The sequence below is a fragment of the Thermogemmata fonticola genome (assembly GCF_013694095.1).
Taxonomy (GTDB): domain Bacteria; phylum Planctomycetota; class Planctomycetia; order Gemmatales; family Gemmataceae; genus Thermogemmata; species Thermogemmata fonticola.
The window spans coordinates 173,015-288,357 of record NZ_JACEFB010000002.1; the positions used below are offsets into that span (position 1 = coordinate 173,015).

At 58.9% G+C, this 115,343-nt stretch carries 79 protein-coding genes, 2 tRNA genes and 1 riboswitch (1 of these 82 cut by a window edge); of the genes, 37 read left to right on the plus strand and 44 right to left on the minus strand.

The features are described 5' to 3' along the window. Positions 1-460: 460 nt before the first annotated feature. The gene (locus H0921_RS04300) at positions 461-625 is read right to left on the minus strand and encodes a hypothetical protein (protein WP_194536811.1); all 165 of its coding nucleotides are present in this window, start codon (positions 623-625) and stop codon (positions 461-463) included. 201 nt (positions 626-826) lie between these two features. Between H0921_RS04300 and aroE the strand changes: the two genes are divergently transcribed. The 4 genes from aroE (at position 827) to hisH (ending at position 5,060) form a co-directional block, all read left to right on the plus strand. Next, a complete protein-coding gene (aroE, locus tag H0921_RS04305; RefSeq protein WP_194536812.1) occupies positions 827-2,416 on the plus strand; it encodes a shikimate dehydrogenase in 1,590 nt (529 codons plus the stop codon). 93 nt (positions 2,417-2,509) lie between these two features. Then, positions 2,510-3,124: a shikimate kinase AroL gene (gene aroL / locus H0921_RS04310; protein WP_194536813.1), complete on the plus strand. Its 615-nt coding sequence runs from the start codon at positions 2,510-2,512 to the stop codon at positions 3,122-3,124. Beyond that, a complete protein-coding gene (locus H0921_RS04315) occupies positions 3,112-4,335 on the plus strand; it encodes a prepilin peptidase (RefSeq protein ID WP_194536814.1) in 1,224 nt (407 codons plus the stop codon). Before aroL ends, H0921_RS04315 begins: the two co-directional genes overlap by 13 nt. A 98-nt stretch (positions 4,336-4,433) precedes the next feature. After that, positions 4,434-5,060: an imidazole glycerol phosphate synthase subunit HisH gene (hisH, locus tag H0921_RS04320; RefSeq protein WP_194536815.1), complete on the plus strand. Its 627-nt coding sequence runs from the start codon at positions 4,434-4,436 to the stop codon at positions 5,058-5,060. Positions 5,061-5,218: 158 nt separating this feature from the next. Here the strand turns inward: hisH and H0921_RS04325 are convergent, their stop codons facing one another. After that, positions 5,219-6,289: an SMP-30/gluconolactonase/LRE family protein gene (locus H0921_RS04325; RefSeq protein ID WP_228498990.1), complete on the minus strand. Its 1,071-nt coding sequence runs from the start codon at positions 6,287-6,289 to the stop codon at positions 5,219-5,221. A 338-nt stretch (positions 6,290-6,627) separates the two neighbouring features. On the opposite strand from H0921_RS04325, the gene H0921_RS04330 reads away from it, so the two are divergent. Beyond that, the gene (locus H0921_RS04330; protein ID WP_194536816.1) at positions 6,628-8,103 is read left to right on the plus strand and encodes a glycine--tRNA ligase; all 1,476 of its coding nucleotides are present in this window, start codon (positions 6,628-6,630) and stop codon (positions 8,101-8,103) included. A 117-nt stretch (positions 8,104-8,220) separates the two neighbouring features. Here the strand turns inward: H0921_RS04330 and H0921_RS04335 are convergent, their stop codons facing one another. The 4 genes from H0921_RS04335 to pilM all read right to left on the minus strand — a co-directional run bounded on the left by H0921_RS04335 (position 8,221) and on the right by pilM (position 18,250). Continuing rightward, positions 8,221-10,251, minus strand: a complete 2,031-nt coding sequence (locus H0921_RS04335; RefSeq protein ID WP_228498992.1) for a dipeptidyl-peptidase 5 — start codon at positions 10,249-10,251, stop codon at positions 8,221-8,223. A gap of 285 nt (positions 10,252-10,536) precedes the next feature. Beyond that, positions 10,537-12,978, minus strand: a complete 2,442-nt coding sequence (locus H0921_RS04340; RefSeq protein ID WP_194536818.1) for a hypothetical protein — start codon at positions 12,976-12,978, stop codon at positions 10,537-10,539. A 95-nt stretch (positions 12,979-13,073) separates the two neighbouring features. Beyond that, positions 13,074-15,497 (minus strand): hypothetical protein, encoded by a 2,424-nt coding sequence (locus H0921_RS04345; RefSeq protein ID WP_194536819.1) that lies wholly within the window; start codon positions 15,495-15,497, stop codon positions 13,074-13,076. 149 nt (positions 15,498-15,646) lie between these two features. Then, positions 15,647-18,250 carry a type IV pilus assembly protein PilM gene (gene pilM, locus H0921_RS04350; RefSeq protein WP_194536820.1) on the minus strand — a complete coding sequence of 868 codons (2,604 nt, stop codon included), beginning with the start codon at positions 18,248-18,250 and terminating at the stop codon, positions 15,647-15,649. A 404-nt stretch (positions 18,251-18,654) separates the two neighbouring features. On the opposite strand from pilM, the gene H0921_RS18115 reads away from it, so the two are divergent. After that, positions 18,655-18,789 carry a hypothetical protein gene (locus H0921_RS18115; protein ID WP_261345443.1) on the plus strand — a complete coding sequence of 45 codons (135 nt, stop codon included), beginning with the start codon at positions 18,655-18,657 and terminating at the stop codon, positions 18,787-18,789. Between the two features lie 290 nt (positions 18,790-19,079). Next, the gene (gene uppP / locus H0921_RS04355) at positions 19,080-19,961 is read left to right on the plus strand and encodes an undecaprenyl-diphosphatase UppP (protein ID WP_228498994.1); all 882 of its coding nucleotides are present in this window, start codon (positions 19,080-19,082) and stop codon (positions 19,959-19,961) included. Between the two features lie 25 nt (positions 19,962-19,986). On the opposite strand, the gene H0921_RS04360 is transcribed toward uppP, so the two are convergent. Together H0921_RS04360 and H0921_RS18470 are read right to left on the minus strand one after the other, a co-directional pair. Further along, positions 19,987-20,328 (minus strand): hypothetical protein, encoded by a 342-nt coding sequence (locus H0921_RS04360; RefSeq protein WP_194536821.1) that lies wholly within the window; start codon positions 20,326-20,328, stop codon positions 19,987-19,989. Positions 20,329-20,468: 140 nt separating this feature from the next. Beyond that, on the minus strand, positions 20,469-20,837 hold the full coding sequence (locus H0921_RS18470) for a class I SAM-dependent methyltransferase (protein WP_390622535.1): 369 nt from the start codon (positions 20,835-20,837) through the stop codon (positions 20,469-20,471). Positions 20,838-21,118: 281 nt separating this feature from the next. Between H0921_RS18470 and H0921_RS04370 the strand changes: the two genes are divergently transcribed. Further along, entirely contained in the window at positions 21,119-21,370 is a 252-nt protein-coding gene (locus H0921_RS04370; RefSeq protein WP_194536823.1) for a hypothetical protein, read from the plus strand. Positions 21,371-22,677: 1,307 nt separating this feature from the next. Here H0921_RS04370 and H0921_RS18475 read toward each other — a convergent pair. After that, complete coding sequence (locus tag H0921_RS18475; RefSeq protein ID WP_390622542.1) at positions 22,678-22,926, minus strand: pre-toxin TG domain-containing protein; 249 nt, start codon at positions 22,924-22,926, stop codon at positions 22,678-22,680. 847 nt (positions 22,927-23,773) lie between these two features. Here H0921_RS18475 and H0921_RS04380 point away from each other — a divergent pair. The 4 genes from H0921_RS04380 to H0921_RS04395 all read left to right on the plus strand — a co-directional run bounded on the left by H0921_RS04380 (position 23,774) and on the right by H0921_RS04395 (position 26,615). Then, entirely contained in the window at positions 23,774-24,325 is a 552-nt protein-coding gene (locus H0921_RS04380; RefSeq protein WP_194536825.1) for a hypothetical protein, read from the plus strand. 169 nt (positions 24,326-24,494) lie between these two features. After that, complete coding sequence (locus H0921_RS04385) at positions 24,495-24,878, plus strand: hypothetical protein (RefSeq protein ID WP_194536826.1); 384 nt, start codon at positions 24,495-24,497, stop codon at positions 24,876-24,878. A 338-nt stretch (positions 24,879-25,216) separates the two neighbouring features. Beyond that, the gene (locus tag H0921_RS04390) at positions 25,217-25,627 is read left to right on the plus strand and encodes an FHA domain-containing protein (RefSeq protein ID WP_194536827.1); all 411 of its coding nucleotides are present in this window, start codon (positions 25,217-25,219) and stop codon (positions 25,625-25,627) included. 196 nt (positions 25,628-25,823) lie between these two features. Beyond that, complete coding sequence (locus H0921_RS04395) at positions 25,824-26,615, plus strand: SDR family NAD(P)-dependent oxidoreductase (RefSeq protein ID WP_194536828.1); 792 nt, start codon at positions 25,824-25,826, stop codon at positions 26,613-26,615. 109 nt (positions 26,616-26,724) lie between these two features. Here the strand turns inward: H0921_RS04395 and H0921_RS04400 are convergent, their stop codons facing one another. Next, a complete protein-coding gene (locus H0921_RS04400; RefSeq protein WP_194536829.1) occupies positions 26,725-27,519 on the minus strand; it encodes a sulfotransferase domain-containing protein in 795 nt (264 codons plus the stop codon). Between the two features lie 480 nt (positions 27,520-27,999). Between H0921_RS04400 and H0921_RS04405 the strand changes: the two genes are divergently transcribed. The 3 genes from H0921_RS04405 to H0921_RS04415 all read left to right on the plus strand — a co-directional run bounded on the left by H0921_RS04405 (position 28,000) and on the right by H0921_RS04415 (position 31,926). After that, on the plus strand, positions 28,000-29,019 hold the full coding sequence (locus H0921_RS04405; RefSeq protein ID WP_194536830.1) for a glycosyltransferase family 4 protein: 1,020 nt from the start codon (positions 28,000-28,002) through the stop codon (positions 29,017-29,019). Positions 29,020-29,028: 9 nt separating this feature from the next. Then, complete coding sequence (locus H0921_RS04410; protein WP_194536831.1) at positions 29,029-30,777, plus strand: lipopolysaccharide kinase InaA family protein; 1,749 nt, start codon at positions 29,029-29,031, stop codon at positions 30,775-30,777. A gap of 180 nt (positions 30,778-30,957) precedes the next feature. After that, the gene (locus H0921_RS04415; RefSeq protein ID WP_194536832.1) at positions 30,958-31,926 is read left to right on the plus strand and encodes a hypothetical protein; all 969 of its coding nucleotides are present in this window, start codon (positions 30,958-30,960) and stop codon (positions 31,924-31,926) included. Here H0921_RS04415 and H0921_RS04420 read toward each other — a convergent pair whose 3' ends face one another. Further along, a complete protein-coding gene (locus tag H0921_RS04420; protein ID WP_194536833.1) occupies positions 31,927-32,235 on the minus strand; it encodes a PEP-CTERM sorting domain-containing protein in 309 nt (102 codons plus the stop codon). It abuts the gene before it with no gap. A gap of 376 nt (positions 32,236-32,611) precedes the next feature. Here H0921_RS04420 and H0921_RS04425 point away from each other — a divergent pair, with 376 nt between their 5' ends. Beyond that, positions 32,612-34,522, plus strand: coding sequence for a BBP7 family outer membrane beta-barrel protein (locus H0921_RS04425; protein ID WP_194536834.1), 1,911 nt, complete (start codon positions 32,612-32,614; stop codon positions 34,520-34,522). Positions 34,523-34,646: 124 nt separating this feature from the next. Here H0921_RS04425 and H0921_RS04430 read toward each other — a convergent pair whose 3' ends face one another. The 8 genes from H0921_RS04430 to hemW all read right to left on the minus strand — a co-directional run bounded on the left by H0921_RS04430 (position 34,647) and on the right by hemW (position 45,208). Beyond that, positions 34,647-35,066 carry a diacylglycerol kinase gene (locus H0921_RS04430; RefSeq protein WP_194536835.1) on the minus strand — a complete coding sequence of 140 codons (420 nt, stop codon included), beginning with the start codon at positions 35,064-35,066 and terminating at the stop codon, positions 34,647-34,649. Between the two features lie 249 nt (positions 35,067-35,315). Then, a complete protein-coding gene (lptD, locus tag H0921_RS04435; RefSeq protein WP_194536836.1) occupies positions 35,316-38,078 on the minus strand; it encodes an LPS assembly protein LptD in 2,763 nt (920 codons plus the stop codon). A gap of 224 nt (positions 38,079-38,302) precedes the next feature. Then, the gene (locus H0921_RS04440; RefSeq protein WP_194536837.1) at positions 38,303-39,163 is read right to left on the minus strand and encodes a metallophosphoesterase; all 861 of its coding nucleotides are present in this window, start codon (positions 39,161-39,163) and stop codon (positions 38,303-38,305) included. 109 nt (positions 39,164-39,272) lie between these two features. Then, the gene (locus tag H0921_RS04445) at positions 39,273-39,782 is read right to left on the minus strand and encodes a CBS domain-containing protein (protein WP_194536838.1); all 510 of its coding nucleotides are present in this window, start codon (positions 39,780-39,782) and stop codon (positions 39,273-39,275) included. Positions 39,783-39,908: 126 nt separating this feature from the next. After that, positions 39,909-40,955 (minus strand): 2-oxoacid:ferredoxin oxidoreductase subunit beta, encoded by a 1,047-nt coding sequence (locus H0921_RS04450; RefSeq protein WP_194536839.1) that lies wholly within the window; start codon positions 40,953-40,955, stop codon positions 39,909-39,911. Between the two features lie 232 nt (positions 40,956-41,187). Further along, entirely contained in the window at positions 41,188-43,125 is a 1,938-nt protein-coding gene (locus H0921_RS04455; protein ID WP_390622543.1) for a 2-oxoacid:acceptor oxidoreductase subunit alpha, read from the minus strand. A 254-nt stretch (positions 43,126-43,379) separates the two neighbouring features. Continuing rightward, positions 43,380-43,886: a CBS domain-containing protein gene (locus H0921_RS04460; protein WP_194536841.1), complete on the minus strand. Its 507-nt coding sequence runs from the start codon at positions 43,884-43,886 to the stop codon at positions 43,380-43,382. 56 nt (positions 43,887-43,942) lie between these two features. Then, positions 43,943-45,208, minus strand: coding sequence for a radical SAM family heme chaperone HemW (gene hemW / locus H0921_RS04465; RefSeq protein ID WP_228498998.1), 1,266 nt, complete (start codon positions 45,206-45,208; stop codon positions 43,943-43,945). Between the two features lie 979 nt (positions 45,209-46,187). Here hemW and H0921_RS04470 point away from each other — a divergent pair. Next, positions 46,188-46,706, plus strand: a complete 519-nt coding sequence (locus H0921_RS04470; protein WP_194536842.1) for an NUDIX hydrolase — start codon at positions 46,188-46,190, stop codon at positions 46,704-46,706. 226 nt (positions 46,707-46,932) lie between these two features. Further along, positions 46,933-47,808, plus strand: a complete 876-nt coding sequence (locus H0921_RS04475; protein WP_228499066.1) for a protein kinase domain-containing protein — start codon at positions 46,933-46,935, stop codon at positions 47,806-47,808. Positions 47,809-47,973: 165 nt separating this feature from the next. On the opposite strand, the gene H0921_RS04480 is transcribed toward H0921_RS04475, so the two are convergent. Both H0921_RS04480 and H0921_RS04485 read right to left on the minus strand, forming a co-directional pair. Next, complete coding sequence (locus H0921_RS04480) at positions 47,974-48,420, minus strand: arsenate reductase ArsC (protein ID WP_194536844.1); 447 nt, start codon at positions 48,418-48,420, stop codon at positions 47,974-47,976. A gap of 224 nt (positions 48,421-48,644) precedes the next feature. Then, positions 48,645-50,477: a polyprenyl synthetase family protein gene (locus H0921_RS04485; RefSeq protein WP_194536845.1), complete on the minus strand. Its 1,833-nt coding sequence runs from the start codon at positions 50,475-50,477 to the stop codon at positions 48,645-48,647. Positions 50,478-50,828: 351 nt separating this feature from the next. Here H0921_RS04485 and H0921_RS04490 point away from each other — a divergent pair, with 351 nt between their 5' ends. Continuing rightward, positions 50,829-51,995, plus strand: coding sequence for a ThuA domain-containing protein (locus tag H0921_RS04490; RefSeq protein ID WP_228499000.1), 1,167 nt, complete (start codon positions 50,829-50,831; stop codon positions 51,993-51,995). Positions 51,996-52,105: 110 nt separating this feature from the next. Here H0921_RS04490 and H0921_RS04495 read toward each other — a convergent pair whose 3' ends face one another. The 4 genes from H0921_RS04495 to H0921_RS04510 form a co-directional block, all read right to left on the minus strand. Then, positions 52,106-53,887: a prenyltransferase/squalene oxidase repeat-containing protein gene (locus H0921_RS04495; RefSeq protein ID WP_194536846.1), complete on the minus strand. Its 1,782-nt coding sequence runs from the start codon at positions 53,885-53,887 to the stop codon at positions 52,106-52,108. A 181-nt stretch (positions 53,888-54,068) separates the two neighbouring features. Further along, positions 54,069-55,205: an ATP-binding protein gene (locus H0921_RS04500; protein ID WP_194536847.1), complete on the minus strand. Its 1,137-nt coding sequence runs from the start codon at positions 55,203-55,205 to the stop codon at positions 54,069-54,071. Between the two features lie 131 nt (positions 55,206-55,336). After that, complete coding sequence (locus H0921_RS04505; RefSeq protein WP_194536848.1) at positions 55,337-55,810, minus strand: glycine cleavage system protein H; 474 nt, start codon at positions 55,808-55,810, stop codon at positions 55,337-55,339. A gap of 115 nt (positions 55,811-55,925) precedes the next feature. Then, the gene (locus tag H0921_RS04510; protein WP_194536849.1) at positions 55,926-57,422 is read right to left on the minus strand and encodes a coproporphyrinogen-III oxidase family protein; all 1,497 of its coding nucleotides are present in this window, start codon (positions 57,420-57,422) and stop codon (positions 55,926-55,928) included. A gap of 448 nt (positions 57,423-57,870) precedes the next feature. On the opposite strand from H0921_RS04510, the gene H0921_RS04515 reads away from it, so the two are divergent. Beyond that, positions 57,871-59,025, plus strand: coding sequence for a Gfo/Idh/MocA family protein (locus H0921_RS04515; protein ID WP_194536850.1), 1,155 nt, complete (start codon positions 57,871-57,873; stop codon positions 59,023-59,025). A 161-nt stretch (positions 59,026-59,186) separates the two neighbouring features. Here H0921_RS04515 and H0921_RS04520 read toward each other — a convergent pair whose 3' ends face one another. Next, positions 59,187-60,644, minus strand: coding sequence for a carbon-nitrogen hydrolase family protein (locus H0921_RS04520; protein ID WP_194536851.1), 1,458 nt, complete (start codon positions 60,642-60,644; stop codon positions 59,187-59,189). A gap of 407 nt (positions 60,645-61,051) precedes the next feature. Between H0921_RS04520 and H0921_RS04525 the strand changes: the two genes are divergently transcribed. Continuing rightward, positions 61,052-61,675: a hypothetical protein gene (locus tag H0921_RS04525; protein ID WP_194536852.1), complete on the plus strand. Its 624-nt coding sequence runs from the start codon at positions 61,052-61,054 to the stop codon at positions 61,673-61,675. A 63-nt stretch (positions 61,676-61,738) separates the two neighbouring features. Here the strand turns inward: H0921_RS04525 and H0921_RS04530 are convergent, their stop codons facing one another. The 3 genes from H0921_RS04530 to H0921_RS04540 all read right to left on the minus strand — a co-directional run bounded on the left by H0921_RS04530 (position 61,739) and on the right by H0921_RS04540 (position 67,340). Further along, a complete protein-coding gene (locus H0921_RS04530) occupies positions 61,739-63,352 on the minus strand; it encodes a hypothetical protein (RefSeq protein WP_194536853.1) in 1,614 nt (537 codons plus the stop codon). A gap of 167 nt (positions 63,353-63,519) precedes the next feature. Next, positions 63,520-66,540 (minus strand): PVC-type heme-binding CxxCH protein, encoded by a 3,021-nt coding sequence (locus tag H0921_RS04535; RefSeq protein ID WP_194536854.1) that lies wholly within the window; start codon positions 66,538-66,540, stop codon positions 63,520-63,522. Between the two features lie 182 nt (positions 66,541-66,722). Further along, complete coding sequence (locus H0921_RS04540; protein ID WP_194536855.1) at positions 66,723-67,340, minus strand: leucine-rich repeat domain-containing protein; 618 nt, start codon at positions 67,338-67,340, stop codon at positions 66,723-66,725. A 598-nt stretch (positions 67,341-67,938) separates the two neighbouring features. Between H0921_RS04540 and H0921_RS04545 the strand changes: the two genes are divergently transcribed. The 6 genes from H0921_RS04545 to H0921_RS04570 all read left to right on the plus strand — a co-directional run bounded on the left by H0921_RS04545 (position 67,939) and on the right by H0921_RS04570 (position 81,349). Then, positions 67,939-69,660 (plus strand): serine/threonine-protein kinase, encoded by a 1,722-nt coding sequence (locus tag H0921_RS04545; protein ID WP_194536856.1) that lies wholly within the window; start codon positions 67,939-67,941, stop codon positions 69,658-69,660. Between the two features lie 326 nt (positions 69,661-69,986). Continuing rightward, entirely contained in the window at positions 69,987-71,216 is a 1,230-nt protein-coding gene (locus H0921_RS04550; RefSeq protein WP_194536857.1) for an ROK family transcriptional regulator, read from the plus strand. 221 nt (positions 71,217-71,437) lie between these two features. Beyond that, positions 71,438-75,826, plus strand: coding sequence for a PVC-type heme-binding CxxCH protein (locus H0921_RS04555; RefSeq protein ID WP_194536858.1), 4,389 nt, complete (start codon positions 71,438-71,440; stop codon positions 75,824-75,826). A gap of 183 nt (positions 75,827-76,009) precedes the next feature. Next, on the plus strand, positions 76,010-78,628 hold the full coding sequence (locus tag H0921_RS04560) for a DUF1553 domain-containing protein (protein ID WP_228499002.1): 2,619 nt from the start codon (positions 76,010-76,012) through the stop codon (positions 78,626-78,628). Positions 78,629-78,835: 207 nt separating this feature from the next. Further along, a complete protein-coding gene (locus H0921_RS04565) occupies positions 78,836-80,314 on the plus strand; it encodes a DUF1501 domain-containing protein (RefSeq protein ID WP_194536859.1) in 1,479 nt (492 codons plus the stop codon). A gap of 189 nt (positions 80,315-80,503) precedes the next feature. Continuing rightward, complete coding sequence (locus H0921_RS04570; RefSeq protein WP_194536860.1) at positions 80,504-81,349, plus strand: phytanoyl-CoA dioxygenase family protein; 846 nt, start codon at positions 80,504-80,506, stop codon at positions 81,347-81,349. A 126-nt stretch (positions 81,350-81,475) separates the two neighbouring features. Here H0921_RS04570 and ffh read toward each other — a convergent pair whose 3' ends face one another. Next, the gene (ffh, locus tag H0921_RS04575; protein WP_194536861.1) at positions 81,476-82,930 is read right to left on the minus strand and encodes a signal recognition particle protein; all 1,455 of its coding nucleotides are present in this window, start codon (positions 82,928-82,930) and stop codon (positions 81,476-81,478) included. A gap of 362 nt (positions 82,931-83,292) precedes the next feature. On the opposite strand from ffh, the gene H0921_RS04580 reads away from it, so the two are divergent. Further along, positions 83,293-84,678 (plus strand): PQQ-binding-like beta-propeller repeat protein, encoded by a 1,386-nt coding sequence (locus H0921_RS04580; RefSeq protein WP_194536862.1) that lies wholly within the window; start codon positions 83,293-83,295, stop codon positions 84,676-84,678. Positions 84,679-84,781: 103 nt separating this feature from the next. On the opposite strand, the gene H0921_RS04585 is transcribed toward H0921_RS04580, so the two are convergent. The 4 genes from H0921_RS04585 to H0921_RS04600 all read right to left on the minus strand — a co-directional run bounded on the left by H0921_RS04585 (position 84,782) and on the right by H0921_RS04600 (position 88,435). Beyond that, on the minus strand, positions 84,782-85,963 hold the full coding sequence (locus H0921_RS04585; protein WP_194536863.1) for a type IV pilus twitching motility protein PilT: 1,182 nt from the start codon (positions 85,961-85,963) through the stop codon (positions 84,782-84,784). 161 nt (positions 85,964-86,124) lie between these two features. Further along, on the minus strand, positions 86,125-86,937 hold the full coding sequence (hisF, locus tag H0921_RS04590) for an imidazole glycerol phosphate synthase subunit HisF (protein ID WP_194536864.1): 813 nt from the start codon (positions 86,935-86,937) through the stop codon (positions 86,125-86,127). A gap of 325 nt (positions 86,938-87,262) precedes the next feature. Beyond that, positions 87,263-87,415, minus strand: coding sequence for a hypothetical protein (locus H0921_RS04595; protein ID WP_194536865.1), 153 nt, complete (start codon positions 87,413-87,415; stop codon positions 87,263-87,265). A 279-nt stretch (positions 87,416-87,694) separates the two neighbouring features. Then, complete coding sequence (locus H0921_RS04600; protein WP_194536866.1) at positions 87,695-88,435, minus strand: metal-dependent transcriptional regulator; 741 nt, start codon at positions 88,433-88,435, stop codon at positions 87,695-87,697. Positions 88,436-88,638: 203 nt separating this feature from the next. Between H0921_RS04600 and H0921_RS04605 the strand changes: the two genes are divergently transcribed. After that, positions 88,639-89,238, plus strand: a complete 600-nt coding sequence (locus H0921_RS04605) for an isochorismatase family protein (protein WP_194536867.1) — start codon at positions 88,639-88,641, stop codon at positions 89,236-89,238. A 147-nt stretch (positions 89,239-89,385) separates the two neighbouring features. On the opposite strand, the gene H0921_RS04610 is transcribed toward H0921_RS04605, so the two are convergent. The 3 genes from H0921_RS04610 to clpB all read right to left on the minus strand — a co-directional run bounded on the left by H0921_RS04610 (position 89,386) and on the right by clpB (position 94,776). Next, on the minus strand, positions 89,386-89,685 hold the full coding sequence (locus H0921_RS04610; RefSeq protein WP_194536868.1) for a hypothetical protein: 300 nt from the start codon (positions 89,683-89,685) through the stop codon (positions 89,386-89,388). Positions 89,686-89,881: 196 nt separating this feature from the next. Beyond that, entirely contained in the window at positions 89,882-91,330 is a 1,449-nt protein-coding gene (locus H0921_RS04615; protein WP_194536869.1) for an MFS transporter, read from the minus strand. A 362-nt stretch (positions 91,331-91,692) separates the two neighbouring features. After that, a riboswitch (cyclic di-GMP riboswitch) is annotated at positions 91,693-91,792 on the minus strand. A gap of 365 nt (positions 91,793-92,157) precedes the next feature. Then, on the minus strand, positions 92,158-94,776 hold the full coding sequence (clpB, locus tag H0921_RS04620; RefSeq protein WP_194536870.1) for an ATP-dependent chaperone ClpB: 2,619 nt from the start codon (positions 94,774-94,776) through the stop codon (positions 92,158-92,160). 423 nt (positions 94,777-95,199) lie between these two features. On the opposite strand from clpB, the gene H0921_RS04625 reads away from it, so the two are divergent. Next, positions 95,200-98,532 (plus strand): hypothetical protein, encoded by a 3,333-nt coding sequence (locus H0921_RS04625; protein WP_194536871.1) that lies wholly within the window; start codon positions 95,200-95,202, stop codon positions 98,530-98,532. Positions 98,533-98,671: 139 nt separating this feature from the next. Here the strand turns inward: H0921_RS04625 and H0921_RS18120 are convergent, their stop codons facing one another. The 3 genes from H0921_RS18120 to H0921_RS04635 all read right to left on the minus strand — a co-directional run bounded on the left by H0921_RS18120 (position 98,672) and on the right by H0921_RS04635 (position 99,522). Further along, complete coding sequence (locus H0921_RS18120; protein ID WP_261345446.1) at positions 98,672-98,803, minus strand: hypothetical protein; 132 nt, start codon at positions 98,801-98,803, stop codon at positions 98,672-98,674. 162 nt (positions 98,804-98,965) lie between these two features. Next, entirely contained in the window at positions 98,966-99,106 is a 141-nt protein-coding gene (locus H0921_RS04630; protein WP_194536872.1) for a hypothetical protein, read from the minus strand. A 155-nt stretch (positions 99,107-99,261) separates the two neighbouring features. Next, positions 99,262-99,522, minus strand: a complete 261-nt coding sequence (locus tag H0921_RS04635) for a hypothetical protein (protein WP_194536873.1) — start codon at positions 99,520-99,522, stop codon at positions 99,262-99,264. A gap of 373 nt (positions 99,523-99,895) precedes the next feature. Between H0921_RS04635 and H0921_RS04640 the strand changes: the two genes are divergently transcribed. The 6 genes from H0921_RS04640 to H0921_RS04665 all read left to right on the plus strand — a co-directional run bounded on the left by H0921_RS04640 (position 99,896) and on the right by H0921_RS04665 (position 104,317). Beyond that, positions 99,896-100,468, plus strand: coding sequence for an RNA polymerase sigma factor (locus tag H0921_RS04640; protein WP_194536874.1), 573 nt, complete (start codon positions 99,896-99,898; stop codon positions 100,466-100,468). After that, complete coding sequence (locus tag H0921_RS04645) at positions 100,458-101,195, plus strand: hypothetical protein (RefSeq protein ID WP_194536875.1); 738 nt, start codon at positions 100,458-100,460, stop codon at positions 101,193-101,195. Before H0921_RS04640 ends, H0921_RS04645 begins: the two co-directional genes overlap by 11 nt. 131 nt (positions 101,196-101,326) lie before the next feature. After that, positions 101,327-102,025: a hypothetical protein gene (locus tag H0921_RS04650; RefSeq protein WP_194536876.1), complete on the plus strand. Its 699-nt coding sequence runs from the start codon at positions 101,327-101,329 to the stop codon at positions 102,023-102,025. Between the two features lie 85 nt (positions 102,026-102,110). Beyond that, positions 102,111-102,184: transfer RNA gene (locus H0921_RS04655), tRNA-Asp, on the plus strand. Between the two features lie 379 nt (positions 102,185-102,563). Then, positions 102,564-104,027, plus strand: a complete 1,464-nt coding sequence (locus tag H0921_RS04660; protein WP_194536877.1) for a cryptochrome/photolyase family protein — start codon at positions 102,564-102,566, stop codon at positions 104,025-104,027. Between the two features lie 74 nt (positions 104,028-104,101). Further along, positions 104,102-104,317, plus strand: coding sequence for a DUF2256 domain-containing protein (locus H0921_RS04665; RefSeq protein ID WP_194537147.1), 216 nt, complete (start codon positions 104,102-104,104; stop codon positions 104,315-104,317). 79 nt (positions 104,318-104,396) lie between these two features. On the opposite strand, the gene H0921_RS04670 is transcribed toward H0921_RS04665, so the two are convergent. The 4 genes from H0921_RS04670 to H0921_RS04685 all read right to left on the minus strand — a co-directional run bounded on the left by H0921_RS04670 (position 104,397) and on the right by H0921_RS04685 (position 114,556). Continuing rightward, on the minus strand, positions 104,397-104,837 hold the full coding sequence (locus H0921_RS04670; RefSeq protein ID WP_194536878.1) for an acyl-CoA thioesterase: 441 nt from the start codon (positions 104,835-104,837) through the stop codon (positions 104,397-104,399). 44 nt (positions 104,838-104,881) lie between these two features. Next, the gene (locus H0921_RS04675) at positions 104,882-106,522 is read right to left on the minus strand and encodes a M20/M25/M40 family metallo-hydrolase (protein WP_194536879.1); all 1,641 of its coding nucleotides are present in this window, start codon (positions 106,520-106,522) and stop codon (positions 104,882-104,884) included. 277 nt (positions 106,523-106,799) lie between these two features. Continuing rightward, a complete protein-coding gene (locus H0921_RS04680; RefSeq protein WP_194536880.1) occupies positions 106,800-112,835 on the minus strand; it encodes an alpha-2-macroglobulin family protein in 6,036 nt (2,011 codons plus the stop codon). 470 nt (positions 112,836-113,305) lie between these two features. Continuing rightward, positions 113,306-114,556, minus strand: a complete 1,251-nt coding sequence (locus tag H0921_RS04685; RefSeq protein ID WP_194536881.1) for a lysylphosphatidylglycerol synthase transmembrane domain-containing protein — start codon at positions 114,554-114,556, stop codon at positions 113,306-113,308. 728 nt (positions 114,557-115,284) lie between these two features. On the opposite strand from H0921_RS04685, the gene H0921_RS04690 reads away from it, so the two are divergent. Beyond that, positions 115,285-115,343, plus strand: a tRNA-Ala gene (locus H0921_RS04690); it runs 14 nt beyond the window's last position.

Here is a 115,343-nt window from a genome sequence, read left to right on the forward strand (position 1 = left end):
TCCCTGGCTGGCAGACATCCAAGGGGGAAACGAGAGGGATGTTCAGGCTTTGCAGCCTCGGCTGGGAATCGATGGCATATCTTTCTGAACAACAGCTCGGATTATCCCAGATGGTGAGAACTAAGAGACTCTCAGCGATGGCTCCCCATACACTGGCAGGGCTGGTCGTGTCAAAAAGTCACTAGGATGAATGGGGGTTATTCCCAACGTTGTTCGTGCCGATGGTTGCCGGGAGTGTCATTCCCCCCTTCCGCGTCTATTGAGTGGTCGGTCCTACCAGAACCTTGACCCCCGGTGCATACTGAGAGCCTAGGGCGTTTTTGACTTTGTCCAGATCAAACGCCTCGCGGGACGTTACGGTGAATCGGACCTGTCGTTTGCGGCGATCCGCTTGGATGGAGCCTGCCTCTACCCACGGTAGAGTTGTGAGTGCCGCCCTCACATTGTCCGGTCAACTCGCTCAGGTCATGCGGGGTACTTTAAGGACGACCTGATTGGGGCCGTCGGTGGGCAGCGGTTCATCTACTTGATTCTGCGAGCTGCAACTGAGCAGGATAGCTCCCAATGTACCCACCATAGCGAGGTAAGTTGCAGCTTGAACTAGCCGATGTGGCGTGGCTAACACCTTCGATCTCCTTGATGACGAGTTGAGGTAGGGGTCTTGCAGTCTGTTTTCTATCTTATACTAGAGTTCCCGGAGAGCACAAGAACAGATGAATCCAGCTTGGCGGGGAAGCGCGGGTTTGTTCCGAGAACACTGTCAGCCGGCAGGGGTGTCTGCTAAGCTGATGCATCGAGGGGTCATGCAAGTGATACGAGGCTGGAAATGTATCCCGATCGTGTTCTGGTTGTAATTGGCCGGACCCGGCACAAGATGGTGGTGGCGGAGCTTCAGGAGGCCGTCAAGCGAGGGGCGAAGTTCATCGAGCTGCGCCTGGACTTTCTAGCCAAAGCGGTGGAATTCAAGCGCCTGACGCCCTACAAGCAGTGTGCGTGGGTGGCCACGTTACGCCGGCCTGCCGATGGTGGGCGCTTCACAGGTACGGAAAACGAACGGCAGATGATCCTGCGGCAAGCCATTGTGTCCGGGGCGTTTGAATGGGTCGATCTGGAAACCGACATCGCCTCGACCATTCCCCGATACGGTTCGGTCAAGCGGATCATCAGTTATCACAACGTCAGCGAGACACCGGCGGCACTGGAGGATATTTACGCGGGGATGCTGAAGCAGGACGGGGATGTTTACAAAATCGCCGTGGCGGCCCAGCGCCCGGAGGATGTGGCCCGCGTTCTGAAATTGCAGCAGAGCGCTCCCAAGCCGACGGTGGCGTTTTGCCTGGGAGATATAGGCCAGCCCAGCCGCTTCCTATCGCTCCGCTGGGGGGCACCGTGGATCTATGCCGCTTTCAACAAGGAGCGAGGAATCGCTCCCGGTTTGCCCAATTGGGACGAGTTCCGCTACAACTACCCGGTTGCGACACTCCAGCGGAATACCCGAGTGTTCGGCGTTTTGGGAGACCCGGTCGATCACAGTCTCAGTCCGCTGCTGCACAATCAACTGTTCCGTCGCATGGGAGTGGATGCCATTTATTTGCCCTTCCGTGTTCCTAAGGGGATGCTGGCCGAGGCGTTGCAGGCCTACGGCAGCGTACCGGTCAGCGGCTATAGCGTGACCATCCCTCACAAGGAAATGGCAGCGACCCTGGCCCGCGAAAAACAAACCGAGGTGGAAGTGACCGCGGCAGCGAACACCCTGGTACGACGCTCAGACGGTCAATTTGTGGCCTACAACACCGACTATTCCGCAGCCGTGGAATCCCTCCGCGCTCACTTCCAGGAACGAGCCAAGGATGGACCGGTTCCTCAATTTGGTCAACTTACCTTCTTGATCCTCGGAGCGGGCGGAGTGGCGCGTGCCATCGCCCACGCTTTGCATCGCGAAGGAGCGCACCTGACTATCACGAGTCGGACCTATGAACGTGCCCAACGCTTGGCTGAGGAAGTCCACTGCCGGGTCGTGGATTGGCAGGCCCGCCATAGCGTCAGTTGTGATGTCCTGATCAACTGCACCCCAGTCGGGATGCATCCGAACGTGGATGAAGCTCCCATCCACTTCAGCTTCCTCAATCCTGGCATGACCGTGTTTGATACCATCTACCGTCCGGAGACGACGCTGCTCATCCGCGAAGCGCGTAGCCGGGGATGCCATACGATCACGGGTGTGGACATGTTCGTGCGGCAGGCGGCACGCCAATTCGAGTTGTTCACCGGCTTGACCCCGGACTTAGAATTGATGCGTGATATCGTACGCAGGGCCCTCTCACCCCTCACTCACGCTTTCGATGAACCGATTGGCTCCGCCGCTCCTTCCACCACGGCTCCTTCCTCGGCGGAAAAGCCGGACAGCACAGGCTGACGGCTTCAACGACATCCATCGTCGGCTCTTTCAATGACATCCACCCTCTGTCGGCTTTCGCTTGAGGGGTATTTCCTAAGAAGCTAGCCAGTTATGAGCGAACCGGAACCACCGCTGCCTGCTGCTTCCCCCTTCCCCTACCGGCTTGAGTCTGTTCCGCAGGTGCAGCCGAGGACTCCTCGCATCCTGCTCGTCGGCTACCGTGGCACAGGCAAGAGTACAGTGGGGCGCAGTTTGGCGGCGGCGTTGAAATGGAGCTTCGTCGATTGTGACGAAGAAGTGGAACGTCTGGCAGGACGGAGCATCGCGGACATTTTCGCCCAAGAGGGAGAAGAAAGGTTTCGCGAGCGCGAAGCAGCGGTGCTCCGCGAGGTCTGCCAGCAGCAGGAGTGCGTCATCGCAACGGGCGGAGGTGTGGTCCTGCGGGAATCTAATCGCTTGTTGCTACGTCAAGCGGGGTGGGTCGTCTGGTTACGGGCGGAACCGGAAATCATCCTGAGTCGCCTTCAGAGGGATCCATGGACGGCGGCGCGCCGACCGGCTCTGACAGAGCAAGGGGGGCTAGCGGAAATCTGTACACTGCTCGTCCAAAGAACGCCGTTGTATGCGGCAGTGGCCGACCATGTCGTGGACACAGATCGCCTATCGCCGCAGGCAGTGGTCGCTGCTATCCTCACGGCATGGAGTGGTGGAACATGGCGCCGCTGATCCTCTGGTGCTGCTTCGCCCTGGTTTTGGGGCTGGCGGTCGGCTCGTTCCTCAATGTGCTTATCGCTCGACTGCCCTACGAAAAAAGTATACTCTGGCCGGGGTCACATTGCCTCCACTGCTATCGGCCGATCCGCCGCTGGGACAACATACCAGTGCTGGGATACCTTCGGCTCCGCGGGCGTTGTCGTTGGTGTGGAACGCCTTTCGGGAGCCGCTATCTCTGGGTGGAATTGGGCACAGGTTTTGCCTTCCTGCTATTGTTTGTTCTGGAAGTGCTGGTCAATTGGTATGACATCCCCCAGATGCGCGTTGATCTCCGCCGGGGTTTCTCGGTTTTGCCGCCTGGGCCGGCCTTGGCTTTGTTTTTCTACCACAGTGTGCTGATCAGTGCCCTGATTGCTGCCGCCGTAATCGATGCTGAGCATCGTATCATTCCCCCTTTGATTCCCTACAGTGGGCTAGTTGTTGGTGTGATCGGCGGGGCCTGTATGCCGTGGCCATGGCCCCAGCCTCCAGAAACAGCTCAGCGCCTGCCGGAAAACATCCCTTGGATTTTCCCGGAAATGTGGGGATTGATTCCTCTGGGTGTTCAACCCTGGCCTGTGTGGGGACCTCTGCCACATTGGGCGCCTGCGGGAAGCTGGCAGTTGGGACTACTTAACAGCCTAATCGGAGCTTTTGCAGGTTCGATCACAGTTCGCTTGATCCGCTGGCTCTTCAGTACCGGTTTTGGCCGTGAGGCCCTCGGCTTAGGGGATGCAGATCTGCTCATGATGGCTGGCGCCTTTTTAGGCTGGCAGATTGCCGTCCTGTCTTTGTTCGTCGGGTCCATCGTGGCTTTGGTGATGTTCGTGGTCGCACTGCTGTTTGTGCCGGGGAATGGCCAGTCGGCGACACAAACCAGCGGGCCATCGGCCAGTCAGGCTTTGTCACCGACGGCGGGAACGAGCGGTCGGGAGATTCCGTTCGGTCCCGGCTTAGCCGTAGGGGTAGTGCTGACGTGGCTAGCCTGGCCGTGGCTCGGCCCGCGTGTGCAGTTCATCTTTTTCGACGCCGTCATCTTCGGTCTCGCGGCCTTCATCATCTGCATGGGCATGTTGGCCGCCGGCTTGCTCCTGCGCCGCCCGGCGGAAGATTCCTTGGGGACAACTGCCTCGCCGTTACCTTCTGCCAAAACTCCCGCCTCGGATCGCCCTTCGACACGATAGGAAGGATCCCTTGCCGCTGGCGTCGGATAAGAAATCTACCGCACGCAAACTCGAATACGATGACCCTGAGACCCCTTCGGGTACAGGATGGGGAAGCCATGAATGCGATGGTGATTGTGGATTACGGGATGGGCAATCTCCGCAGCGTGCAGAAGGCCCTGGAATGCCTGGGCTACCCAGCACAAATCACTAGCGATCCGGAGGAAGTCCGCCGGGCTGGCAAAGTCATTCTGCCGGGAGTTGGTGCATTTGCGGATGCTATGACCCGCCTGCGGGAGAGCGGCTTGGACGAAGCCCTCCGGCACTTCGTGGCCACGGGACGCCCGCTGCTTGGGATTTGTCTGGGATTGCAACTGTTATTCAGCCGAAGCCATGAAGATGGCCTCCATGAGGGACTGAACCTTCTGGCGGGAGAGGTGGTCCGATTCGCGAGTGCTCCGCGCCTGAAAGTTCCGCACATGGGGTGGAACACACTGAGGCTCCAGCAGCCAACCTGTCCCCTGTTTCGCGGTCTGACTCCTGAACCCACAGTCTATTTCGTGCATTCTTATTACGCTATGCCCGCGGACCCCTCCATCGTTGCAGCGACCGCCGATTATCCGACTCCCTTTGCCGCTGTAGTCTGGAAGGATAACCTGGTGGCAACGCAATTCCATCCGGAAAAGAGCCAGCGAGTCGGCTTACAGATGCTGGCCAACTTTGCACAATGGAAAGGCGAAGCTTGAATCCTCGATTATTTTCCCGCGGTAGGGTGAAACAGGCCACCAAGGCTGTAAAAGGACCCAATTTGAGGCCCAGGCCGTTGCTGCCGCGGGAAACGCTGCCACTGAAGTTCAGGCTGACACCGCGGCAGGAGGAGGACACCATTGAGGTTTGGACGGTCTCAAAAGCCGAGTCCTTTCGTTGTGGTTTTGATGCGGACGATCTTGTCATTCGCGCAGATGTAAAGCACAGAGCCATCGTTGCCGAAAGCGCAGTTGGCATTACGGTCGCCGATGACGATCTTGCCCAGGTAGGTGAAGTCGGGAGCAAAGACAAAAACTCCGTCCGGCCCGGTGGCAAAGATGTTTCCCTTTTGGTCCACTTTCAATCCGTCCGGCAAACCGGGTTTCCCCGCCTTGACTTCCGCCGTCGCGTCGTGAATGACTTTCCCTGGTCCCAAAGTGCCGTCGTCCTTGATTGGGAAAGCCATCCAGACGGCTCGTTCTGGGTCCGAATTGGCGACGTATAGCGTCTTTTCATCCGGTGACAGTCCAATGCCGTTGGGTCGGCTCATCTCCTTGGTCAGTAAGGTCAAATCCCCTTTGGCCGAGAGGCGGAAGACTCCCTGAAAATCAAGTTCCTTAGCCGGGTCCTTAACTCCTTGGGGAAGGCCGTAGGGTGGATCGGTGAAATACAGATCGCCGTTTCGAGCGAAGACCAGATCGTTAGGGCTATTGAAGCGCTTACCCATGTAGCGATCGACGAGGGTTTCAAAGGTTCCGTTTTTATAGCGTGCGATACGTCGGTCTCCATGCTGGCACAGGATCAGGTAACCGTCCTTGTCGAAGGCTAGGCCGTTGGCCCCCGGTTCATAACCCGTGAACTTGTTCTTGCCGGTATAACCGCTGGGTTCCAGATAAGTTTTGACCCCCTCCCGCTCGGACCAGATCATCACGCGGTTGTTGGGAATGTCCGTAAACAGCAGAGCATTGTTCTTTTTGTCCCAAACAGGACCCTCGGTCCATTTGAAGCCGGCCGCTAGAACCTCGATGACGGCATCTTTGGGGATGAGGGCATCGATGCGGGGGTCCTTGCGTTCGACACGGCCGATTGTCCCTTGCTTTTTCCCTTGGGCCAAGGCGGCAGGGTGGGGGATTCCTGCACTTCCAATCGCAGCGAGCATTCCACCCATCCAGAAAGTGACAGGAATGGCCAACGGTGAGAAGCGGCGGAAGGCGGTCAGGTTGATCATGGGTAGGACTCCGGAATGAAGCTGGAATTCCTTCTTGGCGGGGCGGCGACAACGAGCCGCACGTCAAACATCGTAACGTTCCCGGCCTCGGAGACAAGCACCTTGCGGAGAGCTGGAGGGATAGGACCTGTAAGTCTGCAATCCCGTTTCCCAGCGGCAAGACTCTTGTCCTATATCATGTCTAAGCGGTCAGACATAATCTGGCAGGGGATGCAGGAGCATACCAGTTTTCCCACAATAAAGAGCGTTGTCCCTGTGGAGGGGTTCTCCTGGTTCTCCCTCGTGCAGGAGTAGGGAGATTTGCAACCCGGCAGTGGGACCAGTAACGGGAGTAACCTATGTCCGCGAAGATCGACATGGCTCGGTTTGCCCGGTTCTGCAAGGATATGGGATTTATCTATCAATCCTCGGAGATTTATGGGGGAATCAATGGCTTTTGGGACTATGGTCCTCTCGGCGTCGAGTTGAAGCGCAACATCAAAGAGGCTTGGTGGCATGACATGGTACGCCATCCGCCGGTCGGACCGGATGGACGGGACCTGCGGATGGTCGGTCTCGATTGTGCGATCATCATGAATCCGCGGGTCTGGGAAGCCAGCGGGCACGTGGCCGGTTTCAGTGATCTGATGGTGGATTGCAAGGAATGCAAGGGCCGCTTCCGGGCCGACCAGATTCAGGATATTCCTTGCCCTCTCAAACCCAGCCTGATGGTTGGAAAATATGAGAAATGCCAGTTGACTGAGCCGCGGGCCTTCAACCTTATGTTCCAAACCTATGTCGGAGCGGTGCAAAGCCCGGAAAACGTGGCCTATCTCCGCCCGGAGACCGCCCAAGGTATCTTCGTCAACTTCAAAAACGTTCTGGACTCCAGCCGTCTGAAACTCCCTTTCGGAATCGCGCAAATTGGCAAGGCCTTCCGCAATGAGATCAATCCGCGCAATTACACTTTCCGCAGCCGAGAATTCGAGCAGATGGAAATCGAGTTTTTCTGCCACCCTAAGGACTCGATGATGTGGTACGAATACTGGCGGGAGGTTCGCAAACAATGGTACGTCCGCTTAGGCTTGACCAGCGACAAGCTCCGGGCACGCGAGCAATCCCGTGAAGAGTTGGCCCATTACTCTTGCGGTACGACAGATATCGAATATCTCTTCCCCTTCGCGGACGAACCCCAAGAGTTGGAAGGCGTAGCGCATCGGGGGGACTTCGATCTCAAGGCTCACGCCCAGCACAGTGGTAAGGATCTGAGTTATTTTGACGAGGACGGATGGAATGCTCTGCTGGCGGAGCGGCTTGCCCCCTTTCAACAGGATAAACCCCGCCGAGAGGAGGAAAAGAAGCGCTTGGAGCGGGAAGAGAAGCCCAAGTTCCAGTTCCTGCCGCATGTCATCGAGCCGTCCGCCGGCGTGGACCGCTTCCTGTTGGCGGTACTCTGCGAAGCCTACACGGAAGATCAGGTGCCTGATGCTAAGGGAAACCTGGAAAGCCGGACGGTGATGCGCTTCCATCCCCGCTTGGCCCCGATCAAAGCGGCCGTCTTTCCCTTGGTCAATAAGGATGGTATGGACGAAATCGCCTACAAACTCTACCGGGAGTTGAAGGCGCATTTCCCCGTGGTGTACGACCACAGTGGAGCGATCGGGCGGCGCTACCGGCGGCAGGACGAAGCAGGGACGCCCTTCTGCATTACCATCGATGGGGAAACGCTACAGAACAGCTCCGTCACCATCCGGGATCGGGATACTTTGCGGCAGATTCGCATCAATCTCAGTGAGGTGCGTTCCTGGTTGGCCGACGCCTTGCGCCCCGCATGATGTCTACCATTCCAGAGACAATTCTCTAAAGCCTTTCTGGCGTTGAAACCAATCGGTTTCTGGTGTTACAAGCGAAGTCTCGGACCTCGTATCTGAGCCTCTGCTGAGGCTTTGAGGCTAACGACCCCCTGGCGGGCAGTATTTCTTCAACCAGGCGAAGACCTCCTCGTGCCAATAGTGGCTGTTACGCGGCTTGAGAACCCAGTGTCCCTCATCAGGGAAGTTGACCATGCGGGACGGCACACCGAGACGTTGCAACGTGGTGAACAATTCATGCCCCTGCCCAATCGGGCAGCGAAAGTCCAGATCATTGTGGATGACCAGCATGGGGACTTTGTACCGGGCGAGATTACCCGCTTTTTTGTGAGGAGAAAACTCGGCATATTTGCCGGGAACCTCCCAGGGCAGGCCGCCGTGTTCGTATTCATCGAACCAGAGTTCATCCGTCGTGCCCCACATGCTCTCGAAATTCCACACGGAACAGTGGGTGATGATGCAGCAGAGGTCCTTGGCGATGTCGTTGACGGCGAACCAATTCATCATATATCCGCCGAAGCTGGCTCCCGCCGCCGCTAGTCGCTGAGAATCGACGTAAGGTAATTTCTTGACGTATTCCAGTCCTGCCACCAGATCGCGGTAGCATTTTCCTCCCCAGTCGCCGCTAATTTCATCCGTGAACTTCTGGCCAAAGCCTGTACTCCCGCGAGGATTGGGTAGGACGACAATATACCCTTGGGCTGCCCAGAGCGAGGGATTCCAACGCCAGCTCCAGCCATCCTCCCAGGCCCCTTGCGGCCCGCCGTGCACCAAATAAGCAACCGGCCATTTTTTCTGAGGATCGAACCCCGGCGGCTTGAGCAACCACATCTGCATGCGCACTCCGCCTTCAACCGGAACTTCCACCTCTTCCGGCCGGGGCAGGTTCAGCCGGGCGAGCTGTTCTGTGTTGGCTTGGCTGATGTTGACGCCCCGGCCATCCGGACGTGTCAAACACACTTCGGCGGGCATGGTCATCGTGGAACGTAAATAGACCCATTGGGCGGGCTGACCCCGCACAGTAAGCTGGCTAACTTTTCCAATCCCCCGCGGGGCAATCCGGTTCCACTCCCCTTGCGCGGAAAGGGAGAAAAAGGCGCTTTCCGCCCGTTCTTCAGCAACGTAGTAAAGGTTTCCTTGGGGAGCGAAAACGATTTCATCCACAGAATGCGGTATTCTTTCGGTGAGGCAGCGGACCGGACCGGTGAGACGGCCATCCGGTTGCACCTCGGCGATGTGAATGTGCCACTGGTCCGCCTCGTAACCAGCTCGCTTCTGAGCACGCCAAGCCAAACGCTTCCCATCGGGACTGAATAACGGTCCGCTATCCGCCGCTGGGTTGTCCCGTGTTATAGTTTCCCACTGGGTGGAACGATTGGTGACACTCACCCGACACAGATCGTAATTGGTGCTCCAGGCTTCGTTCTTTGCGGGTACGGCTGTAAACACGAGGTGTTGACTGTCGGGCGTAAAGGTGAAGTTCTGCACGCTGGCGAAAGTCGAGCTGGTGGGATAAGCATCCCGATCTCCCGGTGTAACATCGCGGCATTCCGAGCCATCAGGTCGGCAGACGAAAATATGCCAGCGTTTGTCCTCTACATAACTATCCCAGTGTCGGAAGAACAGGCGTGTAAAGACACGGGCTTTGACCGGGTTCTTCTCCCGTGCTTCGTCCCGTTCTCGGTTGCGACGATCGCTTTCTGCAAATGGCAGGGTGCTGAACTCAGGATAAACGGCGGACACAAAAGCGATCAACCGGCCATCTGGCGACCAAATCGGATCGCTGGCACCCGTGCTGATGTTCGTGATCCGTTGGGGCGTTCCTCCTGGCATGGCCACTCGCCACACTTGCGAAGACCCCTCGCGATTGGATTCAAAGAGAATGTGGCGGCCATCTGGCGACCAGCGCGGCTGGCTGTCCCGCTTGCCCGGCGGAGGATCGGTCAAGCGCCGGGGCGGTACCGTTTCATCGGTGGAAGCTAGCCATAACGCGGTGGTGATCCGATTTTCCGAGAGATCCACTTCGCCCACCGTGTACACCACCCACCGCCCATCGGGGCTGACTTGGGGGGAGCTAACCCGCCGCAAAGCAAACAGGTCCTCTACAGTCATCGACCGTTTCTGAGCAGGCGCTTGTCCTAGGACATATCCTGGCACTGCGAAGAATAGAGCCGGGATGAGCCATCCAAGTCTAAGGGCAGTCGCCATCGCTTGGGTCTCCCAAAGAGTTGTTCCGGACGGCAATAGTGCGGGTCTTCAAAAGGCCCCTGACTGGGACCTCTTCCAGTCCATCGTAAGAAAAGCCTCTGGGGGAGTCATCCCAGAGGCTTGGGGGGATTTCGAGGTGTGTTACATGCTTGCGTCAGAAAAAGGCAATGGAGAACACCCGTGAGCTGTTTAGGGGCTGGAGCCACCAGGCGGGGTGCGGGGCGAGAAGCCACCGCCGGGGGTCGAACCTTCATCGACCTGTCTCTTCTCGGCGGCTTTCACCCACTTGTTCCACATCTCCGCGATCTTCTTGCGGACCGGGTCATTCTGATCGATCTGACTTTTACGCACTTCCAATTTGCCATCGGCTCGCAGGACGAGCATTTCATTCGCGGCTTCTTCGTTGACATCCTTGTTCCCCACACGTCCCCGGAAGATGCCGCCTTCAAAATCCACCAGAATGGCCGGGGTGGAGAATTCGACCATCCACCCTTTCGGTTGGCTGGCCTCTTTCTGGCCGGGACGGGTGGGAATCACTTTATCTGGAATTTCCCGAAGGACGTAGGCCTGGGCCACACTCGACCAGAGGGGGAGTTTGATGTAATGTTTCCGGCCGATGTATTCACCGCGGCCTGTGGGAATTTCGGCGAGCACCCACGCACCTACGGGTTCGCGTTTCCCTCCGCTGTCCGTGCGCACCTGTTCCATCCACGTGGCCAACTCCACGACAGCTTGGGACTCTTTGACCTGGAGCAATTCCCTCAACTCGCGGACGTTGCGATCCTTGCCGTATTCCTCATCGATCCGCTTACGGTAGTCCGAGACATCGCCGGCAAAAAGGAACGATTCCGGCGGCACCGTGATCGGACGGTCGAGCGTTGTCCAAGGACTTTCCAGGAATTCGACCTTGGCATCCGCGGGGTTTGCTACATCATTGGGACGATTGAAGTTGGGATTGCGCAGACGCAGGCGGATCCGATACTCGTAGGTGAAACCCGGTTGCACGTCGACGTCGATGAATCGCAGGAGTAGATGTTCGATTTCCACCTTTTTCGGCATGCCGGCGTAGAACTGAGACGGATCATATCCCCCCGCACCGGGCAGGCCGGCACCTGGGGGTCCCATTGGTCCTCCGGCTGGCGGGAAGGGGGGCTGAGGCCCAACAGGCGGAGGCGGAAAGCCGGTGCCGCCTGCGGCATCATCCGGTGTTCCCGGACCTGTGAAACCAGAACCGTAAAGCGTAGCTGCACCCGTGGAGCGCCCCGTCTCAGGCTTGTACAAATCCCGGCGCGTTGCCGTGCCTTGCAGCCGCTTGAGGGTTTCCGAAGCTTGAACCGGTTTCTCGTCCGCCTTTTGCAGCTTCTGAATCGTTTCCACGATCGAGGGCAAGCGCACCTCGGGATAGGTGCCAAGCTCTTCCACAATTTGCGGCAAGGGCAAGGCGAGGGCCATGTCATAGCGAACGAAGTAGGCGATATACCCTTCCTCGATATGGTCGGCCAATTTGCGCGGCCAAATAATCTCCATGTAGAGCTTTTCGAAGTCATAGTCGGCCCAGTCCTGGCGCACGATGACTTTGCCATCCTTCGGGTTGATCTGCGTGATACGACGCTGGACCACGAATCCATCGTAAACCGGGCCGTAGCGAGCTGCTTCGCTAATGTCCTTTAGCCGCAGGGCACGTTTGAACTCTTCCCGTTGCAGCTTGAGGGGAACTTCAGCATGCACGATGATGGCCCGCAACGGCATCACCGTCATGGCCGGCACTTTGCCTTTGGATAAGGCGTCATTGAGCGTACCCTCTTCCAGCGGGATGTATTCGAGAACTTTTTCGACCCGCTGAGCGGAAGTGTCATAGCGCCCTCCCATAGAGCCATAGGGGTTGTAACCGCCTATCTCATCGCCTGGACCACCCGGAGGGAGCCCCGGGGGACCGCCACCCGGAGGCAAGCCCGGCGGACCACTTCCAGGAGGAAGCCCCGGGGGACCGCCCATCGGAGGAAAACCGGGAGGGCCAAAGCCGGGAGGACCAAAACCACCGCCGGGTTGTTTAGGCTGCGGAGCGTCTTTCTTCGGTTTCACACGCCCGCGGCTCGCCAGAAGCCGAGCGATGTCCTTAGCTTTGCTCTTGTCGTGGCTGCCGGCCTTTTTTTCCGACATCACTCCGATCAAAGACTTGCCGGTGCTGGGGTCAGTGATGATGTCATAAGAATACATTGCTCCGCGGAACAGATCGACCTGGTACTGCCGGATGGGAACGACGAAGGGACGTTCCTTGCGTGGGTCCGGCTTGGCAACTGTATCAAACAACGGTGTGTGGACAGGAAAATCCCGTACATCCGCTGGTTTGAAAACCATTCCCTTTTCGACCCAATCCGGAACCTGGACCGCTTCCAGGTCCTGTGGGGTCGGCTGGGCATTCGGATCATTGATGCGACTACGCAGGCTGGTGGCCTTCTGCGTGAGGTCCTTGGCGATCTTTTGCGGGTCTTCGGTCTGGGCCAGAGTCATGACCCCCAAGATCAGCAAGACCAGCAGGGCGAAACCGCCGATACCCAGGGCCAGATATTCGCCTTTGTTCAGGAGCAATTGCTTAGGGTCCATCTTGGGTTTGCTTGAACTTTTCGCCATGGCCAGGTCCCTTCGGAGCTATGAATTCGTGTTTGTCTTTAATCAGTTTTTCCCTCAAAAGACTCCAGAGTGGAATCCTCGCTCACTTTGTGATGTCACGGCACGGGAGCCTGCTTTGGAGCAGGAGTAGTGTTGGCTGGCGGAGAGCCAGTAGCGGGTTTGGCCTCGACATTCCCGTTGCTACTCGGTGAGGTTCCAGAAACTGGGGTATTAGGATTATCCAGACTCTTCCCCGGAGCCGAGGACGAGGGTGGTAGCGTTTTGTTGTCCTCCTTCGTGGAGGTTGGAGGAGTGGGGGTGTTATTGGTCGGGGTGCTGCCGGACGGGGGTGTGCCACTATTGGGAGAGGAGGGGTCTCCCGCCGGCGGAGTCGAAGTCCCGGCGGATGGTGTGGAGGCGTTGCTGGCCGGTGTTGTGGGAGTCGACGGAGTCGGGGGTGGTGTGCCAGCCGGCGGAGTGGTGGTTTCTGCGGGGGGCGTGTATTTTTCGTAAAGGGAAACGATGCCGTAGATGCTCAGTTCGATCAGGCCGGAGGTGAGTTGAGCTTCCGAGAGTACGCCGCCGCTGCCGGGGAATGCGGGGCCATAGGGGTTGTAACCACCTGTTCCCGGAACGCCCAAACCCGGCGGGCCGCTAAAGCCGCTACTGCCGATACCCGGTGGAACACCGATTCCTGGAGGAACGCCCGGAGGCGTGCCGACGCCGCTGGTACCATCCGGCGATCCTGTAAAGCCGCCACTGCCGGGATAGCCGATGCCCGGGGCCAAACCGAAACCTTCGCCTAGCTCTCCCGGTCCGCTGAAGAGAATCTCATCGCCACTACGGAAACCGCCTCCTCCGGGACCGTAGTCGAGCTTGCCGCGGAACCGATTCCACGTCACTTGGGTCACCTGGAAGCGTAACGGGGAGTTGGCGAGGGACAGGAGCACATCTTGCATATAGTCCTGATCCACCACGATGACCAAGGCTACGGGCATACGGCGAACTTGGTCTGTGACATCTACATACCGGCGGCGGTTAGCATCCACCACCGATTCCAACGTTCCCGCTCCCATGAGAGTGCCTTGCCGGGCAGTTCCGGTGCCTCCCATACCCGGCATGCCCGCATATTCCCCGTCCGGGCTGCCGACGCCGGTGCTGGTTGTTCCAGGAGGCGGGCCACTCAAGCTTGAACCAACCGCGCCTGTTCCACCGCCGGGAGGTGCACCAGGAGTCGAGCCACTGCTCGTGGCCTCTTCATCTTTTTCAAAGGCCGGGAATTTCGGCTTGACCAACTTGGTTTTCATGGCCCAACGGCTGTCGGTGTAACCGAGCGCCAAGGCATCAATGCGGCGGATCGGCACCGTGGTGGTATCGAAGACTTGCTCCACCTTGACGATCCGGGTGACGTTGGTTCCTGGAGGGATGACGTTGGGGTATTTGCTGAGATTGGCATCATTGGCATCGGGTTTGATTACGATCCGGTCGGCGGGAATGGCCACGTCCTTACCTTGAGAATCCTTGGCGAAGCGGGTGGCCCCCCGTCCGGGGACATACTCGCCGCCAATCTTGAACTCCACCGGCTGGATGCCGTCTACCGACCCATTAGGACCGGCGTCCAGCCAAACTTTTAGCGTCATGGACCGGTTGATTCCCAGAATCTGGACCCGATCGGTTAGATTACGTAATTCCCCTTCCAAATACCTCTGGTTTCCCCGTTGTTTGACTTCGAGAGTCACCTCCCAAATGCGGCTTTGGAAGCGGCGGCGCAAGGGATTCTGCGGCCCTTGGGGATTTTGGGGATCGTCAATGACTTGACCGTTATCTTCATAGCGGACCGGCGTGAAGGAAGCGATTTGATCATTGACCCTCTTGAGGTCAAGTAACAGGGCGCGCTGGACCCAGTAATCTTCCATCAGCAGCCAAATCTGTTCCGAGGTGAGTTGTCGCTCCGGGAAGGCGGCAACGTGGCGCAGAACGTTCTGCCAACCGCCGAGGAATTGCGTGGGAGCGACCGTGTCGGCGATTCCAGTGCCGCTGCGTCCTTGCTTCGGATCGGCGTTGGAGTACATCGCTAAATACAGGCTGGGCAACTTGAAGGCCGCATACTGATCGGCATTATTGGGGATCGGATCGCCGAATTTGAGGTCCTCCAAACGAACGGGTTCGAGGACCTCTGTCTCGACCTCTTTATCTTCCTGTTTGACCAGCTTTTTGACTTTACGAGCGAAGTTGTCGAAGTTCCGGCTCTTCGGCCAGACGTAAATATGCTTTTGGCTTTCCCAATTGGCTTTCCACAGGTCGCCCCGCTTCGAGGCCACTCGATCGATGAGTTTATCCATCTCCTGGATCAATTTGACCGGCTTGGGATTGGATTTGCTGGCGATTTCCTTTTGGGCCTTTTCAATGGCAGCCTTGCGTTCACTGATGGCCCCGCCGACGCCGGAAGTGATCATGATGACAGCGATCAGCACCAGCAACGGAACCAAACCCACCAGAATCCAGAAATGGTGCTTCTTCAGAGCGTCGTTGTTCTTCATGACAGTGAACCTGTAACAGTTTGGTTAGGCTATGGTTTTGTTCCAATCGCTTGTTCAGGAATCAGGTGGCTTCGCGCTCCTGCCAAGTAGACGGTTCTGTCGGTTGCCGGAAGACTCCCCGTTGAAAGTCCGACGAGACTCACTCCAGATCAAGGAGTATCCACAGGAACCGGTGGGACCGGTTCACGCCAGATGAACATGACAACAAACTCATGGCGTATGCGTCCACTACCGCTGCTAGTGGAAGGTGGTTGTCCCACCCTTGATCCACCGGGCAGGATGGGTCCGCCGGGAGCAACGCCGCCGCCTGTACCGACGGGTGGGGACGGTAGGCCGATTCCGCCGGCTGTCCCTGTGGGAGGAGGCGGCAAGCTAATACCACCGGAGCCAGCAGCACCCGGAGCACCTGCGTCGTCTGGACTTCCTGTTCCGGGGGGAATCATGCCTCCAGAACCACTGTAACCAGGCATACCGGGAGTCATGGCCGCTCGGCCTCCTTTGAGCGGCCGCCACTGCGGAGCCAATTCATCCGCAGGACTGGCAGCTCCCCCCGCTCCAGCCATCATGCTTCCGTAAGCCCCCATTGTATCACCGGGAGCACCGCCAGGTGGAGTGCCCATGGCCATGCCAGGAGGACCGGAAGTCCCATCCGTTCCCCCGCGGCGACCACCTCCGAGAATGGCTTCCAGATACGATTGCTGGATGTGGACCGGCAAGTGGGAGGTGGCATTGTTGACCGTCCAGACCTTGTACACAAAAACGTGAGACACTTTCCCTTTCACGGGGTCCTTGCCGCCGACGATATAACGGCTGATTTTGGTCTCATCTTGGGCAAATTTGTCAATCTGCTGGAGATTGCGGACCAGCCCCAACTTGATGAATTGTGGGCCAGCCTCGTGTTCGGTGTATCCCCGAATCTCGACCACCCAACCGCCCCCTTCTAGCGGTTTGGGCTTGTTGCGATTCTGCGTCTCATCCCGGACTCGTTCGTCTTCCTTCATTGTATCCGCAATGTTTTCGCGGTATTCCTTGAAGACGAGCGTATCGACCTGATCGAGGAACTTACCGAGGTCTTTGACCCAGCGTGTGTGGAAGGCTTCGACATTCACCACGGCTAGATATTTCGGATTCTCAGAGTTGGCATCATCCAGCATCTGGTCGATCCGCACGCCATCGCGCATGCGGCTGAGCCACCACTGGTAGGCGCGCAGGCCAATGTCCCCTTCCATTTTCCAGAACTTTTGCTGTTCCGGGTCTTGGAGGTTGCCGGGGTCTTGTCCATGTGGGGGGCGAGGCAGAGCTGCGGTTTGAACCTCCAGGAAACGCGGCCAGTTCAAGCGTTCTTCCTGTCCGGCGATGATCAGCTTCACATCGGACTGGGTTTCCTTGGCTTTAGTGATACGGCTGTTGTACTCGCTTTCCTGACGGCTGTAGTCTTTGGAAGCGGCTTCGACTTCTTTAATGCTCTTGTCGATGGCCGGGTCGCTGAGGGCTTTGTACGGTGCGGCATAGCTGAAGGCCAAGCCGAAGACGCCGAGCAGGAGCATGGCGGCAGCGGCAGCCGCATATGGCTTTTTGGCACGAATGAGGCGGTCGGTGCGGATTTCCGTGGGTAGCAGATTGGTCGTCAGGCGAGCCAAGCCCAATCCTTGCAAGGCCAAGCCGTAGGCGACGGGGAAGGTCAGCACGTTATCAGTGAAGAGCGGATCTTTCGTCACTTGTTCCCCGGCCAAGCGATGGAACTCAGTCGGCTTGCGCACATCCAGGGAGAGCTTTTCGCTGAGATATTTCTGCAACCCAGGCAGCTTGAAGGCGCTGCCAAGGCCCACCATGTAACTGATGTGACAGTCGCGATGTGTATTGCTGAAATATCCTAACGAGCGCTGGACTTCGCCGACGAAATCGCTGAGCACCGGCTTGATCGCTTTGAGGATGTTAGCCATCTCTGGGCTTTTCGCGGCGTTGCGTTTGAGGTGCTCGGCTTTGGCGAACGTGAGTTTCAACTCTTTGGTCAGGGCACGTGTAAAGTTGTTCCCTCCGAGGGGGATCGGGCGCTGCCAGATAACTTTGTCCCCATCCGTAATGATCAGATTGGAGGCTTCGGTGCCAATGTCGAGGACAACGACACAGCGTTTTTTACCCCGCGGAGTGTCTTCCGGGGATGTTTCCTCGCCACCGCTGGTATCCTCGGCAGGTCCCCCTTTCTTGAAAATTTCGTAGATGGCGAAGTTGACCAAAGCCAATGGGGTCATTTGGATCAGGTGGACTTCCATGCGCGTGGATTGAAAATAGCCGAGGTAGCGGGAGATCACATCCCGTTTCATGGCGAACAAGCCGATTTCCGTATCGGTGGCGAATCCCTCTACCGCTTCACCGCCTGCGATCTTCTGATAGTCCCAAATGACCTCATCGAGGGGAAAAGGAATCTGCTGCCGGGCTTCAAATTTGACAATGTCCCCGATCTTTTTCTCTTCGACCGGCGGGAGCTTGACGAAGCGGACCAAGCCGGATTGACCCGAAATGCTAATGGCAACCTCATCGTATTTGACTTTTTCCGCATTGCGGGAGAGGAATTTTTCCAAGGCTTCGCGGATGAGAGTGTCTGGGTCGGCGTCAGGCTGGGATAGGATTTTGGCATGCTCGATGTAGTCGAAGTCTGTGGCGGTGGGCCGGCCATCGATCAGCTCCAACCGTAGGGCCTTGAGGGCACATTGGCCAATGTCTACTCCCCAAACGCCTATGTTTTTCGCCATTGTGGTGCTACTCCGCCGGGTTGAAAAATCATTGCGAGTTCACACACACCGGCATCCCTTCCTGCCGGAATTGTATCACCTTACCAGCAGTTGCATCTAGCGGTCAATGACCATAACGGATGAACTACTGGGATGTTGGCGCTTTTGGCGATGCTGCGAATGCCTCCGCGGGTGTCGAAGCGCGATTATACCCTCTGTTCTGCCGATGTGCAGGACTTTTCCGTATTCTTCTAATTTTCTCTGCTGGCGGTACCTTGTCCACCCGCTCTTTCCCTTGCGATTGTTCCGTTTGTCGTGCCGGAAGCAAAGGGTCGAAGGATAAATACGTTATTTGACGGTGGGAGACCACTCCGCTTTGCGGTCAGCGTCTCAAACCAACTGTCCGATCAGGAAATCTACATCCTATGGCCGAGACGCAAGCGCTGTTTGCCAAAGATTTGGGGGATGCCGGGAGGGAGGGGCTAGGGCAAAGCGTCGGATGGCTCCAAGCAGTGGTCTGGCATTTTTGGGGTCGATTCACGGATATCCGCGGGGAGTAAACCCTGCTTGTGGGAGAGTGCAGCCGTACAGACAGAGTAAAAGTTGAGCAATGTCAGATTTGAATGTACGTAGCGGCCCCTGAGTGCGGTGGAAGTTGGCTGCCGTAGACTTTGGATGTGATGAACTCAATATCACAATGGATGAACGGGCTGGAGGAGAAAGGCTGGGCGGTAGTATCCGTGCAGCGAAGCAGGCGAGTTCTTTGGAACGTCAGGGCGCCATCCCAATGGATAAGACGCAATCCAAGGCATGAGCTGGGAGCGATCTTCAGGAGGAGGATAAAGGGCGAATGCAATGGTGGGAAGCGGCGATTCTGGGGTTAGTGCAAGGAGTGACGGAATTTCTGCCGATCAGCAGCACGGCCCATCTCTTGGTGGTGCGTCATCTTTTGGGTCACGCCCATCCGGAGGATGCCTTCACAGTGGTCATCCAGATCGGCTCGATGGTAGCTGTCGTGGGGTATTTTCGCCGGGATTTGGCTCGTTTGATAGCGGGAAGTTGGGAGGTTTTGCGTCAGGGTGGCCGCCGGTTATCGCCAGATGGCCGTTGGGCGTTACTGGTGGGGATTGGAACGATACCTGCGGGAGTGGCAGGCTTTTTCGGCTATGGCTGGCTCAAGTCGCATGCATTTGCGTTGCCCGTGGTCGCCGTGGTGTCGGTGGTTTTTGCCGTTTTGATGGGGGTGGCGGAGTGGTGGTCAGCCTATCGGAAACGATCCGGCCGCGCTGCACGAACGGAGCAGGAGTTGAACTGGTGGGATGCCCTTTGGATTGGTTGCTGGCAGGCTTGTGCTCTGATGCCAGGAGGCTCCCGTTCTGGCACGACGATTACGGGAGGACTGCTTCTCGGCCTGCATCGCACGGCGGCCACGCGCTTCTCCTTTGTTTTGGCCCTGCCGATTGTCCTCATGGCAGGATTCAAAGAGATATGGGAGGAATGTCAGCGCTGGCAGTGGCCCTCAACAGATTCGCCGCCGGGTCAGTTGGCCACTGTAGAGTCATGGGCTGCTTGGCTGATTGGTTTTCTCGTGTCCACTATTGTTTCTTACGGGGCGATTTGGTTCTTGCTCCGCTTTGTGCGGCGGAATAGCCTGTGGGTCTTCGTAGTGTATCGCCTTGGCTTTGGGGCCTTGTTGTTGGTGGTGTGGGCTTTGGGATGGCTTGTCCCGTGAGGGAGCTTCCCTAGGGTGACCCCACTCACGGTTGAAGTAACTGGATAATTAGCCTTTCGATCTCAGCATCAGACAACAGACCGAACTTGATTGCGGTAACTTTACTTTCGGAGATAGTAACCCATACCGGACTGGCCGTTTCCGTGGCGCGAATTATGACTTCACGCTTGTTGTCGTGTTCTGTAAAAAGGAGTTTGACTTGATTCGGTAGTTGTCCACCGGAAAGCCCGGAAATCCAAGCCAGGTTCTCTTCGGGGTAATTGAAAGGTATAAGGCCCAGTTGTATAAGACCCCGGAAGCGCTTCACGATCTCAATGGCACGATGTCCCGCTCGAATATCTTTCACATTCCAGACTGACATACTCACGACAAGCCAGTTTCCTTGTTTCAGCTCATTCTCAAGACTTTTTGGAGCAATTTGTGGAGGAACGATATAATTAGCTCATTTTCGAGCATAACTCGCGACCGTCCCTTCTCGTCGGCAACAAAGGTGAATCCCATGTTGAGTTACTTCCTCGCTGGGACAATGATGTTAGTGTAGACGACTTCGTCAACATCCGATCGGACTTTGATTATAGTCTGAAAAACTCTTCCTCCAACTGCCTCAGCTATTTGTTGGTGAGCAGCAAGGATTTCGGGGGTTGCAGGGCCGACGAGTCGAATATCGCCCCCAGGTTTGATGACCCGTGCGATCTCCGAAATAGTAGCTCGCCGGTTCGAAGCATTCTCGAGAGTGATGATGTCTACTGACTTGTCTGCGAAGGGCAACCGTTCACCTCTGGCCTGAGATTCGGGATTGGACGGCCTGGTGCTCCGGTAGTTGAAGTTGTAGTGCTGGATTGATATTGATCGCGCTGGGGTAACGCCCCTCACCACTGATACCGATATGCACCGGCCCCCGACCTGGTGGAGCAGTCGCCGGGCGGGATCGCAGGAGAATGGTGTTGCTACCGAGACCAAATAGGCCGAGAATGGCGTTCGGGCTATTGGTCCAAGTCGGGCCGTGCAGCAGCATGCCTTCCGACCACTTCAGCCGCAGGGGTCCGCCGCCAGGCCGCGTGACCTCTGACAGGTCGAACGCCCCACCCCCCGCCTGCCCAGTATTCTGACACAAGTCTAATAACGCACGGCTTTACCGGCCTTAGCAGGCAAACTTGATGGTACAAACACTGTCCCACCTTTACATAATCCTAGAGCTGACCAGCGGAAACGAGGTGCGGCAGGGCATGGAGAAAGAAGCGATGAAGCAGTTTGCCGAAGGTTGCCACATCAGCCGACGTTGGATTCTGGAGAATTCTCGATACAAGGTGGATGTCCTCTATGGCGTCGGTCATATGAAATATAAATTTCTCGAGCATCTCTTCGTATTGGGGGGGCCTCAGCCTCCCACTTATCAGCAAAAGCCCTGACCAACTTCTCTCTTAGATCTTCCGTCATCTTTATTCCTCCCCTAGAAGCGACCTGAGTCGAACACGCATTTCCGCAATTTTTACTTGCCACTCTGTAGTTGTCTTTTTACCAAGGTTGGGATTAGAGGCGAGCATTTACATCTGGTCGAGTAATCCATTAACTTCTTTATACCAATGTGGAATTGCTATCGGAATTTCTTATCTGTCTTCAGAATATGCCCGTATAGGTGCCACAACGCTACACTTTCAAGGCCAGTTAGTCGTTTTCAAAACTTATGGGCAGCTAAATGCCATAGCAATTATTCCGTCTTCATATTTCGCCTTTGTCTTAGCTAGTCTTGCTTCATCTTCTGGAAGAAAATCTTGCTGTGTTTTCAATTTGTAACTAACTCCCTGACGCTTGTCTCCAGTTGGTGTATTTGCCGCCGAGGCTCAGCAAACCACCGCCGACATGCAGTCCATTTGCCCAGTTCAGGCCGCCCCCTTACCAACAAGCTTGCGATGCCGTCCGTTCCCACAAAGTGGCAGACGGCGTGTTTGATTGGGGCTTTAGGAACTCGCAGGCTTGCTCGTCGTCAGAATCTTCGGGCCAAGTTGTCGCACCCACGGTGGCTCACTTGGAATGCCGTCTCTAATGACTCGCCACATGCATCGTGCACACATAATGGATAAAGTACACCTGCCTCTCGATGTGTATTGGATGCTCAAACTACCAGTACAGGTGGGACACATCAGAATGTTGAACGGTCTCCGCCGTGGCGTTTTGAATTAGGTCATCAAGATGATCTTTGCTTTCGTTATTCATGATTACTTTCTCTCAATAAATCTCTAATAGTCTTGTAGTTTCAAGAACCATCCTGCAACCCTCTCGACGTAGGTTTCTTCCACGTCAATGTCGGCTATCTTGTTCCAAGCCCTGGCACTTCCGCGTTGTGCTCTTCGCCAGAGGCGATGATGAGTCTCTTCGTGGATGATAGTATCTAGCAGTTCCCTCCGGCTTACAAGCGAAGGACGACCTATGCTCGTGTTACCCTGACCCTGGCACACTTGGCTGTTCAAGCGTTGCCTGCCCGTACGCTTTGAGACGACCCGAATAGCGTGGCGGATACGATAACTTGACGTTTGCAAGTGCTGAATCGGTTTTGACTACATGGTCAATCCATGCTTGGGGATGCTTATACCGACCACCACCACTAAGGGTCGGGCCACTCTTGAGCTTCACACTCCTACTCGTTGGACGGCTCCAAGCGCGTCGGAGGTCCCATCTATGGCTCGGACCGCATCAAGGGCGTCATCGCTGTATCGAGCTACCTTGCCGAACAGCTTACCCTTGGGATCAAGCCGGTAATGGCAAGGGCGCGATCAAGCCCGTCCAACCTCTCCATAGCGATCGGGTCGAACCTGATGCCAGCCTCCACGCCACCCTTGACCTGGCCCGCGACCGGTATGAAGTCCACCACCATACTCGCGGCCCGTCGGGTATCTTGTCCGACCGCCTTCAGGTGGGCGATGACTGCGTCGGCGGCACGCGGGTCTTCGATGCGAGTCCACCTCATGGCGGCGATCTGGTACTCCAGCGGCAGGTCCTCCACGCGCCCGTTCCCCCATGATGTGGGGGTTATGGCAGAAGATGCAGCGGGGAATCGGACGCGGGACGAAATACGGAGGGCCTTCTTCAAGCCCGCTCGGATCGAGGGAGTTGAGGGGGTCGTTGCCGACGGTGCGGTAGAGGTTCACATCCCCCGCGGCGTAGGAGAGGGGATCAAGGCGCGTCCAGCGTAATAGGGTGAGGTAATAGTCGTAGGACAAGAAATATGCGAGGACATTCTCTTTATTCTTCTGAGGTTAAATATGTGGGCGGAGGTTGGATTCTGGCAAGTGCATAGGGATGCGGTGTTATCAGTTTATAGAGTCATCATGCTACACTGTAGCCGCCCTAAATCCAAGTAAAAACGCTGAATCCTTCTTACCTAATTGAGGAAAGGGAAATGAGGTGCTCTGATTGTAGATGTATTTCGCTTGTTTTTTGGATTATTCAGACGTGTTCTCAAGAGCTGTTCATTATTGGATAAAGTAGGTCTAGCAGGGCGGAAGATAAGGCTGTTTTCCATCCCGTGCTGTCATGTCCGTGCTGTTCCGATAGGAGTGAAGCTCCGAAAAAAGGTCCTACACCGGTACAAATGATAGCGCGTCTTGTTTCGTGAAAAGCGGTTTTATGCAAAGCGCCAATTGTGCTGAGGTCGGGGGCATAATTCGAAGGGGGAGTGGGGCCATCGGATTGGCATATCGCGTCAACATAGGGCATGCTGTGGATAGCTCCGGGTGTCAGGGACGAGGGTGGCCCTCGCTTCCGTCCGATGGGTAGCGACCCCGGCATTACCACGATACAAGGATGTCCTGGCCATGAACCGATCGTATTCCTTTCTCTTGGCCATTCTGTTTACAGGAGCAGTTTCGCAAGTAGCACAGGCTCATCCACCCGGCCCAGCTTCCCACGGGGTGTTTGGGTCTGGTCCGGTCTGGTTGGGATTATTCCCGCACATTCACCAGCATGGGCCATTTTACAACTATGGTCCCTATTATGGTTACCCACCCTTTGAACCCTACGGTCCGTGGACAGCGAATTTGCAGTACAATCCAGCCTATTCTGGAACCTATTTCCACCCTGGCCGCATTGCTGAGGACAAGTCCGGTCATGGCGGCTTATTGACGCAGTGGGGTGGCGGAGGTTTCGGTTTGGGTGCGGGACTGGGCTTTCGCTCGGGTAGCGGGTTCTGGGGTGGAGGCACAGGTGCCATTCGGGGGACCGGTTGCCCGCCGAGCGGATGGTACCAAGGCCTTGGCCTGCGGGGGCATCGGAACACCTCCACGCCGTGTTCCGCCAACACTGCCGCTTCAGCGGGCCATTCCCCGACAGGCAGCAGCGGGTCTTCTCCGCCGCCAACCTCCAAGTGATTCGTGAATGGCTTCCCGGAAGGCTGCTCTGCGTGATGTTCTCAGAACAGACTACTTGGCAACGTAGATCTCGGACCTCGATGCGATGTTGTAACGCTCAACTGTTTTTTTCACACACAAGTGAGTGCAGATCCCCAAAGCCTACGAGTTATTCGGAAAGGAGAAAGCGATGAAGAAGATGTTGCAAGGTTTGATCCTCGTGGTGCTAGCAGGTGGGCCCTTGTGTGCCGGCTGGTCTGCGGCGCAAGCGGGCGATCCGTGCTACGGGTCTCACTGCGGAAGCGGCAAGGCGCCACGGTATTACACCCTCCACGGTTTTTTGCATGGTGGCAAGCCGTTGCCGGTGTTTCAGGCTGCTCCGTGGTATCTGTACTGGCCTTATGACGGCCACTTTCTGACGCCAGCTCCGATCAGTGGCCCGTTCTACGCGCCACCACCTTACCCGAACACGGGGGTCAATCCCTATTTCCCGGCTCCTGTTGTAACTCCTCCGGCACCGCCGTCACCTCCGGCACCGCCATCGCCCCCAGTACCACCTTCGCCTGAAAAATGACGTTTTCTGTACCAGCCCTCACCTTCTATCCCACACTCCTCCAGACCCAGTCCACGCTGCTTCCGAGGTGACAGCCCAGGATGGCGGGACTGGGTTGTTGCTTTGCGTGGAAACTGGAGGAATACGATTTATTCCGGACTCCTTTGGGGAGCGGGCATTCCGATGGTGGAGTGGAGCGAAGGCCAGGGATGCACGAGTGCGCAATACGGGGAAAAGGGTGCAAGTGGAGGGAAAAACTGCAGGGCGGACTGGCAATTCTCCGGACATGAATTACGATGAATGATGGCAGGTCTATGATCTGAGGTTATACATCCTGAGTAGTGAGGTGACATTTCCGTATGAGCCAGCGTATTCTCGGTGAATTGGTGCCAGTGGGGGGGGGTGATCCTATTCCCTTGACGGCCGAGGTCATGGTCATCGGACGGCGACCGTCCTGCGACATCTGCCTCAATTTCCAGAACGTCTCCGGCACCCATTGTGAGTTGTCCTTGCGGAATGGCGTTTGGCACATCCGGGACCTCAATAGCACGAATGGGATCAAGGTCAATGGGGAACGCACTCTGCGCCGGCCTCTGCGACCCGGAGATGAGATCGGAATTGCCAACCACCGGTATCGCATCCAATATCAGCTTCCTCCGGGAAGTAGTTTTGACGACATCTTTGCGGAGGAGGAGGACCCATTTGCTCAATCCCTGCTCGAAAAGGCCGGTTTGGTGCGTCCGAAGAAACCGCCGCAAGGCCGGGGTTGAGTCGGTTCTCCTGCGAGGGGGTGATGAGTCACCAGTGTTGAGCGACGGGCGGCAACACCTCCTATACAACACCCAAGGCAAACGCTGCGGAACGCCGTTCCAGTGGCGAAGGGAAGGGTTTCGGTACCGGGGGGGAGACTTCCTCCACCCTCCTGCCAATCCGATGGGCTAGAGAGTGAGGCGTTGAGGACACCTTATGTCAGCGGTGCTCAGGGGTCAGGTAGCTTTGGTCACGGGTGCCTCTTCTGGGATTGGCCGGGCCACGGCGATTGCCTTAGCCCAAGCGGGTGCGGATGTGGCGTTGAACTATCTCACGTTGCCGGAAGGGGCGATCTCGGCTCAGAAAATCATTGAGGAGCAAGGGCGCCGGACTTTGCTCTGCCCCGTCGATGTGTCGGATCAGGCGGCGGTAGAACAGATGGTAGAACAGGTCGCGCGCCACTTCGGTCGCTTGGATATTCTGGTCACGGCAGCGGTGTTCAGCGAGCGGGAACCGTTTTTGACGGCAGACATGGCAGGCTTCCGCAAGACATTCGACGTGAGTATGTGGGGTGCCTTTTACGTCCTGCGGGCTGCCTGCCGTCAAATGGTGGCCCAAGGACAAGGAGGCCGGGTGGTAATCGTCAGCTCTCCGCACGCACAGATCGCCTTTCCCAACTGCATGGCTTACAACATGGCCAAGGCCGCTTTGGACCAAATGATGCGCACCGCCGCTGTGGAACTGCTTCCCCATCGCATCCGGGTCAACGGCATTTATCCCGGCTGGACTGATACACCCGGAGAGCGCAAATACTACAGCGAAGAGGTGCTGCAAAAGGCCGCGCAAACCTTGCCGCTACGCCGCTTGGCCCAACCGGAGGAAATCGCCCGGGGTATCTTGTTCTTGGTTAGTCCCGACAGCGATTACATGACCGGGAGCATCCTCTCCATGGATGGTGGGATTTTCCTCCCTTGGTGGTCCAAGCGCGGCAGTGGCGAAAATCTTTAAATATCTGATCCTGATCCGTCCTGCGAGCGGGGGTCCGATTGCTGGTCCGGCCTTCTGCGATTGCTGATCCGGCTTTTATGTTGCCCATGCTCCACCGGGATGGCAGTGGCTACCACTGGAAGTTCTTCTCGTATCCCGTGGCGATGAGCAAGGAACCGTACCGGCTCTTCACGTAGTCATACACCTTGTCCGTGAAATAATTGCGCCAATCACCAGCGATCCCTTTGCGCTCGTGAGCATGGACATCTTCGATACCTCTCGGCCGGCCCTTGGTGCGCGCTTCAAAACGGTGGGTCCGTACAGCTTCTCGGACTTGCTGGCGGCTGAAAGGTAGGCGGCACACCTTCAGGAAGATCTCCTCAAACAATTCCTCATCATGTTCAAGCAGGTCTTCGTAGCGATAAAGGCGCTCGCGTGCGGCAAGCCAGGACCATTGGATCATCGCCGGCCGGATTAGCGAAGTTTCTGCCACATGAAGAAGACCATCCTCCATGTTCAACTCATGCAGTCTCTGTCGCATCAAATTATGCTCCGATCTCAAAATTGGATGGCTATACTTCAAGCTGAAATACAGGGAAATAAGAGTATCGCGTAGATCCCGAATGATGACGAATCGGTGGTATTTACGGGGCAGAGCGACGCTGTGAAATTCCTCCCGGGTGATGTAGAGCGTGGGGTAGATTTTGCCATTTTCGACGGGGCGATTCATGAATTGGCGATTGTCAACTTCGGGAAGCACCAGATGATGATAGGCCAGGGTGTGCAGGATGGCGTGGACCCACTGGGAACCGGCTTTATGGTGAGTGATGTGGAACACGGTGGGAACGCGCACCTTCGTTGGGGAAGGTGCTAAGCCATTATGCCCCAGCCGCCCGAACAATGTATGGCGCAATAACCCGAGCATTGTGGTTCCCCCTTGGGTATGGTCTGTTTTCGCAATCTGCCCAAATGCCGCTGACCCCGCAGGTTGCGAGAAGCGATGATGTGGGGGGTATCGGACAGAGCAGTTGCAGGACTTGATGGAGATTCTCCCGGTTTGCGGCCTTTTATCTTTTCTCTGCCTCGTCAAAACCGATCTATCTTTCCCAGATTTCCAAGTCTTCTCCTGCTGTTGGGGTCAGAAGGGGATTCTCAAGACGGGTTGTTGGAGGATTCCGCATTCCAGTGGGACCTGGCTGCGAGAGGATTTGTTGGGGGAGATTTGCGGTCTCGCAAGGAATTTAGGTTACGGCGGCGGAACCGCGATCAGGAGCGACTTTGTCGCTTGTCAATTGCTCTTCTCTTGGAAAGATAGGTTTGGTAGAGACAGGTTTTCTGTGGGGTGGATCAGGAGAAGGTGGATGGATCAAGGTGGTCCCAATCTGGGTGCGTGGAGCGAGTGGGAATGCATCTCGTCGCCTTGGTGGAAAGTGAGGAGCATGTTTGCTATCGCTATCGGCTCAAAGCGTTTCAGGGTCTTTGGGCCGCCGCAGGATATCGTCTGAGTTGGTATCGCCTGCCGCGAGGTTGGTGGGGACGCTGGTTTTGGGATCCGCGGTTGTGCCAAGCCGATGCGGTGATTCTTCAGAGGAAGTTGCTGCCGTCGTGGGCGGTTCATCGTTTGCGGCGGTATGCTCGGTTCTTGATCTACGACTTCGACGATGCACTGTGGCTGCGGGATTCCTACGCTCGTGAGGGGTTGGAGGACAGGCGCCGGCGGAGGCGCTTTGCTACGCTTGTTCGGATGTGTGATTTGGTCGTGGCGGGTAATGCGTTCTTAGCTGCTGCGGTTCGTCATTTTGCGCCGTCCACTCCTGTTGTGGTCATTCCCACGAGTGTTGATCCGTCGCTCTATCCGTTGGCCCGGCATGAAGCCGATCTCAGCGAAGGCATCCGGCTGGTGTGGATCGGCTCACGGAGCACGTTACAGGGGCTGGTTCGTTTTCGAGAGACATTGGAACAGATCGGTCAGGCTGTGCCGGGCGTGCGTTTGCGGTTGATCTGTGATCAACCGCTGGTCCTGCGACATTTGCCGGTCGATTTTGTACCCTGGCGCGCGGAGACTGAAGCAGCGGTGTTGGCGAGTGCGGATATCGGGATTTCCTGGTTGCCGATGGATGACTGGAGTCGGGGTAAGTGCGGCTTGAAAGTGTTGCAGTATCAGGCTGCGGGCTTGCCGGTGGTGGCCAACCCTGTTGGGGTTCAAGCGGAGATGGTGCGATCCGGTCAGACGGGCTATTTGGTCCAGAGTAGCGAAGAGTGGGTGGACGCTATTCGCGTGCTAGGCCAAGACCAAGAGCTGAGGCGGCAGATGGGTAGGGCGGGGCGGCGGCAAGTGGAGCAGCATTACAGCGTAGAGGTGGCGAGCCAACAGTGGCTCAGCGCCTTGGCCACCTGGTTAGTGCCGCTGCGTCAGGCGAGTTAGGGGCAGGGTATGTTCGGCCCTCTGGTACGCAAACTCCGGGCTTGGTGGGGGCGTAATGCTCCTCAACAATGCCAGCAGGGGGTGTGGTGGCAGACCACGCCGTCTTGGGCGACCTGGAGGGCGCTGTCTCCCCACGACCTTCTCGCTTTGCGGAACTTACCTGGCTGCCACCTGGTCAAAGCGAATTTGGCTCGCCGCATCTATCGGCTATCCTTGGGTGCAGAATGGGTTTACCTCAAGGAATCACGGGTTGTCGGGTGGCGCGGTTGGCTGCGGGAATGTCTGCGGCTGCCCAAGGCCCGCCTGGAGTTTGAAAACGCCTTACGCCTCCGCCAGCTCGGTATTCCAACGATCGAACCATTGGCTTGGGGAGGCGAATCTCGCTGGTGGCCGGGAACTAGTTACTTCCTTAGTCGTGGTTTGCCTGGGGCAGTTACCTTGGGTGATTTCCTGACCCAAACTTTTGCCAAGCTCTCTCCCCGCTGCCAAGTTCATCTGCGGCAGCACTTGGCCCGGAGCTTGGGGACGCTGCTCGCCCGGATGCATGAACAAGGCGTTATTCACTCTGATTTGCACCCCGGCAACCTTCTGCTCGACATGACTGAAGAGCATCGGCCCCGCTTAATTTTGATCGATCTCCACAATGTCCAATTCCAGGCGTGCCCGTTGTCCTGGTCAGCCAGTCGGGCGAATCTCGTCCTGCTCAATCGCTGGTTTCAGCTCCGAACGCATCGGACGGATCGTTTGCGCTTCTGGCAGGCCTACTACCAGGGCAGGCTTTCCTGGGCTACGCTGTCTGAGTCGGAGAAGCAGCGGCGGATTGCGGAGGTGGAGGCAGCCACCTTGCGTTCCAATCAGCGGCTCTGGTCGGCTCGCCGGAGGCGTTACTCCCGTCCCAACCGCCATTGCCAACGAGTGGTCCAGAAAAGCTATCGCGGTCTCGCTGTCCGGGAGCTTCCGGCGATGATGGTCCAGCACTGGATGCAACAGGCGGACGCCTGGATCGACCAAGCCCGGCAGGCGCAGGCTCCGACCACCGTGTGGTGTTCCTCCCAGGAAAAGGTGACGGTCCGCTTGCTCAAGGACAGTTCCGATGGCACAGTTCTGGCCGTGCGGGGGAGCAGTCCTGATAGTTCCTATGAGGTGGTAATCAAACGTTTTTGTTTGCGGCGATGGTATGAAGTGGTGCAGCATCTGCTGCGCTGCTCCGCGGTCTGGCGGGCGTGGTTTCAGGGCTTTGCCATTTTGGATCGTGCCTTGCCCACCCCTCGACCTCTAGCCATCTGGCACCGCTGCTTTTGGGGCGTGCCGACTCACGGTTATCTGGTCACGGAATATCTGCCAAATGCCGTTCCTTTGCAACAACGCCCCGACTGGGTTCGGTTGGATCGGCTGGCTCGCCTCCTCCGCCTCCTCCACGATCGGGGATTATCCCATCGCGACCTCAAGGGGGACAATATCTTGGTAACGGCCCAAGGGGAACCGGTCCTGATCGATCTAGTGGGCGTGCGCTCTTTGCGATCCGTGAGCATCCGGCGGCGGATCAAGGACCTGATGCGCCTGAATGTCAGTTTTCTTGGGCATCCCCAAGTGCGGCTCAGCCAGCGTTTGCGTTTTCTCCAGATTTACGCCTCGCATCCACCCGCCCTGTGGTCCCGTAGCTCCAATCTGAAGGCGGAATGGAAAAGGTGGTGGAAGTGGATTGAGCGACGAAGTTTGGAGAAGCTGAAGCGCTGGAAGCGATATCAGTCGGAGTAACCGAGTTGCCGACTTTGCCGAAAGCGTCAAGAACAAGGGGGGTATCGACCGATGAATCAGCCGCAGCGGAGAGGAATAATTAGGATGTCTGGTCTGTGATACGGAAAGTCTAGCGGTGGCGAGTGGGCAACGACATCTAAAGCCCAAGTACGGGTTAGGAACTGCCCAAGGGACACGTGCATGAAGCATTCAGCGCACTGCCAGAGTCGGCGATCGTTGCGGGGTGCACGGTCCTTGGTGCTCCTGGCGGTTGGGTGTGGCCTGGCGGCGGGTTGTGCCGATTGGCTGGCTTTGCCCTCGCGGACACCTCCCATCACTCAGCCTTTGATCCGTTCGGTGGGCCAAGGGGATGAGCTTGGGATGCCGGCTCCAGCTCCTACCCTGCCGGGCCGATTTGCTACGCGGCGAGGAAACTATGTCTTCTACCACGATGTCCCTTGGCCCTCTTCTGATACCCTGCTGAACGACGTAGAGACTTTGCCCGACGAGTTGAGGGAAGCTTTAGAACTACCCTTAGGGCAAACCTGCCTCATCCAAGTGTTCCTGTTCGAGTCCCAAGAACGTTACGAGCGGTACATCAAGGCCCGCTATCCTCATCTGCCCACACGCCGAGCATATTTCCTGCAAGAACCTCGACCGGGAGGCCGGGATGACCTCAAAGTTCTCACTTGGATGGGCGAGCATTTGTACACAGACCTACGCCATGAATTGACCCATGCTTGGCTCCACAGTGTCCTCAAGGAGGTTCCCCTGTGGTTAGATGAGGGTCTAGCCAGTTGCTTTGAATGGCCAGCGAGCCAGCGCGGCATCCATCCCCAGCATCTGGAACATTTGCGGCGGCAGGGCGTGCACAGTGATCTGTCCCGGCTTGAACGGTTGGAGCGTGTCGAAGAGATGGAAAAGCCGGAGTACCGCGAGGCGTGGGCTTGGACGCATTTTTTACTTTACGGTCCGCCGCCGGCACGCCAGGTGCTTCGGGAGTATATGCAGCACCTGCGCAATACCTCTCGCCCCGGACCGTTATGGCCACGCCTCCAACAGCACTTCGCCGATCCTCAAGCCGCCCTCCAGCTTCATGTAGAGAGTTTGGAGTGGCCGGTGCGCTGGGGATCGCGCCCTGTTACGTCCGCAACGCCGCCTGCACCATGACTAGGGCAATGACTGGGAAGAATCCCCAGTCTTGGCCAACGGGGGGGAGGAAGCCACGGCCTTGGAGTGTTTCCGTCGCTTGCGCAGGCTGTGGTAGCCAGCCGCCGTAGCCAACCCCGCCAAAGCCGTGAGCAGAGTTGCCGGTTCAGGAACCTGCCGGGGGGGGACCACCACGGGAGGCGGATCAACCGGCGGGACCACGACCGGAGGAGGATTGACTGGAGGGGGCGTGACCGGTGGTCCTGGCGGCTGAATTACCGGTGGAAAGAAACCCAAAGCCGTTGGAGAGCTGAGCACGAACAGACCCAAAACCCATCCAAACGTTCTGCGTTTTCGGCTCCAACCGTGCAAAGGACGAGTGCCGTCCATGATCCGTGTCCTCAGGGGGTATGAGTAAGGGAGGTAAACTTCCTCCCTCGGCGATCATCGGCATGAGGCGCGGGACCACTCCATGCATTTCCGTTTTGACTAACCCACAAGGCCTTTCATTTTTCCTGCAAGTGGTATTCAATCGAGCGATCCTGGAGGGGATGCCGGATTTTGGGATTACGCAGGGGAACGGTTCGGAAAAACACGCTCTCAGAACGAAGCGAGCGGAGACCTGCTAGTCCCCTGGACGACCTGACTATTACGAGGCGCCCAATCGTGAGCGGATTTTCCGGGCTGCGTCAGGAGGACACAGGTCATGCGCCGTCGCTGGGTGTGGATTGCGGGATTTGGTTTGGTCACGGGACCTTGGGCAGCACCAGCTTGGTCGCAAAGTGCTCCCCCAGCTCCTACTCCTCCCGCACGTGCCGCGCGGTTGGGATTACCGGTCGCTGTGACCGCTGCCGAGCCACCCAGCTTCATCTCCCCAACGGCTTCGGCCATCCTTCCTGCAGGTTCGGCGTCAGTTCATACCCTTACTGCTTCTTCTCCACCTGGAGTTCGTTGGAGTGAACAAGTGCCGCTTTTTGTCCCATCGGCCACGTCACCGCCATCGGCCGTACTGCCGGGGGATGGCTTGGTTATGCCGGGGACTCCGATTGCCGCGGTGATTCCAAGTGTTCAGCCGCCTCCTGCTACCCATGCGGCTCCTGTTCCCACGGCGCCCGTTGCTGCGACATTCGCCACATCAGCCGCTCCAAACACTTCCACGGGAGCAATTCCGCCATCGATGCCCGGTGTCATTTGGACTTATCCTCCCGTGGTGTCATGGCCTGCCAACACCGGGACCGTCCCGATGGGTTCTGGCGGAACACCCGCCGTTCTGCCCATGCCGGCTGTCCTGGGGGGGCAAACGCAGCCGTCCCAGAGCTACGGTGCTCAGACTCCGAACATAACCGAAATTCGCCCACCAACGACTGCTCCGGCGGGTAACCCATCCTCACCACCAGGAACTTCTCCGCCGCCTGTGGCGACCTACGTTCCCTCGGTTCCTCCGAGCAGTGGAGTATTCGTATCCCCTGGTTTGGAGCCGCCTTTGTATGCTCCGGTGGGTTGGGATGCACTGCAACGGCTGACAGCACCTAGTAAGTATTACGCCAGCGCAGAGTTTCTGCTCTGGTGGACTAAGAGTGCCCATTTGCCACCGCTGTTGACGACTAGTTCCCCGCAGTTTCAGGGGATTCCCGGCTTAGGGGATACACGCCTGCTCTTCGGCGGCAACTTTGGCAATACCCTGCACGCCGGCGGCCGCTTCACGATCGGCCGGTGGTTCGGGAACGACCAAATTCGCGGCGTTGAAGGTCGGCTGTTTTTCCTCGGACGGACTGATTCTACCTTCGCGGTCACTTCTGCGGAGTACCCTGTGTTGGCCCGTCCATTCTTCAACGTCAACACGCCGTTTGGACCGTTCTCGGAAGTCATTGCCTCACCGGGAAGGGGTGTAGGAGCGGCAATCATTGACCTGCAAAACGATGTTTGGGGCGCGGAAGTGAATTATCGCCGCAATCTCTGGAGTTCGGGCTGCGCCCGGTTGGATGCCTTGGTCGGCTACCGCTACTTCGGCATGAAAGAGCGCTTAGGGATCACCGAGTCTTTCATTAGCACGGGGCAGAATCCGATCCGGATCAATGGTATTCCCGTGGTCAGCGGCACGATCAATGACATTTTCCGAGCGGAGAATCATTTTCACGGTGGTCAGATCGGTTTGGCTTGGGAGCACCGTTGGGGCCTGTGGACGTTCGATGCACGAGCCACCGTGGCCTTCGGAAATGTGAGGCAACTCGGAGAAATCGACGGCGGGCAAACTCTGCTCCTGGCTAACGGCCAAACGGTACGTTATGCCGGCGGGTTGCTCGCTTTACCCAACGCGAATATCGGCCGCTATACGCATGACCAGTTTGCCGTGCTCCCTGAAGTGGGAGTCAACATTGGTTATCAGCTCACCTCACATATGCGACTATTCGTCGGTTATAACTTCCTCTACCTCGGCAATGCTTTACGCCCGGAACGGATGATCGACACTAACATCGACATTGCCCGCATCCCCAATTTTGCTGTGCCCGGAGGAGGGACCACTCCTGTCGCCGGTTTGCCTCGGCCGGCGCCCCTATTCCGCACTAACGACTTCTTTGTCCAAGGGATCAACTTCGGTCTGGAGTTCCGCTGGTGACTGAGGCAGGGCTGCCAAACCTCAGGTTCCCCATATTGGGCCTTTCTAATCTGTGAATACTTGTCTGCCTTCTGGATGAGCAGCAGAGATGGTATGTGTCCCACAATAAGAGGTGAGCGGCGGGCTAGTACCAAATGGCGAGCAGACGATGGCCGAAGATGAGGCAGCCGGCAACAGCGGCGGTCATGCTGGCGACTAACACAGCTCCCGCGGCAATGTCCAAACAACCTTCGATGCGGGCCTTACTAGCGCCATCCAGACCGTGGAAAAGGGTTTCGATCGCACTGTTGAATAGCTCCGCTGTCAGGACCAGCCCGATGCAGCCAATGATGATGCACCATTCCCACAGGGCACACTGGAGGACCGTAGCCATAGCCAATGCCAAGACGGCAAAAAAGAAGTGGACGAAGAAACTGGAGTGTCCGCGGATGCCACGCTTGACGCCCCGCCAGGCTTCCGCGAACTTGTCCCGCCAGCGGCGCCGCGCCCGGCGAGCGATCGGCTCCCGGACGGTGGTCTCCTCCCCCCACCACACACTCGTCATCCGGCAACTCCTGCTCTGAGAAAGTCGGCTGACTCCATCATAACCGCTCTCTGTTCCTTCCGCCGCTGGAGTACGCCGGGATAGCGCATCTCCCCGGCTCGGTGTTTCGGTGATAGCTTCTCCTTCTGCTGAACAGTTTAACCTCTCCTTCCGCCCGATAGTCGGGTTTTGCCTCTCTCTCGTTAGTCGCGCTTCGCCTCCCGCCACCAGTAGTATGGGCTTGGCTGTTGCAATCCGAGTCATCTTTACTTACCGTCCCCGTTGCATGCCCTGCGTGACCGGATTGACCATTCCTAAGGGGACACCGGCGAAGCGTCCTTGGCCGCTCAAGGCAGCCAAAACATTGGGTACGATCAGGAATTGGAAGCCGAAGTTGTTCACCAGGGAGTTGTAGGTGAAGCCGATGCTGACGGTCATGTCCGTGCCCGTGCGGGTCAAGGTGATGGCATTGGTCAAGGCTTGATTGAGGCCAAAATCATAACTGGATGAGGCCGTAAAGTAATACCGCCGGCTCAGTACGTACCCCACACTGGCGATAACAGCCCGGCTGTTGATCGGATCGATCTGTCGGTAGCCGATATAGAAGGTAGTGCGATCCGGGCGGTTGAAGTAAGTGCCGAAGGTGTAATAGCGGGAGCCATTGTCGTAAGGTTCAAACCACCCAGTGGCGGTGAAGGCTGTTCGATCGCCGATGTTCCATAGGAAGTCATATTCCAGGAAGGCGAAAGGTTTACCGAAGTTGTCCCGATCGGCCTGAGGGAAGTAGGAGACGGACGTGCTCAGGATAGCGACATCGACCGTGTGTTCTTGGCCGGGAAAGCCGCGCTTGGTCTGCCAGCGCTGTCGTAGGTCCAGTTGCAACACATGGAGGTCGTCCAGAGTGTCCAGACGATTAAGCACTTGGCGGCGGATGAGATAGCGTTGAGGGTTGTACGGGCTGGTGGGCAGGGGGGCAGAGGCCAGAAGCACGCCGTCGCTACCGGCGAGGTAGGCGGGTTGCAGCGGGGTCATCGTACGCCAGGATTGATCGGTAGCATCGTCATTGAGGCGATCCAGCAGTGGCAGTTGCGTGAACGGAACATTGGAACGGGCGTAGAAGTAGTTGGCACCCCAGACGGCTTTGTGATACAAACCACGGATGTTGAACAGATCGCTGCTGACGTTCTCGTAGAGGCGGGACATGGGTAAGCTCAGACGGGTCCCCCCGCCGCCCCAAACGCGACCCACTGCGTCTCCATGCAAATCATCGCTATATCCGGTCAGGTCGAGCATGCCGTACGGAGCTAGCTTGACGGGTCCCAAGGCCAGCGGCAGGCTCAGCTCCTCTTGCCAACCTACACGCCCGGCATTGATGGCGACATCCGTCGGCAACAACGAGAAGGGCGGTTGCTGCGCCGGACGAGCACGGGCATAACCGGCATGGACCCGCGTCGAATAGACAAACCAGTCGTTGAGGAAGGTCTGGCCAATCAGGGCGCCGTCTAGTCGCGGCAGCCATTGGGTTTCAGGGTTCCACGGCCGGTCCAAGCGAGGCTCGACCAGTCCTGCCGCCCACCACTTGCCCCGGTTATACGTCAGATAGGCGAATGTCTCCTGATTGACATCGGTGTCGAATTCGATCTTGTAGTATTGCTCGAAGAAGTTCTTATCGCTCAGGTGGGCCAGTTGGCCTTGGAAGTATAACCCCTCGATCAGCTCTTGCTGATGTCGCCAGAGCAGGCGATGGCGAAAGAAAGGTGGAACGGGTTCGGGGCCGCGATTGCCGCCGAGAATGTCTACGCCGTCGTCCCAAACCCCGTAGAAGAGCGCACGTCCTGTGGTGGCGGACAAGCCGGGCACTTCCGCCGGGATATTGTAGAAGTATTCGGAACCTAAGGCGGGGCCGCGCTTGGAGAGATAGTCCAGGTGGAGCCGCCATTTTTGGCCCGGCGGGGGACGCAAAGCCAGCAGATCGAACACATCCCAAGTGGTGTAGAATTGCGTGCCGAAAATACGGTTCTGCCCGAAACTGAAGCCGACAAACGGTCCCAGCGGGTCTGTAGCGTCGGCTCGGATGCGGGGATAATACGCGACGGGTAGCCCCAGAAGGCGGGGAACAGCCCCATATGCCGTGACCAGTTGCTCACGTCCAAAAACCGGTTCGCCGGTGCGCAGATCACGATAGGGCAGGCCGAAGAGGTTCCGCAGTTGGGCGAAACGTTCCTCGTACGTTACTCGCGGCGCATCGATGCGGAACCCCGGATCGCTGGGCAGTTTGCTGGCATTGATCGAGCCTCGGAGGATCTCCCAGTTCTCGGCATCCAACCGCCGGACTTCAGCACCGGAGACATGCACCGGGTCCGGGGCGGGCGCTGGCTGAAAATCCAAGGTTCCCTCTAGCGCGATCGCCCTTTGCCGCTCCACGTCGTAATACACCTCCTGGGCACGCAGGGTTTGTAGCGGACCGCGGGCACTTTTGGTCCGCACGACGACATTGCCCCGGAGATACACCTCCACTTCGCTACGCCCATCACCGGGGGTACGGAAACCCCCTGGCAGCTCTTCCATTGGTCCGCCCCGGACCCAGACGACTCCCTCATCGGTGGCTAGCTCGATCTGTTCCCCATCATCCGTGGTGGCATTGATGATGACGCCGCCGAGGAAAATCCAGCGCTCAGACTTGTCGGGCAGCACTTCCCGGCTGATGGTGTTGGGAGTGCCATAACGACGAGTGAAGAGGAAGCGGCGCGGCTTGTTGGCAGGCACTGGCAAGGCCCTTCCCGGCGGCAGAGAGGGGGAAGGCTCCTGGAGCCTCTGGGGTTGAAAAGCCACCCGCTTTGGGACAACTGGCGGGGGGACGACCCACACTTCCTCAGGTGGTCGGGCACGGGAAGCAGGAGCAGAACTTTCCTCGGAGGAAGGAAGCTCTTGGGCCTGAAGAATGCCGGGAACCGCTGCCCACAGCAGCAGGCCGATCGCTCCTTTCCAGCATTTGCGCCGATCCGGTTCCACGGCGGCTCCATCGGCAGTCACTTTAGGCTCGACACTTGACAGAATCCCCCTAGCGGCTGGCGACTATATACCCTGCCGCCAACAAATCAAGCGGAGTTTTGCTCGAAGGTCACCACACCGCGCTTCTGCAAAAAGGCGGGTAGAGAGATGTCCCTGTCCGTTTCACGCAAGTGGTCTCCATCTGGTCTAGCCTTACATGGTCCGCCAGCATGTTGGCCCTTAGAACACAATCGCTGTTGGCGTTTTCAGGAAGACACGGGCTGCACCGTGCGTAAGCAGCCGACCAAATCGCTGTGGGAGACGGGTCGATTGAGGGGAATGAGGAGGTACGAAGCAGGAGAAGCAGCGCAATCCAAGATGATCTGCCGTTCGTGGGGAATGTCGAAACCATCGGGACAGGGGAGGTGGCCGCTGATCAATAGATCGCCGTCGCAGTGGTGCAAGAAAGCGGTCACATGGTCCAGGGTTGTGTCCCGCCCCCACACCAGGCTGTGGATGGCTCCCCCCGGTGCTAGGTCCGTGGGGTCCAGTGGTTCCCTCTGCAATCGTTGAAGAGCAAAGTGAACCGAATGGCGAATGCTAGGTAGACTATGAGAGATGACTAGGCGATTGGGTGTGCGGAGCAACACGGGCAGCTCTGCGAATAGATCCAAATAGGCTTGGTAGATGGAGGATGCCCAGCTCCCGTAAGCCTGGCGCACCCCTTCTTCAAAGAGTTCATTACAGTTGACATCCCCTTTGAGGATCGGTCGGTCAGTCCATTGGGCCAACTCATGATTGCCGAGCAGATAGTGCACCTGTTTCGGGAATTGTACCAGCAGGGCAGCAAATAGGTCCACAAGCTGATGCGACTTATCTCCCCCTTGGGGGTAGCGGAAGGGACCATGAATAAGCTCTTGCAGAACGAGGTGGCGGCGGGGATGGCGTGCTAGGTCCGCCACTTGCAGCAGCGCCTGGAAATTGGCCAAGTGACCGTGCAAGTCGCCGCAGATGACGGCTTCGTCGGCGTCCATCAAGTTGATCACACGGCCTTGACGGCCCGGCATGGCGCGTAACAGCACGCGCGCCTGACGTAGGAGGACCAGTAACCGCTCTGGAGCTGGCATAATCCTGGCAACCGATAGGGACTCCGGGAATATCCTAAGAGCCTCGAACCAATCGAGCGAAGGATCGTTATCTCTGGCGAAACGCTGTCCAAAAGAGAGACGGCGCTATTCAATCCGCGCAGAAACGGATCAGGTGTCGGAGTACATCGCGGACGGAAATGACCCCCACCGGTCGGCCATTCTGGACCACCGGCAGGTGGCGGTAACCGCCGGCATCCATCTTGGCCAATGCTGCCGCTAGAATGTCGCCCATTTGGACGGTTTCCGGCTTCGGCGTCATGTATTGCTGGACCGGCTGATGTTCATAATCCGCTTCCCCCGCGATGCGGAGCAGAAAGTCACGTTCCGTCAGAATGCCCACGAGCGCTCCTTGCGGATCCGTGACGAGCAAGGCTCCGACTTTGTGCTCTATCATGGCCCGCATCGCCGTGCACAGGTCGGCATCCAAGCCGATGGTCACAGCCGGGCGAGGTTGCAGGACGGCGACCGTATCGGTCATCAAGCTCATTTCGACCTGTCCTTGAGGTTGGGGCAGGTCTAGGGCAGTGAGCGGTGTCTGGCAGCGTTCGCATTCATCGGCGCCGGGAGGATTGACATGGTCGCAGGCCGGACAACGCATCGCCTCATCCCTCCCAGATTCAGTCCGTTGTCACGAGGATGACCCGCGTTAGACTCGAGTCTGAATGCTCCGATGGATTGGGACTAAAGCTGTCTATTCATGGGGAGAAAGAGCCGTTGGCCGTCCTCACTCCACGGTCCAAACGTCCTCAGCTTTGAACAAGTCTTCCAGCCGGCCTTTCCCTTTACGGGTGATGGCGTCCGCGATGCGGGCATCCAGCAGTTCTTCGTAAGTGGGTTTGCGGACAGCCCGGAGTACCCCCACAGGTTCCGGGAAGGGGCGGACGGTATCCTGACTGGTGTCATGGACAAAGCGGCTAAGCAGGTAAGCCAGCGTCGGGTCCTCCGCCGCTTCATCGTGGACGAGAATATCGTCGAGACCGCAGTCCTTGCCGACTTCTACCACCTCTGGTTTGATGCCATTGAGGCGGATTCCCTTGTTGCGGTCCTTGCCAAAGAGCATCGGCTTACCGTGTTCCAGGTACAGCAGGTTATCGGCCTTGACGCTTTTATCTGTGGCGTACTCGAACACGCCGTCATTGAAGATTTTGCAGTTCTGATAGATTTCGACGAACGCGCTCCCCTTGTGATGAGCTGCTCGTTGCAGAATCTGCACCATGTGCTGCACGTCCACGTCGATCGTGCGAGCGACGAAGGTGGCCTCGGCCGCCAGAGCTAGAGACAAAGGACGTACGGGAGTCTCGAACGATCCGCCGGGACTGGTTTTGCTCAATGTGCCCAAGCGGCTGGAGGGAGAGTACTGGCCCTTGGTCAAGCCGTAGATTTCGTTGTTGAAAAGCAGGATTTTGATGTCCACATTGCGGCGCAGAGCGTGGATCAGGTGGTTGCCCCCGATCGATAAGCCATCGCCATCGCCGGTGACCACCCAGACCAGCAGGTCGGGATTAGCTAGACGCAGTCCCGTGGCGATGGTAGGCGCCCGACCGTGAATCGTGTGGAAGCCGTAGGTATTCATGTAATAGGGGAAGCGGCTGGAGCAGCCGATCCCGGAGACGAAGACGATTTTTTCCCGCGGAATGCCGAGGGAGGCCAACGCCTTCTTCATTTGTGCCAGGATCGAGTAATCGCCGCAGCCGGGACACCAACGGACCTCCTGGTCCGTCTTGAAGTCGTCCGGCTTGAGTGTGGGCAGTGGGGCAGTTGTGATGGCCATAGTTTAGGGTCCTGTAGAGCGTCCATAATGGTAAAGGATGGAAGTCCTCACTTCAGATTTTACGGTATGCACTTCGGATTCTGCAGTCTTCGTGCGGGCATCCAGTATGGACACCGTTGTGTCGGAAGCCGCAGGCTGAGCTTGCCGGGCGTCCTGAGGGCGGATAGCTTTCCAAGATTGCTGTAAATTGTGCGTGAACATGGCCACATTCGGGGCTGTCGGGAGAGCACTGTCAGGAGGTTTTTTGGCTTAGGGCCTTTTCGACCGCGGCTTCCAGCTCGGAGACTAGGAACGGTTTGCCTTGGACTTTGCTGACGGAGATGGCGGGAACCAGGTACTTGGCCCGCAAGAGCCAGCAGAGCTGGCCCGTGTTGAGTTCGGGAACAAGGATAGTTTTGTAGCGTTTGAGGACAGCTTCCGTGTTTTTCGGCATGGGGTTGAGGTAGCGGAAGTGGGTCTGAGCGACCTTGATTCCGCGGCGGCGGAGGCGTTCGACGGCTGTGGTGATGGCCCCGTAGGTTCCTCCCCAACCAGCTAAAAGGATATCGGCGTCGGTATCCCCTGTGACTTCCAGTTCGGGGATGAAGTCGGCAATGTTCTCGATTTTCTGGCGGCGGACGCGGGTCATGTGTTCGTGATTGAGAGGGTCGTAGCTGATGTTGCCTGTGATGTCCTGTTTTTCCAAGCCGCCGATGCGATGTTCTAAGCCGGGGGTGCCTGGAATGGCCCAAGGCCGCACGAGCCGGGCATCGCGCTTGTAGGGAAGGAATTTGCCAGCGCCGCCCCCTTCGCCGTCCATACTCGTCTCATGGGCCGGACCGTTCCACCCCTGGCTGTTGGGCTGGGTGGCGAAGGTGATGGACAGCCGCGGCAAGTTCTGAATGTCCGGAATGCGCCACGGTTCCGCACCGTTGGCCAAGTAGCCATCTGAGAGGAAGAAGACCGGGCACATGAACTGCGTGGCCAAGCGGACTGCTTCGAGGATCATGTCGAAGCAATCGGCTGGGGAACGAGGAGCGACGACAGCCACGGGGCTATCCCCATTGCGGCCGAAAAGGGCCTGGAGCAGGTCAGCCTGTTCGGTCTTGGTTGGCAGTCCGGTGCTGGGTCCGCCACGCTGCACGTCGATGACCACTAAAGGCAGCTCGGTCATGACGGCCAGGTTGATCGCCTCGCTTTTCAGGCAGACACCAGGGCCGCTGGTTCCGGTCACCCCAATGGCACCGCCGTAACTGGCCCCGATGGCCACTCCCACAGCGGCGATCTCATCCTCGGCTTGGAAGGTTTTCACACCGTAGCGCCGCATTTCGGCCAGCCCTTCCAGAATCGGACTCGCCGGGGTGATCGGGTAACTGCCATATACAAGGGTGCGGCCGCTGAGCAGGGCAGCCGCAGTCAGGCCGAGCACCGTCGCCTCATTGCCGGTGATTTTGCGGTAGGTACCTGGAGCTAGTCGCGCGCGCTCCACGCGGTATTGGACGTGGGACAGTTCTAGGGTTTCCCCGTAGTTGTAACCGGCCTTGAGAGCCGCGGTGTTGGCTTGCAAGTATTGCGGATTTTTGGCGAACTTTTCTTGAATCCATTTAAGGGTCGGTTCCGTTGGCCGCTCATAGAGCCAGTAAACCAGACCCAAGGCGAAGAAGTTCTTGCAGCGGTCCGCTTCCTTGGGGCTAAGTTTGCATTGGGCAACTGCCTCGCGGGTAAGTTTGGCGATGGGAACCCGAATGACGCGGTAATTGTTCAGACTGCCGTCCTCAAGGGGGTTGCGTTCATAACGGGCTTTTTCCAGATCGGTAGGTGTAAAGTTATCGGTGTTCACGATCAGAATGCCGCCCGGTCTCAGGTCCTTGATGTTAGTTTTGAGGGCAGCCGGATTCATCACTACCAGGGCGTCGAGTTCGTCGCCAGGGGTGTGGATGTCGTTGCTGCTGAAGTGGATTTGGAAGCCGGAGACCCCAGCCAGTGTACCCGCCGGAGCACGGATTTCCGCGGGATAATCGGGGAAGGTGGCAATGTCGTTGCCGACGATGGCCGAGGTGTTGGTGAACTGGGTTCCGGCTAATTGCATGCCATCCCCGGAATCTCCTGCAAAGCGAATAGTCGCTTCGCGCAGAATCTGGATAGGGCGGCGAGTTTGCTCGGGAACGTGAGAATGTTGGGAGTGTTCCATAGGAGGAGAAGTTGTAGCGGAGCCGTTTTCTAGGGTCATGAGATCAGGTCCCTGTGAAATAATGGGTGGTCATAGTTATTAGGGCTGCACCGTAGGGGGGGAGAGTTCATCCAAGGGCATCCCTCATCAGGTATCATACGTTCTCTTCATCGGCTGGCAGCCAGGGGGTGTTCAATCCATGAACAAGCAGGGCAGGCCATCCTTGCGCCAAGCCGCTGGGGATGAGGGGCAGGGAAGGAGGACAGACGGGCAGCCTAGGCACCTTCGGGAGCTTCGGGAAACTGCCGGGGATCAGGCGGCTGATTGAAAACCACCGCCGGAAAATGCTCCACGATGTAGTGGACCACTTGTCGGGCGGAAATGACCCCGACTGGCCGTCCGTTGCTGTCCACCACCGGCAGGTGCCGGTAGCCGCCCTCTTGCATGCGGCGAATAGCCACACGTAGAGGCTCTTGCAATTCCGCCGTTGCGGGAGACGGTGTCATCACCTCCCGCAGGGGAATATCGAGAGAGCGACCCGGAGCTAACACCCGGGTGAGCAGGTCACGCTCGGTGAACAAACCGACCAGCCGTCCGCCGCTGGTGACCAACAGGCAGCCACTGCGGCCTGCTCGCATGGTCTCCACCGCTGCCCGCACCAACGCGTCCGCATCCAGGGTCAGAGCCGGAGCGGGAGCGAGCCGGGCGACACTGTCCACCCGTAGGTTTTTGGACAACTCCCGCGCTACGGGGTCCGGCGATCGGCTAGCCTGTGCTGACATCGGCTGGTCCATTATCCCTCATCCCACACCCAGACGGGTGTCAGGATGGCTTATTCCTATTGTGGAACATTTTCCACAACGGGCAAGTTGTAGCGGCGGCTTGGTTCGATGGAACCGCACGGTGAGGCGGCGGCCCATAACTGCGCAATCACGGCATCGGCCACAAACAACCCCCTCCGCGTCAGGCGCAGAGCCGCCCCCTCTTCTTCCAGCAACCCTTCTTCCTGCAACTGCCGGATGGCTCCGCCGGCTAGCTCGTCCACGGCTACCCCCGTTTGCTCGTGGAACGCTCGGCGATCGATACCTCGGCGCCGCCGCAATTGTACCGCCAACGTCTCGCAGGCGCGCTCCCAAGGAGACAACTTCTCCCGATAAACCGTCACGGACTGACCCCGCATGAGGCGTTGGATGTACTGCCGGGTGTCCCGGACGTTCCCCTCGCGGCAGCCCCGAACATACCGGACCGCACCCGCGCCAAAGCCGTAATAGGCTTCGTTGGCCCAATAGGTCTCATTGTGCCGGCACCGATAGCCCGGACGGGCAAAGTTCGAGATTTCGTAATGCTCAAATCCCGCTGACGTCAAACGGTCGATGGCGAAGGCATACATCTCGCATTCGACCTCTTCGGGCACCGCTTGGACCTGACCGCGTTGCCAGCGTTTCCAAAGCGGTGTTCCCTTCTCGTATGTCAAACTATAGGTGGAGAGATGTTCCGGACGCAGGGCCAAGGCGCATTCCACATCAGCGGCCCAATCGGCCAAAGTTGTGCCGGGTATGGCAAAGATCAGGTCCAGGGAGACGACGAATCCGGCGTCTCTGGCCCAAGCTACGACCTCTTCTGCTTGCGTGCTGGTGTGCCGCCGTTCCAAGGCTTGCAACGACTCGGAACGGAATGACTGAACGCCGACACTCAGGCGCGTGACTCCATACGCCCGCAACAGGGCCAGCTTGTCGGGATCGAGACTTTCCGGCGTGGCTTCCACCGAAAACTCGATTGCCGCTGGGGAGGCATCCGCTGTTGCACCCGGTGCTTCAGGGTCAAAGGCCAAGGGCAGCCAATGCTTCAGAAGCGACAGCAACTCCTCCAGTAGAGGCAGGGGCAGATAAGTGGGAGTGCCTCCGCCGAGAAAGAGGGTTTGGACGGGTCGCGGGTACTCTAATTGCCGCAGTTCACAAGCTAGGGCTTGCAGGTAATCCCGCATGAGATGATCTGCACCGGCGATCACGGCAAAATCACAATAGCCGCAGTGATGGGCACAAAAGGGAATGTGTACATAGGCTGCACGTGGCTCTTCCCAAGCGGCTTCCCTCATTCCGGACATTGCCACGGATCCTTTTCCAGTTCTGGCTAGAGAATCTCCGTTACCTCTTTCCGCTTGACGCCGAACCCATCTGTACCCGCTGACTGGAGCAGCTCCCTGTGGTTCCCCCAGCTTCAGGGGGTCATTCCATCTTACGGCATCCGGTCTGATTGTTAGGAGTTTACCGCTATTGTTAGGAGTTTACCGCTTTTGGTTCGCTGAGATTGTATCCTGATGTACCTCAGTTTTGATCCTTGCGGTTCTGATCTCACACCGGAGAGGCCATACTTCCCGGAAGCAAAACCTGTGGTAATTTTTTCTCACCTCTGGTCAGAAGCGGTGCAGAAAGGGGAAAGAGGCTTGCGGCTTGGGGGTTGCGCCGCGGCGGGATGTGAGCGTGGAAGGACAGAGTCTGGACGTCAGAAATGCCGGAAAAACCCGGAGCAGCGGGGAATCAAGGGGGAAAGTGGCCGGTTATTCGGCTGTGGAGATGGCGCGATGTTTGAGGATTGGCACGGTGGATGCATAGGTAGAAAAATGTCCGTTCACACGGGCCGGCGGCGTCGCGGAGGACCGGCCCGGAGGAGAACGGATGCTGATCGCAGAAGCAGTTTCTAACCGGCGATCTGGGTACGCCCCCGGATCGTTCCTTCCCCCGACCTATCCCCCTGGCATATTCCCGCAGCCGGCGGTGAACCATCCGCCGGCTCGCCTCGCTTTTCTATCTTCCATTCCTCAAACTCGAAATGCGGGACCTGATCGCTGGGGCGAATTTTCATCCTTGCGAGGAGGTTTTCTGGACCTCAAGAGGCGATGTTGTCTTGCCCAAGGTGTGGGCGACGGTGGAGAATGGGGAGGCATCCATCGGGGCTGCAGAAGTTGGCAAAACCATTGGGAGTGTCCGCCCAAGAGTCAGGCTAGATAGGTTTGTTTTGGAGCGAGGCACAAAAAGGGTTTGTGTCATTCCCATGAACGACGGACACGGCGCCTGGAGCACGCTATGCCCTATACACCGATTTTGGCCACGTTGGGTTACGTTTTCTCTCCGGACCGCAAGCAGGTACTGTTGGTGCATCGCAATGCTCGTCCGCAGGACCCCCACTACGGCAAGTACAACGGTTTAGGGGGGAAACTGCACCGTGGCGAAGATGTGGTCAGCGGCCTGTGCCGGGAAATCCGCGAAGAGGCCGGCATCGAGTGCGAGGAGGTGGAGCTGGCCGGAACCATATCGTGGCCTGGGTTCGGCAAAGGGGGCGAGGATTGGTTTGGCTTCATCTTCCGGGTCGGGCGTTTTCGGGGGGAGCCACGGGAACGTAACCCCGAAGGGAGCCTGCATTGGGTTCCGATCTGCGAGGTGCTCCAATTACCTCTCTGGGAGGGGGATCGCTACTTTCTGCCGCTGGTGTTGAGCTGGGAAAGCCCGGTGTTTCACGGCGTCATGCCCTATCAGGATGGGCGCCCGGTCGGTTGGCATTATTGTCAGGCCAAAGCGGACGGAAGATTTGCGTTTCCAGCATAAAACCGGACTGGAGAATGGAGCAAAGTCTCGAGCATGGCGGAGATTCGTGTGCTAAGTTTGGGTAAGTTCGGTTCTTTTGATGAAGTGTTTATCAGTTCTTTCATTGCAGCGACTACACCGGGAGGTGCCTTTGGCTAGCCTGTTTCCACGTATCCGGTCTTTGACTCCTGGGGCGTTTGTCCTGACGCCAGGTGCAGAACCAGCACCGGGGTACCGATTGCGGCGGATGCGCGGGCGGGGGGGATTCGCGGAAGTATGGGAAGCAGACGCTCCAAGCGGCCAAACAGTGGCATTGAAATTCATGCCAAGCATGAATGCCACCAGCACGGCACGGGAACTGCGCTCCCTGCAATCCCTCTTGCCTTTGAAACATCCCCATCTGCTGCCGGCCTACGATGTGTGGTGCGTGCCGGGATACATTGTCATCGTTATGGAATTGGCGGACGCCACCCTGCTGGATTTGATGCTCCTGTATCACAACGAATTGGGTCAGCCGATCGAAACTTCGCTTCTGTGCCGCTATCTTTGGCAGGTTGCCGATGCTTTAGATTTCCTCAACGCCCGCCAGCATAGCCGGGAAGGACGCAAGGTGGGCTTCCAGCATGGGGATGTCAAGCCGAATAATATCTTGCTGGTGGGGGAAACCGCCAAGCTGAGCGATTACGGTTTGGCCACGCCCACGCATGGTCCCGTGACTCCCTGTCCCCGGCAAGGGACCCGCGAGTATGCCGCCCCGGAAATCTTCACCGGGTATTACTCGGAGCGCTCCGATCAGTTCAGTCTCGCAGTGACCTACTATGTTTTGCGGACCGGTGCCTTTCCTTTTCCGGCTCTGCCCACGGAACTGCCCCGGCAATTCAGCCGGCCGGCCCCCGACCTGACCCTCGTAACTCCTGCGGAACAGCCCCCCTTGCAACGGGCCTTGGCTCCAGTTCCCCAGGATCGGTATCCAACTTGCCGGGAATTTATGGCGGATATCCTCAAGGCCCACCGCTACAAAGTCGTCCGCGATAGCGATGACCACTGGCTTATCATCCGCGATAAGAAGCGCTCCTCGACTGTCACGACGGTTTCGTTGCTGCGTCGGCCTCCCCATGCCTAAATACCCCACCTTCGGCCAAAGAGGGGCTTCTTGAAAGGCCAACTAAGAATCCCAAACCTATTGCGCGAAATCTAGGTTAGCGAAGCGGTGACAGCTTACCAATAACTCGAACGGTAGAGAGGGAAAGGAGAATTACAACCTCCCATTCATCAAAAGGAAGGAGCGTTACGAACCTGCTGCTGGGCGGGACGGAAAGGGATGAGCTTGCAGGGGCACTCCCAGCTCCTGGAGCAAGGCTTGGACCTGTGTTGCGATCTGATCACGCACGCGGCGGAATTCTTCCGGCGGCAGGTCGCGGGGATCAGGAATCTGCCAATCGTAGCGGCGACGGGCACGAACACGGGGGCAGGCGTCACCGCACCCCATGGTTACCGCCACATCGACTTCCTGATCATTGTACAATTCGATACTTTTGGAGTTGTGCTGGGTCAAATCATAACCCAACTCTGCCATCGCAGCGATGGCTTGGGGATTGATCCGTCCGCTCGGTCGGCTGCCGGCGGAGAGCGCCTCGACGTGTTCCCCGCCATACATTCGGGCAAAAGCTTGGGCCATCTGGCTACGGTTGGAGTTTTCCACGCATACGAACAGAATCCGCACTTTTTCCGGCATGAGGATGACTCCGACTTTAACGGTGCGGGAAACCAGTAACGGCTAGAAGCTCGCTTCCCTGAAGGTGTATACCCGCTTTACTTCTCAGCGGTACTTGCCCGGTTCACTCCTAATATTACTCGGTGTGCCCCACAAGTTATCTGCATGCTGTGTATCATGGTAACTGCCGGGAATTGCCTCGGTGTCAGCTTGAGGTAGGCACCTCCGTCAGGGGCAGACACCTCTCATGACCGGAGGGTCAAAGCGAGCAGTTGGGGCGGCTCGGCTTGGGGAAGTTCCCCTTTTTCCAGCACCGTATCGACTAAGTAGTAGAGCAATTCGCGCAGTTCGTCGGGTTGCAATTCATCCGCGATGGCTTCGGCCTTGGCGCGGAATTTATCGACCAGTTTATCTGCCTTGGTGAAGACATCGGCGGCAAAGTACAACTCTCGGACCCGCTGGAACCATTCCGCCGGTTGTTCTGGTGTTGTGGCGGGCTGTGTGGCGCTGCCACGGAGGAGGTGGAGCAGTTCGCTGCGCTCGGCCGCGGGAAGGGCTTCCAAAGCCAGAGCCAACAGAAGTGTGGGACGGGCCGCGAAGGTGTCCTGCCCGGCAAGGAGTTTGTTATGATCGTCACCGACCCAATCCTGGATGTCATTGAGGATTTGGAAGGCCACGCCGAGGTGGCGGGCAAAGTCGGCCACGGATTTTTCTAGGCCATTCACTGGCCCGGCCAAACGGATGCCGCAGTAAAGAGCCGCTTCAAAGGCAGGGGCTGTCTTGAGGGCGTAAATTTTGAGGGCTTCAAGAGTCGATAAGGCTTGGGGAGCTTCCCGCCACAACAACTCGGCTCCCTGACCTTCGGAGAGTTTTGTGTGAGCTTCGGCCAGTTTGTCCAGAATGTCGGCGGCGGTGTCGCTGCCTAAAGCCTGACGATCGCGGGAGACCAAGCGGTAACCTAAGCCGATGAGATAATCGCCGACATTGATGGCCGTTCCCAAGCCGTAAACCCGATGCAGCGTCTGCTGGCCATAGCGGTAGGCATCGTCATCTTCGATGTCGTCATGGACTAAGCTCGCTTTGTGGAAAGTTTCGATAGCCAAAGCGGTGCGTTTGACCGCATCGGAGAATTCCCAGCCTTCTGCTTGGCGGGTGGCAGGTGCGCCGCGCATGGCGTCGTAAGCGGCCAAAGTGATGAAGGGGCGGAAACGCTTGCCCCCGCGCATCAGGAAATCCAGGGCAATGGCCTCTTGGCGGATGAGAGGGTCGATGTGGTGAAGGGCTTCGCTCAGGGATAATTTTCCTCCCCGCGGAGGGGCCGCCAAACGATAGAGTTCCGCTTCCTCGAACAGCTTGTTGGCGGCCCGCATCAGGTGCATGTAGGTCTTCGTTTGTTGGGGAGGAGGAGGCGTGTGGACGCCCATCGTCTCGAAGACCCAGTCATTGTCCACGGAAGTGTTCTTGCAATTGCTGGAAAGCAAAGGAGTGGCCAAGCAAGGAATACCCGCCAGCAACACCTTGTCGAAGGCTTTCTCCAGCACGTTGAGGCATGCGACACCGACGATCGCGTCCACATGACCGGAGACGATGATTTTCAGAACGATCGGTGTACCTTCGCTGATGAGCACCTTGTAGCCTAGCTGTTCCGCTTTGGTGCGAAAGTCGCCGACATGGCAGGCTCCGCATTTGCGGCAATCCAGCCCGAATTCATCGTAATCCGCCGGGCAACCCTCCGCATTTTTCAGACAGTGGGGCAGTAGCATCAAGCGGCGATGGAAGGGGACGGCTGCTACCTGGTCCCGCCAAAAGGCGTTGGTGATCATGACCATAGTGAAGCCCAAGTACCGCTCGCTCAGCCCCAACTGCCGCAACACTTCTTCGGCCATCGCCCGTGTGGATTCCTTGGTTAGCGGCTTGGACTTGTCCAAGCGGCGGCAGTACGCGTCGGCCGCAGCCCGGATGGCATCACGCAGGCTCCGTTCGGGCGGTACATCCTTGAAAGCAGCGGTGGATGGCCGGGCTGTGGAAACGGGGGAGCGTTCGTGGACGGTTGCCGTGGCGTCAATTGCAGTGGTCACGGTCCCTCCAGGGGTGCGAGGTTGAATTCAAACCGCAGAGCCTCACATCAAGTACGACTCATATGGCGGTCGGAGGTTGGCGGGAACCTTTCAGTGCTGCGTAGGCGACACTTCAGGTCATGCTGACTCCAACCGGATAGACGGCTCCGTTATCTCTACGGAGACCGCAGACAGCTCTGCAATCCCTCCGTATTACTAATTGGAAGCTTCTGGGGTCGATGACAAGGCGACGCAGGTAAAATGCCGGAAAAAACAGGCCTGCTGTTCCTCCTGCCCTCCCGACCCACTGACTTTCTACGTCCATCCACGCTCTATACCACGTTTGAGCCTGTTCCTTACGAGGAGCCTGCCATGCGATCTCTGCTTTGCCTTGCGAGTTGGTGTTGCCTCCGATATTGCCAGCGGATGCTTGCCAAGTTGAAGTTCTCCCCGCGGATGGCCAGTGGCATACCGGTCTTAGGATTGGCGGTGGGGGTTGCCGGCCTCGTGACTGCCTCTGTGGCGGGCCAAGCCGACAAGTCGTTCCTCGCGGAATCCTCAGCCAAAGCGATGCATACGGAATCATTTGTCCCCCCTGGCACATTGGCTATGATTCAACCAACTGCAACTCAGTTGCGCATCGACTTCGATCCTTACGATCAGTCCCAGGTTCCCTTGGAAGTCGAACCGGCGGCGGATTACAAGGGCAAACGCATTTTGTTGGTCGCGGGCCGTGCTAGTCATGGACCGGGGGAACATGAGTTCTTCGCCGGCTGTGTAATCCTGGCGAAGCTGCTGCGGCAGAACGCCAACGTGTTTCCCATTCTGTCGCGTGATGGCTGGCCTAAGAACGAAAAAATGCTGGAAACAGCGGACTGCATTGTCCTGTACATGGATGGCGGCGGGGGGCATCCTGCCATTCAACCCAAGCGGATGGAGTTGGTCCAGCGCCAAATCGACCGGGGTGTCGGCTGGGTCAACTTGCACTATGCGGTGGAATACCCTGTGCGGCAAGGGACGCGGGATATTGCCGGCTCGGTCAAACGCTGGCTGGGAGGATATTACGAGACAGGCTATTCCATCAATCCCCACTGGGATGCGGAAATACGGAGTTTGCCCAAGCACCCAATCACACGAGGAGTGACGCCCTTCCGCTTGCGGGATGAGTGGTACTACGGCATTCGCTTTTTGGAGGACCTCCGCGGGGTGACGCCGATTCTCCAGGCGGTGCCGCCAGATAACACCCGGCGCACCGAGGCCACGAAGCTGCGGGCCGGCCAGATCGAAACTTTAGCTTGGGCCTATGAACGCCCCGATGGCGGGCGGAGTTTCGGCTTCACCGGCGGCCACTTCCATCGCAACTGGGGCAGCGAACATTTCCGTAGGATCGTGGTCAACGCTATCCTGTGGTGTGCTAAGGAAGAGATACCGCCGCAGGGGGCCAAGGTGGCGTTCGATCCGATCGATCTCAATCGCCATCTCGACCGCAAAGGGAAGGGGGAGTTTCGCCCCATCCTACCGCCGGCTCCCGACCGGTGAGGTGGAGGTTGGTGACAACTCGAACGCAACCTACCCATCCTGCCGCTCTCCCTGGTTCGATGAGGTGGAGGTTTATGCCACCTCGAATCGCCGCTGCCATTCGGACCGGTTTATGGGGCGGATGGAGGCAGTCGTTTGACGGCTTTTCCTAGGGCGGCCAAGGTGAAAATGAGGGGGTAGAGTTTCTCGTAGTACCACAGGCGGGCGAAGTACAGGCCGATGGGCGACGCTTGGCGGAACCGTTCGCTCTCCACCGCTTCGATCAGCCAGGTCAGGCCGCGTTCGACAGCTTGCCGCTCTGGTGTATTCTGGGCGAGGTCCAGCAGAATCTCCACACACAAGGCGGTTTCCTCGACAGAGGATGGGCAACCGGCGGCTCCGCCCCAGCCCCCGTCGCTGTTTTGTGCCCCCAGCAAATACTCCACCCCCCGCCGGCATTCGGCAATGTTCTCCTTCCCCCAGTCGCGATAGGCGGCTAATACTCGGCAGGTGCCATAGACAGGATTGGTTTCATCCGGGGCGTGTTCATTGCCGAACCATAAAGGGAGCCAGCTTCCGTCCGCTTGCTGGCAACAGCGTAGGAAATTCCAGGCGCGATCGACTACCTGCTCAAGCTGAGAACGAACGGGTCCCCCTACGTTGTGCCACAGGCGTAGGGCACGTAGGGCATGAGCGGTCAGGTCCGGGCCGCTGCGGTCAAAGGGCAATTTTCCCCAGCCGCGGCAGAAGGTGGGGAAGCCGCCGTCAGAGTTCTGCAATTGGCAGAGCCATTTTCGAGCCAGGTCCAATTCGGTGGGTGGTGGGCAGGGGTGGCCCAGCAGATGCTCCAGCGCGAGAATCGCAGAGGGGGTATCGTCGCAATCGGGTACGCCGCCGGGTAGATCGGTCCAGGCCCATCCCCCCGGTGCAGCTCCGGTGTAGGGATGCCTGTGGCGGTGTTGCTGCTGGAGTAACCAGTCACGCAGATGTTCCGGGTTTTTCAGAGATGGCAGGTCTTCTGCGGCGGCGAAAGCCTGGATGGCCAAGGTGGTAACCCAGGTGGCCAGATTGGTGTCGATGGGCCAGCTTCCATCCGGACGTTGAGAATGGACCAGAAATTGGACGCCCTGAGCGATGATGGCTTCCGCGGTGGTGTCGCGCTGCCGCAGGCGAGCTAATGCCATGATTACGAAGCTGGTCAAGGGTGTGGCTTCCAGATACCCCCCGCTAGCCGGCTGAATCTGCCGTAGAAGGCGGAGAGTGCGTCGGCGCGTGAAACGGCGGAGCAGCGCCGCTAGTGGGTTCCAGGTTCCCCGGTGAGCGTGAATACACTGGCCGATGGCGATCAGCGCAGGCAGAGCATAGCTGACAACGGGAAGGCGTGCGAAGCGATACCAGCTTTGCGGCAGCGCGGCCAATTCGAAGGGCAAGCGCGGGACCTCCTGCCACGGGACTAGACCGGCTATAGCGCAGCTCATCAAGATCGGCACGGAGAACGTTCGGTCCCTTCCATAGCGGCGGCGGATGGCTTCGGCGCGGCGTTCAGCGGTCGCACCGGCCTGCTGGGATATGTACTCTTCCAGGCGGGTGACGCTGTCCGCCCAAGTTTTCTCGGCGCCAATTAGGCGGAAGGCAGCTCGCACCAGCATCGCTGTGGAGAGATTCGACCGGCTGCGGACGGTGTCTCCCCAGCCACCGTCGGCATTCTGGTGTTTCACCAGCCAGTGCAAACCAGCGGTGATGCGTTCGCTATGCTCGAAGGGGTTGACAAGCTGCAAGGCCATGACCGCTGTGGCGGTGGACAAGGCCGAACTGGATAATTCCCCGAGCCAATGGCCTGCCGCTGTTCGCTCCGCTAGTAATGCCTCCCGGACGCGCTGATAGGCTGCTGTCAATCGTGCCGGTTGGATCATGCTGCTGATTTGCTCCCCCGCCTCCGTTGTTTCGCTTTCCCTTACGGGCTGGTGTCGTGTTTTACGGAAACGCTTAGTGTCTAGGATCGTGCTTGTAAGCACCGGCTTCTTGCGCTCCCGGCTTCGCTTGCTCGCCGGCTGCTTGGGCTATCGACTGCTTCTGCTCACCGGCGGCTTCCGCTCACAGGCCGAGATTGTCGAGGTCGTCCACGAGCTTATCCAATTCATCCTTGGGTTGCTCGGTTTTGTGACTCTGGCGTTTGGGAATGCCCACGCTCATGCCCACGGCTTGCCGGCCTGCGTTAATCAGTTCCCGATCCCGTTCGGCGACAGCAAGGGATAAGGCATCCCCACTCTCGCCGCCAAACAGCTTGCTTAGGTCGATCTTGACGCTTCCGGTAGCGCCGATCTCCGCCCCAGCTATTGCCGGTGATTTGTACTCCGGGAACATGATCGCTTGCTGGGGGCACACCCGGCTGCAAGCTGGACATCCCTTCTTGCACTGGTCGGGGTTCTCGACGAGGATCCGTTCCAGAGCATCCACTCCGTACACGCCAAAAAGACAGAAGTCGAGGCATTCCAAGCAGTTCGTGCACCGGCTGTAATCGATCACCGGGTACCAGCGCCGGGGGGTGGGTTCGAGGAATGTCGCGGCTGTCATACTTCCCGCTTCTGGTGGCGGATGGACGGAATTTGCCGGCGGCTCCGAAAAGGGGTGCACCGTTCCGTTCGGTGTGGCTGTTCCGTTCCACTGCAAGGCCAGGCCCAAACTGACCCAGACGGGGGGTGCTGCCCCGACCGCGTCCTTGGTGGCATCCTTCGCCTGCCTTTGCTGGCACTCTTCAGCAATCCGTTCGATTTCGGCGAGAACTTCCTCCGCCCGTTCCGCCTCCCGGAGATCTACGGGATAGATCCAGCGGGAGGGTATCTCCCCTTTGGGGCCGATTCCCGCCTGCTCTGGGGCTTCTGTCTGGTCTTGAGCTTCCCTGGAAGGAGAGGGTTCCGCCTCCTCTGAGGCCTCTTCCTCTGCTTTGCCCAACTGTGTTTTGCCGAAATGTCCTTGAATGCCGTGGCGGTCCAGGATCCAGAAAGCGGCGCGGGGATACAGCCACGAAAGAACAACCAAGTCGCCTCGCACCGCTTGCAAAAACAGCAAGCCCGAATGGTCCGGCTCCAGATCGTAGAGGTTGGGCACGACGGCTACCTCGTATTCCGGGCGGCCCAACAGGGCGGCCACAATCGCCTCTTCCAGCGAACGTTTCGCCGGATGCTTCCCAGGCGACTGCGAGATCACAATGGTTAATCGGTTGCGGGCCATGACGGCTTCTCCTCTCTGGTTCCGGAGGCGTTTCTTGCGGTAGGTGGATCACTCAGCGGGCGGGCCGGTAGGTGCCTTGACTTCGCGGCTAGTCCCTGAGCAGCAAGGTTTATGGCTTCCTAACGGCCAGTTTATTCCTCCAATCCCAACTTGTTCATTTGAGCTTTGATGATCCGCTGGGTATTTTCCCATCCCGCTTCCAGATGCGCATGATATTGATCGACGGTGAGAGTCTCTGCTGGATCGGCCCGGAGTTGGAATAACCAGCCGGCGCCGTAGCAATCGACGTTGATCAGGCCGGGGTCCTGCAATACTTCTGGGTTGATCTGGATGACCTGCCCTGCCAAAGGGGCATACAGTCCGGAGGTGGCTTTCTGCGTCTCAATGAACCCGATTTCTTGACGGGCCGCAACGTGCTGGCCAGCATCGATCCGCCACTCCAGAAAGTATACATCCCGCATCAGGCGTACCGCATAAGAGGTGAAGCCGAAGGTGTGGATCCCTTCCTCTCCCACGCGGCACCACATGTGGTTCTTGCAGTAGCGCAGCTCCGAGGGCAGGACTGCCAGGTACTTCCCCATCGCAAATGTGCGCGGCTCGGTCATCGCTGCCGGACCTTGCTCTAGTAGCTTCGTGTCACGTCACGGACACGCTTGCCATTGTACCCCTGTGGCATCTAGCGTCTCGACGGCTCAGATCACGTACATCGGCTGGCTCAGATCACGTATATCGGCTGCTGATATACTGCGGGTCGAAAAAGCGGGGCAGATGCCGGTCGATTTGGATCAACCCCTTACGCGTACAGCGGATGCTCTCGGAATCCACTTGGAGGTAGCCTTGGTCGCAGAGTTGTTGAATCGTTGGACGAAACTCATCCCGAATGTCCACGCCGTATTTGTCCCGGAAGTAAGCGACATCCAGATAGCCGGTCTTCAGCAAAAGAATCACCTCGCGGATCAGTCGGTCGCGTTCGGTGGTGACTAAGGCACGTCCGAAGGGCAACTCTCCAGCCTGGAGCTTGCCAATGTACTGTTCCCAGGTATCGACATTTTGCACATGCACGCCGTTGATGTGGCCAAAGGAAGCAACCCCGGTGCCGAACATATCTGCTCCGTGCCAGAGCGCTTCCCGATAGACAAAGCGGGTGGTCGCAGGGTTGCGGACCGCTGTGGTCGCACTGGTGACGGTGTATCCCGCCCGTTCCAACTCGGCGAAGGCATACTCGACCCAGGCGCGTTTCGTGGGCCAGTCAGCAATCTCCAGCCGCTGTTGAGTCGTTTCATCCACCAGGGTTAGTTGCCATCCGGTTTGGTTCTGGTTTCCGCTACCGTCGGCGCGGTTCGCCGGAGAAGTCGGGAGGCTCTCGGAACCGGCCTGCCGCAACTCGCGGGAGAAAATCGTGTTGTAGGGCAACTCCATCTGATAAATGGTGACGCAATCCGGTGCCAATTCCAAGGTTTTGGCAACACACCGCCGCCAGTTGTCCCAGTCCTCCCCGACCATTCCCGCGATCAGATCGATGTTGATCTGCGGGAAACCCAGTTCTCTGGCCCAAGCGTAGGCTCGATAGATCTCCTCTTCGCTGTGAGCGCGGCCGTTGAACTGGAGAATCTCCGGTTTGAAATTTTCCACCCCTAAGCTCAAACGGGTGATGCCGTGCTGGCAGAGGGTTTCCAGCTTGTGTTTCTGTAAAGTGCCTGGTTCGCACTCAAAGGTGATCTCACGTGCTGCATCCCATGGCATAATCTCCCGCAAGCGGTGGAGCAGCCGGTCCAATTGCCCTGCGCTAAGATAGGAGGGCGTTCCTCCCCCGAAATAGACATAATCCAAGGGCCGGTTCCCGACGCACGCCGTGCGGCTGAGCAATTCGACTTCCTGAATCAACGCTTCCAGATAAATCTCGATGTCCCGTGCGTTTTTGTCCGTATAGACCCGAAAGTAGCAGAACTTGCAGCGTTTGCGGCAGAAGGGAATGTGCACATACAAGCCCAAAGGCACATTGGGGCGTGGAGGCCGGGAGAGAGCCTCGTACACTGCCGGTACCCATTCCTTCTTCCAGAAGGAAAACGGCGGATAGTTGGCGATGAAGTAGTTGCCTAATCCTGTTTGTTCCTGTTCCGCCTCGGTGGGAATTTTGTCCCGCAGACTGGATCCGGTTGGCGCCGCATTGGATTCCACACTTTTTTCCCGGTGCGAAGACTCGGCTGTCGCGCTCATGTCCACCCCTCACTTCCGCCAAGGACGGCTCACACTCCCCTTCTGCCTCCTGCTTCCTTACGCGGGTCCCGTATGCCCTGCCTCTCACTTTTCTACCTCTCTTTATACGACACTCCATCCCTCCATCTTACGCCGCTTCCGGGAATACCCAGCGTCAACCGACGGACAAGGCGTGCTAGCTGGCCGTTCTTTTCCCCGAAATAACGGTTGTCGCTTGCCTCTCAATCGAGTAGACATGGGAGATTGGCCGCTATTTGTCTGGCGTGTGTGGAATTGATCGGACCGGAATAGAGAACACTGCCGCTGTTTTTGCATGACTCGGTGGCCGAAAATCTGTCTCTTTGGTATCGTTGTTTTCACGATCCCGTGGGAAAGCGGGGAAGGGCGGAGCAAGCGGCTGTGCACTGTTGAACCCCGTAAACTCCCGTAACGCTCAGGAGGTTGAACGATGCCGAAGCAACCGTTGCGGATTGGAATGGTGGGCTATGGCTTCATGGGCCGTGCCCATACGAATGCCTACCTGCAAGCCGGGCGATTTTTCCCCTCAGCTCGCTATGAGGTGGTGTTGCAAGCGGTCTGTGCTCGGGATGCGGCCAAAGTCCGGGCTTTTGCCGAGCAGTGGGGTTACGCCTCCATCGAGACCGATTGGCGCAAACTGGTCGAACGCAAGGATATCGATGTTGTGGATATTTGCGTGCCCAACAATCTGCATAAGGAAATTGCGATCGCGGCAGCAGCACATGGCAAGGGAGTGCTCTGCGAAAAGCCCCTCGCCCTCAATGCCGCGGAAGGGCGCGAAATGGTTGAAGCGGTGGAAAAGGCCGGTGTTCCCAACATGGTTTGGTACAACTACCGCCGCATTCCCGCGGTTAGTTTAGCTAAGCGCTTGGTCGATGATGGCCGCTTAGGACGCGTCTTCCACTATCGCGCCAAGTTTCTCCAGGATTGGACCATCAAGGCGGACCTGCCTCAAGGCGGACAGGCTCTCTGGCGCTTGGATGTTCAGGCGGCGGGAAGCGGCGTCTCCGGCGATCTGCTCGCCCACTGTATCGACACCGCTATTTGGATGAATGGACGCATCGAAAGCGTCTGTGCCATGACGGAAACCTTCATCAAGGAACGGTTCCACAACCTCACAGGAAAGGTCGAACCGGTGGGGATTGATGACGCCTGCATATTCTTTGGCCGCTTCGCCAACGGCTCCCTCGCCAATTTTGAAAGCACGCGCTATGCACGAGGGCATAAGGCCCAATACACCTTCGAGATCAATGGCGAGAACATGTCCCTGTTTTGGGACCTGCACGACCTGCACCGCTTGCAGGTGTTCGATTATCGGGATGAAGGCCGCATCCGGGGATGGAAGAGCGTCCACGTCACCGACAACAGCCCAGAGCACCCTTACATGGATAAGTGGTGGGTACCGGGCCTAGCGATCGGTTATGACGCCAGCTTTACCCATCAGGTCGCCGATTTCCTCCAAGGGCTGGAAACAGGCCGGCCCGCGGCTCCGACTTTCCGTGATGCCTTGGAAACCCAGTTGGTGCTTGATGCGATCTTGGAGTCCGCTCGGACCCAAAAATGGGTCACCGTCCCCCAATTGTAAGCCGAGGAAGGGGACGGCCTGGGTGAGTGCTTTCTGACCGAGAAACGGCCTGAGGGACGGTTGCCCTGGTGGGTGCGCGGGTAGTCGATTATTTTGGGGCAGGAGCTTGGCTAGATTTTTGGGGCGAAAGCTTGGCTTTCCGTATCGGGAACACGGGCCCTCTACTTCGGCGTGGTGTGAAGCGACGAGGGGATTTCACAGGGAATGACGGGACAATGCCGGCGGATCGCCGCCCGGAAATCTCCCAGACTGCCCCAATAGGTGCGGCGGGATAGGTCCACTTCAGCCACGGCCACACTCCCCCATTTTTCCGCCTGAGCCAACACCGCTCCGCTGCGATCATAGATCGCCGATATCATCCAATTCCGCGATACATCCTCATACGTGCTGCTGATGAGGAAAACATGATTCTCCGCCGCCCGCGCTTGGGCCAGGTGCGGATTGCATCCCCACACGGGCCAGGCGATCAGCTCGGCTCCTCGCAGGGTGAGAGTTCGGGCCACTTCAGGGAAAAAGCCGTCGTAGCACACCATCATCCCGATTTTTCCCAAACGGGTCTCAAAGACGGGATAATCCTCTCCTGGAGTTAAGCCCGCTTCCTCCTCACTACGCGGCAGGCAGACTTTGCGATATTTGCCGAGCAGTTGTCCCTCCGGACCGAAGAGGACGGCGACGTTGTACAGACAGTGCCGGTCCCGCTCGACTAGCCCCGCCACGATATGCAACTGATAGCGGCGAGCCAATTCTGCAAAATACCGGCAACAAGGGCCCTCTGGGATCGTTTCCGCGACCTCCGCAAAACTCCGCTGGAGGCCCACGTACGGGATCACCTCTCCGAGGACGACGAGATGGGCTTGGAGTCGGGCGGCTTCGGCAATCAGTTTTTCGTACTGTCGGCAATTGTCGAGGGGAGTTTTGCCGCCTTGCGGTTTGTAATGGACGGTGGCGAGTCGGACCAGACGGGGATTCGGTGCCGAGCAGGGTCGGCACTCCGCCGGCTGCCACTGGACGCGACCGCCGGGTGCCCAGCGTAGATGCAAGCGCACGACCGCCTCGCTAGCCTCGGCCGGTGCACGGTATTGGCCCTCGACCACGCTCCAGCCGTCGGCCCGCTTCGGCTGAGTTTCCGGAAACTCCGTTTCCGCCATCACGGTAAAGCCCCGGAGAAAATGCCGGACAGTCGGTTCATCAGACCGGGCTTTCTGTCCGCGGCTGTTCCGCCAATGGACGGTCGCCAGAACGCAACGGCGTTCGACCGCCACTCCCTGGGCGCGGTAAGCCATCCGGAACTGATACCACTGGCCGCCCGTGACTGGGAATCGCTTCTCCCAATAGCCGCCCAGTCCCGGTTGGTTGTCCTGTTGGATTGTCAGGATCAGCGTGCCATCGGCCTGGTGTTCCACGGTAAAGTGCGGGCGGATTTCTGGACGCGGGCTGCCAGGGAACCATCCCAGCTTCTCTGCCGCCTGAAGGTTGGCTTCCGCACGTAACTCTGGCGGTGACCCGCTTTGGTTGGAGTCTGCGGGGACAGTCCTCCCTTCTGACCATACAGCCCACAGGGTAGCCGCACTGATAATAAACAACGTTCCGATGCCCCAAGCCGAAAGCCGCCCTTTCATTCTCGAAACCTCCTACGGCGAAGTTTTCTCGAAATCTCCCGTTGGCGAACCGCGACTCGTCTTTGTCCCAACTCCTTCCAGATTACCTGGAGGGCGTCACTTGGACAATCATCAATTCCGATGTGCTTAGATTTCCGCTGGAGTTGCAATTCCCTTGAGTCCTTTCCTCAAACCTTTCCCCCTCGGACGGATCAATTCACGCGCGGAAGGTATCTCAAGTTCCGGCGCAGAAAATATCGCCGAATGAATCATCTTCCTGCACTTGGACCGGGGAAAAAAACAGTTTCTCGCTAGACACCTGCGGAAAGGGAGTTAGACTAAAGACAAGTCTCGACTCGCAGAAGGGTGAGGAAAAGTTCACGGACCATTTCGGGAGGAATGCCCCATTGATTTTGGGAGGGGTTGCTATGAAACGTTTGCCATTGCGCTGTGAACTACTGGAAGATCGTTGCCAACCCGCAGGAATCGTTACGGCGAGTCTGGTCGGGGCAACCTTGACCCTCACAGGCGATGACTTGGCCAATCAGATCAACGTATTTCTCAATGGAGACACAGTCAACATCGTCGGGAAGGAGTTGACGGTTATCGTCGGGGGAACCAATTTTTCCGGGGTTAGTCAAATCGACGTACAGTTAGCGGGCCGGAACGATGAGGTGGAATTCGTCGGCAACTTCGACGGTGACATCCAAGTGCAAGACACATGGGGTAAGGACAAAGTGAAGTTGAAGGGGAATTATGGGGGTGCTGTGACGGTGGATTTGGGAGTAGGAGGAGACAGGTTTGAAGCGGAACGCGGAACCTTTTCAGGTACAATACAGGTGGATTTAGGTTCGGGAAATGATCGGGTAGAACTAGAGAAGGCCACCTTTGTGGCAGCCGTGGACATCGATGCGGGGAGCGGGCGAGATCGCTTGGAATTGGAAAAGGTCAACTTTCAGGTGGCCAGTTCAGTGGATGGGGGCAGCGAGGGTGGGTTCGTGAAGAAGTGGAAGCAAGTCAGGGGTCCAATAGCCATCTTGAACTTCACGTGACGGCAGAGGAATCGCGGTTTCCCCCGAGGCACAATTCCGGGTGACGGGAGGCGGCCATGCAGTTTAGGGCGGGCCGCCATTTTTTTTGGAGGCCGAGGAAGCAGAAGAGAGGATTTCCTCCGAACGCAGGGCGAAGAGAACAGCGGCCTGACAGCGGGCGATTTCCCGCCAGCGATCCGGGCGAGAGAGGAGATACTGTTCCAAGGAGCTTTTGGGGGTATAAGGAGAGGTGGCGATGAGGGCCAAAGGAAAGCCGTAGCGCTGCTGCCACTGTTCAAAGATGGGGCCGAGTTGTTCCGGCGGCAAGGCAATTGTGTCAGTATAAAGTTGTAGCCAAGCATCTCCGTACAGTTCGCAGCGATCATCCATGAAAATTTTGAATTGGGGTGTGAAGTAGATAAGGAAGCCGCCGAAGTTGGGATCGTTGTAGATGGGCGTACCGGGGGGCAAAGTGCGGGCATAGTGCTGGAGCGTGTCACGCAGCTCAATGGGAGTCATCGTGGGGCTAAGCCGTGCCCAACCGGTCCCGAAGAGGGGCACGGGGGTGCGGGTCAGTTGGAGGACCAGAGCCACGCTGACAGCCAACAGGGGCGCCAGAACCATAAGGGGGCGGACAGGGCGAGGTGCGGGAGGGCAAACGAGGGTGCCATCGCTGAACCGGCGCAGCCAGCGGTAGAAGCGGGTGGCTGGCCAGAGGGCGGGCAGAGTCACCGCAACGGTCACGGCAAACAAGGGTGCCTGGCGGATGCTTTGAAAACTGAAGTAGAACCAGACGAGCGGCAGAAGCCAGGTGATCCGGATGGCGGGAAGCGCGCTGATCAGCAGAAGCAGATAAACGACCCCCAGCGCCAGCGTTGGCCAAGTAAATGGACGGGTAGGATCGAGCGGCATATGCTCCCCGATCACGCGGGGTAGGACGGGTGAGGAGACAATCGACTTCCAGATGCGAAACATCTCCAAACCGTGAGGATTGACCAGCGGAGCCAAGGCGCATGCGCTAAGAACTCCCGCCCAAAGCCCGACCTCGCGCCAGTGCCGCCAGGGTGTCTCCCCCAGTGAAAGACCAGTGTAACGGTTCAACAGGAAAACGATGCCCCACGCGCTCCCCGCAAGACCCAGCATCAGGATTCCCCCTAGCACTCCGCCATGGAGATTGGTCCAGAGAATGTACAAAAGGGGCAGAGTGTAAAGCCGCCAAGAGGAGAGACTGCGCTGCTCCGCGTCGAGGAGGATGGCCATCGTCCAGGCCAGAGCAGCGATCGTGACCATGTGGGGACGTACATAGTAATGGAACGCCCCAGCGAATAAGCAGGCTGCAACCATCAACCCCGCGAGAATTGGCGCCATGCCATAGTGTAACGCACGGTGGAACAGCCAGGCGTACAGGGTTGCCAAGGCCGCCGTGAAGATGAGGAATAGCAAATCCAATTGGCCGACACGGTGGAGTAATGCCATGAGCACTTCCGCTCCCCATTGTTGCGGCACCCACCGCTGTCCCGCACACGTGAAGCTGAAAGGATCGCTCTGAGGCATCCCCTGCGTCAGGATGATCTCGCCGACCACGATGTGCCAAAGAGAGCCGGGATCGTAAAAAGCCCGTTCCCGCAAGAGGACCATGAGCGCGATCCACACGGCTAAGAACACGGCGATTTCAGCATAGAGCCAGCGGAGTCGCATAAGGGTTGCTCGGAAGGGAAAGAGACCAATCATTCCCACCGCCACTGGGGTTGGACGTTCTGCGTCCAGCAAAAACAGCGGCAGAGTTATGCAGCTTCGCAAGGCATTAGAAGTGTAGAACACGCTCTCAGCGTTTGGGGAGCGTTCAGGAATCGGCCAAGAGAAGATCAAGGCTTTTTCGGAGGACTGCGCTGCTGGAGGAGAAAGGCGAGCAGATCGTAAAGGTCTTTTTCCGGCAAGAGTTGGGCGAAATTGGCCGGCATGGGAGAAAGGGGCGTTTCGCGGTCGGAGACAATCTCCTTTTTAGGAAGGCGCAGCGTCTTGCCCGCGGTATCAGCTAGCAGCAGCACGTTGGGGTCTTCGCTGGGGAGGACCAGACCGGTCAGCGTGCGCTCGTCCGTGGTGAGTATGACGTGGGCACGGAAGGCGGGATCAACATTGCGGTTGGGATCGAGAATATCTTCGAGGAGTCGTTCCGCTCCGCGCTGGGCAATGCCGTCCAGTTGGGGGGCGACGGTGCCGCCTTCCGAACCGAGGCGGTGGCAGGGAGCGCAATGCTGGATGAAGAGCCGGGCGCCGGCTTGCAGATCGGCCCGGTGCCGGGAAAAAGCCGCCGTTCGCTGGCGGATCAGATTTTGCAGATTTTGATCGAGAGGGGGAAGATTCTTCGTAAGAGCGGTGAGCTGTTTTTCCAACTCCGGCTGACGCAGAGCTTGAAGCCGCTCGCGGATGGGACGTTCCTGAAGGATTTGCGGGGAGAGTTCCTGGTGCTGGGCCGCTTGGAGCAACAGTTCCGCACCGGGCCGGCTGGTAGCGAGTTGCATGGCAACAGCATGGGCCAAGCGATAGGGGGCCTGCTTGAGAGCCTCGCGCAAGGCGGCTCGCAGCGAGGGGAGGTTCAAAGCGTGGGGCTGAGCCGCTAACGTGAGCAGGAGATGTTCCCGCAGGGGCGGTGGTGTAGTGGGGGCAGTGAGCAGTTGTTCCAGAGGGGCAGCCGTGGCAGCGGCATAGTCACGCAAGGCCAAAGTGATGGTCTGCTGGCGCACCGGTAACAGCGCCGCGGGATGAGCGAGCAAGGAGGCGAGGGCGGGGGCGGCCCAGCGATCCAAGTTCTGGCGGCGCGGCCCATCCGCTAGAGAAGGCCGCAGTAATGACAATACCTCCAGCGCCAGGGCTTGCTGGGCAGCGGGTTGGGCGGGCTGCAATGCCTCGCGTAGCAGGTTTTCCAAAGCCGTGGGGAAGAGCGCATCTTCCACCACTTGTCCCGAACGACCTCGGAAAAAGGACCGGGCAATACGCAGAGCGGTGTCTGCGTCGGCGGATCCGTCCGGCTTCAGGACAACCGCGAGCGAACGCAATGTCTCGGCGGGAGCATGGCGAGCAAGGAACTCCACCCCGCGGAGATAATCCTCGAAGCGGAGTTGACAGCGCTGTTGGAGAGATTGCGGAGTCCAGCCGGCCTCCCGCCAAGCTTGGGCCAGGAAGACGGCGGAGTCAGGCGTCGGCAGTCCATGCAGGACGTCCAGCACAAAAGGCAAGTCCGACGGCCGTTCCTGGAGTCGGCGGGCCGCAGCGGACCAACCGGTACTGGCGTCTCGCAAGATATTTCTTAGAGCGATCCGGCCGGCATGGCGCAGGTGGGTATCATCCGGCGGGCAAGTGCGGAGCAGGTCCAACAGGTGGGACAGGGCGTCAGCACTGGGATTAAGGATCAGATAATCGACGGCGGCGCGCCGGCGATGGGGATCCTGGCTTTCGGCCAATGTCCGGCAAGCGGTGGGTGGGTCCCAGCGGACCTGCCGCTCTGCGAGGGCTTGCGGAAAGCGCTGAGCCAATTGGAGCCGGGCTAGCAGCCGGACGGTCAGGTTGGTGTGATTCGCTAGGCGGAGCAGTTCTTCCAGCGGAGCAACCGTCAGGTCGCGGAAGGGAAGGCGGGGAGGAGCCGCCGGTGCCTGGCCTGTGCCCCGCCAAACGATCCGCCAGATGCGTCCGCGTTCCCGATCCCGGCCCGGATGGCGCAGATCGACTTCGTAATGGCCAATGATCCGGTTGTAGAAGTCAGCTACGTAGAGAGCACCATCGGGTCCCAGCTTCAAATCCACCGGGCGGAACCAGCGATCCCGGCTAACCAAAAAATCCGGTTGTTCCACCGCGACCGGGGAGGAACCGTGCCATTCGATCCGGTCGCAGTTGATGCGGTTGGTCACGACGTTACCCAGAAACATATGGCCGTGCCATGAGGTAGGAAAATGGTCGGCCTGATACCAGACCAATCCGCACAAAGCGGTGCTGCCGTGATCGTGGCGAGTGACATGGGGGCCAAAGCCGAGACCGTCATGCGGTTTGCCGAAGCTGTCGTAGTAGGCCTGAGGAATCAACTGCGTTATGGGTCGAGAATGACAATCGGCGGTGTAGAGCCGGTCCCACGGATCCAAAGCAATGCCGAAGGGATTGACTTGCCCGTAAGTGAAGACTTCTATCCGGGAGCCATCGGGGCGGAAGCGGAAGGTGTGCCCGGAGTGCATGCGGACAGTATGGCCATCGCGGCCGCGGACGGTGCTGTCGTTGGCAAAGCCATGGCAGGCATACACCCATCCGTCCGGCAAGAGCGTAAAGGAGTTGTACATGCCGTGGGTGTCACGGAAACCAAAACCGCGCAACAGAACCTCCTGCTCATCGGCGCGGCCATCCCCATCACGGTCGGTGTACTTGCGGATTTCCCCGCAACTGGAGACCAAGGCCGATCGCCCATCCGGTAAAGGTAAGATGCCGATGGGGATGTTCAGGTCCTCGGCGAAAGTTTGAATGGTGCGGGCTTGGCCGGTTTGGGGATCGAAGTCCGAGAGGATATACACTTTGTCCCGTCCCTGGCCGGGTTCGGCAGGAAAGGGATAATGGCGGCTCGTGGTGATCCAAAGGCGTCCGCGAGCGTCGAAGGCCATCTGGATGGGCTTGTCGATCCGCGGTTCCGACGCCACCAATTGTATCTCGAAACCGGGAGCTAAGGTGAAGGCTTGTTGTTCGGCTTGAGGTGTCAAGGGGTCAGTGGGAGCCACCAGGTGTGGGGGCAACGTCGGCGGTGCTTGTCCCGCCGAGCGGGGATGAATCACCGAGGTGGCTCCCCATGCCAGGATCAGGCTTGCCGCCAGCAGGGTGGGCCGCCATCGCGGAGCGTAACCGTATCTCATGGAGTTTTTTCCTCTCGGTGTCTATGAAGAAGCAGCCATAATTCTAGGAAAATCCGGTGAGCTTTCCCTAGATCGCGCGAGCTATTCCATATCGCCCAGGCTATTCTCGGAGGGCGATATGGTCCGACATCCAGCGGTCAACAGACCGAAGCCCAAGTCACGGTGACAGGTGGCTCTACTCGCTAACGTCGGATATTTCTCAGGTTGGGGTGGGCATCGGCCAGGCGTTCTAGCGCTTCTTGAGTGACAGCGGTCTGGACAACGTTCAGGGTACGCAAGCCCTCCAGGTTCTGAAGTTGTGCCAGCCCCTTGTCTGTGATCTTGCAATGGGCCAAATGCAGGCTGCGGAGTCGCTCCATAGCCGCGATTGTTTTCAGACCCGCATCGGTGATTTTCGGATTCTGACTCAGATTGAGGTGCTCCAAACGTGTCAGGGCTTTCAAGGGGACGATACTGCTGTCGGTCAGGCCCGCGTCGATCAGGCTCAAAGATCGCAATTGGGAACACTGGGTGATGGCGGCGAGACTGGCCGGCGAAAGCACGGCATGTTCGATCGCCAGTTTTTGAAGCTGGGGCAGATTTTTTAGGGCTGCGTAGCCCTTTGCAGTGCAGAGTCGGCCTTCGGCTATGTGGATACCGCCGATCTGGGGGAACTGGGCCAGTTGGAGCAGGAGCTTGTCATTGGCTGCCTCACAACGCACCAAAAGAGGAGCTTGGGGCGGCAGGAGGGGGTCCACTTCCACAGTTACTTTAGCGGCAGCCAGAGCCTGCCGGATGCGTTCTACTTCCTGAGGTATCACGTCCTGCGCCGGTGCTGGCGGCTCAACCCCTCCCGTTCCCCTAGCGATGCACAGGGATAGGGCCAGAAACAGCGTGAGGCACCTATAGGAAAGGAAGCAGGCTGGGAACCGCAAATCGGCTGGGGTGGCTAGATTTTGTGTTGATTCAACGGGGCAAACCGGGCTAGAGTCCGGAGAGGGGATTTGTTGCCGTTCCACAATGCGAAGGGAAGAAGCCCCACCCATTTTCGCGGTCGGATCACGCTTCCACTGCTGCGGTTGGTGTGTCAGGGGAGTCTTCGTCATAGTTTGTGGGCGTTTGTTGGGCTCGGGGGATAGTCCTTGGATTCGCAAGCCTCTGGTGGGTCAAGTCACCCTTCTTAGCTTGGGTGCCGTCGGTGTTCTCATGTTCTGTGGGAACCTATACGGAGAATCGCTTGGGGTCAGTGGGGGCATCAGGGATTTGCCGCCTCCTCAGGGAAAAATCCGCGAAACAGGCGGGGGCAACTCTCATTTCTCTTTTGCAAAAGCGCAGGTATGATAGGACTAGGGTGGTTTCCGGCCAGGAGGGGAAACACAACCAGGAGCCTCCTCCCGCCTTAGAGGGAAGACATTGACCATGTCGGAAGTAGCGTCTTCCACCGGGTCGGCCGCTTCGGCGGTTCCGCCCCCCGATTTGACCGGCCGCATCCTCGGCGATTATCGCTTGCTCCGCCGCTTAGGATACGGCGGGATGGGGCAAGTTTATCTGGCCGAGCAATTGTCCCTCAAGCGAGAAGTGGCCCTGAAACTGATCCGTTCCGACCTTCAGGATACGGAGACGGCCCGAAAGCGTTTCCAAGCCGAAGCGGAGGCCGTCGCCCGTCTCAATCACCCCAACATCGTGCAGATCTACCAACTGGGGGAATCTGACGGCTTCCGTTTCATGGTGTTAGAGTACGTGGAAGGGCGGAATCTGCGGCACTATCTGGAACGGAAAGGCCCGCCGGACTTGGCCATTTGCTTGAGCATCATCCGTCAAGTGGCGCTGGCCTTACAGCGTGCCCACGAGGTGGGGATCGTGCACCGGGACATTAAGCCAGAAAATATCCTCCTGACGCGGAAAGTGGAGGTGAAGGTGGCGGACTTCGGCTTGTCGCGTTTTTTCGCGCCTGAAGGTCCCGCCCTGCATCTGACGCAAAGCGGGGTGACTTTGGGCACGCCGCTGTACATGTCCCCGGAGCAAGTCCAGGGCCAACCCGTGGATCACCGTAGCGACATATACTCGTTTGGCGTCACCTGCTTTCACTTGCTGGCAGGGGAGCCGCCATTTCAGGGGAAGACAGCGTTTGACGTGGCCCTCAAGCATGTGCAAGAGGAGCCACCCCCCTTGTCTGCCTTCCGGCCTGATTTGCCGCCAGACCTCTGTGCCATGGTGCACAAGATGATGGCTAAAAGGCCGGAGCAGCGGTATCAATCCGTACGCGAGATTCTGCGGGACTTGAACCGTATCCGGGAACAACTCCACTCTGGAGGCGGGGTTCACAAGGCGGCAGCGGAGATGCATCTGTCATTTTCCGGCTTGCGCTCCGAAAGTCCCTCTCCGTCGCCCTCGGCTTCACACCAAACGACTGTGCCGTTTCCTGCCCATCCCCCGCTGCACCGCCGGAGCATGTGGTGGTTGGCCCTGCTTGTGGGCGTGTTGGGTGCCGGCTTCGGGGCTGTGATAGCCTTGGCTGTGCATGCCACTCGTCTACGCCCCGGTTCCAGCGAAGAGGCAGCTCCCCCCAACGTTAGCAACTCAACTCCCAACGAAGACTTTCGCTATCTGTCCCCCCTCGTTCCCCGGCGAGAGCGGGAACTGCTCGCCATCCTCAATAAGCGCGGCAGCAAACCGGATGATGTTGTGGCAGCCACGCTGGAACTGGTGCTCCTCTACGTACAGCAAGGACGCTTGCAGGAAGCCGAGGAGCGAATCCAAAATCTGGAAAGGGAATTCGTCGAACGCCCCTTCCCAAAAGGGGAGAAAAACTCGCCTCTGTTGCGCGCAGTGCAATCGGCTTCCCGACTTGCAAAGGCCGCCTTGCAGGCGTATAGCCCGGAGGTCGATGCCGCCCAACGCTCCAACGAGATGTTTGTCAAGGCCTTAGAACAGGCCGCCATTCCTCCCAAAAGCCCCAAATTCGACCGCCTCGAACGCGGTTTGGCGGCAGTGCAGATGCTCCTGATGCGCTACCCCGACCTGGGGGAACTGTGCCATGCCGCACTGGATCGCAATGCCCAAGCTCTAGGAGTGACGATCCTCAGCCCGCCCGTGCTGGAACAATTGCGGCAACCACCTCGCCTTGGCCGCAAAGACTGAACCTTCCTCTGCCGGCTTTTTCTGGACTCGGTTTCCAGGCCATCGACGGAATCCACTCTGCCGCCCACGATGGAACCGGCTTCGCCGTTGCAGGAGATGAAATCACGTTCGCCACCCTCTTTTGGGCTTCGCCTGGATTGTTGTTTTGCCAAACGAACTGCCTCGTGCGGACCGAACCACTTTGGGCGGTGCAGCGCGGAACTACATGGGCGTTGAGGCCGTGGAAAGCAAGGGAAAATCCAACTCAAAAAGGGCCGTTGATCCTGGTGGCGGAAATTTTTTAGTTTTCTTTACTAAATATCCTTTACAAATAGTGGCAGAGATGTATGATAGCGGGTATGCGAGGGCAGAATGTAGCCAAATGGGTCAGGCTCAATGGTCGGAGCAAGGCGGAAGCATTGCCACGACCGTCGCTGGTGGGCCGGCTGAACGAGCGGTTGGTGTTACAGTTGTTGCAGAACCGCGGTCCACTGTCGCGGGCGGAGGTGGTTCGTGCCAGCGGCCTAAGTGCACCGACGGTGTCGAAGGCGGTGGCGTCGTTGCTGCGTGCGGGGCTGGTGGAAGAGGTGGAAGAAGGGGTCACGGCGGAGTCGAGTCGGGGCCGGCCAGCGGTGAAGGTGCGCCTGGCGCGTTCGCGGGTCCAAGTTCTGGGTGTAGCGGTGGACGCGGGGCATTGCTGGGTGGCGGCAGCAGGATTGGATGGGACGCTGCGCCAGCCAGTCCGCCGAGTGGTGACACCGGGGAGCTACGAACAACTTCTGGCTGTGCTTGAGGAAGCAGCACGGGACTTGATGGAGGCCGAGGTGCAGACTTTGGGGTTAGGGATGAGTTTGCCGGGACTGGTCGATGATCGGGCCGGGCGGGGGATTTTGTCCCCGAACGTGCCGATGACCAACGGCCACACACCGGCGGCGGACTTGGGGCGCCGCTTGGGTTTGCCCGCTGTCCTGTTGCAGGAATCCCATGCGTTGTGCCTCGCGGAACGGCATTACGGCTTGGCCCAGCAGGTGGACGATTTCGCCGTGTTGGATGTGGCCACTGGGGTGGGTCTGGGCGTGATGCTTGGCGGTCGGCTGTTTACCGGGCATAACGGCCTGGCGGGGGAAATTGGCCACATGACGGTCGTGACGGAGGGGGGGCGGCGCTGCGGCTGCGGCAACAACGGCTGTCTGGAAACGGTAGTCAGCGATACTGCCCTCGCTTGGCAGGCGTCGCAGAAGCTCGGGCGCCCGGTGGGAGGGGATGAAGTCGTCGAACTGGCCCGCCGTGGCCAAATCGATCTGTCCGCGGAGCTGGACGGTATGGCCAGCTATCTCGCGTTAGCTGTCGCCGCTGTGATCAACATTTTCAACCCCGCCGCGGTCTTTATTCACACTCCCCTGTTTGACATCGAACCCGACTTGTTGGATCGGGTGATCGCACGGGCGCAGCAACGGGCCTTACCGCCTTCGTTCCAGCAGTGCCGCATCCTCCGCGCCCAAGGAACGAAATACCAGGGAGCGATTGCTGGGATCATCGAGGCTTTGACGGATGCAGTGGCGCCCCGGATAACTTAGCACGGCTTTCGCCGGGCCAAGCGGCACGAAGGGAGAGTGGCCTGCTGCCAACGATTCCTACTGCTGCATGCTGGCATACCTCCGAGATTCATCCCGGCTGGTTTACTCCAGCGGTGGAGAGTAGGGAAGCATCGAGAAAGATTGACCCTGGCGGCGCAGGAATACTCGGTTGAATCCCTGACTCACCACGATCCATGAGTCACTACGGGAGGGAAGCGCTCATGCGTTGGCTCAGCTCGCTGATCCTATTAGGAACAGTGGCCACGCTGACTGTGGTATCGCAATCAGTTCTTCGGCAGCCTGCCGATTCTAACCGGCCCTCAGTTGCCCCGGCTTCGGCCCCTCCTTTGCGGCTGTTGTTCCTGGGCGACGACGCCGGACATCAACCCCGCACACGCTACCAAATCATTCGTCCTGTGTTGGCGGCGCGCGGTATTCATGTGGATTATGCGGATAGCCTGGAGGTGCTGCGTCCGGAGACCCTTTCCCGCTACGATGGTTTGATCATCTATGCCAATCATCCTCGCATTGCTCCGGAACAAGAGAAGGCGCTAGTGGAGTATGTGGCTTCCGGGAAAGGGTTTATTCCCATCCATTGCGCTAGTTACTGCTTCTTGAATTCCCCGCGGTATGTCGCCTTGGTGGGGGCGCAATTCCGTAGTCATGGCAGCGGAGTATTCCGCCCGCGAGTGGTTCGCCCTGATCATCCTATCATGCAGGGGTATGAGCCATTTAGCAGTTGGGATGAGACGTATGTGCATACCCGGCACAACGAGCAGGGACGGACGGTGTTGGAGGTCCGCACGGATGGCGACATGCAAGAGCCGTGGACTTGGGTGCGCCATGAGGGCAAGGGTCGGGTGTTCTACACCGCTTGGGGGCATGATCAGCGGACCTGGAGCCATCCTGGCTTCCACAACCTGCTGGAGCGAGGGATTCGCTGGGCGTGCGGACAGGATCCCGCCATCGCAGGAGCATATCGAGACAAGCCGGAGATGACGAAGCTGCCAACGGGACCTGAACCGTTCGAATATGTGGCGGCAAAAATCCCGTTCTATCCGCCGTCGAAGGTGTGGGGAAAGCAGGCGGAGCCGCTCAACAAGATGCAGAAGCCACTGCCGACTGCCGTGAGCCTGCAACGGATGGTGACTCCGGTCGGTTTCGCCGTTCGTCCTTTTGTGACGGAGGAGCAGTTGGGCGGCAAGCCGCTAGCCATGACCTGGGATGAACGAGGCCGGCTATTCGTGGCGATCACCTTCGACTACCCGAACGAACTCCAGCCGCCGGGTCAGGGCCGGGACCGCATCGTGATGTGTGAGGATACCGATGGGGACGGCCAGGCCGATCGCGTCACTACGTTTGCCGACCGCCTCAGTATTCCCACCAGTCTGTTGCCCTACCGCGGCGGGCTGATCGTGCATCAACCCCCGCAGACTCTGTTTCTCAAGGATACTGATGGGGATGGCCGAGCTGACCGGCGGGAAGTTCTGCTCAGTGGCTGGGGCACCTACGATACACACGCCGGTCCCAGCAACCTGCGTTATGGCTTCGACAACTGGATTTACGGCGCCGTGGGATACGCCGGTTTCCGCGGTACGGTGGCCGGACAACGCCACGCCTTCGGCCAGGGCTTCTATCGCTTCCGCATCGAAGCGACCGGCACAGGGGCGGACGAACGGCTGACCGTCACGGCTCTGGAGTTCCTCCGCAGCACAAGCAACAACACCTGGGGTTTGAACTTTGATGAATGGGGCCGGCTCTTCGGCAGTACGGCCAATGGCTGCCCGATCGTCCACATGCCGATTGCCAATCGCTACTACGAGAAGGTACGCGGGTTATCTCCAACGGTGTTGGCGAATATCGCTCCCGATAACCACTTCGAGCCGATCACGAGCAAAGTCCGGCAGGTGGACTGGCATGGTGGGTTCACTGCCGCTTCGCATATCGCCCTCTATACAGCGCGAAGTTATCCGCCGGAGTATTGGAACCGAGCAGCCTTCGTCTCGGATCCAACGGGCCATCTGACCGCCGCCTTCCTGCTCCAAGATCGGGGAGCAACGGTGCGGGCGCGCTACGGCTGGAATCTGCTGGCGAGTGATGACGAATGGTGCGCACCGATCGATGCTCAAGTCGGGCCGGATGGCCATGTCTGGATCATCGACTGGTACAACTACATTGTGCAACACAATCCGACACCCGCGGGGTATCGGACCGGTCGGGGGAACGCCTACGAGACGGATCTACGGGACAAAAAACACGGGCGGATTTACCGGGTCGTGTACACGGCAGCTCCCATCGAGCCACGCCCCGATTTGGCCGCTGCCAACCCCCGCGCCTGGATAGCGGCCTTAGATCATCCCAATCTGACCTGGCGCTTGCATGCCCAGCGCCTTCTAGTAGAGCGCGGCCAAACGGATGTGGTAGAACCTTTGCTCGCCTGTCTTTCCCGTGAGGGTTTCGCCCCGCTGCACGCCTTGTGGACCCTGCACGGATTGGGCCGGCTCGATGGTCAGGATCAGCGAGCGGCGGAAGCGGTGCTAGCCGCCCTCCGCCATCCACAGGTTGCAGTCCGAGCGGCCGCCTGGCAGGTGATCCCGCGCCAAAATGCTCTGCTGGCACGCTTAGCCGATGCTTGGCGGCAGGAGGGTTACCCCTACGTGCAGCTCTCGGCCTTGTTGGCGCTGAGTGAATTTCCACCGCATCCGGAGGCTGCCCGGCTCTTGATTCAAGCCTGCCGGAACTGGTCTTTTCTGGATGACGAATTGCAAACAGCGCTGACCATAGCTTCCGCCGTACATGCGTCCCATCTGTTGGCCCAACTCGCGGACTTGCCCGATCGTTCGGAGACGCAGGCGATGGTAGAGCGGGTCGCCCGGCACTTGGCTAGCCAGCGGGAAAGTACTGCTTTGGGAGCTATTCTCCAGTCCGCATCCCAAGCGTCCCCCGCACTGACTGAGCGTCTGCTGGCTGGTTTGGCCGCTGGTTGGCCGGCGACTCAGCGCTTGGACTCAACGGAAGGAGTAGCCAAAGCCATCCCCGCACTGCTACCTCGCCTTTCTGCCCAGGGACGTGCCCGCTTGCTCAAACTCGCGTCAGCTTGGGGTGTGAGCGGATTGGAGAAGCAGTTGCAGGACTTGGCCGCCTCTGCCCGTCAAGTCTTAGCTGACGCTCAACGTTCGAATGCGGAGCGGGCCGCTGCCGCTCGCCTGCTCATCGAGTTCCAGCCGCAGGAAAATGCCGCAGTTGAGGCGGTGTTGGCCGCCTTCACTCCTACGATTCCTCCTCCATTGGCTGAAGAGCTGTTAGATGCCCTGCGGGCGTCCCAAGCACCCGCTCTAGGACCGGCCCTGGTCAAGGTGCTCAAACAACTGCCGCCGGCGAGCCGTGACCGTGCCCTGGCTTTGATCGTGGAACGCCCCGATGCCGTTCGTGCTTTGCTGGATGCGATCGAAAAAGGCGAGGCCCGCTTCGACTGGCTGGCCTTGGATCAGCGCGTCAGTCTGGCGGCACATCCGGATAAGACCATCGCCGCCCGCGCCCGCAAGTTGCTCGACCTCGGCGGAGGATTGCCCAACCCGGACCGGCAGAAAGTCATCGAGGACCTCAAGCCGATCGTGTTGGCGAAAAACGGCGATGCCGCTCAGGGGAAAAAAGTCTTCACCCAACATTGTAGCAAATGCCATCAGCACTCCGGGGAAGGAACGGCCATCGGGCCGGACTTGACCGGCTTCGCCGTCCATCCCAAGGAGGAAATCCTCATCCACATCCTGGACCCCTCCCGCAGTGTGGAAGGCAACTTCAAGGCCTGGCGAGTCCAAACAACGGATGAACGAACCTTGCTGGGCATCATCGGTGCGCAAACGGCGACCACCCTGGAGCTGATCGACGGGGAAGCCCGGCGCCATGTGTTGCCCAAGGATGAGATCGCGTCTCTGGTTGAAACCGATAAATCCCTGATGCCGGAAGGGTTTGAAAAGGTCATGAGCACCCAGGAACTGATCGACCTGCTGGAGTTCCTGACCCTCAAGGGGAAATATGTGCCGTTGCCTTTAGATCGTGTAGCTACCGTCGTTAGCACCAAAGATATGTTCTTTGATCGGGGAGGAACGGCGGAACGCCTCATCTTCCCGGATTGGAAACCGAAGGTGTTTGAGGGCGTTCCCTTCGTGCTCGTCGATCCTCAGAAGGATACGGTGAAGAATGTCGTCATGCTCTATGGGCCGCAGGGAGTTGTTCCTCCTCAGATGCCCCGGCGTGTCACTTTGCCCTACTCTGGCAAAGCGAAGGCGATCCATCTGCTCAGCGGGATCGGCGGTTGGGCAGCGCAGAGGCCCATGCCCAACGGCACAGTCAGCCTGATTGTCCGCCTGCACTATGCCGACGGCAGCACGGAGGACCACGAGTTGCGCAACGGGGTGCATTTTGCGGATTACATCGGCCGGTTTGATGTGCCGGGGTCCAAGTTCGCCTTTGCCCTCCGCAATCAACAGGTGCGTTACCTGACCATCCCGGTGAAGCGTCCAGACGCCATCCTGCAATCCATCGAGTTCATCAAAGGTCCGGATCGGACTGCCCCGATTGTCGTAGCAGTGACGGTGGAGACACCGTAAGATTAAGGAGGAATCTCGAAGATAGAGTAGCCCGCCCCCCTGGAGCCAATGCTGCCGGCTCCGTGACCAACCGAGGGAAAGCTGTGCGGGAATGCAGCCCACCAGGCTGTCCTGAGCATTCCGGCCTGTACTGCCAGCGTCCAGATTACCCGTATCCGTCCTCCTAATGGGAGGTTCCGATCAATGTCCAAATTGCTGCACTGCATCACCGGGGTAAATCGAGTGACTTTAGGGCGTGCGACCCTGCTGTTCGCCCTGATGGCGGGGATGCTCGTACTGGTGGGACAGGAATTCGCTCGGCTCCAGGCCCAAGGCAGTGACAAGGCAGCGGCATTTTCTCCCCAACAGGTTGCTTTCTTCGAGAAGCAGGTTCAACCGCTGTTACGGCAGCACTGCTGGAAATGCCACGGGGATGATCCCGGCAAGCTCCGCGGAGGACTGGACCTGCGGACGCGCCATGCTATCCTGCAAGGAGGCGATAGCGGCCCTGCCGTCGATCTGCGTCAGCCGGACAAAAGTCTTTTGCTCCAAGCGGTGCACTACAAAGATGAGCACATCCGTATGCCGCCGAAGGGGAAACTCTCGGAGGCAGAGATCGCCATCTTGGAAAAGTGGGTCAAGGACGGGTTGCCGGTGCCCGCGGATCGCTTGGGAGGCGGGGTGGCGCGTTCGCCAGGAGGACATGACGCCGAGGAGGCGAAAAAGTACTGGGCTTATCAGCCGGTGCGTCGTCCGGCCATTCCCGCCGTTCGTAACACCTCCTGGGTGCGCACCCCCATTGACGCATTCATCCTGGCCCGCTTGGAGGAACGCGGCCTGCATCCAGTCGCACCCGCCGATAAAGTGACCCTCATCCGCCGCGCCTACTTTGACCTGCTCGGTTTGCCCCCCACGCCGGAACAGATCGACGCCTTCGTGCAAGATACTTCCCCCCAAGCGTGGGAAAAATTGATCGACCAATTGCTTGCCAGTCCTCATTACGGGGAAAAGTGGGGCCGCCACTGGCTTGATGTCGTCCGCTATGCCGAAACCAACGGCTTCGAGCGAGACGGCCCCAAACCCTTCGTCTGGAGATACCGCGACTACGTCATCCGCTCCTTCAACGATGATAAACCCTACGACCGCTTCATTCTCGAACAACTGGCTGGGGATGAATTGCCCGGCTATCAGCCGGACGCCATCATCGCCACCGGCTTTTATCGTCTGGGCATTTGGGATGACGAACCTGCCGATCCGCAGCAGGCACTTTACGACCACTATGACGACATTCTCACCACGGTGGGGCAGGCCTTCTTGGGCATGACGATCAACTGCGCCCGCTGCCACGAGCACAAAGCTGATCCCATTCCCCAGGCTGACTATTACCGCCTGCTCGCCTTCTTCCGCGAGATTCGACCCTTCTCCCAGACGCGGGATGTCCGTTCCCCCAACAACCTGACGGACATCTCCCCCCCGGAGGTCCGGGCCAAATACGAGGCTGAATGGAGACAAAGACAGGCTCGCCTGGCGGAAATTCGGCAACGGATGACAGCGATTGAGGATGCTGCCATCCGCCAATTGCCGGCGGAGGATCAGCGAGCGGCGGAAGGTCCCGATCGGCCCAAAGTGGTGGCCAAGGTCATTCCACGCTTGACAGGAGCCAATAAGCAGGAGTACGAGGCGCTTCGCAAAGAGCGGAGCGATTTGGAGCGCCGCCGGGCGCCCGAAGGACAAGAGTTGGCCTTATCTGTCAACAATTGTTGGGTACCCCCGCCGCCCACGCATGTTTTGATCCGTGGCTCGCCTCACGCCCCAGGCAAGGCAGTGCAGCCGGGTTGGCCGCAAGTGTTCGGCTTACCGGACCCGGTCATTCCGTCCCCGCCGCCGGGTGCTCGGACCAGTGGCCGCCGCACGGTACTGGCCCGCTGGATCGCTTCGCCCGATAACCCCCTGACCGCTCGCGTCCTGGTCAACCGGATCTGGCAGTACCACTTCGGGCGGGGGATCGTTCCCACCGCCAATGACTTCGGCAAACTCGGAGAACCGCCTTCCCATCCCGACTTGCTTGACTGGCTGGCCGCCGAGTTCGTCCAGCCGACCACTCCCGATCCCAGCCGCCCTTGGGCTGTGCCTGGTCCTCCCTGGACGATCAAGCGGTTGCACAAGCTCATCATGATGTCCCAGGTGTATCAGCTCTCTTCCCGCGGCGATCCGGACAACCTCCGGCGCGACCCGGCCAATGTCTACCTCTGGCGGTTCAACATGCGGCGTCTGACAGGGGAAGAAATCCGGGATGCCATGCTAGCAGTCAGCGGCCAACTCAATCTCAAGATGTATGGTCCGAGTGTGTATCCCAAGCTGCCGCCGGAAGTGCTCGCGGGGCAGTCCGTACCCGGTCAGGGTTGGCCCACCTCGCCTCCGGAGGAGGGGAACCGCCGGAGTATTTACGTCCATGTGAAGCGCTCGCTGCGGGTGCCAATCCTTGTCGGCTTCGATCAACCCGATCCGGACAGCAGTTGTCCGGTGCGTTATGTCACCACGGTGCCAACGCAGGCTTTGGGCTTGCTTAACGGGGAGTTTACCCAAGAACAAGCCGCCGCCTTTGCCCGCCGCCTGCAAAGGGAAGTCCCCGGCGACTTGCCGGCCCAAATCCGACGGGCTATCCGCTTGACCACGGGACGGCAACCCTCCGAGGAGGAAGTCCAAGCTGATCTGCGCTTCCTCCAGCGACTTATGGCCGATCACCAACTCGACGCAGCCACCGCCTTGACCCGCTACTGCCTCCTGTGCCTGAACACCAACGAGTTTGTCTACATCGACTGACGTGCGATGGCTTGGTGAGTAGAGTTGGGCTGAGCTTATGGAAGTTGGGCTGAGCTTATGGAAGTTGGACTGAGCTTATGGAAGTGGACTGCTTATAGATGTGTGCCCACCCAACGAAGGTCGAGCGGTCTGGCTTGAAGGTAATCCCTGGGTGGTGGGGGTTCCAACAGAACAAGCCCCTGAACGACGTTGTGAGGAGAATAGGCTATGCGACAACAAGCTGCTGCGAGTGCGAACTTTTGCGGTCGGACCCGGCGGGAATTCCTCTGGGAGGTGGGAGCCGGTTTTGGCGCCCTGGGACTGACAGCCTTGTTACATAACGACACTCTCCTGGCAAGTAGCGGTCCCCCAAAGAGTCCCCCCACTCCCGTCCGCTATACCAATCCCTTGGCCCCTAAGAAGCCTCATTTCACACCCAAGGCCAAGGCGTGCATCTTCCTGTTCATGTACGGCGGCCCTAGCCATGTCGATACCTTCGACTACAAGCCGGAACTGATCAAATACGACGGCAAGACCGTCAAGATCAAAACGTTCGGCCGGGCTGGCCACCGCAATCAAGGGCGGATTGTCGGGCCGAAGTTCGCCTTCAAGCAGTACGGCCAATGCGGCAAATGGGTCAGCGATCTGTTCCCCCATCTGGCCCAATGTGTGGATGACATTGCCTTCATTCATTCGCTTTATGCCGAATCGCCGATCCACGGTTCCGGCCTGTTTATGATGAACAGCGGGCGATTGCTCTCCGGCAGTCCGTGTTTAGGGAGCTGGGTCACCTACGGGCTAGGGAGCGAGAATGAGAATCTTCCGGCGTTTGTTGTCATGCTGGACAAATCCGGCGGACCGATCAACGGGCCGAAGAACTGGTCCAGCGGTTATATGCCCGCGGCGTATCAGGGTGTGGTAATGCGGGCGGATGCCAACCCGATCCACGATCTAGCCCCGCCGCCAGGTATGACCCGTGCCCAGCAACGGGCCTTGCTCGACCGCCTGCGGGAAAAGAATGAGCAGCATCTGGCCAGCCGAGCGGACAACAGCGAGTTGATGGCCCGGATCGCTAGCTATGAGCTGGCCTTCAAAATGCAGCAATATGCCCCGGAAGCCGTGGACTTCTCCCAAGAGACAGAAGAAACCCTTCGCCTCTACGGCATCGGCAACAAGCGTACCGATGATTTTGGCCGCAAGTGCCTGCTCGCCCGCCGCTTGGTCGAACGGGGCGTCCGCTTCATCCAGATCTACTCCGGCGGCAATCACAATGATTACAATTGGGATGCTCACGGCGACCTGGTCAAAAACCACTCCTTGCATGCCGGCAATACCGATCAACCTATCGCTGCACTGCTTAAGGACCTCAAGCGCCGGGGACTGCTGGACAGCACGATTGTCATCTGGGGTGGGGAATTCGGGCGGCAACCTACTGCGGAGTACGAACAGGGCACCGGGAGGGACCACAATGCCTACGGCTTCACCATGTGGATGGCCGGAGGCGGTATCAAGGGGGGTGTCAGTGTGGGTGCCACCGACGAACTTGGTAACGAGGCCGTCGAGAACCGCTTCCATGTGAAAAACCTCCATGCTACCGTGCTCTGGCAAATGGGCCTGGATCCCAATAAATTGACCTACTTCTACGGAGGATTGGATCAAAAACTGGTGGGTGTGGAGGGAGCCGAGCCGATCTGGCAAATCATATAACACCCTTCGGGTCTGACCATGACTGCACTGTCCTCTGGGCACGGTCCGCGCTGCCATCCGCATCCCCTTGGCCTGCTACTTCCTGGTGCGTTCCTTGTTGGGGTTGAAAGGCAACGCGGGTACTGAGGCGAAAGGGGGACGGCCAGCGAGAAAGGCCGGTGCTGGACAATTCGCCGGAGAGAGACTGCTATGACTGCCTCGACGCCACCCACCACCTTCCAGACGATTCCAGGACATGATGAGCTTTCGGCCATTCCACGAGACCTGTCCTTCCATCCGTGCGACACGACCGGTCCTTTTCAGGTCCTCAGCCGCGAACAGGTGGAACGGTTCAACCGCGATGGGTATCTGATGCCCTTCCGAATCTTTTCCGAATCCGAGATGGCAGAGATTCGCCAGTATTTCGACCGCTTGTTGCAGCGGTATCTCGCGGAGGGAAAAGACAGCTACTCGATTAGCTCCGCTCATCTGCGCCATGGGCGGGTCTGGGACATTTTGACGCATCCGCGGATCGTGGCCATCGTGCGGGACCTATTAGGTCCGAGCGTGATCGCTTGGGGGTCGCATTTCTTCTGCAAGCTGCCGGGGGACGGCAAGGTGGTGAGCTGGCATCAGGATGCCAGTTACTGGCCGCTAACGCCGAGCAAGGCCGTGACCGTCTGGCTCGCCATCGATGACGCCGATCGGGATAACGGCTGCATGAAGTATATTCCCGGCACGCATGTCCTGGGCCATCTGACTTATCAGTTGACGGAAAACGATCCAGCCTATGTGCTCAATCAGGTTGTGCCGGAGGTGGAGAAATACGGGGAGCCGGTGTATGTGGAGCTGCGGGCGGGGGAGGCTTCGCTCCATTCGGACCTGTTGTTGCACGGGTCAGAGGCCAACTATTCTGCGCGCCGCCGCTGTGGTTTGACCCTGCGCTACACGTCAGGGGATGTGCGGGCCTATCTGGGCTGGGATCAGAAAGGCGTAGTAGTGGCAGGGGAACCGCCGCCGCATTGGGCCAATCGCACTCGTCCTGTGGAGGATTGACGAGACTGCTGTGCTTGGGTTCGATGGGGCCTGCCACAATCGAACTCAGCACGGAGGGGAAGTAAGTTTCGGACTGGCCCTTAAGGGCCTGGCGCAGGAGGAAGAACGGGGTGGAGCGAAGGTTTATTAGCGCCGCCTCTTTTTATTGCGGCGTCTACGTTCCTCGGCTCGCTCGCGAGCGCTTTTGCGGCGCTGGGCATCCGGCGTCTTGATCTGAATTTTGTCGAGACCACCAGGGAGGAATGCGCCCATTTGTCCCAATCCCGTGACCATTTTCAGGCGTTGCCAGAGGGACAATTGTGACATCTGCCGCATGAGGTGGCGGACCTGCTCGAATTGTTTGAGGAACTGACCCACTTCCTGGACTTCCACCCCTGCGCCCCGTGCAATCCTGCGGCGGCGGGACTGATCGATGATGTCCGGGTTGGCCCGCTCCTGGCGGGTCATGGAGTCGATGATGCCTTGCACGCGCCGTAGAGCAACTTCCGGGTCTTCCCCTTCAGGAATCATGTCGGCCATGCCGGGAATGCGCGAGAGCAGGTCTTTCATGCCCACTTGGGCCAAGAGGGAGAATTGCTTACGGAACATATCCAAGGTGAAATCTCCCTTGGCCAGCGCTTCCTGTTGCTTTTTGAGTTCCTCCTCCGAGATTTGCTTCTGGATGGCGGCAATCTTTTCGACGACTCCCATAAGATCGCCCTGACCGAGGATGCGCCCCGCCATCCGTTCTGGGACGAAATCTTCGAGTTTGTCGAGTTTTTCTCCGACGCCGATGAATTTGATCGGTACGCCAGTGACCGCCTTGATGGAAAGGGCGGCGCCGCCACGGGTGTCGCCGTCGAGTTTGGTGAGGATACAGGCGTTGAGTTCCAAGGCGTCGTTGAAGGCTTTGGCGACATTGGCAGCTTCTTGGCCGATCATTGCATCGACAACCAGATACACCTCATCCGGCTGGACCAGATTGTCGATCTGTTGCAGTTCGCGCATGAGTTGCTGGTCGATTTGCAAGCGGCCAGCAGTGTCCAGGATGACGGTGTCACAGAGTTGTCGCTTGGCGGCCTGAACGGCGTGGCGGCAGACATCGACCGGCGACGTGGATTCGCTATAGACGGGCACATCGATTTGGCGGCCCAGGGTTTGCAACTGTTCGACGGCACCGGGGCGCTGAAGGTCCGCCGCGACGAGCAGGGGCTTGCGCCCACGCTCCTTGAGGGTCAGGGCTAATTTAGCCGCGGTGGTGGTCTTGCCGGAACCCTGCAAACCGCAGAGCATCAGAACCACGGGCCGGTCCGAGCGTTGAGGAATCCGCGGATCGACGGGACCCATCAGGGCGACCAATTCGTCATAGACGATCTTGATGATCTGCTCGGCAGGATCGACGCGGGCGAGGACCTCTTGGCCGGTGGCTTTAGCCTCCACGCGGGCGATGAAGTCGTTGACCACATGGAAGTTAACGTCGGCTTCCAGAAAGGCGCGGCGGACCTCCCGCAACCCTTCCCGGATATTCTCCGGTGTCAGGCGCCCCCGCCCCCGCAGTTTCCGGAGTGCCTCGCTCAATCCACGGGTAATGCCTTCAAACATGCTGATGGTCTCGGTCCGCGTTCAGGACTTTTTGCCAGAATCCGCCGCCTCGTCATTCCCACTTGGGAAATCCCAGGACTCCCTAACTAGTTCCTTGTCCCCCGCCCTAGTTATTTGGTGTAGCCTGTCCTGTGTTGTTACTCTAAGACAAGATGTGTCCGTCTTCAACCGGACGTTCGCCCCACCGTTTTTCGTACTGGACTCGGGGTGGCTGCTTGATGGGGTGCCTCCCCCCAAGCGGGATACCAGGTACCTCATCACTTATCAGTTGAGAGTGATCTGCGGCCCGAATCGATTCCAGGGGAAAAGCCGCCTTGGCAAACCGACGCTATCCGGACATTACAAGCATGGGAGGGGAGAGCATGCGCCCGTGGCATTGGAATTTGGGGATTCTGTTGATTTTAACCGGGAGTTGGGGTTTGTTGTGGGCCGACGATTGGCCGCAGTGGCTCGGTCCCCAACGTGACGGTATTTGGCGAGAACAAGGAATTATCGACAAATTCCCTCCGGAAGGATTGAAGGCCCGGTGGCGCACGCCGATCGGCGTGGGGTATGCCGGTCCTGCGGTGGCTCAAGGCCGGGTCTATGTGATGGACTTGGTGCCAAGCAACGACCTGCCGGAAAGCGGTTTTGCCAAGGGTGCCCGCGTGACGGGCCAGGAGCGGGTGCTCTGCCTGGATGCGGCCAGCGGCAAGGAACTCTGGAAGCACAGCTATCCTGTGGAGTATCGGATTAGTTATGCGGCTGGTCCGCGCTGTACGCCGTCGGTGGATGGGGAGCGGGTCTACACTTTGGGGGCGATGGGGCATCTGCATTGCCTGGAGGCGGCCACGGGGCGCGTAGTCTGGTCCAAGGATTTCCTCAAGGATTATGCCGCATCGCTGCCGACTTGGGGCTTCGCCGCCCATCCCCTTCTCGATGGGAACAAACTCATTTGCCTGGTAGGAGGGCGGAAAAACCAACTGGTCGTCGCCTTCGACAAGCGCACCGGCCAGGAACTCTGGTCCGCGGAAAGTTGCTCCGGCGATTTTGGGTATTGCCCGCCGATGATCTACACCTTTGCCGGCAGGCGCCAGTTGATCATTTGGCATAGCCGGGCGGTGCTCGGTTTGGATCCGGAAACGGGTCGGCGCTTGTGGCGGGTCGATTGGGAAGTCCGGGCTGCTCTCACTGCTCCCACACCGCGGCAGATCGAAGGGGACAAATTATTCCTCACGTCATTTTATAACGGTTCCACCCTGCTGCGTGTCGGGGCGGATCAGGCAGAGATCCTTTGGCAGAGCAAAGCCAAGGGGGAACGGCCCAATCAGACCACGGACCTCAGCGCCATCATGCCGACGCCAGTGGTACAGGGGGCCTACATCTACGGCGTGTGCAGCTATGGGGAACTGCGTTGCTTGGAATGGGCCACAGGCAAACGGATTTGGATGACCATGAAGGCGACGCGGGGGCGCTATACACCTGCCAAGGTGGCTGAGGAGGAGGAACCGGCCAACAATGAACGCTGGAGCAACGCTTTTCTCATCCCCCACGGGGACCGCTGCTTCCTGTTCAATGAACAAGGGGAACTCATTTTGGCCCGGCTTTCCCCCCAAGGCTATCAGGAGATTGGCCGAACTGTGCTCCTGGAACCGACCAACCGCATGGCGGGCCGCAAGGTGGTCTGGAGTCATCCGGCCTTCGCCGACAAGTGCATCTTCGTGCGCAATGACCAGGAAATCGCCTGTTTCTCCCTGGCAGCACCGTGACGAGAGGACAGTGAGAAGGTCAGGCGCCGCTGGCGCCCCATCTCTATCTCTTGAAGCACCGGCCTGGTTCCGGCCTTGGGTGTCGCCCAACTACGTTCGAGGATCACACCAGGCCCGAAGCGGCTACCTTGATCCCCTTGAGGGCCATGCGGAGTTGCTCCGGATTGGGGGAGAACTCCAGGGCGGTCGCTTTGTCAATATCCCCGCGCAAGACCAACTCTTCCAGACTCTTGTTGAAATCCATCATCCCTTCGTTGTAAAAGGCGCGGATGGCATCGAGCAATTTGGAGTCCTGGCCTTTGAGTATGAGATCGCGGATGGTGGGATTGACGATCATGATTTCGTTGGTGGGGACCCGTTGCACGCCAGGTTTGATGGCCGGCACCAGTTTCTGGGCAATGACGGCACGCAGGTTAAAGGCTAGCGACTGTCGCACAGCTCCATGCTGATTGGGGGGGAACAGGCCAAGGATGCGGTCAATGGTGCTGTAGGCATTGGAAGCGTGAATGGTTCCGAAGACGACGTGGCCGGTTTCCGCAGCATGCACTGCGGCTTCGAAGGTATCTGAGTCCCGCATTTCGCCGACGAGGATCACGTCCGGGTCCTCGCGTACCGCATGTTTGAGGGCTGTATGCCAATCGCATACGTCGATGTACACTTCGCGTTGGTTGACCACGGACATTTTGTCGGTGAATACGAATTCGATCGGGTCTTCAATGGTGAGGATATGGAGCGGCTCGTGAGCATTCATGTAGTCGAGCATAGCGGCGATGGTGGTGGATTTGCCCGAACCGGTGACGCCGGCTAGCAAGACCATGCCCATCTCGAAATGGCATAGTTTTTCGATCACCGGCGGCAGACCGAGTTGCTCGAAGGTGGGAATCGTCGAATTGACCAAACGGGCGACGAGAGACCATTTGCCGCGGGCTTTCATGAGGTTGACACGGAAGCGGGCCTCATCCTTGCCGATGACGTGAGCAAAGTCGGCCCCGCCGGTTTCCTCGAAGACGCGCTTATCTTTTTCCTTGAGTATGGGGGTGATGAGCTTTTCCAGCGTTTCCTGTTCCAGAATGGGGGTGTTCATCTTCTGAATGACACCCCGCAGACGCATCATGCCGGGCAGCCCGGCCTTCAAGTGCAAGTCAGAACCCTTATGCATCATGACCGTGCGGAACAACTGGTTGATCGGGGGTTCGCCGGGTACAGCCGGGGCCACCTTCAGACCAGGTTCCGGCGAGTTGATCGTAATCGGTTTGTACGTATTGGCGGCCGGTGGTGTGCTCATACGCCCTCCTCTCGTTCGTTCCCCAAAGATTCGCCTCCCGAAGATGATCCCGAATAATCCGAATTACGGAAGGCAGTCGGGAACCAATTCCCCGCGCCTCTGCCCTATTGTAACCGCTTCTTCCCTGTGTTGGCAGAGGGGGAGGAAGAAGCATGCCAAGCTCATAGGTGCAGGGTTTCTGGGAGCAAGCCGCTCGCTTCGGGGTAAGATTCCAGGCGGACCGGCACTCCCTTACGGGCCAAATAGGCTTTGGTTTGCCCGATGGAGAATCTCCCGTAATGAAAGATGCTAGCAGCTAAGGCTGCATCCGCCCCGGCCCGATAGGCTTGATACAGGTGTTCTGGGTGCCCAGCTCCCCCGCTGGCCACGACAGGAATCGACACTGCTCGGCTGACCGCCTCCAGCATTTCCAGATCGTAGCCGTTTTGCGTTCCGTCAGCGTCCATGGAGGTGAGGATGATCTCGCCTGCCCCCAAGGCTTCGACCTGTTTTGCCCAGGCCACTGCTTCCAGTCCGGTGGGAATCCGACCGCCGTTGATGTGCACCTCCCAGAACGTCCGGCCCTCCCGCTCGACCCGCTTGGGATCGATGTTGACCACCGTGGCACAACGCCCGAACTTGCGGGACACTGCCGTGACTAACTCGGGCTGGCGTACCGCCGCGGAGTTCAGGCTCACCTTTTCAGCCCCAGCTTGGATAAGCCGCGTGGCATCGTCCAGCGAACGAATTCCACCGCCGACAGTGAAGGGCATGAAGATGCTCTCAGCCACACGACGTACGACATCCAGCATGATGTCCCGGCCTTCGTGGCTGGCGGAAATGTCCAGAAAGACCAGTTCATCTGCTCCTTGGACGTCGTAACGCTGGGCCACTTCTACCGGGTCTCCGGCATCCCGCAAGTCCACAAAGTGCGTCCCTTTGACCACCCGGCCCCGATCCACATCCAGACAGGGAATGATGCGATACTTCAACATGCGAACGGTTTAGAGAAACACTCGGATTGGTTCAGCGTTCGGAACCGCCCAATCCGCGACGATAAGCTTCCTGGCCATTACCGTAACCCCAAGCCATGCTAGCAGCTACCGCGGAAAAGGACAACCTGTGTGCCGCAAAAGTACACTCGTCCGATAGTCCGGGGGCTATGTTTACTCGGCCAATTGCGCGCCAGGTCTCTTCCTGCGCTGTAGGACGTACAGCACGGGGAAAAACGGAAGAGTTAGCCTGCATGAGCTGTACTGCTATGCCGTAGATTCTCGCCCACTGAAGGGCCAACCGGTGGTGTTGCTCGGCAGGGGGAACCTAACGGATCTTTTGAGCTGCGACCCAGAGCATGTAAGCAACACGTTCGCGCAGCACGCGCTGTTTACGCCGGGGTAGGTAAACATCACGCCACAGATAATACAGAGTTGCGATAGCTAGACACGATAGCGAACAGGCGAACACTGGATGCACACGTGCCTCCTTTCCCATCCTGAGCGTCAGGGGTTGTTGCAGTGTGATCGCCCCCTGGGGCGAATTCCTGATGCAACCCTAGTGCGCCCGCCCGCGGTGTCAAATCCGGCGAGAGCGAAAACAGCCCTTCAGCATCTCTAGCTGCTCGCAGCCGGTGGTACGCCTTGCGCTGTCAGCCAAGAATTGGCGGAAGGCCAGAATTGGGTTTAGCTCAAGCGTGACGTCAACTCGTCTACGTCCTCCTCGTGTGCCTTTCCTGGTTTGGGGCCAGCAAGAGGGTTAACTCTGGCCATCGGAAGAGGAGGGAGGAGGTGTTTGGAGGCGGAGCGAAGCAGGGGCCGATCGCGGGGAGGTCCACAACTGGCCATGCAGGCCGCTCAGGGGGAGCCGCCCCAAGCGCAGGCGCCGCTCTCCGACTTGCAGTTCGTAAACATCCTCCAATTCGTGATAACCCAGAACCTGAACGAGGGCACCGGGAACTAACCCCAATTCCCGCCAGTGGCGTAGCCGGGCCGGGTTGTCGTCTTGCACTTCGCGGATGATCACCGTTTGACCGACACGGAAGGCGGGCAGTGGCTTAAGGCGGCGGCGTCGGAGTGAGCCGGTCCGGGAAGGGATCGGATGGCCGTGTGGGTCCTCGACTGGCTCCCCCAAGTACGCGGCCAATGCTTGCTCCAGCCGCGGGGAAATGGCGTGCTCCAGCGCTTCCGCCTCGGCATCCACCTCACTCCAATCCAAACCCAGAACCTGGGTGAGAAACAGTTCCACCAGGCGGTGCCGGCGGATCACCCGACGGGCGGCCATGACCCCAGCTCGTGTCAGGCGTGCTCCCCGCGATGGCTGATACTCGATCCACCCCCCTTCCGCCAGACGCTTGAGCATACCCGTAACCGATGGCCCTTTCACCTTCAGCGCCTGGGCGATCTGCGTCGGCGCTACCTGGCGCTGCGCACCGCCTAATCGGTGGATCGCTTTCAAATAATCCTGGATCGCTTTGCTCAAGGGTGGCTGTTGCGGCATACTTCCGCCTCCCGCCCCAAGGGCTTCCTTCCATCATATCATTCCCCGCCTGGTGCGAGCACTCCTGTAGCTTCCTTCTTCTGCCGAGGTGCCTCTTTCTTCTGCAAGGATGATGTTTTCACTTCCTTGTTCCCGCGCGGCCCTTGCCCTTCGCCTGCGGAGGGAGTATCGGAGCCAGTGCAGCGTTTCTCGGAGGTTCCTCGATGCTAGCCTCGCAAACGACCCTCATCGTGGTCGATGCGCAACAGGGTTTCACCGAGCTGTGCCCAGAGGAGTTGCCGATTCCCGGCGGAGCGAGGATTGTGGGGGCGGTCAACGCCTTGCTGGCTATGCCCTTTGCACGCATCGATGCCACGCAGGATTGGCATCCGCCGAATCACTGCTCCTTTATCGGGCAGCGAGACAATCTCTATCCGCCACATTGCGTGCAGGGGACGCGCGGGGCGGAATTTCTGCCGGGACTCATGACCGAACGCTTCCACACCATCTGGCGAAAGGGATATGAAGCCGATCGCGATGCTTACGCCGTTACAGCTCAGCATCCGGGCTTTGCGGCCCTGCTCCGCGCCCAACGAATCACTACCGCCGTCATCTGCGGCCTGGCCTTGAATATCTGCTGCTACTTCACGGCGCGAGACCTGCGGCAGGAGGGGTTCGAGGTATTTCTAGTCGAGGATGCCAGTGCCGGGATTGACGTGCCGCAGGCCGGATTGTACCAGCAGCAGACCCGCCTCGAAGCCCTCCGCTTAGGGATCCGGTACATCGATGTGGCAACCCTCCGCCAGCAGTTGCGCATCGCCTGAAGGCAGTCGCAGTGCCCCTGCCTATGCCCAGCGGGCCAAGAGGCAGGATAAGCCATTGGCTCCACGACCTGTTCTCCTCAGGATCGCTTGATTTTAGGATTCCGCCCCTCGGTTTCGGGGTGCAGCCCGCTCGGTTCCAGGGGTTCTTCACCAGCCCAGACGTGTCCGTAGTTGTTCCAGGCCGCCGCGGAGGGCTTCGTCCGCTGTGGGATAGACACTGTGGGGATCGTCCAGGCGTTGGCCATTGGTCATGTCCACCACGGCACAACTATAACGGTCCCACGCCGGCCGGACTTCCAGACGATAGAGCGGCTGGCCGTCGAGCCACACTTCCGCCGCCTGCGGGTTCAAATCCGGACGCAACTCGCCGCCGTGCCGCTGAAGCCAATCGGGGGTGGGGGGCAGCTTCAGACATGGGACAGAACGGCCATAAATGGTGACCGCCACCGATCGCTTCCTCCTGGGACCTCGAGTTTCGTTTCACTATCCAAGTTCCGCTGTGTAGGACGGAAACAAGCACCTTGTCCGCACGGAAAGCGGTTCCCCTTTCTTCTGTTATCATATCCGTGCCTCTGAAGGGGAATTAACTATTGGGGGAATGAAAGGACAGGTGAACCAGGAGCGGTTCCCTGCGCCTTGCAGTTTACTCCGGTAAAGGTTTGTCCTTGGTTTCCGGCAAAAACGGTAGGACGAGCAGACCCAGCAGGAAGATGCTGCACATGGTGAGGCCGGCGTAACGGAAGGGACGATCAGGGTAAAGTCCTCCCTCGGCGGTATGTGCGAAGACTTCCGTGGTGAGCAAGCCCAGCATGAGCGGCCCGCTGGCGGCGATGAAACGCCCGACGTTGTAACAGAAACTGGTGCCGGTCGCCCGCAAGCGCGTGGGGAATAGCTCCGGTAGATAAATCGCGTACCCGCCGAAGAGCGCGAGCAGGCAGAAGCCCATTAGCACATTCATCCAGAGAATGTCGGAGCGGGTTTGCATTTGGGTAAAGACGAGAGCAACACTACCGGAGGCGGCCAAGAAGGTGATGGTGAAGGAGGGGCGTCGGCCGATGCGTGCGGCAAGCCAGGAGAACGAGGACATGCCCAGGAAGGCCCCCACATTGATGGCCAGCGACGTCATACCCGCCCAAATAATTCGCTGCCCGGCGATGTATCGCTGCTGTTCCACCCCTTCGAGTCCCAGAGCTTCTGCCTCGGAAGCAAAAGCGCTGTTCGAGATGCGCTGCGTCAGGTCGATGGCGAAAAAACCGATGCCCCATAGGCCCACAACGCCGACAAACGCCAGGAGCATCCCCAATAGGGCATGGCGGGTTACCCATCCCCCCCCGAACAGCTCGAGATAGGAGCCGAGTTTCTTGCCCAGTCCTTCATCTGCCGCCGCCTTGGCCGCCCGCCAGCTTTCCGGTTCTTGCAAGCGACGTTGGATCAGAATGACCAGGCCCGCTGGCAAAATGCCGATGAGAAACAAAATCCGCCAAGCGCTCAAACCATACTCCTTGAGCGCATCGAGATGGCCGTTGAGTTCGAGTAGTCCCAGGGCGATGAACAACAAGGCAGCAGTGATGTTGCCGATGGCCGACAGGGCTTGCATGAGTCCCAGGGTGAATGGACGCGCATGATTGGGCATCGTCTCGGCCAAGAGAGCGACCGCTGCCGCGAATACCCCGCCGACCCCCAGACCGGTTAAAAAGCGGTAAAGGCAATAGTCATACGGTCCGAACGATAAAGCGCTGAGACCGGTGAAGATCGAGTACAGCAGAATGGTCAGCGTCAGGGTGCGGACTCGACCGAGCCGGTCGCCGAACATGCCGAAGACCAGGCCGCCAGTGGCCCAGCCAATCAGAAAGATCGACGTAGCCCGGCTGGCCCAGCGAGTGACCGCATCCCGATCCGCCTCAGCTCCGCCGAGTAGATCCGTCAAAGACATCATCCGTGCCAGATTAAACAGTTGCTGATCCATGCAGTCCGCCATCCACGCCAGAGCGGCCACCACGAAGACAAACCATTGGTAGCCGTTCAAATCAAGCAGGCTGGCCCAGCCCTTTCGCTCCGTACCTGTCAGGATGGTCTCTGGTGCTGCGGACATCGGTGGCTCCCTAAAGAACCCTCGCTCGGATGACATTGGGAATGGTCCTGGCGAGTTTCCCTCATGGCGGGAATCGCTTTGCCGCCAGCATAGGCAGCGCGAGCCAAAAAGGCTAGTTTCTGCTGGTGAGGTGTGCTGATGGCGGCTCGTGCGCTGTGCAGACCGCCAGAGAAGAACAACGACTATCTTGGCGGCGGGCAGGATCCATGGTATCCCTTGGTTGCGGCAAAGGGTCGGGCGAAGGCCGAAATCTGGGAGGAAGAGGGCAGGTTGGGTTCGTGGGGTTCCGATGGGTATCGGAGCGAGTGGGATGCAGTGTGCGCTGCACACTGGGGATGGACAGGTGCGGACCAGTCAATCCCTTCGGCAGCCCGGCGACCTGGAGTTTTGTGGGTGAACAGGGGAAACTTCAGGCCCGTAGCTTTGCGCCCCCGCCTTGCGACGGGTTTGCCCTTTCGAGGATGAAAGGTGGCCACCCCAACCGCTGGACCATCGAACCCAACCCCAACCTCCTTGTGGGAACAAGGAAGCTGTTGCCCACTCCAGCATAGCTCACGCTCCACCGCCTCGCAACTCACCCCCCGCCCCCGCTCCGGCTTTTCCTCCCGTCGATCCGGTACCTTCGGTTCCCCTCCCACTAGGCGTGCTTCCCTCCATACGGTCGCACTTGCGAGTTTATGCGGATCTGAAAGGCTTCCCCTGACCTTGGGAGAAGGGAAAAGCTCCTGTGTTTTTTGCAGCAGGCAGGAGTAGGGGGAAACGAGTGGACGAGGGAAGCGGGCGAATCAGGAGTAGGGGGAAACGAGTGGACGAGGGAAGCGGGCGAATCAGGTGCTGGAAGTGTCCCGCCGCTGGGACTGGAAGGTGAGCCGATCTTGGGCCGGATCGTGATCGACGATCACCGTGTCGCCATCGCGGACGGTACCGGTGAGGATGAGTCGGGCCAAGGGAGTCTCGATTTCCCGCTGGATGGCGCGTTTGAGCGGCCGGGCGCCGAAAGCCGGTTCATAGCCGACCTCGACGAGGTATTTCCGGGCCGCGTCGGTCAGTTGCAGGGTGATCTTGCGATCCTGCAAACGCGCCTGCAAGCGAGCCACCTGGATGTCCACGATCCGCATCAGGTCCGCCTCTTGCAGCGAGTGGAAGACAATGATCTCATCGACGCGGTTGAGGAACTCTGGCCGGAAGTGCCGGCGCAATTCCTCGAAGACCGCCTCCTTCATCCGTTCATAAAGTTCCCCCTGGAATGCGCCCTGGTATTGCAGGATGCGTTGGCTCCCGATGTTGGAGGTCATGATGACGATGGTGTTTTTGAAGTCCACGGTGCGTCCTTGGCCGTCAGTCAGTCGGCCATCGTCGAGCACTTGCAGCAGGACGTTGAAGACATCGTGGTGGGCCTTTTCGATCTCGTCGAAGAGGATGACGGAGTAGGGGCGGCGGCGGACCGCTTCCGTCAACTGCCCGCCTTCCTCGTAGCCGACGTAGCCAGGGGGGGCACCGATGAGGCGGGACACCGTGTGCTTTTCCTGATACTCGCTCATGTCGATGCGGACCATCGCCTTTTCGTCATCGAAGAGGGCTTCGGCCAGAGCACGGGCTAGCTCGGTTTTCCCCACACCGGTTGGTCCCAGGAAGATGAACGAGCCAATAGGCCGGTTCGGGTCTTTCAGTCCGCTGCGGGCGCGGATGACGGCTTCCGCCACTGCTTGGACGGCCTCGTCCTGCCCCACTACTCGTTTGTGCAGTTCCTCGGCCAGATGCAACAGCTTCTGCTTTTCCCCCTCCATGAGTTTCGACACTGGGATGCCCGTCCAGCGGCTGACCACCTGGGCGATCTCCTCTTCGCCGACTTCCTCTTTGACCAGTCGTTGCCCCTTCGACTGTTCGACTTCGGCGATGGCACTGGCTAATTGCTTTTCCAGCTCAGGAAGGCGGCCATATTTCAGCTCGGCGGCCCGGTTCAGATCGTACTGCCGCTCGGCCCGTTCGATGTCTCGGCGAACCTGTTCGATCTGTTCGCGCAGGGTTTGAATCTTCTGGAGAGCTTGTTTTTCGGCGAGCCAGCGAGCTTTGAGGGTGTCGGCTTCCGCCTTGAGTTCCCCCAGTTCCTTTTCGAGTTTCTGGAGTCGATCGCGGGAAGCGGGGTCGGTTTCCTTTTTGAGGGCCTCCCGTTCGATTTCCAGTTGCATGACGCGGCGGAGCACCTCATCCAACTCGGCGGGCATGCTGTCGATTTCCGTGCGGACCATCGCGGCGGCTTCATCGACTAAGTCAATAGCCTTGTCGGGCAGGAAGCGGTCGGTGATGTACCGGTGGGACAGGACTGCCGCCGCCACCAGAGCGGAGTCCTTGATCCGTACCCCGTGGTGCATCTCGTAACGCTCCTTCAGCCCGCGCAAGATGGAGATAGTATCCTCCACGGACGGTTCATCGACATAGACTGGCTGGAAGCGGCGTTCCAGGGCGGCGTCCTTTTCGATGTGCTTGCGGTATTCGTCGAGCGTGGTAGCGCCAATGCAGTGCAATTCCCCGCGCGCGAGCATTGGCTTGAGGAGGTTGCCGGCATCCATAGCCCCCTCGGCTTTGCCAGCCCCCACGATGGTATGCAACTCATCGATGAAGAGAATGATCTGGCCCTGGGAATCGGTGACTTCCTTAAGAACGGCCTTGAGCCGCTCCTCGAATTCCCCCCGATACTTGGCGCCGGCGATGAGCGCTCCCATGTCTAGCGCGACGATCCGCTTGTCTTTGAGGCCCTCCGGCACATCCCCCCGGACGATGCGCTGGGCCAGCCCTTCGACCACGGCAGTTTTCCCGACTCCCGGCTCGCCAATGAGAACGGGATTGTTCTTGGTGCGACGCGACAGGACCTGGATGACCCGCCGGATTTCCTCATCGCGGCCAATGACCGGATCGAGCTTGCCTTGCTGGGCAAGTTGGGTCAAATCCCGTCCATACTTTTCCAGAGCCTGATAGGTTTCTTCGGGGTTAGGCGAAGTGACGCGCTGGCTGCCGCGGACCTCACGCAGGGCAGACAGTAGCCGCTGGCGCGTTACCCCGAACTCCTTGAGGATGCGCCCCGCCGGGCCGGTATCCTCTGTCGCGGCCAGGAGCAGATGTTCCACGGAGACGTATTCGTCCTTGAGCTGGCGGGCTTCATCCTCGGCTAAGGCGAGCAGCCGCAGAAAGCGCTGGGTGATCCGCGGCTCGATGTTACTGCCGCTGACGCGCGGCTGGCGCTCCACTTCCCGCTGCAATTGAATTGTCACTGCTTCGGGGGACAAACCTGCTTTGCGCAGAATAGCGGGCGCCAGCCCTTTCTCTTGATCCAGTAGAGCTAGCAGCAGGTGCTCTACATCCACTTGTTGCTGTTGCCAGCGGGCGGCGAGCTTATGGGCCTCGGCCACCGCCTGTTGAGCCTTTTCGGTAAAACGATTCAAATCCATGACAAACCCTCGTGATTTCGTAATGACTAGGGATTATCAAATACTTCAAGAGTGTTCCGCAGGGCCAAGACGGAGTTAACTTCCGCGTTTGCCTGCGGCAGTGAGTTTGCGGCGGCACACCCTCCGCTACCGCTGGCGAGCGCCGCGTCTTCGTCGAGTTGGAGAGTCCAAGCGGGGGGAAGGATTCACACGCAGGGACCATAAGCGGCGGATTGCGAAGCCGAAACAGGATCGGTTCCGGCGGAGGCAGCGGCAAGACATGCCTCCGTTTCTGGGTCGGAGGGAGAATAAGCGATCCTTGCGAAGGACTGAATGAGGGGGATATAGTGATGCAGAGAGCGACGGGGAGAATCCAAGTAGGAATGAGCGCCTAGGGCAACATCAGACAGAGCGGAGAGGACGTTCACCGGAGGAGGGGAGGGGGTGAGGCGGCGGCTCGGAGTGGCACGGCGCTTGTGCTGGACGGTGGCCGCAGGCGTGATCATCGCCGGGGGGTTGCTGGCTTTGGACGCTTGGTGGTGGCTGGCCGGGTGGCAGCGTGCCCTGGCTTTGTCTGCCTGGCTGACCGGCATGATTGTGCTGGTGTGGTGGTCAGGTCTGGCGGCGGTTCAGGCGTGGGAGTCATCCCCCCAGAAAGAGCGGGCGATCCGGAGCCGGGAGCGGCTGGCTAATTTAATCGCCGTAGTCGCGGCGGCCCTCGCCTTGAGTGCTCTGGTTCTGACCCTGCTCGGTTGGCCGGAAGCGCCTCTCCACGCTCGCCGTGTGTTCCTTCCGTGGTCCGAGGCATTGCGGCCGGTCCAGTACCGGATTGTCGTCACCTCCGGGGATGCGGCGATTCCCGTCGGGGAACGCGTCACAGTGAGTGCCTATGTCGAGCGGTTATCCTCCGCCGCACCTTGGCCACCGCAAGCCTGGTTGATCCGGCAGGCGTTGCCCCGCGGGCTGCCCGAACGGCTGCCGATGCAAGGAGATGAGACCGGCTCCGTCTACACCTCATTGAGGGTGGAAGGTGATTTTCGCTACCGCATCGAAGCCGGCACGGCAACAAGCGACTGGTACAATGTGGTCCGGATCGAACCCGTGCGCCTGGCGCGGGAATCGGTTCTGCGGGTCGAACCGCCCAGTTACGCCGTCCATCTTTCCCCTCGGCAGTATGCCATTCCCGAAGAGGAAACGGAGGGACTGCGGGTCCTGGCCTGGCAATATGGCGCAGTTCAACTCCAGGTAGTGTTCACTCGGCCCGTGGCGACAGCCTACCTCGAGTGGCGAGCGGAGGAGGCGAGTACCGTCGAGATTTTGCCACTACTACTCGATGGCGAACACCGGGAAGGGACCGTACGCTGGACAGTGGCGCGCGGGGGACGCTGGAAATTAGTCGCGGTGGTGGAACGGCAGGGCCGGCGCTGGTACTGCCAGTGGCCGGGAGTTGTGGAGGTCCAGTCGGACCTGCCACCTCGCTGGCTGGAAGTGTCCGGCCTGATGGCCGCACCGCGCCGCTTGGCGCCGGGAAGCGTCCTGCCCATCCGCTTCCGCGTTCAAGATGATTTCGGCATCGCCCAAGTGTGGCTCGAAGTTGTCCGGGTGAATAATCCCTGGCCGCAGCAGATCAGCCTCTCCCTTACCACCCGCCCAGAGGGCACCGTGGAGGGACAGTACGACTGGCCTATCGACGCCCAGATCCGCGACGGCGAAATTCTGCGCCTACGCTTGCGGGTCCGGGATAATCGCCGGGTCGAGCATCCGCCGTTGGGACAACAAGAGTCTGTCTTCCCTCCCGAAGGCTGGTGCGAAGTGCATGTCGATCGCACCGCCCCGCCTCAAGCCCTCCAGGATATTCTCGCCCAGCATCTCTGGCTGCGTGAGGCGATCGCCGCGGTTCGGAAATACTGCCAGGACTCCCGCCAAACCCTGTTGCACATCCAGCGAGAAACCCCAACACCATCTTGGCAGGACCATCACCGCACTTTGCTGCGGCAGACCGCTGAGCAGTATCAGGAAGTCCGGCGAGTCTGGGACCGCGTCCTGCTCCACCTCCGCGTACAGTCAGAACTGCGCCCCCTGCTGCAAGATGCGCGCCGGACCCTGGAGGAATTGGACCAGCTTGGCCGAGTCGCCGAACGCTGGCCTTTTCTCCTCGCGTCAGCGGAACAGCACGAATCCCTCCAGCACGCCTTGCGCCGCCTGCAAACGCTGGAACATCACTTGCACCAGCTCGAACAGATCAGCGATCGATTGGCGGAAGCCCGGCAGCAGTCCTGGCAACTCCAACAACTGGCCCAGCAATTGGAAGGAGTGGCACGTCAGGCGGAGCTAGCCCGTTCGCCCGAGGAACGCGCGCAAATCCCCATCCTGTGGGATCACTGGCAGCGCGACTGGCAACACTGGCTGGAAAGCACCCCGGCCGTACGGGACGTTTGGGAGCGAAGTGTTGCTCAAGAACTTCAGCGACTCCATCAACGTGGCCAGGAATTGCTCCTGGCCCTGGAGCGCCTGGAGGCGACCGAGGCGTTGGCCTTTCACACCGCGGGGCAACTCTTCCGCCTTTCGCAAATGGAATGGGCGCGGTCGATCCTCCGGCAAGCGGAAGCCTTAGACCAAAAGCGCGCCGATCAGCCGCCCCTGAAATCTCTCCCCCCTGCGCGCCTGGACTTCTTTCGCCAAGTGCTCACCCATTTGGAGCGTGGGGAGTGGCTGCCGGCTCTGACAGTTCTGGAGCAGGGAGCCGAGGAAGCGAATCGTCTGGCCCGCGAGTGGCAAGAAGCTGCGCCGGAGTTGGCCCACCAGTGGCGGCAACTGGCCAGCCGATGTCAGCATCAGCGTACAGTTCTGGCCGACCACAAGCAGCAGATTCTGGCGTATCTTGCCGGGCCGCTCCAAGAGTCGGTTCCGGTGCTCGCTCGCCGGGTAGAGCGTTGTGCTGAAGCTGCTGCCCTCCTCCTGACTCCGGATCGTTTAGCCTCTTGCCCCGCAATGACAGGCTGGTTCCTCGGCGAATTGCGAGCTGCCGCCGAAGCCCTTCAGGAGGGGCGCTGGACGCAAGCCCAGACCGCTTTGCATCACGCTGCGGCTTGGCTGTTCCTTCTCGAAACAGTCAAGCGGCCTGGGGAGGAAGCCTCTGGGCGGCTGCCATGGCGTTCCCTTCAGGACGAATTGCAAACACTGATGCGCCTGGTCCAACGATATGGCGATTCCCCAGCCCTGATCCTCTCGCAAAGTCGTTGGGCGCTCCGGCAACGCTTGCTGCAACTTCAGGATTGGGATCAGCAATGGCAAACCCTGTTGACCTCGACACCCTCGGCTTTGCTCCCCACAGCGGCCATTCCCTCCCCCGCTGAGCGCCAGCGTTGGCGGCAAGCCTGGTATGACTTGGACCAGACCCTGATGCGGGAAAGGGTCCAAAGCTCGGTCAGTCCGTTGGCTTCCCTTCCGGCCTATCAAGCGGCCTACCGCCTGGGACAGCAAGCCGTGGAAACCCTCGCTTCTGCTCTCCCCAAGGTGCCTCCCGCACCTCAACCAGAGGATCCCTCCTTGGTTACCACCATCGCTAAGCTCCGGCAGGTCCAATCTTTAGTATCTGAATCTCTCATGTCTGCGCCATCACAGGCTCCAAGGGATGGCCAGGAACAAGTCGCTCGGTTTCGCCGCTTTGCCCAGCTCTTGCACGAAGCAGCAATCCTCAGATTGACCCTTCCCCCCGTGGACGAATCGCAGCCTGGAAAGGAAACACCTTTCCCAAAGTTGCCTCCCTCCCCTTGACTGTCCCGAATGATTTCGCGCAAACCGATGTAGGGGAACCTGTCGAAAGGAAAACCCTGCGAAAAGGTGCGGCAGAGCTGAGAGAGAAACCCTCAAAAGCAAATCATCTGAGCGATAACTGAGGGGGGTGTTCTGCGTCTCAGCGCGGAATGGAGGCCTTGGGGCGATCGAAGTCGCTGTTTTTGCCGCGCCCGCTGATGCCGCATCCCCCGCATCCTGGCAGCAGAAGCAACACCAATCCCCAGATCAGCACACGGCCGCAGAGCTTCATAACAGCTACTCTGTATTTCCATCCAAATTGCATAAAGCAGAGTATGGGTATGGAAAACTCTACTACTTGGCAGCCAGTGGAAAAGAACAATCCGGGTTCCTCAGGAGAGGCCCCCGGATTTTGACCACGAGATTTTTTCAGGCTTCGGGAAAACGTCATCGATTACTTCTTTTCCGTGGGCGCTGTGGTGCCGCCACCGCCACCGCCTGCCGCGGTGGCCTTGGTTGCCGGCTTGCTATCGCCGCAGCCGGTGAACAGAGCGAAGCTGAAGGCCAACACGAGCAGAGACAGAACGCGCTTCATGGAACTCTCCTTCAGGTCTAAGGGTTAGGGGGATACAAACCCAAACACACTTGGAAGCAGGCAAGGCAAATCCGAGTGACGCTCACCTGCAGGGTTGCCAACGTAGTCAAGTCAGAGCACGTGGTACGAGGGCTTGCCTATCCTCTCGGAGGAGATTACTTCTTCTCTTCTGTCTTCTTTTCCTCTTTCTTCTCCTCCTTCTTCTCTTCAGTCTTCTTTTCTTCTGTCTTCTTTTCCTCTTTCTTCTCGTCCTTCTTCTCCGGCGTTGTCGTGCCGTTCTTCTTTCCGTCATCGGCCTTGGTGGCAGGCTTGGTTGGCTCTGTCTTCTTGGTGGACTTGGTGTCAGTGCCACCACCGCAACCAGCGACCACACCTAAACCGAAGGCGAGGGCTACAGCCAGCAGAATGCGTTTCATGTGTGAACTCCTTTGGTCCTGACTCACGTTGTCGCGGAGCATATTCAGCCTACACGGAGCCTATTCCGGGTAGGATCACTCCCAAATTTTGGGCACACTTGTACAACAAAGAAACCTAGCCGGTAGCCGTAACCGGCAGAGGTATGATGCCGGAGGCAGAAAATTATTCCCGCAATTTTTTCCGGCTGGGGGAAAGCAGAGATTGCTGCGTGTAAGATTTTAGTTTTCTGGAGCTTAAGGCAGGTTGGAGAGGCATGGTAGCGAGCGATAGCGGCAAGAATTCCCCGGAGCCAGCGAACTACCGTAGGGGAATGAACTTCCTCTTTTGGGGAATAAACTCCGTCGAGACGACTCCAACATAATGAGGCAGACGATGGCGTCAGCCACAGTGTACAAGCAATTGGTGCAGGATTACTACGAAGCACTCTATCGCTTTGCTTATCGCCTGAGCGGTTCAGAGAACGATGCCTGCGACCTGGTCCAGGAAACGTACCGGACGGCATTTGAGTCGATTCACCAATTGCAGAAATTGGAGAGTGCCCGGAGCTGGTTGTTCCAAATTTTACTGAATGCATACCGTCAGCAGTGGCGTCGCAAGGGTTCACTCCAATACTGTCCTCCGGAGATGCTCTACGATCAGGTCAGCGGCGAACCGGAATCGTCCGATGGATTGGATGAGTCAGATTTGGAGTCAAGGGCTATCGACCCGCAGCTATTGCAGGAGGCGATTGATTCCCTGTCGGAGGAACTTCGCACCCCATTGCTCTTGCATTACATGGAAGGGTTTAAGTATCGAGAAATTGCGGAGCTGTTGGGAGTGCCGATCGGTACGGTGATGTCGCGGATCAGTCGAGCCAAGGGGCATATTCGGCGGTTTTTTCGGGCGAAAGGGTTGAAGGGGCCAAGTGCCCCGACGGGTGCTGGGGATGTTCGCCATGCGATGTGATGAGGCGCGGTGGTATTTGGAATTGCGCCGTGGAGAAGGGAACGAGGCTCTGGGGCCTGAAGTGCAAGCAGCCTTGGAAGAACATTTGCGGGACTGTGAACCCTGCGCCTCTTTCGCCCGCACCGAGGAACGATGGGACCGGCAGTTGAGCGAACAACTCCGCCAAGTTCCTGTTCCCGCTCACCTGGCGGACGTGCTGCTGACGCAAGCCGCGGTCTATCGAGGCCAAGCCTTACGCTTCCGCCTTTACCGCTACAGCGCTGTGGCGGCGAGTCTTTTGCTCCTGGCGGGTTTGGCCTGGCTAGGTTATCGGGCTTCTCGGCCCTCCTTCAGCACCGAGCAACTCGTTCTGCTTCACGATAGCCGCCTACAAGACCCGGCGAGTTATTTCCACCGCTGGTTAGAACAGGAAGGCTTGCCTCCGGAATTGCCCGAACCGTTGGACCTCAACTTGCTGGAACAAGTGGGGTATGAAGTGATCCAAGGGCAGAAGGTGCCGGTGGCCCTCTTTCGCCATCCGCAGCGGGCGGAATTTGCCCGCGTCTATTTCCTGCGGCAGAACGGACCGTTCCGCCTGCACCGGCTCAGCGACGCCGACGCTTCCCACACGGTGGCCCGCGTGATTGCCGATCCCCGGCGATTCCGAGGTGTAACCTATGTCATCGTCTATCCGGCTGGTCCGGAGGGGTTGAATCCCTTCCTCCGCCCCAATCCTGCCACGTCGTAAATCTCCGTTTTCACTTTGAGAACTTAAATCGCTCATGGCGATACCGCCGTGAAGGAGGGGTGTTTAACATGCCAACCGGGATGAGAGGTCATTTCCGGCAAGCATTTCTCTGCATCTTTGGAGGCCATGTCATGCCAGTGGTCCAAGGATTTCGCGTTGCTGGTCTCTTCGGGTTGTGGGGTATGATGATAGCGGTGGCTTCTGCCGCACCCCAGGGATTGCCGGGTCCGATTGCCGTTCCCGGAGCACCTGGGATGCAACTCCAGGGGGGTAAGGGAATCGGGCCGTTGGTTAGTGCCTTGGCGACCGGCGGCATCCACGGGCAGCAGTTGGCTGCGATGATCCGGGCATTCCAGGCAGCCAAGGGAATTGGGCAGGGGCATGTGGGGAAAATGGGCGGTGGCAAAGGCGGCTTGGGAGGAGCAGGACCCTTTGGTCCTGAAAAAGCAGGCAAGGGTGGCAAGGGAGAACAGGCCTTCCCCGGTGTTGGCCACCCAGGGATGGTTCCCCTACCCAATTTAGGCGGTCAACAGGCCAAACCGGGTGGTAAACTGCCCGTTCCTGGAGGCGTACCCGCGGATCCGGGCAAGGCAATTCCAGGGGGCAAACTTCCGCCGGGCCGCGCTCAGCCCGGCTTCGTCCCGCCGTTTGGACCCGGTGGCAAGCAAATCCTTCCCGGGGGCGGACCCTTCGGTAAAGGCAAAGGGGGACAAGGAGGCCAAATCCTTCCCGGTGGGGATAAGCAGGGAGTCCTGCCGCCTTTTGTTCCCGGAGGTAAAGGTGGTTTCGGCGGTGGCGGCCTCTTCGGCAAAGGGAAGGGGAAGAAGTGAGGCGGGAGGAAGGCACTGCTGCGCGAAATTGCGGTAAAAACCTCTTGCCACGGTGCCGCCCTTGGCCTATGATGTGTAATGCAACGGGGACGTAGCTCAATTGGTTAGAGTACCGGACTGTCGATCCGGTGGTTGCGGGTTCGAGTCCCGTCGTCCTCGCTGCGAGACCAACGCCTGAACGTTGGTTTTTTTGTTGTTCCAATTCCGGGTCATTCTACTGGGCGAGTTATAGAGACTTTCATTGATGCTCGGTTCCTAATCCAGTCATTTCTCTAAGCCTGCCGAGAATTACTGATTCGACCGATGTTTCGCGCGGCCACCTTTCCGCCGAACTCAGCAGTTTTAGCTTCGCTAGATTGAACGCCACAATCGGCAAAAATTGACTGCTAGCAACTTCCTTTTGCTAGGCAGACCGGAGGCAACATCCAGAGTATGGCTATGGTTTGGAGCTTCGATCCTAGCATGAGTGGTGGAAGGGGTCGGTAGAAACTGGGGGAGGGTGGTAGGGCCAGAGCGAGGCATTCAAGGCTGCGAAGCGATGAGGACGGCGGCACTCATTTACCCGCACCAGCTTTTTCATCCTCATCCAGCGGTGAGAGGAGCGGATGTCATTTTCCTCGTTGAAGAGCCGCTTTTGCTTAGCCAATACAACTTCCACAAACAAAAGCTGATTTTTCATCGGGCCAGTATGCAGCGCTATTGGAAAGAGCAAGTTCCCCCGGCACGCTATGTACCGGTGGGCGAGCTAACGGACACAGGAGCGATCGTGCTTCAGATTCAAGCGGCGGGGTGTGATGCGGTGCGCGTTGTGGATCCGTGTGATGATTGGCTTTTGTCTCGCCTACAAGCAGCGTGTGCGGCACGGGGGGTACGCCTAACTGTTTTGCCTGATCCACACTTCCTCACACCGCAAGCCGAGATCGAAGCCTTTGCCCAAGGTCGAAAGACATTTTTCTTCACGGAGTTTTACATTCGGCAGCGGAAGAGGCTGGGAATACTCCTGACGGCGGAGGGTCAGCCGAAGGGGGGAAAGTGGAGCTTCGATCCGGAAAACCGACAGCGTCTGCCCGCGGGGTTACAACCGCCTGCTCCTATTTTTCCGCCGGAAGATAAGTACGTTTGGGAGGCACGGGAGTATGTGCGGCGACATTTTCCGAATGCACCGGGTGCCGATACTCCGTTTCTTTACCCCACCTCGGCTGTGCAGGCGCGTGATTGGCTCGCCGAGTTTCTGGAGCGGCGGTTCGTCCATTTCGGGGCCTATGAGGATGCCATCTCTGCCCGGTATGGGGTGCTGTTCCACTCTGTGCTCACGCCAGTGTTGAACGTGGGATTGCTTTCGCCGGGCGAAGTGGTGGAAGCGGCCTTGCGCTATGAAGGCCGGGTGCCTTTGAACTCGCTAGAGGGGTTCCTCCGACAAGTCATCGGCTGGCGCGAGTTTGTCCGCCTGGTGTATTTGGCGCGTGGACGCTTCCAGCGGACCCGCAACTTTTGGCGGCACACTCGGCCAGTACCAAAGTCCTTTTACGAAGCTCGCACCGGGATCCTGCCACTCGACACGATCCTCCATCGCGTCCTTCAGACAGCGTATTGCCATCACATCGAGCGGTTGATGGTTTTGGGGAATTTCCTGTTGCTCTGCGAGGTAGCTCCGGATGCCGTTTATCAATGGTTCATGGAGATGTTCATCGATGCCTACGATTGGGTCATGGTGCCGAACGTCTACGGGATGAGCCAATATGCGGATGGCGGCCTAATGACAACCAAGCCGTACATATCGGGGAGCAGCTACATTCGGCGGATGAGTGATTTTCCTCACGGGGAGTGGTGCGCCATTTGGGATGCCTTGTATTGGCGATTCATCGACCGCCACAGCCAGTTTTTTGCGGGCAACCCGCGCATGGCCGTGATGGTCCGGTTGAAAGAACGACTCGGTTCCCGCCGCTTGCTGGACCATTACCGGCGCGCGGAGGCGTTCCTGGAGCGGTTGCACGGAGAATGATGGAACTCGACCGGGGTATTTTTGAAAGCGGTTGCACGGCGGATGATTTTTCCTCGGAGGGTGGTGGAATGGCGATGCGGCGCCCTTCCTGTTCTCGGTCCGCCAAGGTATGCCCGGTATGCGGACGCTCCTTCCACTGGCACAAAAAGTGGGAACGGGATTGGGACCAAGTGCGCTACTGTTCGCATGCTTGCTGCCAACGGAAGAAGCAATTGCGGAAACAGACCGAGGAATCCGACGAAAGAACGGGGTACAGAGTGGCTGTTGAACGCAGGAACGGAGTCGGGTAGCCGGAAAAGAAGTGCAAGGTACAAACGGAAGTTGTATCCCCTCTGAATGCAAGATGGGAGAAACTTTTGGAAGCGGGGATCAACCGGGATTGGGCGGTTCGGAGGGAGAATCCGGGAACAGCGGGACGGGGCGGCGCTCCGGCTGGCTAAGATCGACTCCAACGAACACGCCTTCGGCCTCGGTGACATGGATGGTCTCCGGGCCGCGCTCGGCGTACACATCGACCTTGACGGTCATCGAAGTGCGCCCGATTCGGATCACCCGGGTCACGAAGCGGACCACATCACCGACCAGCACCGGCTTTTTGAACTCGACACGGTTGAGGGCCACGGTGACGAAGGCTGCCCGAGGATTGCCGCCGCGCAGGTGCAATTCGCGCTGGGCAGCAATGGCGCCGGCCAGGTCGATGTACGACAAAAGCACGCCGCCGAAAATCGTGCCGTGCTTGTTGGTGTCGCGCGGCATCATCGGCACCTGGATGGCGACATACGGTTCACCGGGGATAGCAGAGGCGTTCATGCCGGTTGTTCTAGGAGTTTTCGACTTTTTCGGACTATCCCCTGTCACTGGCGGGGGAGCAGTTCCGGCAGATTGGCAATGCGTAAGGCCGTGACAGCCACCACCTGCGCCCCTTGGATCAGGAATGGCTCCTTAGCTTTGTCGAAGGTGTCCGATTGGGTGTGGTGGGTCAGGCGATATTCGTCCATCTCTTGCAGGCAGGCGAAACCTGGTACCCCGGCGCTGTTGAAGGAGAGATGGTCTGTGCCGCCCATGCCGCGCAAGCTGGGACCGACCCAGCCCTCCAGTTCCTTGAGGGTCTCCAGTTCCCGTTGGAGGATGTCGTAACATCCCTTGCGGTTATGCAGAGCTAGGCCAAAAACCCGTCCGGTGCCGGTGTCGTGGACGATGGCGGCGGAATGGCGCGGCAGTTCGTTTTTGTAGCGCTGCACATACTGGCGGGAACCGTGCAATCCTTGCTCCTCCCCGCTGAAGAGAACGAAGCGGATAGTGCGTTTCGGAGGATGTCCCTGGCGGGCCAAGGCGGCGAGTGCGCGGGCGACTTCCAGGACAACGCAACTGCCGGTGCCGTTGTCAGTGGTGCCACTGGCCAGGTCCCAGGAATCCAAGTGCGCGCCCACGACCACGATTTCCTCCGGCTTTTCGCTGCCGCGAATTTCGCCCACCGTGTTGTAGACGGTGATGGGCCCGCGGATGAAGGTGTTGTGGATTTCCGTTTCGACGCGGACGCTCATGTCTCCCTGAGAAGCCAAGCGCCAGAGGAGGGAATAATGTTCATGGGCCATGTAGAGGCGGGGGACGCGGTTCTGAGCGGCAACGATGTCCCCCGGCCAGCCGCCGGTGGTGACCAGAAGGCCGTGTGGCTTGGCAGCATCCGACACTACGCAGGCGACCCCTTCGCTCTTGAGGAACTCATTGAGGGCAGCAATACCGGGTTGCCACTCATCGTGGAGGAAGCCATGACCTGCTAGCGAAGTGGTGGACCAGCTATAAGGAACCGGTTCGCGCGGTGCCGGGATAGCGGATTCTGCTTCCGCCGAATCGGAGATGGCTGTTGGGGGTGGATTCTTCTTACCGTCCTTTTTGTCCGGCGGAGGCGGGGGTGGGCCGTAGCGCAGGTCCGTCACAGGAGCAATGACCGGCGGCGGGGACAAAAGCACAACCGCATTGCGGAGTTTCCCCTTGTATTGGGCCAGCTTATCTTTAGTACGCTCCCGAATAATGACGACCGGTCCGGTTACCTTGCCCGAGGTGCCGGGGGTCCAGCCAGCGGAGGCGACAAGTAGGCGCAGGCCGCTGTCCGGTTCCACCAGGCGCATGGAAGCATGTCCCCGTTGCCAGCCGACGGGGATTTCCCAAGGATCGAGCCGGACGTTCACCAAACCGTATTCCCGCATCTTCTCCGCCGTCCAGTGATTGGCCCGTTCCAGCCCCGGCGAACCGGTCAAGCGAGCGCCGATGACATCAGACAGATACTGCAAGTTCCGCATGATTTGGGAACGTTGCCGGATTTCGGCGAGCACGGCCCGGTCTAGATCGACCGCTGTGCGGATCACCGGCTGCACTTGTGCCAGGCGCGGCGGGGGCGCTACTTCTACCTCGGCACTGTGGACTAAAGCAGCCAGGCCGCCGGCCAGAAAAGCCAGCGTCAGGAAAAACCGGGGAGGCAGCGGCAGCGTATACATGAGTATAACCCCTTGTGGCGTAACTCCCGGAAAAACATTCACGGACGAGGAAGACGATTGCTAGCCATTGTGGCGGCTTCGCCGCCAATGAGCAAGAGGCGGGCTGCATTTCTCAGGGGTATTTTCACCGGGGATAAGAAGTCTGAAACGCTGCGGCGGGAAATGGCTCAAACTTCCCCTGGCACAAAAACCGGACCGGTGGGAGAGGACCGGCCCGGTTTGAGAGGCGGTGTACCCCTAGAGGGGGGGTACTATCCTTGGATGGCCAACGCCGAGGTTACTCGACTCGCAGGGTCAGCGTCTCCGAGTGGCTCTGGAACTCCGGAGCGTACATGCACTGAACCTGAGCGTAACCCATGGGGTATTGGCCGCGGTGCTGTACGCGTAGGGCGTACTCGAAGACATAGACCCCTTTGGGCAGATACTCGATGAAAAAGTGGCTGGCAGTATCGCGGGTTGATTCATAATACCCCAACCCATCCTGCCACTTGTAGCGGCTCAGGACGTTGACCGGCTCAGTGCCGCTGCCCCGGTAGTCCTTGAGATGGACATATTCCATGTCGCGGTCGGTGCGCAGGATGATCCGCACAACCAATTCATCGCCGACGGCCACAGCAGCGCCGGGTTCCACGGGTGTCAGCACCGGTCCGCTCTTGCCATATGTGCGGCGGAAGAGTTTCTTTTCCAGCTTCAGAGGCGTGTCCGTCTGCGGCGTGACCTTGCTCAGGTCCTCCAGATAACTCCAGTGGATGCTGCCCCAACTGACGCCCGCATCCGTCTTGCGCAGGGTAATGCGGCCGTAATCTGGCTTGATGTCCGACTGCACGAAACGATGCTCGTAGAAGCCGGTGCCCGCTTCCACTTTCTGGGGCACGATCTTGTAGTCCCCCACGGTGACTTCGACGAGCGCGTCGGACTGCAAGAGATTGTCCCCGCGCAAGAGCAGGGCGTAGATGGCATCCGCTGTGGCTTTCGTGGTTTTCCAGTCGGTGGTCTGCTTCATCTTCAGCAGCCAGACCTTGCAGTTTTCCACCGCCTCAGCATCTCCGAGCACCTCGTCGAAGGCTTCGATCATCAAAGCCTGGGTTTCGATGGGAGCGCGGAACCAGGAGTGGGACATCTCCTGATCTCGCCAGTACATGCCAAGTTCTTCCTCGACTTTGGCGTGCTCGCGGATCGACTTGAGAATGGCCCTGGCCGTTTCCTTGTCGCCGAAGCGATGCAAGCCGAGGGCAAGATGAGCCTGGGACTGGCGGTGCCCCAAGGGGAGCCAGTATTTCCGGGCCTGGTCCAGCCAATAGTTGACCGCTTCCTGATGTTCCGGGGCAATAGCGCGATCGGCGAGGAAGAAGCTGCGGCCGTAGAGGTAGAACGCCACGATTGGGCTGAGGTGGTTTTCCTGAGGTTTGTGCTTTTGGGCCTCGAGGTATAGGCGCTGTGCCAAGTGATCCAGGTGAACCACAGCGCGCAGGGCCGGCTCCATGTCGATTTTGACGCCCAGGTGACGCAAGCGCCCGAAGCCCGTGGTAATGTAAAGGGTGATATAGTGATTGGGCGGGCCGCCGGGGAACCAGGGCCAAGCACCGTCGGGGTGCTGCATTTGGGCGAGCTTTTGCAGGGTCGCTGCCAGCTCTCTGTCCAGACGGTCGTTATCGAAGAGAACGCCGACTTGCCGGCGGGCTTCGCTCTCCCGTACAGCCTCGCGGATCCACGGGGTTTCTTCCAGCAGCACACTCTTGAGGTCGGCGTTCTTCTCCAGCGGGCTGTCTAAAGCGGCCGTGCCCTTCCACTGGTCGAACACCCGGCGGATCCTCGGGTCGCTATTGGCGATGTGCCGGGCGAGGGCATTGGCATAGAGACGGTTGAAAACCTGCTCGCTGCATTCGTAGGGGTACTCCATCAGATAGGGTAAGGCCATGATGGCGTACCAGGCCGGTTGGGACACCATCTGCACGGTCAACGTCTGATGGCGCAGGGTGTCGCTGCGGCCGGATTCGAGCAGCTTGCGGAACTCGAAGGTCTTCATGCCTGCGTTGCGGATCGGCAAAGGAAGCGATTCCCGCACCAGGACGCGCCGGGCGAGCACGGGGAGGTGGGCCTCTTCTCCGTCGCTCATCCGCGGCCCTGCCGCCACCACGCGATAAAGGAGCGGGCCGACGCCATCGGGGACGGTCAAGCGCCAGGCGTAGGTCTTGCTCTCCTTCGCTGCCAACTCGAATTTCTGCTCAGCTTTGATATTGCCCAGCTCCGCATCCACGGGACGCAGGGTGCGAGCGTCGAACAGTTGTAAACGGACCTGCCCAGCGATCGCCTCGGTGCTGAGATTGCTTACCTTGGCCGTGAACTCGATCACGTCCCCTTCCCGCAAGAATCGCGGCGGGTTGGGTTGCACCATGAGGTCCTTGGCGGTTACCACCTCCGCGGCCAAACCGCCGCTGCGCAACTGCGGATCGTGGGCAAAGAGCATCACCTTCCAGCGGGTCAACGCCTCCGGCGCGGTGAACTCGATGCGCACCTCTCCCTGCGCGTTGCTGATGAGATGGGGGAAGAAGAAGGCGGTTTCCTGGAGATTGCGGCGGGGGCTGACCTGATCCAAGGCCGCAGAGGAAGAGTTGGGGGGAACTGGAGGCGCACCCACCGGGTCCAAGGCGTTGCGATCAAATTCCCCAACAGCTTCTTTAGCTAATTGGGGCGCGGCCCGAAGCCTCTCACTTGCTGCCTCTGCCATCGCAGGCGGAGAACCGGAGAGGAGTTGGAGGCGGGTGGCTCCGCTTCGACCTATCAAACCGTCGTCCGGTCCAAATCCGAAGAAGCGATGGCCATGCCGGTCCCCGGTCACCTCTTTGGGGAAGCTGCGATAGGTGAAGGGTTCCAAATTCACTACCTCCGGTACTGGTGCGCGGACGAAAGCGAAACGCGAAGGCCCGTTCTCGAAGCGCAGGAAGTAGCGGCTATGATCGTGGCGGAAGGGGGCGATCTGTCGGGGCCAATTGTGGACATAGAAGGCGTCAAGGGAGGCGTCATACATCGCCGCGGCCACTTCCGCTACAGCTTTCTGAGCCTCCGGCCCGGTGATGATCGCCGTGAAAGTTGTCTTCTGTCCCGGCTCCAGGCGCGACACCAAACGCTCCCACTTCACCTGCAATTGCTTGTTGCTCCAGGGGACCTCCACCTGTCGTTGCGTCAGATAGGCCCGATTCTCCCGGACGAAGAGGACGCGCACCGTGAACCCGCCGCGCATCTTCTCGTCGATCCGCTGGCGGATGAGTTGTTGCGTGCGCTGCGGATCGGTCCAGAAGCTCTGGAGAATGCGCCCGCGATGCTCGATTTCCACATAAGCCTGGGCAGATTCATAACCGCTGCCCCAGAGCAGGAGGAATTCCTCGCCCACTTCGCAGCTCCATTTCGGAGCCACGAGCACTTGCGGCAGGCGGATGGCACAGCGGGCCGCCTCCGGTTCCACCACGATAAACTGATGTTTGGCTGTCACTTTTTTACCGAAGCGATCTTCGGTGGCGACGATGGCTCGGTAAATCCCGGGCGCTAGGCGGACGCGGGCCGTGAATTGCCCTTGGGCATCCGTGGAAAAGTCGGCGGTGTGCACCGCTTTATCCTCGGCCCAACTATGGGGTTGGCTGGGATCAGCGGGGGGTTGCTGGCCACCATTGGCCCCTCGCATGGGGAAACGTTCGCGGGGGTTGTCCATAGGCTGCCGCACAGGCTGGGGTGGCTGCCGGAGCGTGTAAATCGTCAGCTTGCCGCGGGCCGATTGTCCTTGGCCGTCGAGAGTAGTGGTACGCAGCGTCAGGGGAACCTCCTGGCTGGCGGGGAGCCATTCCGGGGTGGACATCTCGGCGCGCAGAGCCACGTAACCGATCTGGACCGAACCGGTACCGCTGCGGGTTTCCCCCGTGGTATCAGTCACGTCGGCGGTGATGGTGTAGGTGAAGGAAGGATCATCGGCGGGGTCCACTTGCAAGTCAGGTCGGGCGAAGAAGGTGATGGTGAAGCGGCCATCCGGTCCGGTGGTCGTGACGCCGTGGGCAATTTCTTGGGCAGGGGTCTCTCGCCAAGGCCGCCACCAGCAAAAGTCCTGTAACCAGCGCGGATAGCGCACCTGCCGGACCACGCGATAGGCCACCTTGCCTCCCGCTACCGGCACGCCGTTGTACTGCTGGGCCGTGCCCTGGACCGACACCGCCTGTTGGAGGCGCACGCCTTCCTGGGGCACTTCCAGCTTCACCTCGAATTTCGGCCGCTTGTACTCCTCGACGCGCACGACCGCCACTCCCTGTCCGCCGCGCTCCGCTCGGATCGTCATGGCTCCTGTCAGCCGGTTCTGCGGTGCCAGGAAGGTCCCAGAGAAGGAACCATAGTCATTACTCCGCAGTTGCAAGCGATCGATTTCCTTCCCGTTGACATCGCGGAACACAACGGTCACTGGCTCCCCGGCGAGTGTCTCGTACCGGTCCGCTTCTGCGTCTGTCCGCAACACGATTCCCTTGAAATGGATCGTTTGGCCCGGACGGTATATGGACCGATCTGTGAAGAACACGACGTTTTGCTGGATCCGTCCGAGGTCAAGGCCGTTTCTCAACCACAAGGGGTCGCTGGCTAGGAATTGATCCCGATGCCGGACGAGGAGGATGTAATTTCCAACTCCAAGTGGCAGGGAATATCGTCCCTGGGGATCGGTCACGGTTTGGGCGTCGACTTTGAACCAGCCTCCTTGTTGGCCGTGCTGCCAGGCTTCGATTTGGGCACCGGCGATGGGCGTACCCTCACGGGCATGCACGACCAATCCCTCGGCTACCGAGGTGTACTGATTTTGTCGTTCGACAATGGCCAGCTCGCTGACGAAAACGCTGGTGTAACCTAGCCAGGAACGGAAGTCCGGGTCGAATCCAACGAAGATGCGGTAGAAGCCCGGCTTGAGGTCCTTGGGGGCCGAGATTTTTTCCGTCCGCGGTTTGTAGTCTGGCGTGGGGGGCAGGACGTGGCGGAACCGCCGAGCATTCTTGTGTTGGAGCAACGCCTTGATCTCGTGCTCCTCGAGATGGTTCGGACTCCACCGCTGTCTCTGCAAAGCACGCACAAAATCATCGGGAACGATGCAGATGTGGGCCTCGGTCAAATTGCGGTAGGTGAGAGTAATGTCCGCCCCCGCTTCGGTCCAGACGCGCTCTGTGTTCACCTGAGCTTCCTTCGCTTCGATGCGGACGATTAATCCCTTAGCGAGTTGGCCACCGGCGCTCTTCGGGAAGCTGCGCTGAGCCTGGAGGGCGATTTCCCGCGCTTGGGCCCAGTCCCCTTCCTCGTAGAGAACCTCGGCGAGTTGATAGCGAGCCAAGGCGGACAGCTGGTGCTTCTCTTGCGTCGTGATGAACCGCTCCAGGGCCGCCTTGTACCGCCGGTTCTTGTCAGGCCCCGCCGCTTGGTTCCAGCCGAAGCGTAACCGGTGCAGATCGGCGTCCAGCAGCGCACTGGGGTCTTTGTCCTGCCGGTGGAAACTCAGCAGTTTCTGGAACAGTCGAATGGCTTTGTAGTTGGGGCTGTTGCGATCGGTGGTCTGAGGCTGCCAGGCGAGGAAATCATCCAGCGAGTCGAAGATGGGCATGTCCGGGGTGATCTCGAAGGCGTCTTGCGGCTTGGCCCCGGCTTGCTCTCCGGAGGCATAGAAGTGGATCGCCTCGAAGGCGAGGAAATCGTAAAGCGTAGGCCGGTACTTGTCCGGGAGGGTGCCGCCCTGGAGCCAGTGGCTATAGCGGCTGATGGGAATGGCTTGCAACTCCTTTTCCGCTTGCAAGGCCGCCTCAAAGTTTTTGTCGATCTCCGCATAGATGCGCGGCAGGTCCCAAGTGCGAATATCGTCGCCGGGAGACACCGCTGTCGCCGTTCGATTCAAATACCGCCAGCGGTTCTGCTGATAATACTGCCAGTACCAATGACCCAGAACGGCATGCAGGATGGGCCGCATCTCCGCGGGCATTTGGCCCATCTCCGCTTGCAAGCGTACGATCTTTTCTTCGGCTTTGTTTCCCTCGATGGTCCCGATCAGATGGTATTTTTTGACCAAGGCACGAATTGCTTCGGGATAGTCTTTGTCCCGCAGGGCCGCTTCCAGGATCGGCTCCAAAGCGTTGAGAGCCGTCTGCGGCAAGCCTTTCTGCTCCGCCTCCGCCACCTTCTTCCACATCTGCTGACGCGATTGTTGACCCATGGTATGGCCCACCAACAGGGATAGCGATAGGGCTGCTATCCACAGTACGCTGAGCTTGACCGATTGCATAACTCCGCAGCCAGACCTGGCCATCGCTGGGCCCCTCCAAAGGCGGAAATGGAACAGGGTATTCCACTTGTTGCCGACAGGTTAACACTTCCGACGATTTTCTCCGGTGCAGAGTTTCCTCCGGTTGGCACTTTTTTCCATATCTTCGTGAAGTTCCCCTTTAGGGAAACCTTCGGAAGTGCCGTTCCCTCCACCCAACGATTATCCCCGACGGAAGGGGGCTATTCCAGAGAGAAACTTCTCGGTTCCCAGAGAGAAGCTTCCCGGTCCTGCGAGAACCCTGCCAGTCTTGCAAAAGCTCCACCGGCTTGGGGAAAATTTTCCGGAATCGAGAGTTGCCAGCGATGGCCAAGAGGTGAACTTTCAGGTGTTGGCCGACGTCATGACCCAGTGGTCCGCTTCAGAGTCGAGGGGTGGCGGTCCGTAGGGAGAGGGGCGGAGCCGGCCTGGAGCAGGCAGCAGGCGAGGGATGCGGGCACGCTGGAGCGGTGGGGCTAGCGGGAAGGCGGTGGTATGGGAGTGTCATGGGGAGGGGACGGGGTAACAATGGAAGCGGGGGGAGTGGAACCCTCGCCGCGGGGAGATGGGGAGGCCAACGGATGAGGAGTGGCTTCCGAGAGGGAACCGTTGACCGAGGGTGTACAGGGAGTTGCCAATGGGAACCACCCCGAAGCTTCCGCCGAAGGCGCCGCTGGAGAGTCGTCGGTGCGAGGGGAAGCGGGGGTCAGGGCGGTAGGCAACTCCTTTTTCATCCGCAAGTAAATCAGATAGCCGGCGGCTCCCAGAAGCCATTCCACAATCCGCAGGGACAGCCGGGCAATTACTCCCCGACTGGCAGAACGTCCGGAGAGCTGGTACAGTCCCGCAAAGGCGGCTTCACCCACCCCGACTCCGCCCGGCGACACCGGCAGCGCTTGCACAATGAAGCCGATCGGCGCGATAACCAGGTGCTCGGCCAAACTGGCCGGCTGTTCCGCCGCTGTTCCAGTTGCAGGAAAGACGCGGGAGGAGGCATGGAACGCCAACACTAAGGCCACATGCGACGCTGCGGACAAAACCACGCCCCACGCCATCGTTCTGGGGCGTTGCCGGTACATCCACACGGCAAACCAAAACTCCGCCAGCACGCCTCCGATCTTCGGCAGCCAGCGTAAGCGGCGAGCAAACCGGTCCACCCGGCGCTGCGGCAGATAACCCAAGAGAATGAACCCCGCTACTGTCGCCCCGCTGCACACCGCCATCACTTGGATCACCCGCTGCAACTCGGCGTTGCCCGCCAACCGTTCCTCTCCTAGACCCCAGGCCGCTGTGCCCAGAACCGCCACGAACAGCACCAGTCCGAACAACCCCAGCGCCCGGTCGATCAGCACCGTGGCCACCGCTCGCGTCTTCCGCTCCCGATTCTCCCGCGCAATGAAGTAGGCCTTGAGCAAATCCCCCCCGATCGACCCCGGCAGAAACGTATTGAAAAACACCCCCACCAGACCCAGCCGGCAAGCATCCCGCAGCGTGAAGGGCAACTCCAACGCCCGCACCAGCAGATACCAGCGCACCAATTGCAAGCCTAAAGCTCCCGCCGTCAGCACCGCGGCGATTACAAGCCACACTTCCGACACCGGCCCCGACAGCAAACTCCGCAACCCTGGCGCCCCCGTCGCACTGTTGTCCTCCCAGTACCGGGTCACCACCCAGATCAGCAGACCGAAGCCGATACCATACTTAATCACCACACGCAAATAAGTCATCCTCCGCACCACTCCCTCGTTCCACAAGCTTATCGATTTCGATGATTTCGCCTGGTCACTCCTGGTTTCCCGGTCGCTTGACCCGCCCACTTCCGCTCAGCGTTTACCCTTCAAGCGAACCGCAAACGTCTCCCGTCCGCAATCGGCCTTTCTCTGTCTGTCCCCCTCCTCATAAACATTGGGACTCCCGAATCCGGTCCCCGGACTCCTCGCCGGTTCCAGACCTCCGCCATCCGGCATCGCTATTTCACCGGCCTTGGCCAATTCTGGAATATTTTTCACACTCCGTCCAGTCGAACCGCTTTCCAGGGTTCGGTCCTAGCCTGCCCTGTCGATTTTCTGTTCAGTGTAGGCCAATTCCGCTCGACTTTCGCCTGATTTCACGCGGTTCTGCCGCCCCGCTTTCCTTTCAGTCTTTTCCGATTCGTTCATTGGTGCGAACCGCTGTCCGCAGTTCTAACTTCTGTTTTTGCCGTGTCGTTCCGATGAGTTGCCGTCCCGCCTTTCTTTTCGCCTTTTCGCCTTTTCGCTTCGTTCATCCCAGTGAAGATTGCGAGAAAAAAGAGAGGCAAACTCCGACCTCGACGTGATCTTGGATGCCGGGTGGCCTGTCCAGCTTTCGTTGCGAGCACCTGCCCTGTCGTGGCTTCCCATCTCCGGGAATCTTCTGCCTAATGCCCAGAGCGCTGTTGACTTCTACCCCCGGCCAGCATATTTTGGATTGTGATGGGGATGTAGCTCAGCTGGGAGAGCGCTTGAATGGCATTCAAGAGGTCAGGGGTTCAAA

What these genes read in the sequence shown, in the direction of transcription:
- aroE (WP_194536812.1), top strand. Translation starts at nt 827, where the DNA reads ATGTATCCCGATCGTGTTCTGGTTGTAATTGGCCGGACCCGGCACAAG.
- aroL (WP_194536813.1), top strand. Translation starts at nt 2,510, where the DNA reads ATGAGCGAACCGGAACCACCGCTGCCTGCTGCTTCCCCCTTCCCCTAC.
- H0921_RS04315 (WP_194536814.1), top strand. Translation starts at nt 3,112, where the DNA reads ATGGCGCCGCTGATCCTCTGGTGCTGCTTCGCCCTGGTTTTGGGGCTG.
- hisH (WP_194536815.1), top strand. Translation starts at nt 4,434, where the DNA reads ATGAATGCGATGGTGATTGTGGATTACGGGATGGGCAATCTCCGCAGC.
- H0921_RS04325 (WP_228498990.1), bottom strand. Translation starts at nt 6,289, where the DNA reads ATGATCAACCTGACCGCCTTCCGCCGCTTCTCACCGTTGGCCATTCCT.
- H0921_RS04330 (WP_194536816.1), top strand. Translation starts at nt 6,628, where the DNA reads ATGTCCGCGAAGATCGACATGGCTCGGTTTGCCCGGTTCTGCAAGGAT.
- H0921_RS04335 (WP_228498992.1), bottom strand. Translation starts at nt 10,251, where the DNA reads ATGACTGTAGAGGACCTGTTTGCTTTGCGGCGGGTTAGCTCCCCCCAA.
- H0921_RS04340 (WP_194536818.1), bottom strand. Translation starts at nt 12,978, where the DNA reads ATGGCGAAAAGTTCAAGCAAACCCAAGATGGACCCTAAGCAATTGCTC.
- H0921_RS04345 (WP_194536819.1), bottom strand. Translation starts at nt 15,497, where the DNA reads ATGAAGAACAACGACGCTCTGAAGAAGCACCATTTCTGGATTCTGGTG.
- pilM (WP_194536820.1), bottom strand. Translation starts at nt 18,250, where the DNA reads ATGGCGAAAAACATAGGCGTTTGGGGAGTAGACATTGGCCAATGTGCC.
- H0921_RS18115 (WP_261345443.1), top strand. Translation starts at nt 18,655, where the DNA reads ATGGCCGAGACGCAAGCGCTGTTTGCCAAAGATTTGGGGGATGCCGGG.
- uppP (WP_228498994.1), top strand. Translation starts at nt 19,080, where the DNA reads ATGCAATGGTGGGAAGCGGCGATTCTGGGGTTAGTGCAAGGAGTGACG.
- H0921_RS04370 (WP_194536823.1), top strand. Translation starts at nt 21,119, where the DNA reads ATGGTACAAACACTGTCCCACCTTTACATAATCCTAGAGCTGACCAGC.
- H0921_RS18475 (WP_390622542.1), bottom strand. Translation starts at nt 22,926, where the DNA reads ATGAGGTGGACTCGCATCGAAGACCCGCGTGCCGCCGACGCAGTCATC.
- H0921_RS04380 (WP_194536825.1), top strand. Translation starts at nt 23,774, where the DNA reads ATGAACCGATCGTATTCCTTTCTCTTGGCCATTCTGTTTACAGGAGCA.
- H0921_RS04385 (WP_194536826.1), top strand. Translation starts at nt 24,495, where the DNA reads ATGAAGAAGATGTTGCAAGGTTTGATCCTCGTGGTGCTAGCAGGTGGG.
- H0921_RS04390 (WP_194536827.1), top strand. Translation starts at nt 25,217, where the DNA reads ATGAGCCAGCGTATTCTCGGTGAATTGGTGCCAGTGGGGGGGGGTGAT.
- H0921_RS04395 (WP_194536828.1), top strand. Translation starts at nt 25,824, where the DNA reads ATGTCAGCGGTGCTCAGGGGTCAGGTAGCTTTGGTCACGGGTGCCTCT.
- H0921_RS04400 (WP_194536829.1), bottom strand. Translation starts at nt 27,519, where the DNA reads ATGCTCGGGTTATTGCGCCATACATTGTTCGGGCGGCTGGGGCATAAT.
- H0921_RS04405 (WP_194536830.1), top strand. Translation starts at nt 28,000, where the DNA reads ATGCATCTCGTCGCCTTGGTGGAAAGTGAGGAGCATGTTTGCTATCGC.
- H0921_RS04410 (WP_194536831.1), top strand. Translation starts at nt 29,029, where the DNA reads ATGTTCGGCCCTCTGGTACGCAAACTCCGGGCTTGGTGGGGGCGTAAT.
- H0921_RS04415 (WP_194536832.1), top strand. Translation starts at nt 30,958, where the DNA reads ATGAAGCATTCAGCGCACTGCCAGAGTCGGCGATCGTTGCGGGGTGCA.
- H0921_RS04425 (WP_194536834.1), top strand. Translation starts at nt 32,612, where the DNA reads ATGCGCCGTCGCTGGGTGTGGATTGCGGGATTTGGTTTGGTCACGGGA.
- H0921_RS04430 (WP_194536835.1), bottom strand. Translation starts at nt 35,066, where the DNA reads ATGACGAGTGTGTGGTGGGGGGAGGAGACCACCGTCCGGGAGCCGATC.
- H0921_RS04440 (WP_194536837.1), bottom strand. Translation starts at nt 39,163, where the DNA reads ATGCCAGCTCCAGAGCGGTTACTGGTCCTCCTACGTCAGGCGCGCGTG.
- H0921_RS04445 (WP_194536838.1), bottom strand. Translation starts at nt 39,782, where the DNA reads ATGCGTTGTCCGGCCTGCGACCATGTCAATCCTCCCGGCGCCGATGAA.
- H0921_RS04450 (WP_194536839.1), bottom strand. Translation starts at nt 40,955, where the DNA reads ATGGCCATCACAACTGCCCCACTGCCCACACTCAAGCCGGACGACTTC.
- H0921_RS04455 (WP_390622543.1), bottom strand. Translation starts at nt 43,125, where the DNA reads ATGGAACACTCCCAACATTCTCACGTTCCCGAGCAAACTCGCCGCCCT.
- H0921_RS04460 (WP_194536841.1), bottom strand. Translation starts at nt 43,886, where the DNA reads ATGTCAGCACAGGCTAGCCGATCGCCGGACCCCGTAGCGCGGGAGTTG.
- hemW (WP_228498998.1), bottom strand. Translation starts at nt 45,208, where the DNA reads ATGTCCGGAATGAGGGAAGCCGCTTGGGAAGAGCCACGTGCAGCCTAT.
- H0921_RS04470 (WP_194536842.1), top strand. Translation starts at nt 46,188, where the DNA reads ATGCCCTATACACCGATTTTGGCCACGTTGGGTTACGTTTTCTCTCCG.
- H0921_RS04475 (WP_228499066.1), top strand. Translation starts at nt 46,933, where the DNA reads ATGCGCGGGCGGGGGGGATTCGCGGAAGTATGGGAAGCAGACGCTCCA.
- H0921_RS04480 (WP_194536844.1), bottom strand. Translation starts at nt 48,420, where the DNA reads ATGCCGGAAAAAGTGCGGATTCTGTTCGTATGCGTGGAAAACTCCAAC.
- H0921_RS04490 (WP_228499000.1), top strand. Translation starts at nt 50,829, where the DNA reads ATGCGATCTCTGCTTTGCCTTGCGAGTTGGTGTTGCCTCCGATATTGC.
- H0921_RS04495 (WP_194536846.1), bottom strand. Translation starts at nt 53,887, where the DNA reads ATGATCCAACCGGCACGATTGACAGCAGCCTATCAGCGCGTCCGGGAG.
- H0921_RS04500 (WP_194536847.1), bottom strand. Translation starts at nt 55,205, where the DNA reads ATGGCCCGCAACCGATTAACCATTGTGATCTCGCAGTCGCCTGGGAAG.
- H0921_RS04505 (WP_194536848.1), bottom strand. Translation starts at nt 55,810, where the DNA reads ATGACCGAGCCGCGCACATTTGCGATGGGGAAGTACCTGGCAGTCCTG.
- H0921_RS04510 (WP_194536849.1), bottom strand. Translation starts at nt 57,422, where the DNA reads ATGAGCGCGACAGCCGAGTCTTCGCACCGGGAAAAAAGTGTGGAATCC.
- H0921_RS04515 (WP_194536850.1), top strand. Translation starts at nt 57,871, where the DNA reads ATGCCGAAGCAACCGTTGCGGATTGGAATGGTGGGCTATGGCTTCATG.
- H0921_RS04520 (WP_194536851.1), bottom strand. Translation starts at nt 60,644, where the DNA reads ATGAAAGGGCGGCTTTCGGCTTGGGGCATCGGAACGTTGTTTATTATC.
- H0921_RS04525 (WP_194536852.1), top strand. Translation starts at nt 61,052, where the DNA reads ATGAAACGTTTGCCATTGCGCTGTGAACTACTGGAAGATCGTTGCCAA.
- H0921_RS04530 (WP_194536853.1), bottom strand. Translation starts at nt 63,352, where the DNA reads ATGCGACTCCGCTGGCTCTATGCTGAAATCGCCGTGTTCTTAGCCGTG.
- H0921_RS04535 (WP_194536854.1), bottom strand. Translation starts at nt 66,540, where the DNA reads ATGAGATACGGTTACGCTCCGCGATGGCGGCCCACCCTGCTGGCGGCA.
- H0921_RS04545 (WP_194536856.1), top strand. Translation starts at nt 67,939, where the DNA reads ATGTCGGAAGTAGCGTCTTCCACCGGGTCGGCCGCTTCGGCGGTTCCG.
- H0921_RS04550 (WP_194536857.1), top strand. Translation starts at nt 69,987, where the DNA reads ATGATAGCGGGTATGCGAGGGCAGAATGTAGCCAAATGGGTCAGGCTC.
- H0921_RS04555 (WP_194536858.1), top strand. Translation starts at nt 71,438, where the DNA reads ATGCGTTGGCTCAGCTCGCTGATCCTATTAGGAACAGTGGCCACGCTG.
- H0921_RS04560 (WP_228499002.1), top strand. Translation starts at nt 76,010, where the DNA reads ATGTCCAAATTGCTGCACTGCATCACCGGGGTAAATCGAGTGACTTTA.
- H0921_RS04565 (WP_194536859.1), top strand. Translation starts at nt 78,836, where the DNA reads ATGCGACAACAAGCTGCTGCGAGTGCGAACTTTTGCGGTCGGACCCGG.
- H0921_RS04570 (WP_194536860.1), top strand. Translation starts at nt 80,504, where the DNA reads ATGACTGCCTCGACGCCACCCACCACCTTCCAGACGATTCCAGGACAT.
- ffh (WP_194536861.1), bottom strand. Translation starts at nt 82,930, where the DNA reads ATGTTTGAAGGCATTACCCGTGGATTGAGCGAGGCACTCCGGAAACTG.
- H0921_RS04580 (WP_194536862.1), top strand. Translation starts at nt 83,293, where the DNA reads ATGCGCCCGTGGCATTGGAATTTGGGGATTCTGTTGATTTTAACCGGG.
- H0921_RS04585 (WP_194536863.1), bottom strand. Translation starts at nt 85,963, where the DNA reads ATGAGCACACCACCGGCCGCCAATACGTACAAACCGATTACGATCAAC.
- hisF (WP_194536864.1), bottom strand. Translation starts at nt 86,937, where the DNA reads ATGTTGAAGTATCGCATCATTCCCTGTCTGGATGTGGATCGGGGCCGG.
- H0921_RS04600 (WP_194536866.1), bottom strand. Translation starts at nt 88,435, where the DNA reads ATGCCGCAACAGCCACCCTTGAGCAAAGCGATCCAGGATTATTTGAAA.
- H0921_RS04605 (WP_194536867.1), top strand. Translation starts at nt 88,639, where the DNA reads ATGCTAGCCTCGCAAACGACCCTCATCGTGGTCGATGCGCAACAGGGT.
- H0921_RS04615 (WP_194536869.1), bottom strand. Translation starts at nt 91,330, where the DNA reads ATGTCCGCAGCACCAGAGACCATCCTGACAGGTACGGAGCGAAAGGGC.
- clpB (WP_194536870.1), bottom strand. Translation starts at nt 94,776, where the DNA reads ATGGATTTGAATCGTTTTACCGAAAAGGCTCAACAGGCGGTGGCCGAG.
- H0921_RS18120 (WP_261345446.1), bottom strand. Translation starts at nt 98,803, where the DNA reads ATGAAGCTCTGCGGCCGTGTGCTGATCTGGGGATTGGTGTTGCTTCTG.
- H0921_RS04630 (WP_194536872.1), bottom strand. Translation starts at nt 99,106, where the DNA reads ATGAAGCGCGTTCTGTCTCTGCTCGTGTTGGCCTTCAGCTTCGCTCTG.
- H0921_RS04635 (WP_194536873.1), bottom strand. Translation starts at nt 99,522, where the DNA reads ATGAAACGCATTCTGCTGGCTGTAGCCCTCGCCTTCGGTTTAGGTGTG.
- H0921_RS04640 (WP_194536874.1), top strand. Translation starts at nt 99,896, where the DNA reads ATGGCGTCAGCCACAGTGTACAAGCAATTGGTGCAGGATTACTACGAA.
- H0921_RS04645 (WP_194536875.1), top strand. Translation starts at nt 100,458, where the DNA reads ATGCGATGTGATGAGGCGCGGTGGTATTTGGAATTGCGCCGTGGAGAA.
- H0921_RS04650 (WP_194536876.1), top strand. Translation starts at nt 101,327, where the DNA reads ATGCCAGTGGTCCAAGGATTTCGCGTTGCTGGTCTCTTCGGGTTGTGG.
- H0921_RS04660 (WP_194536877.1), top strand. Translation starts at nt 102,564, where the DNA reads ATGAGGACGGCGGCACTCATTTACCCGCACCAGCTTTTTCATCCTCAT.
- H0921_RS04665 (WP_194537147.1), top strand. Translation starts at nt 104,102, where the DNA reads ATGCGGCGCCCTTCCTGTTCTCGGTCCGCCAAGGTATGCCCGGTATGC.
- H0921_RS04670 (WP_194536878.1), bottom strand. Translation starts at nt 104,837, where the DNA reads ATGAACGCCTCTGCTATCCCCGGTGAACCGTATGTCGCCATCCAGGTG.
- H0921_RS04675 (WP_194536879.1), bottom strand. Translation starts at nt 106,522, where the DNA reads ATGTATACGCTGCCGCTGCCTCCCCGGTTTTTCCTGACGCTGGCTTTT.
- H0921_RS04680 (WP_194536880.1), bottom strand. Translation starts at nt 112,835, where the DNA reads ATGGCCAGGTCTGGCTGCGGAGTTATGCAATCGGTCAAGCTCAGCGTA.
- H0921_RS04685 (WP_194536881.1), bottom strand. Translation starts at nt 114,556, where the DNA reads ATGACTTATTTGCGTGTGGTGATTAAGTATGGTATCGGCTTCGGTCTG.